Consider the following 115,343-nt stretch of genomic DNA (forward strand, 5'->3'; position numbering starts at 1 on the left):
CCGGGCTCCAGGAAAGCGCGCAGGGCACAGTCGATGAGGTCATCCGAGCCGCAGCCCGTGGTGAGCCACGAGGGCTCGAAGCCCGTGTAGCCCGAGAGGGCCTGCTTGAGGTCCGGCGCATAGCTGACGGGATAGCGGGTGATGAGCGAGGGCGCGGCTTCCCGCAGCACCCGCTCGGCGGCAGGGGGCACACCGAAGAGGTTGGTGTTGTCGCTCAGATCCACCCGGCACGGCACGGTGGGCGGCGAGTAGAGCGAGATGTCTCGATAGGACGGACGGGTGCGCATCACGCGTTCCTCCAGGCCCGGGCGGCCTCCGCGTGGGCGAAGAGCCCCTCGCTGTCGGCGAGCGTCCCCACGTCCTCCGCGAGCCGCGCCGCCGCCTCGCGATCCACCCGTTGCCAGGCGGTCCACCGGTAGAAATCGAGCACGGACAGGCCCGAGTAGGCACGGCCCAGCCCCGCGGTGGGCAGCACATGGTTGGCCCCCGTCATGTAGTCCCCGAAGGCTACCGAGGCGCGCTCGCCGAGAAAGACGGTGCCGCAGTGCCGCACCCGGCCCAGGTGCTCCTGGGGGGCCGCGGTGGCGAGGAGCAGGTGCTCGGGCGCGAAGTCCGACACGAACGGCCACGCCTCCTCCAGGGAGCCCACGCTCAGCACGGCCCCCCGCTCCTTCAAGGCGGTGGAGACAATCTCCTGCCGCCGCGCCCGGGCCGCTGCCCGCTCGACGGCCTGGGCCACCGCCTCGGCCTGGGCCTCCCCCACCGCCAGCGTCACGCAGCAGGCGTCCGGATCGTGCTCGGCCTGGGCCAGCATCTCGCGGGCAATCGCCTCGGGGTCCGCCGCTCCATCCGCGACGACGAGGATTTCGCTGGGCCCCGCGGGCGCGTCGATGGCCACCGCGTCCACCACCTGGAGCTTGGCGGCGGCGACATACGCATTGCCGGGCCCCACGATGCGGTCCACCCGGGGCACGCTCTGGGTCCCGTAGGCCATGGCGGCCACCGCCCCCGCGCCGCCCAGGGCGAACACCCGGTCCGCGCCCGCCAGCAGCGCCGCCGCCAGCACCCCGGCCGAGGGCAGCCCCTCCGGCCCGGGGGGCGAGCAGACGATGACCTCCCCCACCCCGGCCACCTTCGCCGGCACCACCCCCATCAACACGCTGCTGGGATACACAGCCCGGCCTCCCGGCGCGTAGACGCCCACCCGGCCGAGCGGATCCGGCCTCCGGCCCACGACGATGCCCGGCTCCGTCTCCACCTCGATGGCCTGGGGCTTCTGGGCCGCATGGGCCGTGGCGATGTTGCGGGCGGCCCGCTCCAGGGCACTCCGGACCTTCGGCTCCAGCGAGGCCAGCGCCTCTTCCCACCGTGCCCGGGGGACTTCCAGCGAGGAGAGCTGGACCCGGTCGAACTGGAGCGCCAACTCCCGCAGCGCGGCGTCCCCGTCCTGGCGCACCCGGGCAATCAGCTCCCGGGTCCTCGCGGCGACCTGCGAATCCGACGTCCCCGTGCGATCGAGCAGACGGCACCGGGCCTCGGGGGACAGGGCGGCGAGCGCGCCCCGGTACTTCAGCGTTCCCCCGCTCATGGCATCAGCCTCTCGATGCGGGTGACAAGGATGCCCTCACACCCCAGGGCCTTCAGCCCATTGATGGTGCGGTAGATGGTCTTCGCGGGCACCACGGAGTGCACGGCCACGAAGTCCCCGCCGTTCATGATGTCCACGACGGTGGGCCCATTGAGCCCCGGGAGGATCTCCCGCACCTGGGAAAGCACCTTTCGCGGCACGTTGGCCATCAGGTAGCGCTTGCCCCGGGCAGCCAGCACCGAGCCCAGGGCCTGCCTCAGCTCCCCCAGCCGGATCGAGGCCTCTTCGTTATTGCGCTTGCACGCCACCAGCCGGGCGCTGGACTCCAGCACGGTGCCCACCTCGCGCAGGCCGTTCATCTTCAGCGTGGAGCCCGTGGAGGTCAGGTCCACGACGATGTCCGCGATGCCCAGGTGGGGGGCGATCTCCGCCGCGCCGGAGACGGGCACCACCGTCACCTGCTGCCCCCGGCGCTGGAAGAACTCCTGCGTCAGCCGGGGGAAGCACGAGGCCACGCGCATCCCATCCTTCACCCCCTCCACCGACGTGAGGCCACTCTCCTCCCGGGCGGCCACCACCAGGCGGCATTTGCCAAACTCCAGGTCCATCAACAGGTCCAGGTCGCGCCCGGACTCATTGACTAGGTCCCACCCCGTGACGCCCGCGTGGGCGGCCCCATCCGCGACGAACTCGGGGATGTCCTGGGCCCGGACGAAGATGGCCTCGAACTCGCCGCCCAGCGAGGCGGTAAGGGCCCGCTCTCCGCGGACACGCACCTCGAGCCCAGCATCATTGAACAGCTCACGGACCTCTTCGGAGAGACGGCCTTTGTTGGGAAGAGCGATCTTCAGCATGGGAGCTTCCGGGGGGATGACGAGGGAGACGCTGAAACGAAAAAAGCCCGTCCAGGGAGGACGGGCTTTCGGTCACTGCGGCAGGGCCGGAGGAGTGGGTCTTCTCAGACAATCACCCCAGCATGCGCGCGGCGAACGGTCCCGTCGGGGCCGAGCCGATGATGCGCATGGGGATGATGGCTGAAGGAAAGACGCACGCTCCTATGAGTAATGGAGCGTCCCCGCCCCGTCAACCCTTGCCTCGTCCGGGCAGCCGAGCGCTCTCGTCCGGGGGCTTTCTTCCCTTGGGAAAGTTCCCCCCATCCCAGAAAGGAGGGCAGCCGAGAAGGCAGGGAAGGTGGTAATTTCCCTTACCTGTTGGCGATCGAAACCCGGAAACCTTTAGAATCCCCTCCCGTGGAAGCCATTCCTCCTGCCCCGCCCCGAATCTTGATCGTCGATGACGATGACTCCGTCCGCGACGTCATCTCTGTCCTTCTCGCGGAGGAGGGCTACAACTGCGTGGTCGCCAACGGCGCCGAGATGGCGCTGGATGTCGCGGGCGAGGCAGAGACCCCGCTCGTCATCAGCGACATGAAGATGCCGGGCAAGGACGGGCTCTGGCTGCTCGACAACCTGCGCGAGCGGCTCCCGGACACCTCGGTCATCATGCTGACCGGCTACGGGGACACGGAGTCCGCGGTGGACTGTCTGCGCCGGGGCGCGGTGGACTACCTGCTCAAGCCACCCAAGCTGACGGACCTCATCCGGGCCATCGAGCGCGCGCTGGCCAAGCGCCGCATCGAGCTGGCGCGCAAGCGCTACCAGAAGAAGCTCGAGCGCAAGGTGCGGGACAGGACCGCCGAGCTGCGCACGGCCTTCAAGGACATCGCCAACACCTATCAGAACACCCTGCTGGCGCTGGTGGCCGCGCTCGATGCGCGCGAGCACGAGACGTCGGACCACTCGCAGCGGGTGGTCTCCTATACCTCCGCCATCGCCAACATCATGGGCATCCAGGGCAAGGAGCTGGAGGAGATCGGCCGCGGCGCGCTCCTGCACGACATCGGGAAGATCGGCGTGCCGGACGCGGTGCTGCTCAAGCCGGGCAAGCTCACCCCGGACGAGTGGATGGAGATGCGCAAGCACCCGGACATCGGCTTCCAGATGATCCAGAACATCCCCTTCCTCTCCACCCCCGCGCAGATCGTCCTGTCGCACCAGGAGCGGTGGGACGGAGCGGGCTACCCGCGCAACCTCCAGAAGCACGAGATTCACGTCGGTGCGCGCATCTTCGCGGTGGCTGACACGCTGGACGCGATGACGAGCGACCGGCCCTACCGCAAGGGCACCACGTTCGCCAACGCCATCCAGGAGATCAAACGCTGCGCCAACACGCAGTTCGATCCCGAGGTGGTCCGCGCGTTCCTCGACATTGGCGAGGAGGGGCTGGTCCGCATCAAGATGGAGATGGCCGAGCGCAAGCTGAAGCCCCTGGAGGCCGAGGTCCGGGCCCAGGAGGCCGAGGCCGAGCTGGAGCGGCTCACCGATGACGACGATCTGGAGCTGACACCGGTTCCATCCGCACCGTCGCTGTCCGGTAACAAGGTCGCTTGAGTCCTACTCCAGAACATTCGGGCTCAAACCGGCTGTTCTGGGCAACGAAGGCATGGGTTAAGACGGCGGCCCGGTTATGACTCCTGCCATGCTCCCCACCGTCAGCCCGCGCGACCCGCTCGCGCCCCCGCTTCTGGATGCCCAGGGCCGGAGGATGACGTACCTGCGCCTGAGCGTGACGGACCGGTGCAACTTCCGCTGCACGTACTGCTCGCCCGCCTCGTGGGGCGGCAAGAAGGACCTGCTCACCCCCCAGGAGTTCGAGCGCATCGTCTCCGTCTTCGCGCGCATGGGCATCCAGCGCGTGCGGTTGACCGGCGGCGAGCCCCTCATCCGGCCAGACATCCTGGAGATCTCCCGGGCCCTGTCCGCCCTGCCCGGCGTGGAGCGGGTGGCCATCACCACCAATGCCAGCCACCTGGAGCGCCTGGCCGTCCCGCTGCGCGAGGCCGGTGTCAGCCAGCTCAACATCAGCCTGGACACCCTTCAGGCGGAGACCTTCCGGCGCATCTCCAAGCAGGGGGATTTCGCCGCCACGCTGCGCGGCATCGACGCGGCCGCCGCGGCGGGCTTCGCCTCGCTCAAGCTCAACGTCGTCGTCATGCGGGGCGTGAACGAGCACGAGGCCGCGGCGCTGGTGGCCTATGCCCACGCGCGGGGCATCATCCCCCGCTTCATCGAGCTGATGCCGTTTGGCCAGGGCGAGCCCGTGCCCAGCGCCGAGCTGGTGGCCCAGCTCCAGGCCTCGGGCCTCCCGCTGGAGGAGGAGCCGGTGGAGGCGCGCACCCAGGTGAGCACTTCGGGACCGGCCCGCTACTGGCGCGCGCCCGGGGGCCAGGTGGGGTTCATCTCCCCGCTGACCCAGAACTTCTGCGGCGGGTGCAACCGCGTCCGGGTGGCCTCCAATGGCGACCTGCGCAGCTGCCTGGGAGGGCGCGCCCAGGCGCCCCTGCACCAGCTCATCCGGGGGGGCGCCTCGGACCCGGAGCTGGCGCTGGCCATCCGGCAGGCCCTGGGCGAGAAGCCCGAGGGCCACCGTTTCACCGAGACCGGCAACGCCGCCACGCTGCTGCCCATGATGGGCATTGGCGGCTGAGGCCGGACTATTTCACCAGCCGGACCGTGGCCGGGTAGCGGTACATCTCCCCGTTGTTCGCCTTGATGCCGGCGAGGATGGTGAGGATCAGGGCCGCGAGGCCGATGACGGGCAGCAGCAGGAAGCCCACCACGCACAGCATGAGGGCCGCGGAGATCCAGATGGCCGCCGTGACGGTGATCTGGAAGTTCAGGGCCTCCTTCGCGTGGCTCTCCACCCACTTCGACTCCTTCCCCTTGGTGAGCATCACGATGAGTGGGCCCAGAAAGGGGAAACCAAAAATGCCCGCGACCAGCGCACTGAGGTGCGCGAGCATGCCCCACGTCTTCTCGTCCTGGGTCGGTACCGGCGAACCGGTCAGAAACTGCGACCCCGTGTACTGCGGCTCCATGAGCAAACCCCTCTAGAACAGAAGGGGCCTCCTGTGCCTGGCCCCCCTTCACACCCCATCTTTGCCAGTGACAGCATCAAATGTCACGTACAGGGCATTTTCCGAGGGGAAGCCCTCCCCGCGTCAGCGATTCTCCTCGAACGCCTCAGGGCGCGCGGGGCGGGAGGACTTCCCGGGCCTGAGACACCCAGCCTCCCCGCCGAAGCAGGGGCAGCACGCTGCCCCGCTCGTCCGTCCAGGTGAGCGACGGCGGCCCTTCCAGCTCCAGCCGGCGCACGCCCGCCACCGCCTCACGGAAGGTGCTGCCCCAGGAGAACTCCGCATCCGGGCTGAGAATCACCCACACGCTGCGCGCCGACGCATCCTTGGGCTCGTAGACCACGAGCGTCGCGTGCATCCGGAACGCCTGGGCATGGGCGAGCGTGATGGGCACCAGATCCAGGTGGGCGTTGCTGATGTGCAGGGCCAACACCCCATGGGGCGCCAGGTGCTGGCGGTAGACCGCCACGGCCTCCTCCGTGAGCAGGTGCACCGGGATGGAGTCCGAGCTGAACACGTCCACCGCGAGCACATCGAAGCCCTGGGGCTCCTGGCGCTCCAGCTCCTGCTCCAGCGCGATGCGCGCATCCCCCTCCACGATGTCGATGCGGGCGGTGGCATCGCTCAGGTAGCTGAAGTAGCCCCCCTCCCCTTGCGCCAGGGAGATGATCTTCGGGTTGATCTCATAGAAGCGCACCCGGTCCCCCTCCTGGGCCAGGGCGGCGCTGGAGCCAATGCCCAACCCCAGCACGCCGATGCGCAGGCCCTCGGGAAGCCCCAGCACCTCGCGCAGGCGCCGGTGCTCGGCGATGGCCAGCCCCAGCCCGCTCTCCCGCGTGAAATAGGACATGGGCTGCTTGCGCCGCTCCGGCTCGGTGTACTGGACGCCGTGGACGATGGCGCCGTGCTTGAGCGTGAAGCGGTGCTTGGTGGCGTCGTCCCGCCCCTGCTCCAGCACCTGCACCACGCCGAAGAAGTTCCGCGCCGTCAGCCGGATCTCCCGCCGGAAGTCCACCACCGACACGCCCAGCCCCACCACCACGAAGGCGAGCATGAAGATGCGCAGCATCCGCCGCCACCGCCCCGTCAGCTCCTCGCCCGTGGGGCTCACCACCACGGCCACCAGCGCCACCAGGCAGCACGCCGTCAACGCCAGCGGATACTCGGCGAAGGTGAGGAACAGGTGGGGCGCCACGAGGCTGACGAACGCGCCGCCCAGCACTCCGCCAATGGACACGCAGAGGAAGAAGGCGCTCAGGTAACGGGGGGCGGGCCGCAAGCGGTACAGCTCCCCGTGACACACCATGCAGCCGGCGAGCAGCGCGCCGCAGTACGCCAGGAGCTGGAGCACCAGCGGGGTGTGCGGCCCCTCCAGCACCACCCGCGTCACGCCCCCAACGGCCACCACGAGGAGCAGGGAGAAGAAGGCGCGCGAGTAGAGCGCCTCCCGCTCGAAGGCGAGGATGAAGGTGAGCAGGTAGATCGCCAGGGGCAGCACCCACAGGAAGGGGCCCGCCGCCACGTCCTGCGAGAGCTGGTTCGTCGTGGCCAGCAGCAGCACGGACGCGCAAGCGCTCAGCCCGAGCCACAGCGCCGTGCGCCCGGCCCCCGGGCGCTCCCCCTCCCCGGTGTCCTCGGCCGCCGCTTCCGAAGGGGCGGCGTCCCCTGTCAGGCCCTTCATGCCCCAGGCACAGGCCGCGCACCCGGCGGCGAAGACGAGAAACCCCGCGCCCCACGCCCAGCCCTGGAGGGATCTCGGCACCAGGGGCTCGACCAGGAAGGGGTAGCTCAACAACCCCAGCAGCGAGCCCGCGTTGGACAGGGCATACAGCCGGTACGGCGAGGTTCCGGGCCGGGCGCGGGCAAACCAGCTCTGGAGCAGCGGCGCCGAGGTGGACAGCACGAAGAACGGCAGGCCGATGGTCACCGCCAGCATCGCCAGCAGGCGGCCCGTCAGCCCCTCCACGCCGCTGGAGCGCCACGCCAGGTCTGGGGCCACGGGCGAGCCTGTCAGCAGGGCGCGCCCCGCCAGTACGCCCACCGCCAGAGCAAGCAAGCCCAGGTGGATCCATGCCTGACGCCGGGGCGGAAACCGCGTCACCAGCCCGTGCGCGTAGGCGTAGCCCGCCAGGAGCGCGGCCTGAAAGAACAACATGCAGGCGGTCCACACCGCCGGGGTCCCGCCAAACCAGGGCAGTGCGAACTTCCCTACCAAGGGTTGAACCCCAAAGAGCAGAAAGGCGCTGGTAAAGAGCGTGAACGCGTACCGACCCATGGAAACCACCCCGAGGCCCGCATCGTCGCTGCGGAACCGCAAAACTGGAAAGCCTTTTAATTCCCAGGCATTCCGGGCACGCCAGGGAGGTTGTCATGTCTCATCGAAGGCGTAGACATGTTTAAATCCCACCGTCCGTGGTCCTTCCTCAGAACGGGATGAGCGCAGTCATGGAAAGCAGCAACGGAGACATCGAAGCGCTCTCGCAAGCGGGCGCGGAGATGGTCGGACGGCGCTACCACATCATGAATGTCGTTGGCCGCGGCGGCATGGGCACGGTGTATCAAGCCCGGGACCGGCTCTCGGGCGTCGTCGCGCTGAAACGGCTGCACCGCTCGGTCGAGGAGATCGCTCACACAACCCTCCGCCACCAACACCACGCCTCTAAGAACACCCAGCCCGACATCGCCCTGGGGCTGGCCGATGAGTTCAAGGTCCTCACGTCCCTGCACCACCCGCACGTCATCAGCGTGCTGGACTACGGGTTCGATGATCAGCAGCGCCCGTATTACACGATGGATCTGCTCACCGGCGCGCGGACCATCACCGATGCGGGCAAGAACCAGCCCCACGACGTGCGCGTGCAGCTGCTGGCCCAGGTGCTCCAGGCGCTGGCCTATATGCACCGCTGGGGGGTCATCCACCGCGACCTCAAGCCCGCCAACGTGCTGGTCGTCGATGGCCAGGTGAAGGTGCTCGACTTCGGCCTGGCGCTGGCCCGCGAGGGGCTGGATCAGCGGCGGACCGTGGGCTCGCCGGGCTTCGTGGCCCCGGAGTTGTTCGAGAAGAAGGCCGCCTCGGCGGCCTCGGATCTCTACAGCCTGGGGATGATCGCCTACCGGCTGTTCGCCATGCCCAGCGGCCTGGGCAAGAACCCGGGGCTGCCCGCGGACTTCGGCGAGAGCCCCGTGGGGCGGTTCCTCCAGAAGCTCAGTGCCCCCAATCTCCACGAGCGCTTCGCCAGCGCCGAGGAGGCCCTCTCCGCGCTGACCGACGCCACCGGCCAGCAGATTCCCACCGAGACGCAGGCCACGCGCGAGAGCTTCCTGCAGGGCGCCCGCCTCGTGGGCCGCGAGCGGGAGCAGGCGTGGATGGAGCAGCTGCTCGACCAGACGCTCACCGACCGCGGCAGCGCGTGGCTCATCGGGGGCGAGAGCGGCGTGGGCAAGTCGCGGCTGCTGGACGAGGTGCGCACCCTGGCGCTCGTCCGCGGCGCCGTGGCCGTGCGCGGCCAGGCGGTGAGCAGCGGCGGAAGCCTGTACCACGAGTGGCGCTCGGTGCTGCGCTGGCTGGTGCTCTGGACCGAGCCGACGGACCACGAGGCCTCGGTACTCCAGCCGCTGGTGGAGGACATCGAGGCGCTGCTCGGGCGGCTGGTGAACGAGGCCCCCGAGCTTGAACCCGAGGCGGCCCAGGGCCGCCTGTTCGCGGTGGTGGAGGATCTCTTCCGGCGGGTGCCGTGCCGCATGGTGCTCATCCTGGAGGACTTGCAGTGGATGCATGCGGAGTCGCTGCGCCTGCTCACCCGCATCGCCGCCATGGCGCGGCACCTGCCCCTGCTCGTGCTCGGCAGCTTCCGGGACGATGAGCGGCCCGGGCTGGCGCAAGAGCTGCCCATGATGGATGTGATTCGCCTGCCCCGGCTCCGGGCGGACGCCATCGCGGTGCTCACCGAGTCGATGATTGGCCCCGCGGGCCGGTCGCCCCAGCTCGTGGAGATGCTGCAGCGCGAGACGGAAGGAAACCCCTTCTTCCTCGTGGAGGTCGTCCGCGCGCTGGCCGAGGAGACCGGACAGCTCGACCGGATCGGCACCACGCCCCTGCCCGCCAAGGTGTTCCCCGGCGGCATGCAGCAGATCATCCAGCGGCGGCTGGACAAGCTGAACTCCGCCGCCCTCGATCTCCTCCGGCTGGCGGCCGTCATCGGGCGGCAGATCGACGTGAAGGTCCTTCGCGCGTGTGCCACCCCCCTGCACATCAACACCTGGCTGGGGGAGTGCGCGAGCGCCGCGGTGCTGGAGCTCTTCGAGGGCCAGTGGCGCTTCACGCACGACAAGCTGCGCGAGGGGGTGCTGGCGAACCTGCCCGCCTTCGCCGAGCCCCTGCTGCACCGCCAGGCCGCGGAGGCCATCGAGTCCGTGTACCCCGAGGCCCAGGACTGGGCCTCCGCGCTGGCGCTCCACTGGGGCAAGGCCGGTGAGCTGGAGAAGGAGGCGCGCTGGTCTCAGCGGGCCGGTGAGCAGGCCCTCGTGGCCTACTCCTGCCTGGAGGCCATCCAGTACCTGGAGCGGGCCCGGACGCTGCGCAAGCCCTCCGAGGGCGATGCGCTGCACCTGTCCGTCACGCAGAGCTATGCGCTGGGCCGCATCGAGGCGCTGCTCGCGGAGGCCACCTTTCAGCTCGGGGACACGGCGCGCTGCTGCGCACATGCCGAGAGCGCCCTGCTCTACTTCGACCGCCATGCGGCCTCCGGAGAGCCGGGCTGGAGCGAAGGCGCCCTGGCGCAGATCATCCAGCGCATGGCCCTGCCGGTGCTCCCCACGGCCTTCGAAACGGGGCCCCTGGAGTTCACCCGGCCCCCCATCGAGGCGGGGCGGCTGCTGCTGCGCCTCACGGAGATCTTCATCTACGCCCAGGACTTCCCGCGCCTGCTCTGGTCCGGGATGCGCATGCTCAGCCTCTACGAGCCGCTCGGCCCTTCGCCGGAGCTGGCCCGCGCGTACGCGTTGATGGCCGTGGTGGCCTCCAGCATTCCCCAGACGCGCCACGTCGCCGAGGCGTGGCTCGCCCGCGCGCTGGAGATGGCCGAGTCGCTGGGCACCCCGGTGGACGTGGCGTTCGTGCTGGCGCGCCGCTCCGTCTGCGGCATGCCCCTGGGGCGCTGGCAGGAGCTCAACGGGTGGCTCCAGCGGGCATTGGCCCTGGCCTCCCAACTGGGGGACTTCCGCCAGGTAGAAGAGGCGTGCGCTATGCTCGCCAACGCGTGCTTCTACAGCGGCCAGTATGTCACCGCCCTCGAGCTGACGGACCAGATGCAGACGTCCGCGCACCGCCGCGGTGCCGTGCAGACCCAGCACTGGGGCGCGATGATCCGCGTGGGCCCCCTGCTGCGGCTGGGCCGCTACGCGCAGGCGGTGGCGAGCATGGAGCCCGAGGTCTCCTGGTTCGAAACCTGCGCCGGCACCTCGGAGCGCATCATGGCCGTGGGCTCGCTCGCGCTGGCCTACCTGCGGATGGGCAACACCTCGCGCGCGCTCGAGACGGCCGCCCGGACGCTGGAGACGCTACACACCCTGAAGCCCGTGGCGTACTGGCTCCAGAGCGGCATCGCCTCGATCGCCGAGGTGTACTTCACCCTCTGGGAGCAGGCCGCAGCCGCCTCCTCACCCGATCAGGAAGCGCTGGCGCAAGGCGCGAGGGCCACGCGGCGGAGCCTGGACACCTTCTCGCAGACCTTCCCCTTCGCCCTGGCCGCCGCCTGGCTCTGCCGCGGCATGGAAGCCTTCCTGTCGGGCAACCCCAGCGAGGCCCATCAAGCCTGGGAGGAGGCCCTGGCCGCCGCGCGGCGGTTCTCCACGCCCTACGAGGAGGGCCTGGCCCACTTCGAGCTGGGCCGTCACCTGCCGCCGCAGGAGGCCGCGCGGCGACACCACCTGCTGCAGGCCCGGGAAGTCTTCTCGGTCCTGGGGGCCGAGGGGGACGTGCTCCGGGTGCAGAAGGAGCTCGACCGCGCATGAACGTCCAGGAGCTGGGCCAGATCGTCTGTCCGGATTGCCGGGGCGCACTCTCCTGGGCAGGGCGGCTGCGCGAAGGCCAGCTTCACCAGGGCCACCTGCGGTGCGAGCGCTGCGGCATGCGGTGGCCCGTGAAGGACGGCCTGCCCCGGCTGTACCGGGAAGAGCAGGTCCGGGGCACCGACCGCTTGATGCGCGTCATCTACGATGGGCTGCCCGCGCTGCATGATCCGATGACCTTCCTGCTGACCCCCGTGCTCCAGGCCACCACCGAGGCCCGGCTGCGCGAGGGGTACCTGCACCGCCTGGAGCTGCGCTCCTTGCGCCCCCGCCCGGACGGCCAGCCCATCCGCCTGCTGGAGATCGGCATCGGCTCGGGCGCCAACCTGCCGCTCCTCGAGAAGGAGCTGCCCCCGGGGCTCGACGTCGAGCTGTGGGGGTTGGATCTCAGCCAGGGCATGCTCCGGGAGTGCCGCAAGCGCATTGCCCGCAGGGGCCACCGGGGGATCCACCTGCTCATGGGGGACGCGCATACCCTGCCCTTCGCGGATCATTCCTTCGACCGGGTGTTCGAGATCGGCGGCGTGGGCGGCTACCACGATCCCCGGCGCGCCCTCGCGGAGATGGCCCGGGTGGCCCAGCCGGGCACCCCCATCGTGGTGGTGGACGAGCAGCTCGACTCCAGCCGGGATTACTCCCTGGCCACGCGCGCGGCGTTCCGGCTGCTCACGTTCTACACCCGGGATGCCCACTGCCCCCAGGAGCTGCTGCCGCCCGGGGCCACCGGCGTACAGGCCGAGCAGATCACCCGCTTCTACTACTGTCTGACTTTCCGGATGGGGGCCGAGCGCCCGCCCCTCACGGCCGTGGGTTGAGCAGCAGGTCCAGCAACTGCAACGTCATGCCGCCCGTGAAGTCGATGGTGGCGCCATTGAACCAGCGGGCCTCTTCGCCCAGGAGCACGGGGACGAAGCGCGCCACCTCCTCCACGGTGCACATCCGGCCCACCGGGTTCAGGTGCTGGTGGACCCGTTCCAGGTGCGCCTGCGCCTCCGGTGAGTAGACGTGCCGGACGGCGGGCGTCATCACCGTGCCGAACTTGAGCAGGTTCACCCGGTGGCCCATCGGCCCCAGCTCCATGGCCAGGTGGCGGACATAGATTTCCAGTGCCGCCTTGGCCGCGGTGATGGCGGCCGTGTTGTGCAGGTGTGACTCGGTCAGGGGATTGGTCAGGCCCAGCAGGAGCGCCTGCGGTGCCAGCAGATCCCTCGCCATCAACGCCTGGGCCCAGTAGACGAGCGAGTGCGCCATGGCGTGGAAGGTGCGTTCCAGCTGCCGGGGGTGGAGCTGATCCTTCTGCCCCGAGACCAGGCGCCCCACCGACCCACTGGCCAGCGAGTGGACGAAGAGCTTCACGCTCCGGGGGCCGGCCTGGGCCAGCACCGCATCGGCCCCCTGGGCCGCCCCTTCGGGGGTGCCCGCGTCCGCCCGGTGCATCACGATGCGGCGGCCCATCCGGGCGATGTCCTGCTCCACCTGGACGGCCTGCTCCAGGTACCGGCCGCGGTGCACGCCGAACACATCGAAGCCCCGCGCCCGGGCGATCTCCTGGGCGATGGCGGCTCCCGTGCCCGAGGAGGCGCCCAGAATGACAGCCCAAGGGCTCGTGCTCATGATGCCTCCCCGTGAACCGCGCGCGCACGGTCCAGAAGCGCCTGCACGGTGCCGCGAACCTCGTGGTGGAGCTGCCGCAGGGCCGCCCGGTCCCCCGGTTCCACCAGGCCCTCCAGGTGCCGGGTGAAGGGCGTGCCCACGTACTGCGTCATCTTCACGGGAAACGGGAGCGAGAAGGGCCACAGCCCCGTCGCGCCCAACCCCAGCCAGACCGGCAACTGCGCGGGGGCCCCCAGGCGCTTGCCGAGCGCATGGCCGTCATTGAGGCCGACATACGCATCGTCCACCCCATTGCCCGCCACGGGCACGATGGGCAGGCGGTACTTGATGGCCATGCGCAGGTAGCCCGTCCGTTCCCCCCAGTCCGTCTGGTACCGGTGGCGGAAGCTCCGGCAGCCCTCCCGGGTTCCCCCGGGCTGGACCAGGATGTGCTCGCCACGCGCCACCGCCTCCGCGAGGGAGCCGTCATCCCCGGTGACGAAGCCCAGGCCGTGGATCCACCACCGCAGCACCCGGTTGTGCTCGAACGCCCCGTGGATGATGCCGTGGGGCAGGTAGCCGAGCCGCTCGTAGAGCTCGACGGTGAGCATGCACTGGTCGAACGCGAGCGGCCGGCCGTGGTAGCCGACGATCAACTTCGCGCCCGGCGCCAGCAGGGTTTCCAGCCCCACGGCCTCGTACCGGTGCCAGGCCCGCAGGGCCCGGAACACCGCCAGCCAGGACGCCAGGGGGGCCCCCCCGGCGTGTCTCATGGGCCCACCCGGTAGAGGAGCGCGCCCTGGGCCACCCCGGCCCCCACGCCCGCCATGAGGATCCGGTCCCCGGGGCGCACGGGCCGCGTCCGCAGCAGGCGGTCCAGGCTGAAGGGGATCGCCGCCGCGCCCACGCTGCCAATCTCCTCCACGACCGGCACCGTCCGGGCTGGATCCACCCCCAGCACCTCGAGGACGGACTGGAACATGGAGCCATTGGGCTGGTGGGGCAGCACCCACTCGATGTCGCCCAGCGCGACCCGGGCCTCTGCCAGCACCGCGTGCGTGGCGCTGGCCAGCGCGTCCAGGGCGATGCGCCGGATCTCCTCTCTCGCGGCGTGGAACTGCACCCGCTCCGGTTGGCCCGTCCGCAGGGGGTGCGCCAGGACCGTGTCCGGGGGCAACGCGCCATTGTTGGACAGCACCGAGCCGAGCAGCCCCTCGCCCTCGCGCGCCTGCCCCAGCACCGCCGCGGCGGCCGCGTCGCCCAGCACCAGGTACGAGCGCGGCGCATCGGGGGCCACCGCCCGGGAGAGCAGCTCCACGGTGACGATGGCCACCGGCCCCAACCCCGTGGCAATCGAGCGGGCCGCGAGATCAAAGGCCGACAGAAAGCCCATGCAGGCGTTGTTGAGATCGAACGCATCGCACGAGCCGGAGAGCCCCAGCGCGGCGGCAACTTGGTTGGCGGTCGCGGGGATGAGGGCATCCCCCCCGGTGGAGTTGACGAAGATGAGCCGGCGCAGCGCCCGGGCCTCCAGCCCCGCGGCGCCGAGCGCGCGGCGCAGCACCTCCGCGCCCACCTCCGCCATGCGGGTCCCTGGCGCGCTCCAGTGGCGCGTGCGAATGCCCGTCCGGGCCTCCACGGTCTGGGGATTCCGGCCCAACGCCGTGGCCAGCTCCTCCGTCGTCACCGTCCGGCCCGGCACGGCGCTCGCCGTGCCCAGGATGCGTACAGGAATCATCACCACCTCCGCCTTGGCACTTCGCTCACGACACGGCAAACCATTGGGCCGTCGCCGCCAGGATCGACGGCGCCTGGGTGTCCCCCCGGGCCACGCATTGCTTCAGGTTCCGGAGCAGCGTCTGGAAGGTGGCGAGCGCGGACGTGTAGCAGGACAGCCCGCCGTACACGCCAATGAGAAAAAGTTGATCAGCGATCTCCTGCACCGACAGCCCCGTCATCAACCCCCAGTAGAGGTGGATGCCCAGGAACCGGCCGTTGCCGTTCATGCGCAGGGCCTGCACGGTGATGAGGATCCGCTCGCGCTCCAGCGGCGTCAGGCTGGAGACCGTCTCCCCGGTGGCCGGTTTCGACTCGGAGAAGAAATAGGAGAGAAACGAGTTCGCATAGCCCTGGATGGGCGGGAACGCGCTGACGAGCGTCTGCCGGGACGGTTCAATCAACCCCTCTGGCCTGAAGTCCCTCCGAAGCGTCTCAAGTTCCGCGAAAGTAAGAATGCCGACGAGCTCCATGATCACGGATGAAGGGTTGGAGCCGCTGTCGCTCACGTCAACCCGCGGCGCTGTTGGGGTCGGCATCCGGTGTCTCCTGAACGGGGGGCGCGGGAACCGCTTCCCGCTGTCTTCGGGTCAAACGCAGCTCGTCCCATTTCTTCTGGATCGTCTCGAGCACGGGCCGCGCCGCAATCCGCGCCTGCTCCAGAATCTCCTGGGAGTGCTCGTAGTCCCAGGGTGAGTAATTCACGAAGGGGCTGTTGAAGATGACATCGGCCATCTGGGCGGACTGCTGTCCCGAGGTATGGAACACGAGGATCATCGAGCGCATGACATCGATGGCGCGCTCGATGGGGTTGAGGCCATGCAGGAACCACCCCACCCGGGTGGGGAACAGGGGCTTCGCGCCCCGGCGCGCCGGCGGCTTCGCCACCCCGTTGACGGCGACGATCAAGCTGGCCCCCCACGTCTTCAGGATGGCCGCGGGGACATTGGCGATGAAGCCGCCATCCACCAGGCGGCGGCCTTCCGCGAAGGCCGGCGAGACCACGCCCGCCAGGGCCCCGCTGGCACGCACGCCCGAGCCCAGGCTCCCCCAGCGCGCGATGTGCACCTGGGCATTCGAGATGTCGGTGGCCACGGGGAAGCAGGGCACCTCCAGCTCCTCCAGGTGGATGCCCCCCATCATGCGATCGACGTACCAGGCAATCGCCTCGGAGCTGATGAAGCTGGCGCGCACCACCCAGGACAGCCGCGGGACTTGCCGCCGCAGCAGCGCCAGCCCCTCGGTTCCCCGGCCGCAATAGAAGGACGCCACCAGGGCGCCAAAGCTCGTCCCGCTGACGAGATCGATGGGGATCTTCCGCTCCACCATGCCCTGGAGGACCACCAAGCCCGCGAGCCCCCAGGAGCCGCCCCCGCCCAGCGCCACCCCGACGAGCCGCCCGGTGATGGCCCGCCCCCAGCGCAGCACGCTGTCACGCTCCTGGGAGGACAGCCCCTCGAACCGCTCCCAGTGCATGTGGCGGCGAGGCTCCAGCCGGAGCCTCACGGTCCCCACCGGATCCGCCCGCGAGACGCGCCGGGGATGGGGGCCCAGCAACACCGTGAACAGGGTGGCGGCCGGCTCGAAGCCCGGCGGCAAGCGCACCTCACCGGAGCCCGTGTGGAGCTGGACCAACTTCCAGACGAGCCTCTCCTCTCGAACCGGTGCGCTCCCATGCCCCCCGCCGCCTGGCCCGGGGAGCCCCTCCCACAGGGAGGGCGCGACCCGGACAAAAAGGTAGTCCCACTCCCGCGTATCGCGCGCCAGGGCGCTCAGTCCTTCGGCGGCGGCCTTCCCATGGGGCGCTTGAACCCGGTGGTGGGTGACCCACCGGCCCTGAGCATCCACGGGGGACGGACACCGCGGCATCCGGACCTCGGGCCCCGGCATGACATCCACGATGAGAATGGCATCCCCATACTCCGTGCGAATTCCCTCCGCCACCCTATCCACCAGGAGCCGGAGCGGTTCCGCGCCCCACTCGTGGACCGCGGCGCTGAAGTCACTCCGGAAGAGGACGAGCTCGGGCAGCAGTCCGCGGGCCCCAGGGGCCTGGCGGGTCCGCGAGGACTCGACCGGCGGATGCGCCAGGAAGGCCACGGCCGCGTGCTCCGAGCGGACTTCGACCCACGCCAGCTCGCTTCCGTCCGGCGGCGTCATCCCCGGGCGGCCGAAGAGGTGGCCTGGAGTGAGGGGGCGCTCGAGGATTCGCTCCGTGAGACTTTCCAGGGGTTCCGCCCCGCGGCGCAGCTCGGCCAGCTCCCCCCGGAGGACCAGGTAGACCCCGTCCCCTGCCCCATCCCGTCCGTGGCAGAGGCGCTCCCCGCGCGAGTAGGTCCGGACTTCCGCCCGATCGAGCAGCTCCACGAGCTGCCGGGCGCGGATGAACCGGAACGGCGCCGTCCTGCGGAGCCTCTCGAAGAACAGGTGTTTCTTCTGCTGAAGCTCCCCGTAACCGCCGAGCAGCGCCTCCAGCTCGGGAAACGCCGCGAGCTGCCCCGGCGCCAGCACCCGGAGCTGGCACGCCGTCTCCGCCACGAGGTGAACAGGAAACAGCCCTTCCTCCGCGGCGAGGCCCGGGCCTGCGGGGTGAACCCAGACATCCCCCGCATAGAGGGATTTGTAAGGGTCCACACTGCCGGGCAGCACCTGGGTCACGGCCACCTCCCCAGACAGGACAATGAGGGCGCGGGGCCCCGGGACGCCCGGCCCTCCGCACCGGATGGACGCGCCCTGTGGGAAGCGCCGCAGCGGGAACACCTCCTCTATGAGATACCGGTGGGCGAGCAACCATGCATTCAGGGCCGCGTGGCGTGGAGAAGCCATCTCCGGCTCCCCCCGTTCTCGAGGCGGCCCGCCGTCGAGCTCGATCATCGCTCGCCACTCCTTGTGGGCCCCGCGTCTCGCTGCTGGACCCAGACGGCTTTTCTACTACGGACCCGATGCACACGGCCCCGGGGTCCGGGATGCACCACCCACGGTGCTTTCATCACGCCAGGGGGCTCTGCCAGGATGAAAAAAGGCAGAGAACAGGACGCCCGGGATTCCCTGGGTTTGGATGACGGCATGCAAGAGGATTTGTCCTCGTTGGTGGTGGCGCTCTCAAAGGCGGGAGACTTCGAGGATGCAGCGGCACGGACGTTGAGCAGCTTGATGCGCCTCACGGAGGAGGAGATCGCCACCAGCCGGTACAAGAACCACGGCAAAGTACTCCGAGGCATGGTGCACCTGCGGCGCTCGGGAGGATACCTGCGCCTGGCCATTCTGGAACAGGGGGCCGCCGCGGTGAAATCGGCCGGAGGTGCCATGGAAGCCCCCAGTCTGGTGTCGGCGACCGCGTGGCACTCGGTGGTGCAGCACAACTGCCCGGTCTTCATCGACGCCATCCTGGGCACCTTGCGGCCCTACTCCCCCCAGGACACGGAGCGCCTGGAGGAGCTGCTGCCCGGAGGTTTCGGAAGCCAGGAGAGCCGGCAGAGCTTCCTGAGCCGGCAGGCCTCCCACGTGTGCGTCATCCCCCTGCGGACGCCGGGCTCGGGCATCGGCGGGATGATCTCCCTGGAGGCCGACTGCCCGCCCGCCATGGGCCAGGACTTCGTCTGGCGGGACTGTGTGGACCGGCTGCAGTTGGTCGCGGAGATCGCCGCGCCCTACCTCACGGGTCTCCCCTTCCCTCCCGCCCCCCAAGCGGAAGTGGACGAGTTCATGCCGGTCATCGGCACGTCCATGGCCAACCTGCTGCCCATCCTCGGCGTCTTCTCCCAGCAGGAGGAGAGCATCCTCATCAGCGGGGCCACCGGCGCGGGCAAGTCCCGGCTGGCCCGCTGGTGCCATGCGCGCTCGAACCGCCGCGCGGGCCCCTTCGAGGTGCTGGACTTGATCTCCGTGCCCGAGGACCTCCAGATGGCGGAGCTCTTCGGCTGGAAGCGCGGGGCCTTCACGGGCGCGGTGCGCGACAGCGTGGGCAGCCTGGGCCGGGCGGAGGGCGGCACGCTCTTCATCGATGAGATCGACAAGCTGTCCATGAAGGCCCAGGCCGGCCTGCTCCGGGTGCTGGAGGAGCGGACCTACCGGGTGCTGGGCGATGGGACGGGAGACCGCTCGGCGGACGTGCGCTTCGTCATCGGCACGAACGTGGACCTCCGCGAGGCGGTGCGCGCGGGGCGCTTCCGCGAGGACCTCTACTACCGCATCAACGTGCTGCCGCTGCGGGTGCCGCCGCTGGACGAGCGCCGGGACGAGATTCCGAAGTGGGCGGAGTACATGGTGAACCGCCGGCACCGCGAGCAGTTCCCCTCGGGGCAGGCGCGGCTGTCTCCGGAGGCCGAGCAACGGCTGAGCAACCGCTCCTGGCCCGGGAACCTGCGGCAGCTCGACAACATCATCCGCCGGGCCTACACGCTGGCGATGGTGGAGTATGGGGCCTCGCCGGAGCTGTTGCTCAAGGAGGGCCACATCTCCCGGGCCCTCGAATACGAGGAGGCCACGGGCGAGCCGGTGGTCCCCCGCGGAGAGCCTCTGTCCCTGACGGAGGCGATGCGCGAGGTGGCCACGGCCTTCATCGCGGAGGCCCGGCGCCGGGGCACCCCGCTGGATCTGGGGCTGACCGAGGCCCTCACGGGCGTGGTGCTGGGCCAGGCGGTCCAGGAGCTGGGCCGGGAGGAGGCCTTCCGGCTGCTGGGGCGCGAGAACCTCCTGAAGAACCGCAACCACCACAAGGTGCTCAAGCGGGAGCTGGAGAAGGTGGAGGCCCTGTACAAGGAGCTGACGGGAAGCAGCTCGCCGTTCAGCGGGCTGCTTCCCGACGAAGAGCCGGGCTGAGCCCCCTCACGGCAGGAGCCCCTCCTCCACGGCTCGCCACAGGGCCCTGCCGAGCACCTCCAGCCCCTCCGCGGTGTCGAGGCGCGTCTGCGACGTCTTGCCCATCTGCACGTGCGTCTCCCCCCCCACGAACGCGGGAAGGGGCCGCCGCCCGAGCCGCAGCAGCCGCTCGTCGTAGAAGGCCCCCGGGGTCTTGTCCTTGAGCAACCGCGCCACGGCGGCCATGTTGGCGATGCGCGTGGGCTGCATCGCGGCCCCCAGGAACGCGAAGTCGAGCCCGCGCTCGCGCAGCACCACCTGCTGCCCCCCCTTGCCGTACAGGAGGATGACCTGCTCGGTCTCCTCTTGCTGGGAGCGCACGGTGTGCTCCTCCTTGCGGGACATCTTCAAGCCCTGGGTGGCGATGGCCGTCGAGAGGGAGAACTTCGCCTTCTGCTGGAGGACCGCGCTCTCGGAGCGGACCGTGCTCGCGCCCCGGAAGAGCGCCGAGACCTCGGCCCACGCCAGCGGGAGCGCCGTCCCCTCGCGTGACTGGAAGACGGCGCCCGTGGGCCCCAGGGTGGCGGTGCGCGCCACGAGGCGCTGGCCCGGGGCGTGCTCCGCCCCGTCCACCCCGAGCACGGCCAGCCCGGCCTGGCGCAACCGGGCCACGAGCTGGGAGGCCGCCTCGGGCATGAGGCTCGCGAGGATCGACGGCGGCTCGGGGGCCAGACGGATGCGGGCCTCCGCCAGGGTCAAGCCCAGCACACCGCCCAGCACGCTGGCGGCGGCCTCCAGATCTTTCGGCGTCCGCACACACGCGACGAGGTGCATGGCCCCACCCTACCCCTTCGCCGTCACGCCAGCTCGAAAAGCAGGGCCTCCATCACCACACGCTCAGGTGCCTGTTTGACATGCGAAGTGTTGAGCCATGGAGGAGCTTGCCGTCCTGGCGCACCAGGAGCGCTGACGTCAGAGCCACCCGTGCGCGGAGGCGAAGTGCGCCACGTCGGCACGCGTCTTGAGGCCCAGCTTCACCATTCCCCGCTTCTTGTGCCGTTCCACGGCCACCGCATTGAGCTTGAGCGTGGAGGCGATCTGCTTCAGGGGATAGCCTTGCGCGAACTGCTTGAGCACCTCCGCCTCCTCGGAGGTCAACACGGAGGCATCGGCCAGGACACTGTCCAGGCTGGCGGCGCCACCGGTCTTGCCCGCGATGCTTCTGTCCAAGTACCGCTCCCCGGCGGCCACCCGCCGGATGGCGTCCAGCAGGTCCATGGAACTCGTGCTCTTGGTCGCATAGCCATCCGCGCCCATGGAGAGCATCCGGCTGGCGTGGTCCTCATCCTCGTGCGCGGACAGCGCGAGGATCTTCATGCGGGGCACCGCGCGCTTGAGCTGCTGGGCCACCTCGATGCCTGGCATGCCTGGCATCGACACATCCAGGAGCGTCACATCCGGTGTCAGCCGCCTCGCCTGGGCGATGGCTTCTGACCCATCGGCGGCCTCGGCGATGACTTCCATGTCCTGCTGCCAATCAATGACGCTGCGAAGCGTGCTGCGCATCAAGGAATGGTCATCGACCACGAGAACTCGGAGCTTCACCATCGTGCGCTCTCCTGCGCTCAGCGTGCCGCAGCGGCCGCGAGCCCGGACAGGAGCTGGCTTAGCCGAGAGGGCTCCACGGATTTGGGGATGTAGAGCTGGAAGCCCGCCGCCAACACGCGCAGCTTGTCTTCCTCGCGCATGTGGGCGGTGTATGCCGCCGCGCGGATCCGCGCAGAGGGCCCTGGCATCGCACGGATCCGGTGGATCAGGCTGTAGCCGTCCTCACCGGGCATCGCGATGTCGCAGAGCAGCACATCGAAGACACGGCCACGCAGCGCCTCCAGGGCCGCCGCCGCGCTCGACACGGCCTCCACGCGCGCGCCCTGCGACTCGAGCACGGCCTTCAGCCCCTGCCGCGTCAGCAGCTCGTCCTCGACGACGAGAATGCCGACGTCGGCCAGCCCGGGCCCTTGCCCGGCCTGCGCCGGGGGCTCAGGGGGCGCGTCCTCGTCGAACGCGTAAGCGGGCATCCACAACCGGAAGACCGCTCCACGGCCCACGCCCGGGCTCTCCCCCGAGACCCACCCTCCGTGCAGCTCGACGATCCGCCGCACGAGCGAGAGGCCCAAGCCCAAACCGCCCTGGGTGCGGCTCGGGCCTTCTTCCTCTTGCCGGAAAGGAGCGAAGAGATGCGGCTGGAAGTCCGGCGCGAACCCCTGCCCCGTGTCCTGGATGGACAGGAGCGCGCCCTGGGCCGCGCCTTCGAGGCGCACGGTGATGTGTCCCCCGGGCCCGGTGAACTTCACCGCGTTGCTCAGCAAGTGGGAGATGGCTTGCTGGAGCCGCTTGGAATCCGCATTCACCAGCGGCGGGTCTTCTTGGATGACCTCCACGTGGAGGCCCTTCTGCTGGGAGGTGGGGCCCATGAGCTTCACCGCCGCGGACACGGGCTCCATGAGCTCACAGACATCCCGCATCAGCCCGAACGTCCCCTTCACCGCCCGGGACATGTCGAGCAGGTCGCGCACCAGCCGGGACTGCGCCTGTTCCGCCTGCGACAGGGCCTCGAGCGCGCCGTTCAACCGGCCCGGATCGCTCTTGAGGAACTCGATCCACAGCCGCATCGCCGCCAGGGGCGTGGCGAGCTCATGCGACAGCCGGGAGAGGAACGCATCCTTGAGCGCGGACTCACGCAGTGCCGCCTCGGCGCGGGCGCGCTCCACCTCCAGCCAGATCCGCTCGCTGGCCTCGCGGATGAGGTGAACCTCGGCCTCCGTCCAGCGCCGGGGCATCGCGCAGCTCACGCCGAGGATCGCCGCGAGCTGCCCGAGCTTGAACAGGGGCACTCTGACGGAGGCGCGGATACCGGACTGCCGGAACTCCTCGCGCAAAGCGGTGCCCTCGGGCCACGCCTCGCTGTCCTCCACCCGGTGAATCTGTCCAGCGCGGTAACCGGCCCCGCCGCAGCTGTCGCTGATCCCGCAGGAGCCCTTCAGCTCGGGAACCGAGCCATCCGTCCAGCTCCACCAGACCGTTGCGCCCTCGCCCCGCTCGTTCACGGTGCAGCAGGTGACGCGATTGGCCCGCAGGTGCGTCCCGAGCAGCTGCGTGCCAGCCGCCGTGATCGCATCGGGCCCCTCCAGGTTCCGCAACCGGGCGCTGAGGGCCTGCAGAAGGGCCTGCATCGCTTGCGGCTCGAGCAGAACGTCTTCAGCGGGCGACACGCTGGAGGTTTCCATCGGATCATGGATACCCCAGCGGCACTTTTTCGCCCAGAGTGAGAGTCCCGGAACTCATGAAACTGGACTGTAGGACAGGGCGTGAAACGAGAGGCCGTACGCCCGGCCCCTGGTTCGCGCGGGGGCTCAGCACCAACAAAAAGGGCCGGCTGCTCTCGCAACCGGCCCTCAAGCCTTTGATTTTTTTGGAGCCGACATCCGGATTTGAACCGGAGACCTACTGATTACGAATCAGTTGCTCTACCAACTGAGCTATGTCGGCGCGCGGCGTGGCGGGGCGAATACCATGCACTTTTCCACAGGGCAACCGGTTTTGATCGCACGCGCCTGCCCGCCCTCTTGCCGCTTCCCATTCGTGACACGGCGCGTTGCCTAAGTGCCCGACATTTCACGTGTTTTTGGCATGAAATCGTTATGGGGGCGATTGATTCCCCCGTGCGCCTGTGCTCATAACCGCCCCCAGCAGCACGCTTCGCCCTCACGCAAGGAGCACATTCCCATGGCCAGCGAAGAGAACTTCATGCGCGCCCCGGCCCGTTCCCCCAAGCGCACCGTCTACACGGAGGCGATGGAGATCTTCGACCGCGCCGCCGATCTCATCGGCCTCGACAAGCGCGTCCGGTTGGAGCTCGAGGAGCCCGACTACGAGCACATCTTCTACGTCACCACCAAGCTGAAGGACCGCCTCGTCCCCCTGTCCGCCCAGGAGAGCAAGGACTTCTCGGACCTGTCCGTCACGCAGGTGCGCAACCCCGAGGGCCTGGAGCGCCTGGCCGATGGGAAGATCATCCTCAACGGCCGCGCCCTGCTGGGCTCGGACGTGGCCATCCGCCGGGGCCACCTGCGGCTGCCCGATGGGGGCGTGTACCAGCTGGTGCCCGGCGAGTCCCAGCGCTTCAAGGCCTACCGCGTTCAGCACAACCAGGCCCGGGGCCCCTATAAAGGAGGCATCCGCTACCACCGCGAGGTGTCGCTGGACCTGTTCAAGGCCCTGGCCGCGGAGATGACGTGGAAGACGGCCATCTCCGAGGTTCCCTTCGGCGGCGGCAAGGGCGGCATCCAGATCGATCCGCGCCAGTACGGCAAGGAGGAGCTGGAGAACATCACCCTGCGCTTCATGTACAAGCTCAAGAACCTCATCGGGCCCAACATCGACATCCCCGCCCCGGACGTGGGCACCAACGGGGAGATCATGGCGCTCATGTACCGCCAGTACTCGGACGGTGAGCGCGAGCGCCACCACCTGCGCGGCATCGTCACCGGCAAGGACGTGCGCATCGGCGGCTCCGAGGGCCGCGCCAAGGCCACCGGCCAGGGCGTCGCCTTCTGCATCGAGGACTACTACGCCGACCGCGGCGAGTCCGTGAAGGGGAAGACCTTCCTCCTCCAGGGCTTCGGCAACGTGGGCAGCCACGGCGCCGCCATCCTCTCCAACATGGGCGCCCGCCTCCTGGCGGTGAACGACGCCGACGGCACCATCTTCAACGGGGATGGCATCGACGTGACCGCGCTCACGGCCTACGTGCAGGACCCGAAGAACCTCAAGCGCAGCGTCCTGGGCTTCCCCGGCGCCCAGCGCATCGAGAAGAAGGACCTGTGGGACATCCCGGCGGACATCCTCTTCCCGGCCGCGCTCGGCGGGGAGATCACCGCGGAGGTGGCCGAGCGGCTCAAGGTCAAGCTCATCGCCGAGGGCGCCAACGGCCCCACCACCCCTGACGCCGACCGCGTGCTCCTCAAGCGCGGCATCGATCTCATCCCGGACATCATCGCCAATGCCGGCGGCGTGACGGTGAGCTACTACGAGTGGATCCAGAACAAGCGCATGGAGCGCTGGAGCGAGGCCGAGGTGGATCAGCGCCTCGAGCGCGCCATGAAGCGCAACTACCGCATCATCCGGGACATCTCCCGCAACCAGCCGCGCAAGACCGAGATGCATGACAGCCGCGCGTACTGCATCGGCAAGACGGTGGACCCGCGCTGCGCCGCCATGATTCTCGCGCTCAAGCGCATCGAGGCCCACTACCTCCTCGAGGGCTTCTCGCAGTAGGCCCGCCCCGCCGCCACGCGCGGCCCGGGGGTGGCTTCGGGGGCACGGTCCGCCACGCGGGGCCGTGCCCTTCGCCGTTTCAGTGCATCACCCGCTCGCGGTCCACCAGCAGCAGGGGCGCGTCATCCTGCGTCTCGTAGGCCACCACGCGCAGCCCCACGCCCCGGCTGTTGCCCTCGCGCCCATCCTTGCGCCCGTAGGCCAGCGCCACCTGGTAGCGGACCTCGCACAGGCACGTCATCTCCGTGCCGTCCTCACCCGCAAAGGTGACCTTCAACTTCTCCCCCAGCGGCATCGGCTCCCGCGTCTCCACGAACATGCCCCGGGCGCTGATGTTGCGGCCAATGCCCCGCGTCATCCCATCCCGCGTGCTCAGGTACACCGTGAAGACCTTGTCGAAGCGAAGGTTTGAGCGCCGTTCTTCCACGAGAGATGCCTCCCAGAGGGGGTTGGATGCGCTCAACCTACATGGTGGTTTCATGTAGTCAAAATATCCACCCTGGTACACCTTGACGCACCCTGTCGCGTGGGCCCCTGGGGCCCCCGGGGCCCGGTATCATGGGAGGGCGTCCCCCTCCCCTTTCCTGGAAAGTCCGCGCCGTGATCCGCCGCCTCCTGTGCCTCGTGCTGCTCTTGCCCGCGTTCGCCCACGCGGATGTGGATCCCCGCTTCGCCCGGCTGAGGGACACGGCCGAGCCGCTGGGGGGCCTGGGGGCCTTCCTGGATCGCTACATCGGGGAGTGCGGAAGCCTGTTCGCCTCGTCGGACTGCCGCACCAAGGCGGATGCCTTCCGCAAGCACTACCGCGGCAAGCGCATGTACATGATCGTCACCGAGGAGGTGGCCACCATGGTGGCCCCCGGTGCCTACCAGCCGAACACCGGCCACTTCTCCGTCCACATCACCCCCGTGTTCCCCGGGGGCCGCTACGCCCTCACCGACGGCACGCCCAAGAAGACGGACGAAGAGGGCACCCCGCTCGTGCCGGCCCTCACCGTGACGGGGACGTCGCCCCGGGGTTGGAACGGCGGCGTGTTCTCGCGGCTGTTCTCCTCCCAGGGGGTCCGGGTCCAGGTCATCTTCACGCCGATGGACATCTGGACCCTGAGCAAACCCAACGGGGGAAAGGCGTTCGGGGTGGCCGCGCGCATCGAGGCCATCCTCGTCACCGAGGGGCGCACCGGCCAGGAGCTGGGCCTGTGGCTCGAGGGCAAGGACGCCCCCAAGAAGAAGTAGGCGCTGGCCCTCAGGGGGCCAACGCCAGGTACTGCTGCACATCCCCACGCTGCACCCGGAGGAGCACGTTCGTGCCGCCCCCGTTGCCCCTCTCCAGGGTGGCGCGCACGCCGGCCACGTCCTTCACACGCCGCCGGTTCACCTCGGTGATGACATCCCCGGCGGTGACGCCCGCCTGGGCCGCGGGGCTGCGCGGCACCACCCCGGTCACGAGGGCCCCCGAGTACGCGGTGTGGCCCAGGGCGGAGGCCACCTCCGGGGACAGGTCCTTCAGCACCAGCCCCAGCTCGTCCACGTTGCCGGGGCCCGCCAGGGCCTGCAGGGTCTCCGGCGCCGGGCGCGCGGCCAGCTTCACCGCCACCTCCTGCCGGGTGCCGCCGCGCATCAGCGTCAGCTTCGTCTCCGTCCCGGGCGCCAGCAGCGCCACCTTGCGCATCAGCTGAAGGTAGGAGTCGATGGCCTTGCCGTTGACGGCCAGCACCTGGTCTCCCGCGCGGATGCCGGCCTCGGCCGCCGGGCTGCGGCGGTACACGTGCTTCACCACCAGGTAGCGCTCAGGCTGCCCGGGATGCGCATCGTCCACGTTCAGCCCCAGCCACCCGCGCTCCAGCCGGCCGTTCTCGCGCAGGTTGGGCAGCAGGTCCTTCACCAGGTTGATGGGCACCGCGAAGCCAATGCCCTGCCCCTGGCTCATGATGGCGGTGTTCACCCCCACCACCTCGCCGCGCATGTTGAACAGCGGCCCCCCGGAGTTGCCGGGGTTGATGAGCGCATCCGTCTGGATGAAGTCATCGAACACATCCACGCCCAGCACGCGCTCCTTCGCGGAGATCATCCCGTGCGACACGGAGTGGTCCAGCCCGAACGGGTTGCCAATGGCCACCACCCAGTCCCCCACCTCCAGGCGGTCGGAGTCTCCCAGGTACACCGCCGGCAGCGGCGTGGACCCGACGCCCCGCAGCCTCAGGAGCGCCACGTCCGTGGAGGCATCCCGGCCCACCACCTCGGCGGGAAACTCACGGCCATCCGCCAGCCCCACGTCGATGCTCTGCGCCCGGGCGACGACGTGGTTGTTGGTCACCACCAGGCCATCCGGGGTGAGCACGAAGCCGGAGCCCGTCGAGCGCCCCGCCACCCCGGTCCGCGACGGGGCGTTCAGGGTGCTGATGCGCACCACGCTCGCCTCCACCGCGCGGATCAGCGGCGCCAGGGACGAGGGGGGAACGAAGTCGGGAATGTCCGGGTTTTGGGACGCGGGCCGCTCCCGCCAGAGCGCCAGCGCGCCCGCCTCCGAGCGGTGCTCCTGCTTCGCCATCCACACGGCGTGCTCGCGCGCCCGGGCCTGAAGCCAGGGGTTCAGCCCCCCTTCCGCCTGGGCAGCGGTGACGAATGCCAGGGAGAACAGCAGGCACCAGGCGGGGAGCGAGGAAGGGAGCATGAGAGGGCGCATGACGGCAGGGGAAACAGCCACCCCTCCCGCCTATTTCCCTCTGGGCAGCAGGTCAAGCCTGTGCGGGCGGCACGTACTTGGCCACCTTCACCCGGGCCGGCCGGATGATGCGGTCCTTGAGCCGGTACCCGGCGCGAATCTCCGCCACCACGCGCTGATCGTGGTCCTCCTGGGGGGTGATTTCCATGTCCGCGGCCTCCGCGGTGTTGGGATCATACGTCTGCCCTACCACCTGGATGCGCTCGATGCCCGAGGACTGCACCTTGGCGAGCAGCCCGTCGCGGATCATCCGCACGCCCTGCCCCAGCGAGGAGTTCGCCTCCGCGCCGCTCATGGACAGGCACCGGTCCAGCTCGTCGATGGCCTCCAGCACCGTCACGGCCACGTTGCCGCGCTCCACGTCGATCATCCGCTCGCGCTCGCGGGTGAGCCGCTGCTTGAACTCCTCGCGGTCCTTGTCGAGCGTCTGGTAGGCCCGCGCCAGCTCGTCCAGGCGGCGCCGGGTGGCCTCCAGCTCGGTCTCCAGCCGCTGCCGCTCCGCGTCGCCCGGGGCCGCCGCCTCGGGCTCCTGCTGCGCGGCCGCCTCCTCCGGGGGGGCCGAGGCTTCCGTGGTGGCCGGTTGCGTGGACTCCCCGGCAGGGGCTTGCTCGTGCTTTCCGTTCTGGGTGTGGCCGTTCATGTCGAACCTGCGCCGAGTATGGGTGTCGTCGAATTCCTACATCGCTGAACAGGCCGAACCTAACCGGCAGCCCCGGCCTGTCAACGCGCGACCCCACTAATGCTCGGAGGGCGCGGACTCGTGCTCCTGCAGGAACCCGTGGTCCACCTGCCCGGTCACCTCGTCGATGATTTCCACCTGCGCGGCGCGCAGCGAGTAGTACAGCAGCCAACGCTCCGCCGCGGTGAGCGTGCCCGAGGGCAGGGCCTCTTCGATTTCCTGCACCGTGAGCCGCCCATCCCTCAGCCCCTTGGCGAACAGCGCTTTCCGGGCCATGTAGCTCTTCCCAATCCTGTTCTCCACGGAAGCCACCTCCTCTTCATTCCAAGCTAATCCGTCCCCGAAAATGCCGCAGGGGGCCCGGACAACAGGCCCCCTGCGTGCTCCTCAAGCAAGCGATCAGACGTCGCGCGTTCCCTGGGCGTGCTGGGTCGGCGGCGCGCCCTCCTGGTTCTCGGTCGGGTGCGCGGAGACCACCTGGCGCGCCTCCGGGTGCAGCAGCCCCCGGTCCGGCACCACCTTGGGCCCCAGGAACACGGCCATGGCCTCCTCTTCGATGACCTCGGTGGCCAGCAGCCGGGCCGCCAGGGCGTGCACCTTGTCCCGGTGGGTGGAGAGCACCTCGCGGGCCCGGTCGAGCGCCTCGCTGACCAGCTTGTTCACCTCTTCATCCACCATGCGCGCGGTCTGCTCGGAGTAGGTCCGCGTCTCGGGCAGCCCCGCCGAGCGGAGGAACCCAGGGCCATGGTCCGCGCCGAGCGCCACCGGGCCCAGCGAGCTCATGCCGTAGTCCCGCACCATGGCCCGGGCGATCTCCGTGGCCTGTTTGATGTCATTCGAGGCACCGGTGGAGATCTCCCCGATGAAGAGCTCCTCCGCGGCGCGGCCGCCCATCATCCCCGCCATCTTGTCGCGCAGCTCCTCCAGCGACATGAGGTAGCGGTCCTCCAGCGGCATCGACATGGTGTAGCCCAGCGCCGCCAGGCCGCGCGGGATGATGGACACCTTCGTCACCCGCTCCGCGTGGGGCAGCATCCAGCCCACCACGGCGTGTCCGGCCTCGTGGTGCGCGACGATCTCCTTCTCGCGCTCGTTCATGCGGCGGTTCTTCTTCTCCAGGCCCGCCACCACGCGCTCGATGGCCTCCTCGAAGTCCGCCCGCGTCACCGCGTCCCGGTTGCGCCGCGCCGCCAGGAGCGCCGCCTCGTTCACCACGTTGGCCAGGTCCGCGCCCGCGAACCCCGGGGTGCGCGACGCCAGCCCCTTGAGGTCCACGTCGGGCCCGAGCTTCACCTGGCGGGAGTGGATCTCCAGCACCCGCTCGCGGCCCCGTCTGTCCGGCCGGTCCACCAGCACCTGGCGATCGAAGCGGCCCGGCCGCATGAGCGCGCTGTCGAGGATCTCCGGACGGTTGGTGGCCGCCAGGATGATGAGCCCCGCGCGCCCATCGAAGCCGTCCATCTCCGCCAGCAGCTGGTTGAGCGTCTGCTCGCGCTCGTCATGGCCGCCGGCCACACCCGCGTTGCGGCTCTTGCCGATGGCATCCAGCTCGTCGATGAAGATGATGCACGGCGCCTTGGCGGTGGCCTGGGCGAAGAGATCTCTCACCCGCGCGGCGCCCACGCCCACGAACATCTCCACGAACTCGGAGCCCGAGAGGTTGAAGAAGGGCACCCCGGCCTCGCCCGCCACGGCGCGCGCCAGCAGCGTCTTGCCCGTACCCGGAGGGCCCACCAGGAGCACGCCCTTGGGGATGCGGCCGCCCAGGCGGCGGAACTTCTCCGGCGTCTTGAGGAACTCGACGATTTCGCGCAGCTCGTCCACGGCCTCATCCACACCGGCCACGTCCTTGAAGCCCACGCCGGTGTCCGACTCGGCCTGCACCTTGGCGCGCGTCTTGCCAAAGCTCATCACGCTCTGCGGCCCCTGGCCCATGCCGCCGGCCACCCGGCGCATCATGAAGCTCCAGAAGAGCAGCACCAGGCCCATGGGGATGAGCCAGATCCACAGCACATCCGAGAAGCCCGACTGGGGCACCGCCTCGTACTGGACGCCCTTCTGCTCGAGCAGATCCACGAGCTTGTCGTCCCCGGGCACCCGGTAGGCCATCCACGGCAGCGAGGGCAGCTCGCCCCGCAGCGCCCGCTCCTCGCCCTGTGGCTGCGCGGGCGGGGTGGCGGTGTTGTCCTTCAGGCTTCCCTTCACCCACTCGGGGGACACGTAGACCCGGTTGAACTGTCCATTTTCCACCGCTTGGCGGAACTGGCTGTAGCTGACACGGCGCACACCCGCGTCCTGGAAAACTTGGCGGAACAGCAGGAAGCCCAGCACCAGCAGCAGGATGTAGCCCAGCGGAGAGCCGAGCTTGAATCCTCTGTTTGACGCCGGCTTCTCAGGCTTCTTGGGCCCTTTGCCCATTCCAGAAGGTGTTGGTTCCTGCTTCATCGTCGGCACGCTCGCCCCTCCCCCGGGGCCTTGCCCATGTGGCAAGGCATCACACCTGCGGACCAAAGATGGTCACCTTCGTCGGTCCGTCAACCCGAGCGCTGTGTCCCCCTTGTCAACGTGTCAACGGGCTGTCATCGGCACGAAGTGCGATAGAGCGGTTGCCCTGTGAACTCCGAGCCCAGCAAATAGCCGTTTCCATCGGCCAGGAACGCGATGGCCTCGGCTTGGGCCTGACTGGCGCCGGGAACCTCCACCACCTGGCCTTCAAGGAAGTCTCCGAGGCCCTGGGCCTGTGGCATCCGCACCTCCCACACGCGCGTGTAAGTGCGAAGCAGCAAACGCTCTCCGGAGGGGTGCAGCGACGCCCCCGTCGTCATGCGGTCCATCTCCGAGGGGGCCTGGAACGTGCCCAGCCGGGTGGCCCGGCCCGTCTGTCCCGGGGCCAGCCCCTCCAGGAGGTAGAGGTGGCCCAGCGACTCCAGGGTCTTGGTGATGACGGCCAGCTGGCCCGTGCTCGGATTCATGATGAGCGCCTCGGCATTGTGGTGCCCATCCGGGTACACGAACGCCAGCGGCTCGACGGAGAGGCGGGCATCGGCCAGCTGCTCGGGCTCCGGCAGCCGGAGCAGGCGCACCTCTTCCCGGCTCAGCAGGTTGTCGCCGATGTCGGCCAGGTAGATGCAAGAGGCGGCCCCCGGCCGGGGCTCACAAGGCCCCACGGCGACGTCCTCGATGTCGCGCGGGGTGGCCCCCGTGAGCGTGAGGGTGGCCAGCCGCTTGCCCGTCTCGTCGATGGCATAGAGGTGGAAGCCATTGTCCGAGTCGTTGTGGGCCCAGAAGGCGCCGGGGTGGCGCGTGCTGGCGGCCAGCCCCGACAGCTCGGGCAGCTCCGGGGGCACGGCGCCGGTGCGCTCGGGTACTCCGTACAGGAGGCAGCCGGGCAGGCCTTCCGCGGGGGGGCCCTGGGGCGGCACGCCCGCGTCCGGGGCGGCCGGAGGGGGCGGCTTCGAGCTCGAGCAGGCCGCAAGAAGGCCCACGAGCAGCCACCCCGCCAGGCGGCCCACGTCAGGTGTCCAGATCGAGCAGCTTCGCCAGGGTCCGCGCATCCGCATCGGGGAACCGGTAGTTGGACATTTCCTCCAGCAACACCCAGCGGTGGTCATGCACGCGCAGGTGCCGAATGGGGGCTGCCGGGTTGCTCAACTTGCAGCGGAAGACGCGGAAGTCGATGTCATAGGACGGGTACTCGTGGCGGGTGTGCATCGCCTGCTCGAGCACCACGACGGCGACGCCCATCTCCTCTTGGATTTCCCGCGCCAGGGCCTCGGGATCCGTCTCGCCCTCCTCCACGCGGCCTCCGGGAAACTCCCAGAGCAGGGGCAGCGAGGCCTTGGGCGGACGCTGGGTGATGAGGTAGCGCCCTTCTTCGTTCTGAAGCATCGCGCCGACGACGCGGATCTGACGGCGATCCATCCACGGCTCCTGTCAATCGAGAGACGGGTCGGCGTAACACAGCGGCTGCCTCCCCGCCAACCACCCTCCCCCCCCTACGGGGAGGAATCCCGCTTGCGCCGCTTCTCCGGCGGGGCGATGCGCCGGGGCAAAGGCCCCCGGGGGCGCAGGCGCGGGGCGGCGCGGACCAGGGCCGTCACCTCGCGCTCGGCCTCGGGCCGCCCGTACATGGGCCCCAGGCGGAACAGGTGCATGCGCAGCTCGTGGCCGAACTCCGCGCACGAGGCGTAGCGGTCGCTGCGCCGGGGCGCCAGGGACTTGCGCAGCAGGGGGCGCAGGCCCGTGGGCAACATGCGCGTGGCCTCCGCCACGTCCCGCGCGCTCAGCGCCCGGATGCGCTGGACGAAGCCCTCGGTGAGGGTGCGCAGCTGCGTCTTCAGATCCGCGGCGAGCACCACGCCGGCCCGGTCCCGGGGCCCCAGGGCCTGCGCCTCGTCCATGCGCCGCCGCAGATCGCGCATCTCCAGGGAGAGCCGCTCGGCGCCGTCCACCAGGGGCCTGCCGGTGAGCACGTGGAAGAGCACCGCCCCGAGCGAGAACTGATCCGTGCGCCCATCCAGCATCCCCTTGCGGGTCAGCTCGGGCGAGGAATAGGCGAGGTTGCCCGGCAGCACGTCGTCCTCGGTGGGCTGGCGCCCGGGCAGCGTGGACCAGACGGTGCCGAAGTCGGTGAGCTTCACCTCGCCGCGGCGGCCCACCACCAGGGTGAGGGGCGACACGTTGCGGTGGACCAGCCGCAGCCAGCGCCCCTCCTCGCTGGTGAGCTCGTGGGCGTGGTGAAGCGCGTCGGCCACCTCGACGCCCAGGTAGCAGGCAAAGGCCTCCGAGAGGACCTTGCCCGTCAGGGCGGAGAGCTCCAGGAGGGACTCCAGCCGGTGGCCCTCCACGTGCTCCAGGACGAGGTAGGGATCGCCCGTGGTGCCCTGCACGTCGTGCAGTCCGGCGATGCCGGGGTGGTGGAGGCGCGAGGTGACGGCCACCTCCTCCATGAGGCGCCGGTAGTCCTCCTCGCGGCAGTCGCGGCTCAGGCGCTTGAGCACGACATAGTCGCCGGAGGTCTTGTCGAAATGCCGCCGGGCCAGCAGCAGTTCTCCGTGCCAGGTCTTCTCCAGGGGACGGATGAGTTCGTAGGTCGTGTGCCCGGACTGCAGCAGGACCGGACCGGAGGCCGGGGGGTGGCCCGGGGGCGGGCTCGGCATGGACAAGGCTCCTCTTTCCTCTGGGGAGGCATGGGGCTCCCGCAGGACAACCCTGAAGGTAAATTTACGGCCACTCTACGTCGAGAGTTGCCTCCGATTGAAAGATCGAGTGGAAAGACGCCGCGCGCGTGATGGCGTACGCTGTGGGTTCCAACGGAGTCTGCCGCCCATGAGTCAGAGACAACGGGCCCTGGCCCTCGGTGCCGCCCTCCGGGAGGCGCGCGAAAAGACAGGGCTCAGCCAAGAGGAGATCGCCGCCCGCGTCGAGTTGCACCCGATGACGTATGGGGGCATCGAGCGGGGCCGCTTGCTGCCCAGCGTCTCCACGCTGACGCGGCTGTGCGTCCTGCTGAAGATTGATCCGGACGACCTGCCCGACCTGCAGGATCTCCAGGATTAGCGCGAGCCACAGCACCCCTCAGAAATGCTTGTCCCGCCGTCCACCACCATGCGCGAGACCATTGAGTTTCGGATCGCCGAGGAGCGTGCACGACAGTTCCTGGAGCCAGACCTCGGCGTGCCTCTGGGAGAAGGCCTCCGCAAGGTCGTCCTGCCCCTTTCCGATCCGCAGGTGCGGCACATCCAGCAGCTTGAGCAGGAGCACCGCCGGAGGGGTGGCGTCTTCTTCACCTATTGGCGCATCCACCGGAGCTACTCCGCAAAGGAACTCCAGGCCGCAGAACTCCTGAACCTCGCCATCCGCTCCTACTTCGAGCCTCCGGGCACTCTGTGCGGTACCGGGTACGACGAATCCGTGGCCTGCGCGCATTGCGGCAGTGGCGCCCGGCAAGTCACCCCGCTCACCCTCGACACGCGGCGCATTCCCAAGGGGAAGGACTTCGCACAGACGATTGCGGGAGAGATTGTGGTCTCGCCGCGGCTGGCGAATGCATTGGTGGAACGCGGTATCCGCGGAGCGGACTACCAGCCTGTGCTGCACCACGGACGCCACAGGCCCGAGCCCTCGGACTGGAGGCAACTCGTCATCACGTCCAAGCCCGTCCGGCTTCATGCGCGAACCGTCACCGGTGTTCACCCTTTCGAATTGGATGACGAGGGCGAACACTGCTGTCCCAACGGGCACCTTGCCGGGCTCAACCAGATTTCGGAGCTGGCCGTCGAACGGGACAGCTTGGACACCAGCGACTGGTGGCGCACCGACAAGCTGTTTGGCGTCAGGCGGGGCGAACTACGTCCCGAGCCCCGGCTTCTCATCTCTCAGAAGCTGCGCGAAGTCCTGGTGAAGGAGAAGGCCAAGGGCTTCGCGCTCGAGGTGGCCCACGTTGTGTGAAACCACCGCTCAGGCAAGCTCCTGGGCGGGGGCCACGCTGATGACCACCGACTTGGAGGTGGGCGTGCGGCTCTTCTCCGCGACGCTGTCGATGGGCACCAGCACGTTGGTCTCGGGGAAGTAGGTCGCCGCGCACCGGCGCGGAATCCGGTAGGGCACCACCACGAAGCGGCGCGCCACGCGCTTCTCCCCTTGGAAGTGGCTCGTCAGGTCCACGCTCTGACCTTCCGCCAATCCGAGCGCCCGGATGTCCTCCGGGTTCATCAGCACCACCCGCCGGCCGTTGAGGATGCCCCGGTACCGGTCATCCATTCCGTACACCGTGGTGTTGTACTGATCGTGACTCCGCAGGGTCATCATCAAGAGCTGTCCGGGCTCCAGCTCGATGCGCGGCAGGGGGTGCACGGTGAAGTGCGCCTTGCCGTCCGGCGTGGTGAAGCGCCCCTCGCGCGGTCCGTTGGGCAGGTAGAAGCCCCCCGGCTCCCGGACCCGCTGGTTGAAGCGTGAGAAGCCGGGAACGGTCCGGGAGATCAGCTCGCGGATGGAATCGTAGTCCTTCACCTTGCCGGTCCAGTCCATCTGGCTGCGCGCGCCCAGAACCGCCTGGGCCAGGGAGGCGACGATGTCCGGCTCGCTGCGCAGGGTGGGCGCCGCGGGCGCCACCGCGCCCCGCGAGGCATGCACCACCCCCATCGAGTTCTCCACCGTGACGAACTGCGCCCCACCCGCCTGGACGTCGCGCTCGGTCCGTCCCAGGCACGGCAGGATGAGCGCCCGCCGACCGTGGATGAGATGCCCCCGGTTGAGCTTGGTGGACACGTGCGCGGTGAGGCGCGTGCGGCGCAGGGCCTCGGCGGTGAACTCCGTGTCCGGCGTCGCGGAGAGGAAGTTGCCCCCCAGCGCGAAGAGCACCTTCACCTGCCCCTCGTGCATGGCGCGAATGGTGGCCACGGTGTCCAGCCCGGGTTTCCGGGGCGCCGTGAAGCCGAACTCCCGCTCCAGCGCCTCCAGGAACGCGGCCGAGGGCTTCTCCAGGATGCCCATGGTGCGATCGCCCTGCACGTTGCTGTGGCCACGCACCGGGCAGAGCCCCGCGCCCGGCTTCCCCACGCTGCCGCGCAGCAGCGCCAGGTTGACGACCTCCTGGATGTTGGCCACCGCGTTGCGGTGTTGGGTCAGCCCCATCGCCCAGCAGAAGATCGTCTTCTCCGAGCGGGCCAGGATCTCCGCCGCGGCGAGGATCTGCTCGCGCGGCACGCCGCTCTGCTCCACCACGGAGTCCCAGGAGAGGGCGCGCAGGGCCGCCGCATACGCCTCGAACCCCACCGTGCGCTGAGAGATGAAGTCCCGCGCCAGCACCCGGCCCGGGAACTTGGCGTCCTCTTCCAGGAGCGCCTTGCCCAGCCCCTGGAGCAGCGCCACGTCCCCGTTGACGCGCACCTGGAGCCACAGCCGGTTGATGGCCGTGCCGGGCCCGCCCAGGAGCTGCAACGGCTCCTGAGGATGCTTGAACCGGTTGAGGCCCGTCTCCGGCAGCGGGTTGATGCTGACAATCTGGGCCCCCCGACGCGCCGCCTCCTGGAGCGAGACGAGCATGCGCGGGTGGTTGGTGCCCGGGTTCTGTCCGATGACGAAGATGGCCTCGGCCTTCTCGAAGTCCTCCAGCGTCACCGTGCCCTTGCCGATCCCGACCGTCTCGGTGAGCGCCGCGCCGCTGGACTCGTGGCACAGGTCGGCGCAGTCCGGCAGGTTGTTGGTCCCGAACTGCCGGACGAAGAGCTGGTAGAGGAACGCCGCCTCGTTGCTCGTGCGCCCCGAGGTGTAGAAGCACGCCTCGTCCGGTGAGCCCAGGGCGTTGAGCTCCCCGGCCACCAGCGCGAACGCCTCTTCCCACGAGAGCGGCTCGTAGTGGGTAGCCCCCTCCCGCAGCACCATGGGGTGCGTCAGGCGGCCCTGCTTCCCGAGCCACATGTCGGATTGCCGCGACAGTTCCTCCACGCTCCACTGGCGAAAAAACTCGGGCGTCACCCGCGCCGAGGTGCCCTCCTCCGCCACCGCCTTGGCGCCGTTCTCGCAGAACTCCGTCACGGTGCGGTGGCCGTCCGGCTCGGGCCACGCGCACCCGGGGCAGTCGAAGCCATCCTGCTGGTTGATCTTCAGCAGCAACTGGGTGCCCCGCACCGGCCCCGCCTGCCCATAGACATGCTGAAGCGCAGACACCACCGCGGGCATGCCCCCGGCGACCGTCTTCACGGCCTCAATGTCCGGAGGCCGCGTCTCCAACGGTGGCTGAGCGCTGGGAAGGGCGGCAGGCCGCTCCCCGGGTGAACCCGCTGCCGTCCCCTGCCCGTTGCTCCGCTCGTCCGCCATAGAACCTCCTCGGGGCGAGCCTAACACCGGGGCTAGGTCATCTCACCGGGCCTCTTCCCCTCGGAGGCGCCGCCAGCACCTCGTCCGGCCGGCCCAGCCCTACCCCCGTCCGGACCAGTTGCAGGAGCCGCTCCTGGAGCGCGGTGGGATCCACCTCGGTCCGCCCCCGCCCTTCCCCCGGCTCCCCGAGCAGCAGGCGGAGCGCCTCCACCGACTGGAGCAGCAACGAAGCCACAGCGGTCCCCGGTGGCAAGTCGCGCGCCACGAACAGTTGCAGCACCCGCTCCACGGCGTGCATCAGCTCGGAGGCCTCCGGAAACCCCATCATCCGGCAGTTCCCCTGCAGGGTATGAACGGCGCGGAACAACCCCTTGAACCCCTCGGCATCCCTCGGGGATTCCAGTGCGCGGCAGGAGCGCTCCATGTCCTGAAGCAGCCCCCGGACCTCGGCCCGGAAGGTCCCCCGAAGCGCCTCCATGTTGTCGAGCTGCATCATCCCCCCCTCAGCGTCTTGAGCAACACCGTCCCATCGTCGGAGCGAAAGCGTAGCTTGCGGCCGAAGGCGCCTCCCACGTCCTCGGCGACGAGGGGAATGTTCAGTTCCTTCAGAAGCGCCCGGGCCAGCTGGGCGTTGCGCTGGCCCAGGCTCGCCCCCGTCTCGGGCGCCGCGCCCGCCAGCACCGCCCCGCCGAACATCCCCGCTTGCAGGTGCTGCGGCTTGCTGCCCAAGCGCGTCAACTGGTTCACGAGCGTGGGAATGGCCAGGTCGCCATAGCGGATGGACGGCGCCTGCAGCGGGGGCGCCCGGGGCAGCAGGAAGTGGCTCAATCCTCCCCGGCGCAGGTGCGAGTCCCACAGCGACACCGCGACGCACGAGCCCAGGACGGTGGTCACCTCGGAGGGCGTATTCGAGGCGAAGATCTCCCCCGGATGGAGGTAGAGCGAGCGGAGGCCCGCCGAAGCCAGCGCCGGGGCCGGGGCTGGTGCCCGCTCGGGCGGAAGCGCGGCCGGCTCCCCCGCGAAGGCCAGCACCCCGTTCTCCGCGAAGAGCGTCAGCAGTTCGAGGTCCTCCGCCTCCAAGCCCCACTTCTGGGGCAGCAGCCGGAAGAGCGCGAGCACCCCGTAGATGCGCTCGCCCTGGCGGATGGGGATGCACGCGGTGAGCCCCGCCTCGTGCACGCTCGCCCCGGCGGCGCTGGTCCGGCCGCTGAAGTGCGGCACGCCCCCGCGCGCCACCTGGCCGAGGATGCCCTGGAGCCGCAGCAGGCCCTGGACGTGCTCCCGCGTCAGCCCCATGGAGACGACGTGCGAGAAGGCCATCGTCCCCGGGTTCAATGCCAGCAGCACATACTCCTCACAACCGATGAGCTGGGAGACAATCTCCCCCATCACCTCCAAGACTTGGGATGGCTGGGTACTGGCCGTGAGGCGCTGGAGCGCCGCGGCGGCCCGGGGACGGAAGGCTGGAAGCTTCTGGGTGGCGGTGGACGTCATCTAGCGGCCCAGGAAGTTTTCGATCTTCGCCCTCAGCTCATTCCCATTGAATGGCTTGGTGACGTAGTCGTTGCAGCCGCTCTCGTAGCCCCGCTCCACGTGCTCCAGGCTCGCCTTCGTCGTGACCAGGATGATGGGGGTGGTGCACGTGCTCCTGTCGGAGCGGAGGATCCGGCACACCTCGAAGCCGTCCATCCCCGGCATCACCACGTCCATGAGGATGAGGTCCGGCTGCTGCGCGAACGCGGCCTCCACCGCCTCCCTGCCGTTGCTGGCGCTCAGCAAGGCGTAGGGCTCGTCCTGAAGGAGCAGCCGCTCCATCAGCAGCACCGTGGGTGAATCATCAACCAGTAAAATCTTCTTTTGAGTGAACATGTGCCTTCCCCCCCAGCTGCGGCATCCAGGATTAACGCACGCGGCCCCCCCGCGTTCAATCTGTGGCAAATGACGCGCTGGGCGAGTGTCCGGTTCGGATAATCTGGGTAGTGGTCCATCTGCCGTTTCACGAATCGACGGAGTCCCTGAATGTCCCGTGTCATCCGCGCCCCCGTAGGAAACACCCTGTCGTGCAAGGGCTGGGTCCAGGAAGCCGCGCTCCGGATGCTGATGAACAACCTGGATCCCGACGTGGCCGAGCGCCCCGAGGATCTCGTCGTCTATGGAGGCACCGGCAAGGCCGCGCGGGACTGGCCTTCGTTCGACCGCATCGTCTCCAGCCTCCAGTCGCTCACCGACGAGGAGACGCTGCTGGTCCAGTCCGGCAAGCCCGTGGGCGTGCTGCGCACCCACCCGGACGCGCCCCGCGTGCTCATCGCCAACTCCAACCTCGTGGGCCGCTGGGCCACGTGGGAGCACTTCCACGAGCTGGAGCAGAAGGGGCTGATGATGTACGGCCAGATGACGGCCGGCTCGTGGATCTACATCGGCACGCAGGGCATCCTCCAGGGCACCTACGAGACGTTCGCGCAGGCGGGCCGCATGCACTTCGGCTCGGCGGACCTGTCCGGGCGCCTGATACTCTCCGGCGGCCTGGGCGGCATGGGGGGCGCGCAGCCGCTGGCGGCCACCATGAACAACGCCGTCTTCCTGGGCGTGGAGATCGATCCGCACCGCGCGCAGCGCCGCGTGGAGACGCGCTACCTGGACGTGGTCGCCGAGAGCCTGGACGAGGCGCTGGCGCTGGTGAAGGAGGCCCAGAAGAAGCGCGAGGGCCGCTCCATCGCCGTCATCGGCAACGCGGCCTCGGTGTTCCGGGAGCTGTACCGCCGGGGCATCACCCCGGACCTGGTGACGGACCAGACGAGCGCGCATGATCCGCTCAACGGCTACATCCCCGCGGACCTGTCGCTGGAGGCCGCCACGGAGCTGCGCCGGCGCGACCCCGAGGAGTACGTGCGCCGGGCCCGGGAGACGATGGGCGTGCAGGTGCAGGCGATGCTGGACTTCCAGCGCGCCGGCAGCCACGTGTTCGACTACGGCAACAACCTGCGCGGCCAGGCGCAGCTCGGCGGCAAGGAGAACGCCTTCGAGTTCCCCGGCTTCGTGCCCGCCTATATCCGCCCCATGTTCTGCGAGGGGCTCGGGCCCTTCCGCTGGGTGGCGCTCTCGGGAGATCCGGCGGACATCCGCCGCACGGACCAGGCGGTGCTGGAGCTGTTCCCGGAGAAGGAGTCCCTGCGCCGGTGGATCCACATGGCGCAGCAGCGCGTGGCCTTCCAGGGCCTGCCGGCGCGCATCTGCTGGCTGGGCTACGGGGAGCGCGCCCGGGCGGGACTCGCCCTCAACGAGCTGGTGCGCAAGGGCGAGGTGAAGGCCCCCATCGTCATCGGGAGAGACCATCTGGACTGCGGCTCGGTGGCCTCGCCCAACCGGGAGACGGAGGCCATGCGCGATGGCTCGGACGCGGTGGCCGACTGGCCCATCCTCAACGCGCTGGTGAACGCGGTGAACGGCGCCTCGTGGGTGTCCTTCCACCATGGCGGCGGCGTGGGCATGGGCTACTCGCTGCACTCCGGCCAGGTCATCGTCGCGGATGGAACCCCGGAGGCGGCGCGGCGCATCGAGCGGGTGCTCACCGTGGACCCGGCCATGGGCGTGCTCCGGCACGCGGACGCGGGCTACCCGGAGGCCATCTCCGTGGCGCACGAGCGCGGGGTGAAGATTCCCGGTGTGACCGTGTGAGGCCCGGCATGTGGCGTGGACAGGTGAAGGCGCTCCTCGGGCTCGGGGGGCTGGTGTGGCTCGCGAGCTGCGCGCCCGCCACCATGAGCCCCATGGTGATGCGGCTGGGGCCGGGCAACCCGGAGCGCTCCTTCTTCCAGGCGGGCCTGCGCGGGGGCCCGCGCCTGTCGGCCCCCTTCGAGAACAGCGTGGACCCCGCCAACTTCGCGGGCAACGAGACCAGCTTCTCCACGCAGCAGTGGTCCCTGGCCTACGACGTGGCCTTCACCGAGCCGATCAACGAGCGGCTGTTCCTGCACATGGGGGTGCAGGGGGAGTTCTTCTACCCCCTGCCCCTGCCCGGCTACGGCCTCTACACAGGCCTCTCGACGTACGTGGGCAACCCCCGCTGGGGCCTCTCCCCGGCGCTCGTGCTGCGCGGGGCCACGGACTTCGGCCTCAGCTCGCGCGGGGGGCCGGGAAGCCTCCTCGGCGCGGAGAGCTCCATGGCCCTGTCGCTCACCCCGGAGCCGGGGGTCGCCCTGGGGGTGGTGCCCTTCCTTGGCATCCACCGGGTCTTCTCCGAGGGCGCCCGGGCCACCGCGCTCTATTACGGCGCGGCCCTCGCGGTGCAATTTCCCCTGGGCCCCCGGGGACGGCTCGAGCTGTCGGGAGGCTTTGGCCGGGCCAAGACGGGAAGCTCCAGCACCTGGAACGCGCCCATCGCCGGGGCGAGGTGGGGACTCTGAATGGAACCGCTGGAACTGTTGATTCGCAACACCTCCGAAGTGCTCACCGTCGAGGGCTCCCACCGCGAGCCCGCCGAGCGCGCCCTCACCCCGAAGCCCCAGGCCTGCGTGGGGGTGCGCGGCGGCCGGGTGGCCTGGGTGGGCCCCGAGGCGCAGCTGCCGCCCGGCGCCGTGACGGCGGGCACCCAGGTGCTGGATGCCGGGGGCATGCTCGTGGGTCCAGGCTTCGTGGATCCCCACACGCACCTGGTGTTCGCAGGCGAGCGCGCCTCCGAGTTCGATCTGCGCTGCCAGGGCGCCACCTACCTGCAGATTGCCCAGGCCGGCGGCGGCATCGTCAGCACCGTGCGCGCCACGCGGGCCGCGAGCGAGGAGGAGCTCATCCGGCTCGCCCTGCCCCGCCTCCAGCGGCTGCTGGAGTACGGCGTCACCACGGCCGAGGTGAAGAGCGGCTACGGGCTGGACCTGGAGAGCGAGCTGAAGATGCTGCGCGTGGTGCGCCGGCTGGCGCCGCTCACGCCGGTGGAGCTGGTGCCCACGCTGCTGTGCGCCCACGCCGTGCCCGAGGAGTACAAGGGCCGCCGGGAGGCCTACGTGGAGCTATGCGTCCAGGAGATCCTCCCCGCCGTGGCCCAGGAGGGCCTGGCCCGCTTCTGCGACATCTTCGTCGAGCAGAGCGCCTTCACGCCAGACGAGGCGCGCAGGCTCCTGGGGGCCGCCAAGGCCCTGGGGCTGCGGCCCCGGCTGCATGGCGATCAGCTCACCTCGGGCGGGGGCGCGGAGCTGGCCGCCGAGCTGGGCGCGGCCACGGTGGACCACCTGGAGCACGTGAGCGAAGCCGGTATCCGCGCCCTGGCCGAGGCGGACGTCACCGCCGTGCTCGTACCCACCTCCACCCTCTTCCTGCGCATGCGCCCCTATGCCCCCGGCCGCAAGCTGCGCGACGCGGGCGTCAACGTTGCTTTGGGCACCAACGTGAATCCGGGCTCGGCCATGTCGGAGAACCTGCCCCTGGCCCTGGGACTTGCCTGCCTGGAAAACGGGCTGACGGCGGCCGAGGCGTACTGGGCGGCCACCCGGGGAGCGGCCCTCGCCCTGGACTTGCCCTCTCAAGGCAGGCTGGCCGTGGGTGATAAAGCCGATCTCGTTATTTATTCGTGCTCAAACCATCAACACCTGCCCTACCACCTCGGAGTGAATCACGCTCGCTCGGTGTTGAAGTCAGGTCGCGTGGTGGTGTCTCGGATGGACGCGGCGAACTGTTGTTAAAGAGGAATTTAACGTCCTCTACACTCTGGCCATCCCGGAGGACACGCCCTTCCAGCCAAGGCTGGAGTTATCATTCTCGAAAGCCATGTGCCGCCTGTTTGGATTCCGTTCCGCAGTTCCCGCCGCCGTTCATCCCTCGCTGGTGACGCAAAAGAACTCGCTCGTCATCCAGTCACGTGAACACAAGGATGGTTGGGGAATCGCCGCCTACGGGGCGGATCCCACGCCTCGCGTGGCGCACGGTGTGGGCGCGGCCCACAGCGATCCGGACTTCCACCGGGTGAGCAGTCTGGTGTCCTCGCACACCGTGGTGGCGCATGTTCGCCTGGCCTCCGTGGGGGCGGTCGAGATGCGCAACTCGCACCCGTTCCTGCACGGCCGCTGGTCGTTCGTGCACAACGGCACGCTGAGAGACTTTCCCCAGCACCAGAAGGCCCTGGAGGCGCTCATCCACCCGGAGTTCCGCGTGAACATCCAGGGCACGACGGACTCGGAGCGCTGCCTCTACCTCTTCCTCACCCGGCTGTCCGCGCGGACCGCGCTGGATGCGCCGGCGCGGGTGGACGACGTGGCGCGCGCGCTCGCCGAGACGATGCAACTGGTGGCGGAGCTCACCGACAAGCCGGGCCAGCCCCGCTCGGCGATGAACTTCCTCGCCACGGATGGGGAGGTGATGGTGGCCACGCGCCGGCACCGCACGCTCTTCATCAGCGATGGGCGCCGCGGCGCTTGTGGGAAGACCTCCCTGCCGGTGGGCACGCGGCTCGATCAGCTCGTCATCGCCAGCGAAGCGCTGTGCGGCGATCAGACCGGCTGGGAAGAGATCCCCGAGGAGGGGATCGTCGGCGTGGATGGCCAGCTCGTCCTGCACCGCTGGTCCGTGCAGGACTTCGCCCTGTCACGCTGATTCACGGCAGCCAGGCGGTCAGCAGCGCCGCGGGCCGGGCCCCGAAGGCCTCGGCCTGAAGCTCCCGGGCATCCTCCGCGGTGGGGCGCAAGGTGAGGCGCAGGAACTCGCGCGGCGCCGCCCCCGGCACCTGATCCAACCACTCCACCAGCACCGCGCCCGGGCCTCCCACGAGATCGAAGAACCCCGTGGCGTAGAGCTCGTCCTCGTCCGCGATGCGGTAGAGGTCCGCGTGGTACAGCGGAATGCGCCCGCTGTAGGGATAGACGATGGCGAACGTGGGGCTGGCGACCTCCGAGCGAGGCACCTCGGCCCCCTCCGCCACCCCACGCACCAGGTGCGTCTTGCCGGCCCCCAGGTCTCCCACGAGGCCGATGAAGTCCCCGGGCTGCAGCAGCGTGCCCAGGCGCACGCCCAGCCGGTGCGTTTCCTCGGGAGACTCGGAGCGCACGGTGCGCGTCAGCGTGGGAGGGCTCACCGCTCCCACCGCGTCCAGACGTCGCACAGCCCCTGGAGGAGGTCTCCCGCGATGAGCCCCACCTTGCCGCTGCGCCGCGCGGCGAGATCTCCCGCGAGGCCATGGGTGTAGACGGCGGCCCAGATGGCGTCCGGGACCGGGAAGCCCTGCGCGAGGAACGCGCCACAGATGCCGGAGAGCACATCCCCCGTGCCGCCCGTGGCCATGCCCGGGTTGCCCGTGAGGTTGATGAAGACGTCCCCATCGGCGCTCACGGTGAGCGTCCGGGTGCCCTTGAGCACGAGCGTCACCCCGTGCTCCATCGCGAAGTCCCGGGCCACCTCCATCCGGCGGGCCTGGACGTCCTTCGTGGACAGCCCCGTGAGGCGGGCCATCTCGCCCGGATGGGGCGTGAGCACCACCTGGCGCTTCGCGCGGCGCAGAACGCTCAGGTCCGAGGCCACGGCGTTGAGCGCATCCGCGTCCAGCACCACGTCCGCGTCCACGCGCGCGAGCAGCTCGCCGATGAGCTGGCCCGTCTCCGGCCCCCGGGGAATGCCCGGACCGATGACGAGCGCATCCTTGCCCTCGGCCGCCGCAAGCAACGGCTCCAGGTCCGCGAGGCCCAAGGGCCCCGAGGCCTCCAGGGGGATGCCCATGATTTCGGGCGCGTGGGCCATCACGCCCTCCAGCACCTCCGCGCGGGTGGCCACGGAGACGAGCCCAGCCCCGGAGCGCAGCGCCGCCCGGGCCAGGAGCGCCGCCGCACCCGACTTGCCCCGGCTGCCGGCCACGCCCAGTACGTGCCCATACGTCCCCTTGTGGCTGTCCGCGCGCCGGGGCGGCAGGGCCCCCCGGGCATCGGCCTCCTCCACGAGGCGCGGCACCCCGGGCCCCGTGAGGCTCCGGGCCGCCGCCAGGGACAGCCCGATGTCCACGCGCCGCACCTCGCCGCACAGCGAGGCGCCCGGCTCCAGGATCTGCCCCCGCTTGAACAGCCCGAAGGCAACGGTGACGTCCGCCTCCACGCATGGGGTGAAGGGCTCGCCCGTGTCGCTCTGCAAGCCGGAGGGCACGTCGGCGGCCACCACCCGGGCCCCGGCCCCACGCCACCGCTCGATGCGCTGGATGGCCTCCGCGAACGGCCCCGCAGGCGCCCGGCTGAGCCCGGTGCCAAAGAGGGCATCCACCACCACGTCCCCTGGCCCCAGCTCCGGCAGGGCCCCCAGGGACTGCGCCGTGAAGGCGGCGGACTCCAGCGCCTTCAGGTTGCGCTGGGCCTCGGCGGTCATCTTGCCGCGCTCGCCCACCACGGCCACGGACAGGCGCGCCCCGCCCTCCCGCAGGAAGCGCGCGGCCACCAGCCCATCCCCACCGTTGTTGCCCGGGCCGCAGACGACGTTGAAGCGCGCCTGGGGGCCCGCCACGCTCCGGGCCACCTCGGCCAGGGCCCGGCCCGCGTTCTCCATGAGCAGCGCCGAGGGCATTCCGTGCTGGGACTCGGCGGCCTGCTCGGCCTCGCGCATCTGTGCGGCGGTCAGGACCCACTGCATCGTCAGGCTCGCTCCTGCAGGATGACGGTGGCCGCGGCCACCCCCGCGTCATGGGTCATCGTCAGCAGCGCATCCAGCCGCCGCCGCTCCATCACCTCGTGGGCCACGCCGGAGAGGACGAAGCGCGGCATGCCCGCGCCCCGCACCACCTCCATGTCCTGCCAGCTCAGCCCCGGGGGCGCGCCCAGCGCCTTCACCAGGGCTTCCTTCGCGGCGAAGCGCGCCGCATAGGCGCTGGCCGCGTCCGCCCGGCCGCTGCACAGGGCCCGCTCGGCGGCCGTGTACACGCGCTCCAGGAAGCGCTCGCCGCGCGGCCCTTGGAGGATGCGCTGGATGCGCTCCACCGAGCAGATGTCCATGCCCAGCCCGACAATCGCCATCGCCTACCCCGGGTCGCGCATCAGCTCCAGCATCTCACGCACCGCGCGCTCGAAGCCCACCAGCACCGCGCGCGCCACGATGGCATGGCCGATGTTCAGCTCGTCGATCTCCTGGATGCGCGCGATGGGCTGCACGTTGTCGTAGTTGAGCCCGTGGCCCGCCGCCACGCTCATGCCCAGCTTCGCCGCGCTCTTGGCCGCGTCCACGATGCGGCCGAGCTCCCGCGCCCGCTCGCGCTCGTTGCGCGCCTCGCAGTAGCGCCCCGTGTGCAGCTCGATGCGGTTGGCATCCACCTTGTGCGCCGCGCGCACCTGGTCCAGGTCGGGGTCGATGAACAGCGAGACGATGATCTCTCCGTCCTTGAGGTTCTTGATGATCTTCGCCACCGCCTCGCGCTGGCCCGTCACGTCGAGCCCGCCCTCGGTGGTGAGCTCCTCGCGCCGCTCGGGCACCAGCGTCACCACGTCCGGCTTGTACTCGTAGGCGATCTTCACCATCTCCGGGGTGGCCGCCATCTCCAGGTTGAGCAGCGTCTGGCACGTCTCCCGGAGGATGCGCAGGTCGCGGTCCTGGATGTGGCGCCGGTCCTCGCGGAGGTGAATGGTGATCTGCCGCGCACCGGCCAGCTCCGCCAGCGCCGCGGCCGTCACGGGATCCGGATAGGTGGTGCGCCGCGCCTGCCGCAGCGTCGCCACGTGGTCCACGTTCACACCCAATCGCTGAGTCATCGGCCACTCCTCGCGCACGGAGGGCTTCGGGCATCCCACGTCCCGGTCCGCGCCGGCCCTTCTATTCGTGGCCGGCGCGCGGAAGTCAACACCGCCGGGTCAGTTCAGCGCGCGCGAGAGCGCCTCGGCGATTTCCCGCGCCAGGGCCTCGTTGCGCGCCGCGTCCTCGCCCTCGATGAGGATGCGCACCTTGGGCTCGGTGCCCGAGAAGCGCACCAGCACGCGGCCGTCGCTGCCCAGGCGCTGCTCCACGCTCTGGATGACCTTCATCACCTCGGGCAGCTCGCCCAGCTCGCGCTTGTGGCGCACGGTGATGTTGACCAGCGTCTGGGGCACCGGCTCGAAGATGGAGGCCAGCTCGCTGAGCGGCTTGCCCTGGCGGCACATCACCGCCAGGAGCTGCAGCGCCGCCAGCGTGCCGTCGCCCGTGGTGGCGTGGTCCAGGAAGAGCAGGTGTCCGCTCTGCTCGCCACCCAGGTTGTAGCCGTGCTTGCGCATCTCCTCGACGACGTAGCGGTCGCCCACGCGGGTGCGCGCCACCTTGACGCCAAAGCGCGCCACGGCGCGCTCCAGGCCGATGTTGCTCATCACCGTGGCCACCAGCGTGTTCTTCTTCAGCTCCTGGCGGGCCACCAGCTCGCTGGTGCAGATGGCCATGATGGCGTCGCCATCCACCACCTTGCCCTTCTCGTCCACGACGATGAGGCGGTCGGCGTCGCCATCCAGCGCCAGCCCCAGCTGGGCGCCGTGCGCCACCACCGCCTGGGCCAGGTTCTCCGGGTGGAGCGCGCCGCACTTCTCGTTGATGTTCGTGCCGTCCGGGGACACGCCCAGGGTGATGACCTTGGCGCCCAGCTCCTCGAGCACCGCGGGGGCCGTCTTGTAGGCGGCGCCGTTGGCGCAATCCACGACGATGGTCATCCCCTCCAGCGTCAGCTCGCGGGGGAAGGTGGCCTTGAGGAAGACGATGTAGCGGCCGCGCGCGTCATCCAGGCGGAACGCCCGGCCGACGTTGTCCGCCGTGGGACGGATGGCATCCATGGCGCCGGTGGACAGCAGCTCTTCAATCTTGGCTTCCGTCTCGTCCGGCAGCTTGAAGCCATCGCGCCAGAAGAACTTGATGCCGTTGTCCTGGTACGGGTTGTGGGAGGCGGAGATGACCGCGCCCGCGTCCGCGCGCATGGACGTGGTGAGGTTGGAGATGCCCGGGGTGGGCAGCGGCCCGGTGAGCCACACATCCACCCCCATGGAGGTGATGCCCGCGGAGAGCGCCTGCTCCAGCATGTAGCCCGACAGCCGGGTGTCCTTGCCGATGATGACGCGGTGACGGTGCGGCCCGTTGCGGATGAGGTACGCCAGGGCCCGGCCCAGCTGCATCGCGACCTCGGCGGTCATCGGGTAGACGTTGGCCACCCCGCGCACGCCGTCCGTGCCGAACAACCTCTGTGACGCCCGCTCCTCCTTGGGAGACATATTCACCTTATAAGCCATGTATGCCGCCTCTCACCTTGTCCCGTGCCGGAATACCTGCGGGGCATCCCGGAGGGCCCCTACACTGTTCCGTGCGGGCTCGAAGCTATGAAGCCAGGGACCGGCGAGCAACCTCCCCGGCGTGCATAGACCCCTTGACGACCTGCACCTTCAATCACCTACCTCGGCCCCCATAGGCCGAGCCCCCGTCCGTGGCGCCGCGCACCGCGTCCACCACGGCGAGCACGTCCTTCGCCTCGGCTACGTCGTGCACGCGGACGACATCCGCCCCGCCCAGGGCCGCCATGCCAGCGACCGAGCCCAGCGTCGCCGCCAACCGTTCGGAGGCCGGCTTGCCCCCGGTGAGCGCCCCCAGGAAGCCCTTCCGGCTGGTGCCCACGAGCACCGGCAGCCCCAGCACCCGGAGGTCCGCCAACCGGCGCAGCAGGAACAGGTTGTGCCCCAGCGTCTTGCCGAAGCCGATGCCGGGGTCCACGAGGATCCGCCCCCGGGGCACCCCGGCCGCCACGGCCCGGGCCACGCCCTCCTCCAGGAAGGCGAGCACCTCCCCCAGCAGATCCTCATAGTGGGGCGCGGCCTGCATCGTCTCCGGCGTGCCCTGCATGTGCATGAGGCAGCAGGCGGCCCCGGCCTCCGCCACCACGCGCGGCAGCTCCGCGTCGAAGTGGAAGCCGCTGATGTCGTTGATCAACCCCGCCCCGGCCCGGAGCACCTCGCGCGCCACGGCCGCCTTGGTGGTGTCCACCGAGAGCGGCACGGGGGTGCGCGCCCGGAGCCCGGAGACGACGGGCAGCACGCGCTCCAGCTCCTCCTCCGCGGACACCGGGCGAGAGCCGGGCCGGGTGGACTCGCCCCCCACGTCCAGGATGTCCGCGCCCGCCTCTGCCAGCTTCAGCCCATGGGCGATCGCGGCGTCCGCCGAGGCATGGCGCCCCCCATCGGAGAAGCTGTCGGGCGTCACATTCACCACGCCCATGACGTAGGTGCGCGCCCCGAAGGCGAAGTCCTGCTCGCCCAGGCGCAGCGGCGCGGGGGCCGCCACCGACTCCAGCCCCTGAACGAGCGCGGCCACCAACCCCGCGAGCGCGGCGTCCTCCTTCGCGAAGGCCACCAGCCGCTCGAACTGCTCGCGCCGCCCCACCAGGAGGCCCGTGCCCAGCCGGGTCTTCGGGTTGCCCTCGATGTAGACGGGGTACTCCTCCCGCCCGGGCGCCGTGGAGGCCTCGAAGAGCCCCACGAGAAACCGCCCCTCGACCCGCGTCAGCCCCGTGAGCAGCAGCCGGTACTGGGGCAGCTTCTCCAGCAGATACTCCTGGGCCGAGGTGGGGAGCCCCATGCGCTGGAACCCGAGCGCCACCTCGGAGGGACGCTCGGCGAGCAAGGGGTAGACACGGATCATGACGAGGCTCCGAAGGGCAGCGAGCGCGAAAAACAAAAGGCCCTCCCCGCAGTGCGAGGAGGGCCGGAAACCACGTTGGGCTGAAAACTAGGCCTTGTTCGGCTCCATCTTCGGGATGGACTCCAGCGCGTCGAGGATCTTCCGCTTGTCCTTCTTCTCGGTGGGCTTCGGCGGGGGGGCGATCAGGCGCGGAGCAGGCCGCTCACGGGTGAGCGAGCCACCCTGGAGGATCACGTTCACGTCCTCTGCATCCAGGGTCTCGTACTCCACGAGCGCTTCGGAGATGCGCTGGAGGACGTCCTTGTGATCCGTGAGGAGCTGCTTGCCGCGCTCGTAGCAGCCGATGACGATGCCACGCACCTCGGCGTCGATCTGCCGCGCCGTGTCCTCGGAGTAATCCTTCGAGGAGTTGAAGTCGCGGCCGAGGAACACCTCGCCCTCGCTCTTGCCGAAGGCCAGGGGCCCAAGCTTCTCGCTCATGCCCCAGCGGCAGACCATGGCGCGGGCCGTCTCGGTGGCACGCTCGATGTCGTTCGAAGCGCCGCTGCTGACCTCGTTGTGCAGCAGCTCCTCGGCGAGCCGGCCACCCATGGCCATGGTGATCTGATCGAGGATCTGCTTCTTGTACCCGTTGACCTTGTCCTCGGTGGGCAAGCTCCAGGTGACGCCCAGGGCCTGGCCGCGCGGGATGATGGTGACCTTGTGCAGCGGGTCGCACCCGGGCAGGAGCTTGGCGAGCAGCGCATGGCCGGCCTCGTGGACGGCCGTGTTCCGCTTCTCCTTCTCGGTCATGATCATGGACTTGCGCTCCGGGCCCATGAAGACCTTGTCCTTGGCGGCCTCGAAGTCGCTGAGGTCCACGCGCTCCTTGTTCTGGCGCGCGGCCATCAGGGCCGACTCGTTGACCAGGTTCTCCAGATCCGCGCCCGTCATGCCGGGAGTCCCGCGGGCGATGACGTCCAGCTCCACGTCCGGCGCCAGGGGCACGCGGCGCGTGTGCACCTTGAGGACGCCCAGGCGGCCCTTGAGGTCCGGACGGGGCACCACGATGCGGCGGTCGAAGCGGCCGGGGCGCTGGAGCGCCGGGTCCAGCACGTCCGGACGGTTGGTGGCGGCGATCAGGATGACGCCCTCGTTGGACTCGAAGCCGTCCATCTCCACGAGCAGCTGGTTGAGCGTCTGCTCGCGCTCGTCGTGACCGCCGCCCAGGCCCGCGCCACGGTGACGGCCCACGGCGTCGATCTCGTCGATGAAGATGATGCAGGGGGCGTTCTTCTTGCCCTGTTCGAACAGGTCGCGCACGCGGCTGGCGCCCACGCCCACGAACATCTCCACGAAGTCCGAGCCGGAGATGGAGAAGAAGGGCACACCGGCCTCACCGGCCACCGCGCGGGCCAGCAGCGTCTTGCCCGTACCCGGCGAGCCCATCATCAGCACGCCCTTGGGGATGCGGCCGCCCAGCTTGGTGAACTTCTTGGGGTCCTTGAGGAAGGCGACGATCTCCTCGAGCTCCTCCTTGCACTCGTCGGCCCCGGCCACGTCGGCGAACGTCACCTTGTTGTGGCTCTCGTTGAGCAGCTTGGCCTTCGACTTACCGAAGGTCATCGCCTTGCCGCTGCCGCCCTGGAGCTGGCGCATGAAGAAGATGAAGAACAGGAACAGGAAGACCACCGGCATCCACTGGCCGAGGATGGTCAACCAGAGGTTGTTCTGCTCCTCCTTCTCGTACTTCACGTCCACGCCCATGTCCTGCAGCTTGGTGAGCATGGAGGTGTCCGCGGCGGGGCCCGTGGTGCGGAACCGAGCCTTGGTATCGACGTAGTCACCGGAGTAGGTGTTGCCCTTGACCGAGATGGCGCGAACCTTCTTCTCCTCGACCTTCGCCAGCAGCTGCGTGAAGGTGGGCTCCTCGACCTGCTCATTGCCTTGAGAGAAGAAGTTGTAGAACGCCACGAACAGGACGATCAGGATGACCCAGAGGCCAATGGTCTTGTAAGTCGAACGCACGTGTCTGCTGCCCTTTCGATGCTCGGCGGGATGGGGCCACGCTTCAAAAATTCCAACTATTCCAGCATGTTGTCCCGACGCCAGCGAGCCGCTCGACGTTGGACCGTATCAGCAACAACAAAAAGCCCTCAACTATTTAAGGCTCTGTCGCTTTCCCCACTTCACTGCCTGGGAACTCTATAACGAAGCGCCTCCTTCTCTGCTTGAACCTGGAGGCACAGCCCGCAGCGAGTGTCTGGAAGCCACCTTCTCCAAAGGGGCCGTCCACACGCCGGGCACCCAGAGCACCTCGCCTCGTGCATCCACGACCACGGGCTGGAGGTTTCGACGCTCGGCGGGAACGCGCAGGTCCACGAAAACATCCTGCAGCTTGCGCGAGCCGCCCTTTCCGTGGAGCCGGTCTCCCGGGCGTCGAAGGCGAACCGTGAGGGGCCAGCACGTCTCGTCGGGCAGCCGGAGGACGAGCACGCCCGAGGCCCCCGCCTCTTCCAGCGCCTCGAAGTGCCAGCCAATGCCCTTCAGCGTGCCGGACGCGCCAGGCCCCGCGAGGTACAAGGGTTCGGAAGCGGGCACCGGGTCCACGGCCCTGACGCACCGCACCAGCCCTCCCGACGCACGCAGCTGGAGGCCCTGGGTGAGCGTCGTGGACCTGCCCCTTGCCACCGCGCCCAGCACCCGGCCGAGGGTCGCGGCATCGACCCCGGCACCTGCCTCGGCCAACAGCCGGGCGAGCACCCGGCGTCGCAACGGCAGCTCCAACGCGCGAAGCCCGACGGCGTCGAGTCCCCCTCCCGCGCACCACAAGCGGTCCCAGGCGGTCTGCGCCCACGCTTGAAGCAGGGCATCGTCCTCCGATGCCCACCGCGCGAAGGATGCCAGCCGCTCCGTCACCGGGTAGCCCACCGCCTCGGAGAGTGCAGGCAACACCCCATGGCGGATCCGAGCTCGGAGGTAGCGCGGATCCGCGTTCATCGGATCCCTCGCGAAGGCCCTTCCCTGCTCCTGGAGAAAAGCCTCCACCCCCTCACGGGTGAGGCCCAGCAGGGGCCGCACCACCTTTCCCCGCGTGGGCATGATGCCGGTGGCGCCCCGGAGCGAGGTTCCCCTCGCGAGCCGCATGAGGAGCGTCTCGGCCTGATCCGACGCCGTGTGCGCGGTGGCGATCGCCGCCAGCGCCCGCTCGGCGCGAAGTGCTTCGAGGGTGGCGTACCGCGCCTCCCGTGCGCGCGCCTCCACGCCGGGCCCCGGCTTCAGCCGGAGCGGGCGCACGTGGCACACCAGTCCCTTCTCCGCGGCCAGACGCTCGACCGCTCGGACCTCGTCCTCAGCCTCGGGCCGCAGGCCGTGATCCAACGTGGCCACCTCCACCGTGAGCCCCAGGCGCTCGCGCACGAGCGCCGTGCCCAGGAGCAGCGCGGTGGAGTCCCCACCTCCCGAGACCGCAAGCAGCACGGAGCCGCGCACGAGCCCTGCGGAACGAAACGCCTCCTCCAGCGTCTCAAGGATCAAAGCGGTCGCGTGAGGGAGACGGGGCATCAGCAGGGCGGGGAATGGATTTTTCGCGGACCCCGTTACATGGCACGCGGAGGGGTGAAGGTGCCAGGGACGGCGCAAACGAGTCCCTCCCCGGCTGGTGGGTTGGAAAGTGGGGCGGAATAGAAGCTGTGGCCGCCACTGTTCATTATCTGAGAGTGGATCTCGAAAATTCTTGACGTTGGGCCTAGGGGTCCCCCCCCTCCCCCTCTGGGCCCACGGGGCCGCTGGGATACGTTTCCGGCGGTCCCTCTTTCCGGAACGCCCCGGGCCTCCTCGCGAGGTCCGGGGCGTTTCCCTTTTGGGCCTCTTTCGCACTTTCGCCCGAGAAGTTGCGCGGAGTTGCGCGATGGCCTTCCGAAACCGTTGACCCGCTGGTGCGTCTGTCGGATAACCCCCCCGGTGTGTACAGGTCGTCCCCTCGCATCCGCTCCGGAGACTCGGTATGGCAGGCACCGATAAGCGCAAGCAATCGCTGTACTTCCCCGAAGAGATGTTGAAGGAAATCCAGGAAGAGGCGACCCGCCAGGACCGCTCCCTGTCATGGGTCGTTCAGCAGGCGTGGAAGATCGCTCGTGAGCGCATCAAGGCCTTCCCTGCCGTCAACGATGTTACCGGCGACGAACGCCAAGACCCCCGCGAGGAGTAACCCCGAGCATGTCGTCCACTGACCATCGCAAGCAGAGTCTTTATTTCCCGGAAGATATGCTCGAGGAGATCCAGCGCGAGGCGACTCGTCAGGATCGCTCCCTCTCCTGGATCGTCCAGCAGGCCTGGAAGGTGGCCCGCGGTGACATCCGGAAGATGCCTTCCGTCAACGACGTGCTCAGCCCGGTGACGCCGAAGCCGGTGACGCCCGCCCCGGTCCCGGTGGCCGCTGCCGCCCCGGTCCCGGTGGCGCCCGCGGTCGACGGAGAGCCGAAGCCCTGAGCCGCGCGGTTCCCCGGCCCTCCACCTCGCGTGGGCCGGGGCAGTTTCCCAGGGTGATCAGCGCCGTTTTTTTGCTGCCCCCATGAGTGCGTGCGACGGTGACGCCGCTCCCACTCCATGCGCGCGTCGCTTGCCCTCCACCTTGCCCTGTTTCGCCGTCAGAAGGCCCTGATCGCCCGTGCGGTCGAAGGGCAATCCACCGCCTTCCGTGCCTACGAGGCCCGGTACCGGCGCAGGACGGCCAGCTACCACCAGGTCCTCCCGCTCACCGCCGTGCACCAGCAAGTGCTGGCCGCGGACGTGGTGTACGTCGGCGACTACCACACCCTGCCGCTCGCCCAGGAGACCTACCTGGGGCTGGTGGCGAGGACCCTCGGCACCGGCCGCCGCACCGTGCTCGCGCTGGAGTGCGTGGAGGGACGCCACCAGGCCGCGCTCGATGCGTACCTCGCCGGAAAGCTCCCGGAGCGCTCGCTGCTGGCGCGGCTGGGGCATGCGCCCGGGGCCGCGGCCGACGGCTGGTCCAGCTTCCGTCCCCTGCTCGCCTTTGCCCGCCGTCACAAGCTGGAGGTGGTGGGCATCGATCGCCGGGTCCAGGGCGAGCACTCCCTGGCGCTGCGCGATGCGTATGCCGCCGAGCGCATTGCCCGGGCCGCCCGCGCCGAGGACCGGCCGCGCGTCCTGGTGCTCGTGGGCCAGTACCACATCACCCCGTGCCACCTGCCCGCCCAGGTTGAGCGGGCGCTGGGCGAGGCCCACGCGCGGCGCGGGCTCGTGGTGTACCAGAACTGTGAAGGCGTCTACTGGCGGCTGGCCCGGGAGGGCCGCGCGGGCGCGGTGGAGGCCGTGGAACTGCCGGACGGCTCCCTGTGCCTGCTGAACGCCTCGCCCGTGGTGTGCCAGCAGAGCTTCCTGGACTACCTGGAGGCCGAGGCGGGAGATGCGCCCCTGCGCGAGCGAAGCGCGGCGGAGCGCTTCCGGGAGATGGCGGGCCTGATTGCCCGGCTCGCGGGAGTCCAGGTGGGCCGGGCGCTGGACGCGGTGGAGGTGGCCACGGCGGCGGACGGGGACGTGCTGGCGCGCATCCAGCAGCGGGGCCGCTTCACGCAGGCGGAGCTGGGCCAGCTGCGGCGGCACATGCTCTCGCGCGAGAGCAGCTACATCCCCCGGGCCCGGACGGCCTACCTCGCCTCCTTGTCGCTGAACCACGCCGCGGAGGAAGCCGCGCACTTCGTGCGGCACTGCGCCGTGGGGGACGCGATGGAGGCGGCCCGGCGCGCCTCGGATGCGTTCTACGCCCGGTGCCTGGAAGAGGCGCTGGGCTTCTTCGGCTCGAAGCTGGTGAACCCCCGGCGGGGCTGCGCGGGGCTGGCCGAGTGGGCGCGCCGGTTCGGCGAGAGCCGGGGCGTGGACCGGCAGATCGCCGCGTTCGTGCTGGCCCACAAGGCCGCGGAGAGCGAAGGGCCCGACGAGGCGGTAAAGCTGCTCCCCCTGCGCAAGGACCGGCTCTTCCACGGCGTCAGCCACGCGCTGGGCTACCTCCTGGGAGAGGCGCTCTACCGGGCCTTCGACTCGGGGCAGGTGGAGAAGGCGGAGATCCGCGCCCTCTTCCGGGATCCGCTCCTGGACCCGCGCAGCACCTACTTCCACTGGGTCCACCGCCTGGGCTGAGTCAGCGCGCCCGCATCGCCGTCTTCTTCACCGCCTTCTTCGCCGTCTTGCGCGCCGCGGGCTTCTTCGCGGCGGCGGGCTTCTTCACGGCCGAGGCCTTCTTCACGGCAGTGGGTTTCTCAGGCCCCTTCCCTTCCAGCCCGGCCACGAGCTTCTTCGGGGCGACGGCGCGGTAGCTCTCGTCGATCCACTGGCGCAGCAGCTCCAGGGGCGGCTTCTCCTTCGGGCCGAACTTGACCGACACCCAGCCGCTCTTGCCGAGCCCGTACCCGGTGGGCGTGGCGAAGGGCATCATCAGCGCCGCCGCGTTGGACTGCGGCAGCTTGATGGACAGGCCGACCTCATCGGCATCGGTGCCCAGGAAGACGAAGACCTTGCCCTGGACCTTGAGGACGAGCTCCCCCCAGGGAAAATCCTCGTGGGCTCCGGGATAGCCGAGCGCGAAGTCGCGCAGGGCCCGCCGATGAGGGTTGTTCACACCTTTGCCTTCGGCCATGACGATTTCCTTCCCATCTCAAATAAGATTGACTCGCGAATCAATACCCGGGAGCGCACTGCCATGAAGATGAAAGACCGATTGGACAAGCTCGCCGAGCACCGCCGCCGCAACGAAGGCATGGGGGGCCCGGAGCGTGTCGAGCGCCAGCGCGCCAAGAACAAGCTGGATGCCCGCTCGCGCCTGAAGCTGCTGTTCGATCCGGGCACCTTCGAGGAACTGGGGCTCTTGGCCGCGCACCACGGCAACCTCCCAGAGGAAGAAGAGGCAGACAAGCCCTCTTCGGCGGACGGGGTGATTACCGGCACGGGAGAAATCGACGGCCGGCCCGTGGCCGCGGCCATCTACGACTTCACCGTGTTTGGCGGCTCCATCGGAGACATTGGCGAGCGGAAGGTGTCGCGGCTCAGGGACATCGCCCTCAAGAACCGCATCCCCATGGTGTGGCTGGTGGACTCGGCGGGGGCCCGGCTGGATGCGTCCGCGGGCATCGATCCCCGGCGCCTCGCGGGCTTCGCGGACACGGGCTACCTCTTCCGCGAGCAGGTGGTGATGAGCGGGGTGATTCCGCAGGTGGCGGCCATGATGGGGCCCGGCGCCGCGGGCACGGCCTACATCCCCGCGCTGGCGGACTTCCTGCCCATGGTGAAGGGCACCAGCTCCATCGCCATCGGCGGCCCGTACCTGGTCGAGTCCGTGGTGGGCGAGAAGGTGACGGAAGAGGAGTTGGGCGGCTCCAAGGTCCACACGGAGATCTCCGGTGTCGCGGACGCGGAGTACCCGGATGACACGGCCTGCATCGCCGCCGTGCGCGAGTACCTGTCCTTCTTCCCCGCGCACTGCGAGGAGCGGCCCCCGCGCAAGCCCTCGGCGGACCCGTTCGACCGGCGGGACGAGGAGCTGCTCAAGGTGGTGCCGGACAGCCCGCGGCAGGCCTTCGACATGCACAAGGTCATCCTGTCGCTGGTGGATGACCGGAAGTTCTTCCCGCTCAAGCCGCGCTGGGCGCGCAACCTCATCACGGGCCTGGCGCGCATTGATGGCTACCCCGTGGGCATCGTCGCCAACAACTCGATGTACCTGGGCGGCATCCTGGACGTGAACGCCTCGGACAAGGCGGCGCGCTTCGTGAACCTGTGCGACGCCTTCAACATCCCGCTGGTGTTCCTCCAGGACGTGCCGGGCTTCATGGTGGGTACCAAGGTGGAGCAGGCGGGCATCATCCGCCACGGGGCGAAGATGATGTACGCGGTGGCCAGCGCCACGGTGCCCAAGCTCACCGTGGTGGTGCGCAAGGGCTACGGCGCGGGCTACTACGTGATGAACGGCCGGGCGTTCGAGCCGGACCTGCTCATCGCCTGGCCGGGCGCGGAGATCGGCGTCATGGGCCCCGAGGGCCTGGTGTCCATCGCGGCGCGTAAGGCGCTGCAGAGCGCGGAGAGCCCCGAGGCCGCCGAGGCGATGAAGAAGGGCCTGGCGGACAACCTCCGTCAGCACATCCGCATCGAGCGCACGGCGGCCATGGCCATGGTGGACGACGTGGTGGACCCCCGGGACACCCGGCGCCTGCTGGCCCGGGCGCTCAAGCGCACGGCGAACAAGAAGGTGGAGCGCCCCTACCGCCGCCGGGAGATCGCCCCCGTCTGACCTACCGGGACGCGGGCTTCACCGCGCGCGTCGCACAGAGCGGGGACAGGTAGTCCGACAGCCTGTCTCCCTCGACGTGCAGATCCTCGTAGAAGCCCGCGAGGAGGAAGCCCGCGGCCAGCTGCCCGCCGATCTGGTCCTCCAGCGAATGCGCGATGCACAGGGGCTCGCCCTTGTCCGTGTACCGCCGCCGCTCCTCATCGGTGAGGCTGGTGAAGTCCGAGTAGGGCATCCGGTACTTGAGCTGCAGCGTCCCCTTCTGCTCCAGTTCGGGATCCATCAGGAAGCCGATGGGGTTGCAGAACCCGGACAGCAGCACGCCCCCCGGGCGCAGCACCCGGTACGCCTCGCGCCAGACCTGCCGCACGTTGTCCACGAAGCAGTTCGAGGCCGGGTGGAAGATGAGATCGAAGCTTCCGTCCTCGAAGGCGGACAGATCCCTCATGTCCCCCTCGACGAGCCGCAGCTGCAACCCCTCCCGCTCCGCCACCCAGCGGTCCTGCCCGAGCTGAGCCGGGGAGTTGTCGAAGATCGTCACGCGCGCGCCCGCCGCCGCGAGCACGGGCCCTTGCTGTCCCCCCGCGCTCGCCAGGCCCAGGACGTCCCGGCCCTTCAGCTCCCCGAACCACTCCCGGGGCACCGGCTTGCGCGGCGTCAGCACCACGCTCCACTCGCCCCGGCGCGCGGCGGCGATGACCTCGGGCCCCACGGGCACCGTCCACCGGTCCCCCGCGGCCACCTGCCGGTTCCACGCCTCCCGGTTATAGGTCCGGACATCCACGTCAGCCTTCATGCAGCACCCGCCCTTCCATGCCTCCCGCCACGGTGATGATTTCCCCCGTCACGTGTCCGGAGATGCGGTCCGAGGCCAGCGTGACGATGACGCGGGCGATGTCGTCGGGCTTGGCGACCTTGCGCAGCGCCATGGTCCGCGTCACCCGGGAGAGAAACGCCGGATCCTGGAGCCGCCCCCGGTTCCGGTCCACCTCGGTCCAGCCCGGGCACACCACGTTGACCCGGGCCAGCGGCGCGATGCGCCCCAGCTCGTTCTTCAAGCTCTTCACGAAGCCGCTCGCCAGCGCGCCCTTGGCCGCCGCGTAGTCCGAGTGCCCCGCCTCGCCGAAGAGGCCCGCCGTGGAGCTGATCAGCACCAGGCTCCCGCCCCGCGTGACTTCCACGTGCCGCAGGAAGGCCCGGCAGCACAGGAAGACGCTGTCCAGGTTCTCCGCCATCGTCTGGCGCCAGCGCGACAGCGGCATCTTCCACACCGGCATGTCCAGGGGCGCCCAGTGGCCCGCGTTGGCCACCAGGACATCCAGCCGCCCCAGCGCCCGCACGGCCTCGGGGATGAGCGCGTCCACCTCGGCCTCGACCGTCAGGTCCGCCCGCAGGGCCACGCCGCCCACCTCCCCCGCCAGCGCCCGTGCCGGCGCCTCGCTCGACCGGTAGTGCACCGCCACCCGGGCGCCCTCTTCCGCGAACGCGCGCACCGTGGCGGAGCCGATTCCCCCGGCGCCCCCCGTCACGAGCACGCACTTGCCCTGCAGTTCCGTGTCCATAAGTCCCACCATTATGGACCCCTGGAACGCCCGGGAAAGTTCCCGCTCACCACGGCCCCGGGAGGGACTCCCGGGCTCAGCCGAGGCGCAGCAGCTTGCGCGCCTCTTCGGGGGTCGCCAGCGTGCGGCCATTCGCCTTCGCCCGCTTCGCCGCCTCCGCCACCAGCTCCCAGTTGCCCTTGGCCAGCACGCCCTTGGACACGTAGATGTTGTCCTCGAGCCCCACGCGGGCGTTGCCGCCCTTCACCGCCGCCAGGTCCACGAAGGGCAGCTGGTGGCGGCCCACCGCGGCCACCGTCCACGTGCTCCCCTCGGGCAGCGAGGAGATCATGAAGTCCAGCGCGGCCTCCCGGGCCGCCAGCGCGCCCGGCACGCCCAGCACGAAGTCATAGTGCGCCGGCTGCTGGACCAGGCCCTCCTTGGCCAGCATGTTCGCCTCGTCGATCATCCCCACGTCGAAGCACTCGAGCTCCGGCTTCAGGCCCGAGTCCTTGATGCGCTTGGCGATGTCGCGCACCAGGGGGCGAGGGTTCCAGAACACCTCCTCGCCGAAGTTGACGGTGCCCGTGGTGAGCGTCGCCATGTCCGGCCGGTCCGCGCCGGTGAGCGTCAGGCCTCCGCAGCGCTCGTTCACGTCCATGCCCACCGCGCCGCCCGTGGAGACCTGGACGAGGATGTCCGTGCGCTTGCGGATGGCGCGGATGGCGGCCCGGAACAGCTCCGCGTCCTGCGAGGGCTTGCCGTCCGGGGTGCGCACGTGCAGGTGCACCATCGCCGCACCGGCCTCGCGGCACCGCGCCGCGTCCTCGGCGATCTCCTCCGCGGTGATGGGCAGATGCGGTGTCTGCTCGCGCGTCGTCTCCGCCCCTACCATTGCCGCGGTGATGACCATGGGCTTGCTCATCGCTGCTCTCCCCTTCTCGCCTAGCGAGGAATGCGCTGCTTGTCCTTGGGAACCACGCAGGTGCCGGTGGCCCGGCACACCACCACGGGCTCGGCCAGGAGGTCGGCCGCCGAGTCGTTCACGTCCGTGCGCGGACGAATCACCTTCCGCGCCTCGAAGCGCATCTTCCGCGACGTGTTGCCCGCGCTGAGGATCTCCCCTTCCGCCTCGATGAAGTCGCCGGCGTACACCGGGGCGAGGAACTCCACCGCGTCATACGCGCGGAACAGCCCCTCGTCCCCGTCGTGGCGGATGCACAGCTCGGTGGCCACGTCGCCAAACAGGCCGAGCATGCGGGCCCCGTCCACCAGGTTGCCGCCGTAGTGCGCGTCGTGGCTGCTCATGCGCAGCCGGATGATGGCCTTGGTGCTCACGTGGGCTCTCCCTGGTAGTGGGCGTTCGGGTCTTCCTTGCCCATCTTCTTTAACACCGCATGGGCCACATAGTTGGCAACGTCCGAGGGCTTGGTCCCCGGCCCGAAGCCCGCGTCGAAGCCCAGCTCCAGCGCCAGCTTGTGGTCCACGCGCGGCCCGCCCAGGAGCAAAATCGTCTTGCCGTGGATGCCCCGCGCCTTGGCCGCATCGATGAACTGCCGCGAGTTGTCCTTGTGCACGTCGCGCTGGGTGACCACCTGGCTCACCAGGATGGCGTCCGCGTTCTTCGCCATGGCCCTGGAGATGAGGTCCTCGTTGGGCACCTGGCTGCCCAGGTTGAAGGCCTCGAACCAGGGGTAGCGCTCCAGGCCGTAGTCGCCCGCGTAGCCCTTCATGTTCAGGATGGCGTCGATGCCCACCGTGTGCGTGTCCGTGCCCGTGCACGCGCCGAACACGACGATGCGCCGCCCCACCTGCTCGTGGATGAAGGCGTTGAGGTCGTCGAAGCCCATCTTCTTGACGATGACCTCGGGGACGTCGACCTCGGCGTAGTCGAGGGAGGCGGCCGTGTGGGCGTACACGATGAAGAAGGTATAGGCGTCGGCGGCACGCTCGGCCGCGGCCACCTTCACGTCGGTAAAGCCCATCTTCCGGGCGAACTGGGCCGCGGCTTCCTTGGCCTTCTCCGACAGGGGCACCGGCAGCGTGAACGACAGCTGCACCACGCCGTCGTCGCGCCGGTCCCCGTACGGGCGGATGATCTGCTTGCTCGGCTTCACCATGGGACTACTTCCCCTGGGTATAGGAGATGCTCTGGACCACCTTCGACACCACGGGCTCCAGCTCCTCTTTCTTGAGCTGGTTCATGGAGAAGATGAGGGACCAGGTCGTCTTACCGTTGCACCCGACGTAGTGGATGCTCTCCACCTTGTCCTTGCCGTCCTCGGTGGCATCCACGCTGACGCGCCGGGCGGCCGGCTGGGAGGCCACCTGGAGCTTCTTCCAGCCCTCGGGGCCCACGCCCTTGAGGATCTTCTCCAGGCACACGTCCGCCTTCATGCCCGCGGTCTGCACCTGCCCCACGTCCAGCAGGAAGAACGTGCCATCCGTGGGGGCGTTGAACTTCTCCGTCCCCTCCTCCTGGGTGCGCTCCCAGGACGCGGGCGCCTGGATCGACAGCGACTTCACCTGGTGCTTCACCTGCTTCTCCGCCGCGCCGCTCACGCCCGCGGCCAGCAGACCCACCATCAGCAGCATGTTCTTCATGACGTCGCCCCCTCCAGGAGCTCCAGGAATGGATTGAAATAGTCCGGTGACTTCTCCAGCACCCCGTCCAACCCCTTGCCGCCCGTCTCCTCGCGCTTCACGTCGCCGAAGCGGCCCTTGCCGATGGCGGCCACCATGCCCTCGTTGCGGCACTCCTCGAGCAGCTCCATCGCCTTGCCGAATACCTCCCGGGCGCGGTTGGCGATCTTCCCGTCCTCGCGCACGGTGAACTCCTCGTCGATGCCCCGCGCGGCGCGGTGGATGTACGCCGCCGACTTCAGCGCCACGTACCGGTCCGCCAGGAGCGGCGTGTGCATGGCCTCGGTCATCATGCCGAGCAGCTGGATGCCCTGCCGCGTCCAGATGGCCACCAGGTCCGCCATCACGTCGTACGCGTGGCTGAAGAAGATGTCCGTCTCCTTGTGCTTGGTGGGCGGCATGTACTTCAGCGGCGCATCCGGGAAGCAGCGGCGCACCAGCATGGCCTGGGACAGCTCCAGGAGCAGCGTGTCCTCGCGGTACGGGTCGATCTCGTACGAGTGGCCAATGCCCAGCTGCCAGTCCTTGAGCCCCGCGCGCCGGGCGAAGCACTCGTTGATGAACTGGCTGGCGATGACGGTGTGGGCCGCGTCGTACGCGTCCGCGGTGGTGATGTAGTTGTCCTCGCCCGTGTTGATGATGATGCCGGCCACGGCGCAGATGCGGCGGCTGAAGTACTGATCGATGAACGTCCGCCGCATGTTGATGTCGCGGAAGAGGATGCCGTACATCGCGTCGTTGAGCAGCATGTCCAGCCGCTCGGTGGCCGCGCAGAAGGCGATCTCCGACATGCACAGGCCGGAGGAGTAGTTGGTGAGCTGGATGTAGCGCTTGAGCTTCTTGCTCTCCTCGTCCAGCGCCTCCCGCATGATGCGGAAGTTCTCCTGCGTGGCGTAGGTGCCGCCGTAGCCCTCGGTGGTGGCGCCGTGGGGCACGTAGTCCAGGAGCGACTGGGCCGTGGAGCGGATGACGGCGATGACGTCCGCGCCCGCCTGGGCCGCCGCGCGCGCCTGGTCCACGTCGTCATAGATGTTGCCGGTGGCGACGATGACGTACTTGTGCGGCGGGGCCGACATGGGGAACTGCTTCCGGAGCGCGTCGCGCTGGGCGAAGCGGGACTTCAGCTCGTCCATCGCGGCGCGGGCCTCGGCGTGGACCTCGGCGCGCAGGTTCCCCTCCATCTCCGGCGACAGGGGCCCCAGCTTGTCGGTGGGGAGCGCCGTGAGCCGCTCGACCGCCTCCAGCGGACTCTTGGCGCCCAGCTGAAGCGCCCGGCCATACCAATAGGCCGCGCCCCGGTTGAGCACCCCGGAGCCCTGGAGCTTGTCCACCATGAGGTTGGCCAGCGGAACGCCGCCCGCCCCAGCGCCCGAAATCCCGAAGAAGCGCAACACGGTGCGCTCGTTGGACACCGTGGTGTTGCGGCGGATGAGCTCGAAGATCGGATGGACGATCTCCTCCGCGAGCTGGCGCGCTCGCGCGATCTGCTCGTCTTGAATGAACGGACCCGGCATGCACGCACCTTAGCCTCTAAATGGCCGAAAGTGCTCGGCTTCTTGCGTCAAAACCCACGGCGCCACCGAAATAACGGTGGCATTGCCGACCACGACATTTGGGGGCGTGCTTCACCGAAATAACGGTGCAAACACCGAACTGTCAGTGCGACGAGCGCCACTTCCCTTCGTAAACTCTTGATTTCAGAGGATTTGGAGCGCGGCACGCCTCCTGCTGTAGGGCCAGGCCATCACCCCTTCGAACCTTTCCCCTGGAGTCACCATGAAGTCCGCATTCTCGTTCATCCCGGCGCTGCTTCTGGGCGGCGCGGTCCTGGCGAACCCGCCGCCGCTGACCACCGACTCGGGCGCGCCGGTGGGCACCAACCAGAGCTCGAAGACGGCGGGCCCCCGGGGCGGCATCCTCCTGGAGGACTTCCACCTCATCGAGAAGCTCGCGCGCTTTGACCGCGAGCGCATCCCCGAGCGCGTCGTGCATGCCCGCGGGGTGGGCGCCTACGGCACCTTCGAGAGCGCCGGGGACTTCTCGCAGCTCACGCGCGCCTCGCTCTTCTCCGCCAAGGGGAAGAAGACACCCATGTTCGTGCGCTTCTCCACGGTCATCCACCCGCAGGGCTCGCCGGAGACGCTGAGGGATCCGCGCGGCTTCGCGCTCAAGTTCTACACGGATGAGGGCAACTGGGACCTGGTGGGCAACAACCTGCCGGTCTTCTTCATCCGGGACGCCATCAAGTTCCCGGACATGGTGCACTCGCTGAAGCCCTCGCCCATCACCAACCGGCAGGAGCCCAGCCGCTTCTTCGACTTCTTCTCGCACCAGCCCGAGTCCACGCACATGCTGACCCAGGTGTACTCGGACCTGGGCATCCCGGCGAGCTACCGGCAGATGAACGGCCACGGCGTGCACGCCTTCAAGTTCGTCAACGCCAAGGGCGAGGTGCGCTACGTCAAGTTCAACTGGAAGACGCTCCAGGGCGTGAAGTCGCTCACGGCCGAGGAGGCCGCGCGCACCCAGGCCCAGGACTTCCAGCACGCCACGCAGGACCTCTACACCTCCATCGGCAAGGGCCAGCACCCCTCCTGGGAGCTGAGCGCGCAGGTGCTGGATCCGAAGAACATCGATGCCTTCCCGTTCGATCCGCTGGATGCGACGAAGGTGTGGCCGGAGGACCAGATGCCCTCCGTGGTGCTCGGCAAGTTCACGCTGACCCGGACGCCGGACAACTTCTTCGAGGAGACCGAGCAGGCCGCGTTCTCCCCCGGGGTGATGCCGCCGGGCATCGAGCCGTCCGAGGACCGCCTGCTCCAGGGCCGCCTGTTCTCCTACGCGGACACCCAGCGCTACCGGGTGGGAGCCAACTACCAGTCCCTGCCCGTCAACAAGGCGCGCGCGGCGGTGAACAGCAACAGCCAGGCGGGCAGCATGAACTCCGGCAACACGAAGTCGGACGTCAACTATGAGCCGAGCATCACGAAGGAGACCGAGGACAAGCCTGCGTACCTGTTCTCGCAGCTCCCGCTGAGCGGGACGAGCCAGCAGGTGGCCATCACCAAGACGGACAACTTCTCCCAGGCGGGGGCCTTCTACGCGAGGCTGTCCGCCGCCGAGAAGGAGCGCCTGGTGAAGAACCTCGCCGGGGACCTCAACCAGGTCAGCAACCCGGTGGTGAAGGCGCGCATGGTCGGCTTCTTCTTCAGCGCCAACCCCGAGTACGGCACGCGCCTGGCCAAGGCCGTGGGCGTCCCCCTGGATGACGCCAAGGCCACCATCGCCCCGCTGGCGGCCCGGTAGTCCTCCCCTCCCCCTTCCATGTCCTGGCTTGGAGTGAACCGATGAAGCGCAAGATGATGATGCTCCTGGGCGCGATGGCGCTGGCGATGGCCCTGGGCATGGCGTTGATGACGGGCTACCTGTTTCTCTGGGAGCGTCCCTCCCCCGGCCGCGTCCTCGCAGTAAGCGATGCGGAGCGCTACCTGCTCGCCGCCGCGAGGGAGGGCGACTCGGAGCTCGTGGCGGGGCTCGTGAAGGCCGGCACGCCGGTGGAGGTGCAGGACAAGCGGGGCTTCTCACCGCTCATCCTCGCGGCGTACCACGGCCACCTGGACACGGTGAAGGTGCTGCTGGCCTCGGGGGCGAACGCCTGCGCGGGGGACTCGCGCGGGAACACGGCGCTGATGGGCGCGGCCTTCAAGGGCCACGCGGACATCGTCACCCTGCTCCTCCAGCAGCCCTGCGCGGTGGACCAGTCCAACGGCCTGGGCCAGACGGCGCTGATGTTCGCCAGCCTCTTCGGCCGCAAGGAGGTGGCCGACGCGCTCCGCCAGCACGGCGCCTCGGGGGACCGGAAGGATGCCAGCGGGCGCTCCGCCCAGGACTGGGCGGCCACGCAGACCGTCGAGCCGCCCATCCCCCCGGCGGAGCCGACGGCGGCGGCCCCCGGCAATCAGACGTAGCGCGTCTCGAACAGCTTGCGCAGCGCGGGCTCGGCGCGGAGCAGCTCCAGCGTCAGGTCCGCGTGGCCGGGCACATAGCCGTTGCCCACCAGCATGGTGACGTCCTTGCCCACCCCTTCGGCGCCCAGGGCGGCGGAGGTGAAGCTGGTGGCCATGGAGAAGAAGATGACGGTGCCCCCGTCCTTCACGGACAGGATGGACGCCATCTCCGTGTTGCCCACCGAGGCGCAGTTGACGACGAGATCGCACAGCGTGCCGCCCGTGGCCCGGTGCACCGCCGCCATCACGTCCACGCCCTGGGTGGCATCCACCTTCAGCGCCTCGTCGCACAGGCCGATGCCGGACAGCGCCGCCAGGGCCTTCTCGGAGATGTCGAGCGCGAGCAGCTGGCCCTTCCCCTGGAGCCCCCGCCGGGCCTGGGCCAGACACAGCGCCCCGCTCTTGCCCGCGCCCAGCACGGCCACCGTCATGCCCGGCCGGACGTGACGGGCCACCAGCGCGGGCGCGCCGCACACGTCCAGCGCCGCCAGGGCCAGCGTGTCCGGCATGTCCTCCGGCAGCCGCGCGTAGATGCCCGAGGCGAACAGCAGGGCATGGCCGTGGATGTCCACCCGGTCGATCTCCGGGTGCACGGCGAGGATCTCCTCGATGACGAGCGGCGTGAGGGTGAGGCTTACCAGCGTGGCGATGCGGTCGCCCACCTTCAGCGTCCCGCGCGCCGGGTGCTGGGCCCCCAGCTCCTTCACCCGGCCGATGAGCATGCCGCCCGAGCCGGTGACGGGGTTCTGCATCTTGCCGCGCTCCCGGACGATCTCCTGGATGCGCTGGGCGATGCGCTCGGGGCTGCCCCCCACGTCTTCCTTGATCTGCTTAAAGGAGGCGGCGTCGATGTTGAGGCTCTCCACATCGATGAGCAGCTCGGCCTCGCGGCACGGCAGGGACGGATCCAACCGGCGCGCCCGCTGGGGCAGCACGCCCTGCTCCCCCACGACGCGGGACAGCCCATAGAGATCGATGCCCATGCCGGGTTACTCCTGCGCCATTCTTGGAATGAGGAAGCCCAGCGAGTTCTCGAAGCGGTAGGACACGCCCGAGTGGGAGTCCTCGAACTCCTCGTGCCGCAGCTCCACGCCGCTGGCCTTGAACTCCTCGGCCAGGATGCGCGTGCCCCAGCGCAGGTTGAACTCGTCCCGCGTGCCGCAGTCGAGGAACACGGACTTCACCTTGCGGAACGCGTCCAGGAACTTGGGCACGAAGCGCACCGGGTCATGCACCAGCCAGCGGTTCCACACCTCCAGCTTCAGGCGGGCCGTCTGCGGATCGAACGGAAGCTCGATGTTGAGCGGCTCGCCCTTCTTCGGCGAGTACGCCGCCGCCATGGCAATCACGTTGATGACCGAGAAGTCCTCGCCGCGCGGCTTCGTCTCGCGGGAGCGCTTCTTGAAGTCCTGGTGCCAGGCCTCCAGCCCGCCCATCTTGAGCAGCGCCCCGGCCGCCTTGGGCAGGTCCGGCATGTAGCAGTACTCGAAGTAGCAGTCGCCGGAGTGGCTGCCCAGGTGCGAGAACAGCTCCGGGTGGTAGCGGCCCATCACCAGCGCGCCGTAGCCGCCCGAGCTGTGCCCCAGCACCGCCCGCGAGGCCGCCTTGGGCAGCGTGCGGTAGGTGCGATCCACGAAGCCCAGCACGTCCTTCACCAGGTAATCGCGGTAGCGCCCGATGGCATCGCTGTTGATCCACTGGCTGCCGCCGAGCGAGGTCCACCCATCCGGGAACACGCCGATGACGGGGGGCACCTGCCCGGAGGCGATGAGCGCGTCCAGCCGCTCCGGCACGCTGGGGGTGAACGGAGAGGTGTTCGTCCACGAGCTGCCGCTGTTGGTGAAGGCGTGCAGGAAGTAGACGCTGGGGTAGCGCTGAGCTCCGTCGCCATAGCCCGGGGGCAGGTACACCGTCAGCCGGCGGCGGGCGGGATCTCCCAGGGGGTTCGACTCCAGCGCGGGCGACTGCACCTCGCGCGTCTCAAGCACTCCCTTCATCCGGTGTTCCTCTCAGGCCCGCGCTCAGGTCCGGGCTCCCCCTTGCTTACCAAATATCTTCATCACCTGCTGCAAGTCCTCCCACGCCTTGCGCTTCTCGGCGGGGCTGCGCAGCAGGTAGGCCGGGTGGAAGGTGGGCATCAGCTTCACGCCCTGGTACTCGCGCCACTGGCCCCGCAGGCGGGTGATGGGCGTGGAGTCCCGGAGCAGCGTCTGCGCGGCGAACTTCCCCAGCGCCACGATGACCTTGGGCTGGATGGCCAGCAGCTGCGAGCGCAGGAACGGCTCGCAGGAGGCGATCTCGTCCGGCTCGGGGTTGCGGTTGCCCGGGGGCCGGCACTTCACCACGTTGCAGATGTAGACATCGTCCCGGCTGAAGCCCATGGCCTGGATCATCTTCGTCAGCAGATCGCCCGCCGCGCCGACGAAGGGTATCCCCTTGAGATCCTCGTTTTCCCCAGGTCCCTCCCCCACGAAGACGAGGTCCGCGCGCGGGTTGCCCACCCCGAAGACGATGTTCTTGCGCCCCGTGCACAGCTTGCAGCGCTGGCAGTCCCCCAGCGTGCGGCGGATCTCGTCCAGGGTCGGACGCTCGCCGTCCACGACCCCCGGCAGCGCCCCCGGATAGGGCGGGGCCTTCTGGGGCACGTCGAGGAGCAGGCCATTGCCGGAGGCGGCCAGGGGAGGACTGGCTGGGCGCGGCGCGGGAGCGGCCGGACGCTCCGGGGGAGCGGCGCGGGGCACCTCGGCCCGGGGGGCGGGCGGGGGCGCCGGAGCCGGCTCGGCAGGAGGCGCCTTCGCGGGCACGGCCCCCCGGGGCGGCAGCATGGAGCGCAGCGAGGCCGAGCGCTCGGCGGCCAGCTTCGCCGAGTCCACGAGCAGGGCACGGCCGCCCGACTCCTCCTGCCAGAGCAGGTGGCGGCGCAGGTCCTCCACGACTTCACCCAGTGCTTCCGGGGATTCAGGCGATTCGTTCACGATCCCATCCTATGGGTAGGCTTCCTTCTTGCCAACCTCATGCATCTCTTCCGTGCCCCGGAGGCACATGCCCGGCTGGAGCGGGAGCAAGGGGCAGGAGCCACTCCAGGATGCCCCGGGCGACGTCCCGCTTGGTGCCCGACAGGTCTTGCCGGGTCCCCGAGCGCGTCAACACCGACACCTGGTTGGTCTCCGTTCCAAAGCCCGCCCCTGCCACCGTCACATCGTTGGCGACGATGGCATCCAACCCCTTCCGCTCCAACTTTTCGCGAGCGTGTTCCAGCACCCGCTCGGTCTCCGCCGCGAACCCCACCAGCACGGGCCTCCGGGGGCTGCCAGCCACCATTCGCGAGGCCTCCGCGAGCACGTCCGGCGTGCGCACCAGCGTCAGCACCTCGGGCTTCTCCCCTTTCTTCACCTTCTGGGGCGCCCGCGTCTCCGGCCGCCAGTCGCTCACCGCCGCGGAGGCGATGAACCAGTCCGCCTCCCGCACCCGGGCGAGCACCTCGCGCGCCATCTCCTCGGCGGTCACCACGTCCACCACCTCCAGCCCGGTCCGGTCCACCGCCCCCACCGGGCCGAGCACCACCGTCACCTGGGCCCCCATCGTCCGCGCGGCCTCCGCGAGCGCCAGCCCCATCTTCCCCGTCGAGGGATTGGAGATGAAGCGCACCGGATCCAGGAACTCGCGCGTGGGCCCCGCCGTCAGCAGCACCTTCTGGCCCGCCAGGGGCCCCTTGCCGAACCGCGCCGCCGCCGCCAGGACGATGTCCGGCACCGGCGCCAGCCGCCCCTCGCCCACGTCCCCACAGGCCAGGAGCCCCGCCCCGGGCCCCACGCGCGTGAAGCGCGGATCCGAGAGCAGCTCCTCCAGGTTCTCCTGCGTCCGCCGGTTGTCCCACATCGCCACGTTCATCGCGGGGGCCACCACCACGGGCCCCCGGAACGCCAGCAAGGACGTCGTCACCGCGTCCCCGGCCATGCCCATGCGAATCTTCGCCAGCAGGTCCGCCGTCGCGGGCACCACCAGGAACAGCTCCGCCCAGCGCGCCAGATCCAGGTGCCCGAAGTTGCCCTCCTGGGCAGGATCGAAATAGTCGGTGAGCACCGGGTGCCCGCTGAGCGCCTGGAAGGTCAGCGGCGTGACGAACTGCTGCGCCGAGGCCGTCATGGCCACCCGCACCTGCGCGCCCGCCCGTCCCAGCTCCCGGACCAGCTCGCACGCCTTGTAGGCCGCGATGCCACCGCCTACCCCCACGACTACCCGGCGGCCCTGCAATGACGAGACGTCCATGGGACTTCCTTACGCGCCGACGGGCAGGCTCGCAACCGCGCCGCACGGCTCAGCGGACCAGGGACACCTCCGCCGGGCTGGGAATACGCACCGTGCGGATGACGGGCCCCTCGGGCGTCTCCGAGTGGAAGTTGGCCCACACCAGCGTGTAGCTGCCAGGAGGCAGCCCATACAGGGTGATCCGCTCGGTCCTCGGCTGGTAGATCATCTGCCCGTAGGCGGCCCGCAGCAGCTCCGTGGGAGGACTGCCCACGGACCCCACCTCCCCGGCCACCACCCAGAGCGCCTTGCCCCGGTCCGGCTGGAGCACCACGGTGAGCGGCGCCGAGCCCGGAGCGGGCCCGATGTCCAGCCGCTGCTCCGCGCCGCCAATGCGCACCAGCAGCGCGGGCTCGCCGGCGAACTCCCGCTGGGAGCCCAACATGAACCGGTAGCTTCCCGGGGACAGCTCCACGCTGTAGCGCCCATCGGGCCCGGTCACGATGGTGACGGGCTCGCCGCGGTCCGCGTTGACGCCCTCCAACTGGAAGCCCGCCGCCACCTGGCCGCTCGGCAAGAAGACGGTGCCCGACACGCGCGTGGCGGGCCGCAGCGTCAGCTCCACCTGCTCCGGGCTCTGCCGGGGCACGGTGCGCGTGGCCGTCAACCGGCCCTTGCTCGCGGACACGGAGTACTGCGCCACGTACGGGGGGCTCGCCAGGGTGAAGCGTCCATCCGGGCCGGAGAGCACGGACTCGTCGCACACGTCACACGTCACCACCGCATCCGGGGTGGGCGCACCGCCCTCGTCACGCACCAACCCCGAGAGGGTCGGCGCCTTCTGGAGCACCAGGTCTCCCAGATCGGGCGTCACCGGCCGGTCCACCATCCGGGGCTCATGGCCCGCGGCTTCCACCGAGACGATGAGGCGATCGCCCGCCGTGGGCAGCGCGAGCTCGAAGCGCCCATCGGGGCTGGACACCTCGTGCTCGTCCAGCCGGAAGCGCTTCAGCGGGGAGCCATCCTCGCTTAGCACGCGGCCCCGGAAGAGCGGGCGGCGCTTGAGCACCACCTTCACCGCGGCCCCACCGGGGCGGCCATCGACGGGCGTCTCCTGGTCATACCCCGGGTGGCGGGCCTCCACCCGGTAGGTGCGGTCCGGCTTCAGGGCGCGGATCTCGAAATGCCCCCGCGCGTCACTGGCCACCGGCTCCGCGCCGCGCGGCACCACCACGAGCGTGGCGCCGGACACCGGCGCGCCCTGATCATCCACCACGTCTCCCGAGAGCATGGCCCCCGGGCGCAGCTCCGCGGTGAGCTTCAGCGTTTGCCCGTCCTCCACCGACACCTGCTGCCGCTCCGAGGGCTGGTAGTCCGGATGCGAGGCCACCATCCAGTAGGAGCCCCCCGGGAGCCCCCGCATGGGCACCACGCCATCCGGGCCGGAGGGCCGGTCGCTGCGGAAGATGCCCTGGGATTCGATCCAGAGGACGACGTCCGCGCCCTCCACACGCCGGCCCTCGGCGCTCACCGTGATCTCCATGGCGGCGGCGGGCTCCAGCTCCAGCCGCACGTTGGAGGCGGGCGCCGTCACCTTCAGCCGCCCCCCGCCCCACTCCGAGTGGTGCGCGTGCAGCTCGTACAACCCGGGCGTCGGCACCGGGGCGGAGAAGTGGCCGTCCGCATCCGCCAGCACCGCGTCCCCGGTGGGCTGCACCAGCACCGAGACCCCGGGCGCGGGCCGGCCGTACTCGTCCATCACCTGGCCGGAGATCAGCGTCGCCCGCGCCATCTCCAGCTCCAGGGACGTCTCGCCAGCCTTCACCCGCGCGGGCAGCTCCACGTCGCGGAAGCCCTCCGCATGGCCCACCAGCGTGTAGTCCCCGACGCCCAGCGGACCCAGCTCCACGAGCGCGCCCGTCTGCGCCTTCTCCTGGCGGATCACCTCGCCCTTGTGGGTGCGCAGCGTCACCTCGGGTTGAGGCACGGGCTCGCCCGCCTCATCCACCACGGTGACGAGCAACCGGCCCGCCTCCTCCAGTTCCAGCGTCACCTGCGTCACCGTCTCGTCCAGCGTGACGATGCGCGGCGCGGAGCCCAGGCTCCCGGCCTCCGCCGTAACCACGACTTCATCCGGAAACAGGCCCGTGAACCGTGCGGGCGCCCCTTCCGTGCGCGCCTCCCGCACGAGGTGGTCCCCCTTCAGCCGGACCTTGGCCGGCGCGGGCGCCCCATCCTTCGTCACCCGGACCTCCAGCGTCCGGGCGGGCGTCAGCCGCAGGCGCACCGTCTGCGGCCCGGCCTCGACCTGCTGCGCCACCGCGGGCAGGAACCCCGGCGCACTGGCCAGCACATAGAAGGGCCCTTCGCCCAGCCCATCCAGCGTGAACATCCCCTGCCCCGCCGCCTTCGCCTCGTACGGCAGCGCCGTGCGGCGGGACACCGCGTGGACGCGCGCCCCCGGCACCGGCCGGCCCGCGTCGTCCACCACCTGCCCCTGGATGGTGCGCAGCGTGGGCAGGAACAGCTCCACGGCCTCGCCCGGGGCGGCCCGCTCGCGCATGGCCGCTCCGAACCCCGGCGCCTTCGCCCACACCGAGAACGACACCCCCGCCAGCCGCTCGAAGCGGAACTTCCCGTCCGCATCCGTGCGCACGCTGGCCCGGGGCGTGAGGAAACCTTGTTGCTGCTCAAAGAAGGCCAGGGCGTGGAGGCTGCTCTCGTGGGCCGGGCAGGCCAGGAGTGCCTGGCCACACTCGTCGCAGCGCACGGAGGTGAGGGTCTTCTGGGCACTGGCCGCGAGGAACACCTCGGCATCGGCGACGGGGCGGCCCGAGGGGTCCAGCACCCGGCCGGTCAGCGTCAGCCCCTCGGACTCACCGGAGGAGACCTCCACGGACTGGAACTGGGGAAGCGTCCGGGTCGCGGAGGGAGCCGAAGCGCCCGGCGTGGGCGGGGGGTCGGCATTCGGCCAGAGCAAGGCCACACACACGACCACCAGGACAGACGACGCCCCTATGAAGAGCCATTTCCGCATCGGATGCCGGGCGGGAACTTACCCCGCAGCGCGGCGGGGAACCTTCCTTCTTTCCACGAAATTCCCCACCGTGCACTTAAGAATACTTCACTGACGCCCCTGGGGCGCCGGAGGCATCTTCCTCTCCTCATCCAGAAGGAGACGCGCGATGGCATCCGTGAAGGCATTGATTGGGAGCGCCCTGGGACGGTTCGTGTTCCACGACGCTTCGGTGGTGGGCATCCGCGAGCTGTCCCCGCGCTTTCGCCGGATCGAACTCGAGGGCCCCGCGCTTCAGGGCCTCTCCTGGGAGGCCGGTGACAAGGTGCAGGTCTTCCTGCCCGAGACCGGCATGCGGACCTACACGCCGCTCACGTGGGATGCGCAGAAGGGCACCACGGCCTTCCTCCTCTACCTGCACGGAGACGCCCCGGGCGCCGCATGGGGCCGGGCGCTGCGGGAAGGCGCCCGGGTTCAGTTCTTCGGCCCCCGGCGCTCTCTCTCGCTCAAGGAGCCCGCCACGCCCATCCTCTTCTTCGGGGACGAGACGTCGTTCGGCGTGGCCCATGCGCTCAAGCAGGCCCAGGCCCAGAAGGATCTGACGTGCGTCTTCGAAGTCACCCGGCGCGCGGAGGCCGCCGAGGCCCTGCGCGAGTTCGGCTTCGAGGGTTCGGACGTGGAGCGCACGGCGGGCGATGCGCACCTCGCGGAGGTTTACGAGCGGCTCAAGGGGGCACTCCAGGCGCGCAAGGAGGCCCGCCTCGTCATGACGGGCAAGGCCCAGTCCATCCAGGCGCTCCGGGCGAAGCTCCGCGCCGATGGGCTCACCCCACCCCTCCAGGTGAAGGCGTACTGGTCGGTCGGGAAAACCGGCTTGGATTGATTTTCATATAATCCGTGGTATTCCGCGCCTTTCGGTCGAGTTCTCCCCACGAAAGGCGGTGCACTGGTGAAACGGCACACTTGGAAGGTCCTCGGGCTGGCGTTGCTCGGACCCCTCTGGGCGCAGCAGGCCCTGGCGCTCCCGTCGGACTACGTGAACGCGCTGCGCGGAAGCAACTCGGGGGGCGGTTACTCCCGGGGCAACACGTTCCCGGCCACGGCGGTGCCCTTCGGCTTCAACTTCTGGACGCCGATGACGGACGCCAACTCGACGAGTTGGATCTACGACTACAACCGCGGCTCCATCCAGGCCTTCACCATCAGCCACATGCCGAGCCCGTGGATGGGCGACCGGCAGACCTTCCAGGTGATGCCCCAGACGGGCGCGGTGACGGTGGATCGCGCGGCGCGGGCCGCGGCCTACAGCCACGCGAATGAGGTGGCCCGGGCCCACACCTACAGCGTGAAGTTCAACAACGGCATCCAGACGGAGATCGCCCCCACGGACCACGCGGCCTCCTGGCGCTTCACCTTCCCGGGTCCGGCCTCCTACCTGCTGTTCGACACCGTGAACGGCGTGGGGGGCTCGCTCTCCATCGACCGGACGAATGGCAGCATCTCCGGCTACACGGACCATGCGACCGGCTGGGGCCCCGCGCCGCGCATGTACTTCTACGCCAGGTTCAGCAAGGCGATCGCCGACTCGGCGAACGTCACGGGCCAGCGCGCCGTCACCTCGTGGGTGCGCTTCAACACGGTGGCGGGCGAGAAGGTGACGATGTCCATGGCCACCTCCTTCCTCAGCGTGGCCCAGGCGCAGGCCAACCTCGCGCAGGAAGTCGGCACGAAGGGCTTCGACACCGTGAAGCAGGAGGCGCAGGACGCCTGGAACGCGGTGCTGGGCAAGATCGAGGTGGAAGGCGCCTCGGAGGATCAGAAGACCATCCTCTACTCCAACCTGTACCGGACCTTCCTCTACCCGAACTCGGCCTGGGAGAACGTGGGCGGCACGCCCCGCTACGCGAGCCCCTACGCGAGCGGCCATCCCGTGAAGACGGGCAAGATCTACGTCAACAACGGCTTCTGGGACACGTACCGGACCACCTGGCCGCTGTACACGCTGCTCGTCCCCACGAAGACCGGCGAGATGCTCGACGGGTTCGTCAACGGCTACAAGGACGGCGGCTGGGTCACCCGCTGGTCCGCGCCCGGCTACGCCAACATCATGGTGGGCACCAACTCGGACATCATCTTCGCGGACTCCTACCTCAAGGGCGTGCGCAACTTCGACGTCCCGGCCGCCTACGACTCGATGGTGCGCAACGCGGCGACCTACAGCAGCGATCCGGCCCGGGGCCGCAAGGGCATGCACCGCTCCATCTTCCTGGGCTACACGCCGCAGGACGTCGTGGGCGAGTCCACCTCCTGGTCCCTGGAGGGCTACCTCAATGACTTCGGCATCGCGCAGCTCGCCCAGGCGCTGGGCAAGACCGAGGACGCCCAGTACTACCTGAACCGCTCGCTGAACTACGTCCACCTCTTCTCGCCCTCGGTCGGCTTCTTCCGGGGCAAGAACGCGAACGGCTCGTGGCGGACCTCGGACGCGGACTTCAAGGCGAACCGCTGGGGCTGCGAGTACACCGAGGGCAACGCCTGGCACTACGCCGTGCTCGCCCCGCAGGATGGGCAGGGGCTCGCCAACCTCTACTCGGGCCGGAGCGGCCTGGCCAACAAGCTCGATGCGCTGTTCGAGGCCCCGCGCGACTACGACGTGGGCTGCTACGGCGGCGTCATCCACGAGATGAAGGAGGGGTACGACGTGAACATGGGGCAGTACGCCCACTCCAACCAGCCCGTGCACCACACGCCGTACATGTACAACTACGCGGGCACGCCGTGGCGGACCCAGGAGCGCGTCCGGCACATCCTCAACACCCAGTACCAGTCGGGCCTCACCAACGGGCACGGCTACCTGGGAGACGAGGACAACGGCGAGATGTCCGCGTGGTACCTCTTCAGCGCCATGGGCTTCTACCCGGTCAGCATGGGCCGGCCCGAGTACGCGGTGGGGGCCCCCTTCTTCACCAAGATGACCGTGCACCTGGAGAACGGCGCGGACCTCGTCATCAACGCCCCGGGCGTCAGCGACACGAACCGCTACATCCAGAACGTCACCCTGAACGGGCAGCCGTACACGCGGAACTACCTGCCGCACAGCGCCCTGGTGAATGGCGCCACGCTGAACTTCACCATGGGCTCCGCCGCGACGAACTGGGGCTCGGCCAGCAGCGATCTGCCCGTGTCCATCACCACGGGGAGCGCCGTGCCGCAGCCGCTCACCGATGTCGCCAAGGGCGGCGCGGTGACCGCCAGCGCGGACAACGCGGCGAGCAGCGAGGGCGCCGCGCAGGGCTTCGACGACAACTCGCAGACGAAGTGGCTCGCCTTCCAGTCCACCCCGTGGATCCGCTACCAGCTCGCGGGCGGGGCGAAGACGGTGAAGATGTACACCCTGACGTCCGCCAATGACTTCCCCGGCCGGGATCCAAAGGCCTGGACGCTCCAGGCCTCGAACGACGGCTCCACCTGGGTCACCCTGGATACGAGGACAGGCCAGGACTTCCCGTGGCGGTACCAGACACGAGGATTCGCGCTGGCCAACAACACGCCCTACAGTCACTACCGGTTGCAGATCAACGAGACCCACGGTGACTCGATCACCCAGTTGGCGGAGATCGAGCTGCTCGGGAAGTGAGGCACACATGAACCGTCGATCCACTGTCTTCCAGATGCGCTCCTCGGCCCTGCTGGCCGCCCTGATGCTCGCGGGCACGGGGTGCAAGAGCGAAAAGAAGCCCGAGGCGGCCGGAGGGGACACCGCCGCCAAACCAGCCGGGGAAGCCCCCACCATCGCGCTGCTCCTGCCCGAGTCGAAGACGATGCGGTACGAGTCCTTCGACCGGCCGTACTTCGAGCGCAAGGTGAAGGAGCTCTGCGCCGAGTGCCGGATCATCTACAGCAACGCGGACCAGGACGCGGCCAAGCAGCAGAACCAGGCCGAGGCGGCGCTGACCAACGGCGCCAACGTCCTGGTGCTGGATCCCGTGGACTCGCTCTCGGTGGGCTCCGTGGTGGCGCGCGCCCGTCAGTCGAAGATCCCGGTCATCAGCTATGACCGGCTGATCCTCAACGCGGACGTGGACTACTACATCTCGTTCGACAACGAGAAGATCGGCCAGCTCCAGGGCCAGGCGCTGGTGGACAAGCTCAAGGCGGATGGCAAGGACAAGGGCACCATCGTGGTGATCAACGGATCGCCCACGGACAACAACGCCAAGCTCTACAAGAGCGGCGCGCACAGCGTCATCGACGGCAGCGGCCTGGTGATTGGCGCCGAGTACGACACGCCGGACTGGAGCCCGGACAAGGCCCAGCAGCAGATGGAGCAGGCCATCACCAAGCTGGGCAAGGACAAGATCGCCGGCGTGTACGCGGCCAACGATGGCATGGCGGGCGGTGCCATCGCCGCGATGAAGGCCGCGGGCTTCAACCCGCTGCCTCCCGTCACGGGCCAGGACTCGGAGCTGGCCGCCATCCAGCGCGTGGTCGCCGGTGAGCAGTACATGACCATCTACAAGGCCATGAAGCTGGAGGCCGAGGCGGCCGCCGAGGTAGCGGTGGCGCTCGCCAAGGGAGGCCAGCCTGCCGCGGACAAGATCAACGGCAAGGTCAACAACGGCCAGAAGGACGTGCCCTCCATCCTCCTGACGGCGGGCACCGTCACGAAGGACAACGTGAAGAGCACGGTGGTGGCCGACGGCTTCTGGAAGGCCGAGCAGATCTGCGAGAGCGCCTACAAGGACGCCTGCGCGTCGGCCCAGATTCAGTAACCCCCGGAGGGGGTGCCGGCGCACCGCACCGGCACCCTCTTCCCAGGACTTCCTTCCCCGCTGGCAGGAGCAGGTGCACACGTGAAGGAGCCCGCGAACCTTCGCCCAGGACAGGTCTGGGTCGTCCGTGCCGAAGTGGCCACCGGCATCGTGCTGGCCCAGAACGGCGAGCGGTTTCTCTCCACGGGCCCTCCCCCCTGCCACATCTTCGATTCCGCCGAGGAGGCCCGCGCCTTCTGCCTGCGGCAGCTCTCCGAGGCGCCTGAGGTGGAGTGCATCCTCTTCCACTCGGCCGGGCGGACCGAAATCTTCCGCGCTTGAAGGCCGGGCCCGCCGCTACAGGTCCATCACGGCACGCCGCTCCAGGTCGATGAAGAGGACGGCGAACGAGCGGACCTTGAGGGCGAGGCTCTGCGCCATGAAGTTCAGGTCCCGGTTGTCCGGAGAGCGGTGGAGCGAATCCAGCATCTGCCAGTCTCCGTCCGCGAGCTTGCGCGAGAGGAACTTCTCCCAGTTCTTCTGCGCATCCAGCGCCGGCATGGACGGGATGCCCCCCTTGTCGAAGAACCGGGACAGCAACCCTTCGAGCACCTGACGGGCATTGCCCTCGCTGAGCGGGAGTTGCTGAAGCAAGTCCTTCATCTCCTGCGGATTGCCCCCCAGGTGCTGGGAGATGAGCGTCCCCCCCGGGCTCCGCCGCGCGGGCCAATAGGCATTCTCCGCCAGGGTCCTTACCTGCGTGAAGGCCTCCCGCACCACGGGCTGCAGCGAGGACGGCACCCGGCGGGAAAAGGCCTCGAAGGCCTGGGACAGCTCCGGCCAGAACCGGTCGACGAGCACCGCGCCCCCGGTGACGTCTTGGAGCCGCTCCGGAAGGCCCGCCAGCGCCAGGGCCCAGTCCCGGACGCTCACCTTCTTGCCATGCAGCTCCTTCCCGGTGATGACCCGGCAGAGGCTGTCCATCAACCGGATCTCCTGGGACGGAAACCCGAAGAGGGCCGCCACGCGCTCCAACCTCGCCATGCCCTCCACCACGAAGTGGAACTCGGCGGAGGCCCCATCACCCGAGGCCGCCTTCACGAGAGCCGTGACCGCCCTCAGGTACTCGGAGGCCACCCACGTGGAGCCCCCGGTCCCCTCCTGCGTCATGAAGGACAAGGCGGTCTTGAGCGCCCCCAGGGACTGCCGGGCGGCGACCACCCGGGGCGCATCTCCTTCTTGCGGCTTCGCCACGCCGCTCAGCAGCGCCACCAGGGCCTTGAGGCTCTCGGGAAGCACCTCCCCGCTGGTGCGTGCCCGGACAGGCTCCGTGCACACCGTGCGCGCGTGGGCCAGCCCCGCGGCCACGGCGCCGAGGCGCTCCTTCTCGCGTTCATTGAAGAAGGCGCTCGCCTGCCGCAGCCCTGTCTCGAACTTCCGCCGCGTCGCGCTCCAGGCGTCCAGGGGCGCGCCCAGGCCATTGCGCAGGGCCGCGAGCGCGGCGACCGTCTGCATCGCGTCCTGGAACGAGGCGGGGCTGCTGCCGCGCCCGTAGCTCTCGGAGAGGCGCTCGAAGGCGGCGTCCACGTCATTCCAATCCACGGGTCCCCGGCTGAGGCGCTCGATCACGGACATGAGCTGAGCACGGGCCCGCGTCTGTTCGATTCGCTGCACGGCAGACAAGGCTGCCGCACGAGCCTGGACGCGTACGAACATGGACTTCCCCCCCTGAAGCACTTCGACCGATTCTCGCGCGGATTGCCACGCGGTGCGGCGGAGTGATTCACCGACTGAACAGTTCCTCCGCCGCCGCTACATTCCGGTCATCTGCGGAGAGGAGATGCGCAGCAGCGGAGGCTCGGAGGTGTAGAGCAGCTTGTAAGCACTGTAGCTGCCCAGCACGCGCTTCACGTACTCGCGCGTCTCCTCGAAGGCGATGTGCTCCACCCACTCGTCGAGCTCCGCCTGCGGCAGGGCCCGCTGCCAGCGCTCCACCGCCATGGGGCCCGCGTTGTAGGCGGCCACCGCGAACGCCGGGTTGCCGCCGAAGCGCTTGAGCAGCTGGCCCAGGTAGGCGGAGCCCAACCGGACGTTGTCGGCGGGCTGCAGCAGCACCTGCTCGGACACCCACGGAACCTGGAGCGAGGCGGCCACCTCGCGCGCCGTGGCGGGCATGAGCTGCGCGAGCCCCAGCGCGCCCGTGGAGGAGCGGGCCCGGGGGTTGAACCGGCTCTCCTCGCGGATGAGCCCCTGGAGCAGGTCCGGGTCCACGCGGGCCGCCTTCGCCTGTCGCTCGATGATGGAGCGGTACGCGAGCGGCCAGGTGGCCTCCCAGATGGGCCGGGACGCGGGGCTCAAGGGACCCCGCACTTCCTGGCGCAGCGAGGTCCGGGCCACCTGGCGCGCGGCCCGGCCCCGCCCGGAGCGCTGGAGGATCTGGAAGACGAGCCGCGCGGGCTCCTCGGTGAGCGAGCGGTGGTCCACGGCGAGCAGCTCGTCCACCGCGCCGGGAAGCCCCAGGCGAAGCAGCTCCACGCCGGCCGCGAAGCGCGCGTCCCGCTTGAGCGAGCCCAGCGACAGGGGCCAGACCTCGGCGGGGGCCTCCTCCAGAGCCTTGGCGGCCTCCTTGGCATTGCGCAGCGCGGGCTTGAAGGCCATCAGCCGGTCCGGCGCGAGCGTCACCAGGCGGGAGCGGGCCAGCATCCCGTACCAGCTCGCGGGACGCTCGGTGGCGATGCGCTCGTAAGCGCCGAGCGCTGCGTCCTGCTCCTTCTGGGCCTCCTGCAGCCGGGCTTGCCAGTACCGGGCCCGCCAGAGGGCCTCATCCGTCCGCGCGGCGTGAGGCAGGTTCTCCACCGCCTGGAGCGACGCCAACGCCGCGGCGGGATTGCCCGCGCGCTGGTGGAGCCAGAACGCCCGGAAGAGGGCCTCCGAGGCGAAGTTCCCCGCCGGATAGCGCCGGGCCACCTCCTCATAGTGGGCCAGGGCCGGCTCGGCCTGGAACGTGCGCTGCTGGAGCCAGGCCTCGAAGAACAGGGCATCGTCGGCGTAGCCATGCTCGGGGTAGTCGCGCGCCAGCGTGGCGTAGGTGGTGATGGCGTTCTCCGGGTCCACCACGGACTGCGAGTAGCCCAGCACGTAGAGCGCCTGGGGCCGGATCTCGGGCGAGCCACAGTGCTGCACCACCGGCGTCAGCACCTGGATGGCCTGGCGGTGCTTGCGCTCCTTGCGCAGGGCGCGGCCATACGTCAGGTGGGCACTGCACGCCAGCGGGTCCGGCAAATCGACATGCGGCAATACCCGGTCGAGCAGCTCCATAGCGGAGACGTTGTGGTGCAACTCCACCAGGGCCTCGCCCCGGCGCACGCGCCACTTGAGGGGCAGCGGCAGGCCCGCCAGCCGCCGCCGGGCGTTCTCCGCCTCACGGGACATGGGGGCGGTGGCCCACACCTCCAGCAGCGCGCGGTGCTCCACGTTGTACAGGCCCTGCTTGCGCGCCAGATCGCAGGTCTTCATCAGCGCCTTCATGCGGATGGCATCCGGCCCCCGGCTCTGCCGGCTCTGGATGAGCTCCTCGAGCGCGCCCAGGGCGCCGGGAATGTCGCGCTGGCGCTCCAGCACGCGCGCCAGGTTGAAGCGCGCCTCGGGGTACAGGGGCGAGCCCGCGCTCACGGCGCGGTACTGGCCCGCGGCGAGCGCCCAGTGGCGAAGCCGCTCGTGGGCCTGGGCCGACCGGAGCAGACAGTGCTCCCGCAGCGGCGCATACACCTCCGCCAGGGCGGTGAACTCCTCGGCCGCGGCGGCATAGTCCCCCGCCTGCAAGGCGCTCTGCGCGCTCAGGAAGCGGACCGGCAACGTGGGCTCTTCCCGCAACAGGAGCTTGCGCACGCGGCGGTAGCGCCCCTGACGGAACTCCGCCCGGGCCTGGGCCAGCGTGCCCTGGGCAAAGTACGAGTCGAGCTGCTCCAGGCCAAAGGACTCCCCGGAGAGGTCTCCATCCGAGGGCTGCTCGGCGGGCGAGTCGAGCAGCTGCTCCAGCTGCTCCTCCGAGAGCACCTCTCCGGCGGGCTCCTCCGCCTGCGGCTGGGCCACGGCCGGAAACCCCGTCAGCGCTCCCGCGCACACCAGGAGCACCATCACCGCGTCTCGACGACATTCGACCATGACAGCTCCCGTCCGACAGCGTGGGGGCTGCAATGGATTGTCACGAACGCCGGACGCGGAACTGGACGCCCGCTCCGTGAAGACGCACCCGTCTTCCAGATGATACCCCGGGGAGGGGTCTGCCCCGGGCGGTGCACAAAAAGCGACGGCGCCGGGAGGGCGCCGCCGTGCGATGCGAGAGGCCAGGGTGGCGGTTGGGCCTACCTGCGCGTTCTCACACCGTCACGCGACCACTTACTCCTCGGCGAAGGGCTGAATGGCCTGCGCCACGGCGAGCTCCTGGCGGGCCTCGCTCAGCTCCGAGTTCGTCGCGCGCAGCCGGTCCGACAGCACCTGCACGAAGCTCCAGAGCATCTTCACCGCGAGAATGGACTCGCGCTTCATCAGGCTCATCAGGTCCGGACGCGCAATCACCATGGTGCGCGTGGGCTCGGTGGCGCGCACCGTGGCCGAGCGGGGCGCATTGTCGATGAGCCCCATCTCCCCGAAGTGCCCACCGGCGCGCAGCTCGGCGATCTCCACGCCGTTCTTCTCGATGACCACCCGGCCGCGGATGACGACGAACAGCTCCTCGCCGGGCTGGCCCTCCACGACGATCTCCCTTCCTGCGGGGAATGTGCGCGTGGTGGCGATGGACAGCACCGCCGTCTGCTCCTTGTAGGTGAGGTGCCGGAAGAGCGGAATCTTGCGCAGCGCCTCCATGCGCGACTGCGCCTCGCTCGTCTCCTCGCTGGCGACGGCGCCATCCCCGGCCACCTTCACCACCACGGCGGTGATGTTGTCCTTGCCGCCCCGCTCGTTGGCCACTTCCACGAGCCGCTTGGGCAGCTCCGCGGTGCCCACCCCGGCCACCAGGGGCAACATCTCCTCGTCCTCCAGATAGCCGTGCAGGCCGTCCGAGCACAGGATGAACACATCCCCGGGCGCCAGCTCGACGATGAGCGTGTCGACCTGCACGGACTCCTGGATGCCCACCGCGCGGGTGATGACGTTGCGGTACTGGGAGCTGGCCGCCTGCTCCTTGGTGATGGTGCCCGCCTTGAGCTGCGCGGCCACCAGCGTGTGGTCCTCGGTCAACCGGTGACACTGGCCGTGGCGCACCAGGTACACGCGCGAATCGCCCACGTGGCCGATGACGCCCTTGTTGCCGCTGAGCGCCAGACACACGAACGTGGTGCCCATGCCGCGCTTGGTCGCGTCGGCCATGGCCATGCGGTAGATGTCTGCGCACGCGCGCTGGATGGCCACTTCCATCAGGGCCGCCGCCGCGGCGCGGCTGTCCTGGGACGGGTTGCTGGCCAGATCCTTGAGCAGGTGCTTGTTGGCGGCGATGTGCTGCTTCACCGCCTCGGTGGCGCGTGCACTGGCGACCTCGCCCGCGGCATGGCCGCCCATGCCGTCGGCGACGATGTACAGACCGAGCGCCGGATCCACCAACATCGCATCTTCGTTGTGCTGGCGCTTCCGGCCGACGTCGGTCATACCGAATGCTTCTGTGGTCAGGGCCAAAGCGGCGCTCTCCCGTAACTCCGAGGGGTGGCTGCGCACGTTACGCAGCCCACCAAAGACCTGGCAAGGTTCCCCATGAGGTGGGGTGCTGGAACGGGGCTCCTGACAGGGAGGAAGCAACCGGGAAGATCCCGGACACGGCGTAAAACGGGGCTTTTCCAGGGCCTTGTCTCCCAGCCCGTTTCCAGACGGTACTTGTCAACGAAGTATCGGGTTGGCTATAGCTGGCCCCCTGCCCTGCCCTCACCCGTAGCACCCGAGGCGGAGCGGAACACGGAAGCACCCCAAGGAGCAGGAAACCCCATGCCCGTCGTGACAGTCCGGACCTCCAAGCGTCCGGCGAAGTTCGACTCTCTGGCCCGGAAGGTGACCGAGACGGCGTCGGATCTCCTCACCCAGAGCGACCGGGTTCTCGTCGTCTACGGCAAGGAGACGGCCAGCATCTATTACGAGGGCGCCGAGCTGCCCACGTCCGGCTCGCACGTTTCCTGACGTTGGGACGAGCCTCCTCCCGGGCATTCCTCTTCCTGGACGCACGGTTGGGCACTCGGCAAAGAACCCCGCTGAATTGAGAGGGGCCAACACTCTCCCCTGCTCAAAAGGTGCGCTGGTGGACGGAAAGCCCGTCCTTGCGCCCAGGTCCAACTGCCGGTTTCCTCGTGATGAGGATACATGCTGTTGCATGAGTGATAACAATGTGACTGCCGTGACCCAGGGGTCCATCCTGACCCTGCCCCCTGACCGGCAGGGCACAGCGGGTGGAGCGCATCCCATCCACGCCGAGCTGCCCTACCGCGAGCTGTTCCTGGCGGTGGCGGAGCTGCTGCCCGAGGCGGTCTACACGAAGGATCTCCAGGGCCGCTACACCTTCATCAACAGCGCGGGGGCGCGCTACCTGGGCCTGTCCATCCCGGAGATCCTCGGCCGCAAGGACAGCGAGCTGATGACGCCCGAGGAGGCGCAGAACACGCTGGAGTTCGACCGGCAGACGCTGCTGGCCGGGCGCACGCTCCACGCGGAGATGACCGAGTTCCTGGGAGGTGTCCGGCGCGAGTGGGTCTCCACCAAAGGACTTCTTCGCCGCCCCGACGGCCAGGTGGTGGGGCTGTTTGGCATGTCGAGAGACCTGTCGGATCACCGGCGCAGCGAGGCGGTCCAGCTTCAGAGCGAGGCGCTCTTCCGCGCCACGTCCAACAGCAGCTTCGACGCGTTCTTCCTTCTGCGGGAGGACCCCGACGGCTTGCGCCTGCTGCGCCTCAACTCCCACGGCGAAGCCCTGCTGGGCTGCCAGGCCACGGAAGCCGAGGGGGGCCTGTTCACGGAGTTTCCCCAGGCGAACTTCATCGCGCCGCCCCACCTGTGCCAGGAGGTGTGGAGAACCGGCAAGCCTCACGACGAGGAGGTGGAGCAGGTGCTGCCCCAGGGGCGCCGCTGGTTCCGCAGGCAGCTGAACGCGGTGGGCAACTGCATGGCCGTCATGATGCGCGACATCACCCGGCTGCGAGAGAACGAGCTGCGGCTGCGGCTCAACGAGCGGATGGCCGCCATCGGCATGCTGGCCGCGGGGGTGGCCCATGAAATCAACAACCCGCTGGCGTTCGTCTCCAGCAACCTCAACTTCATCGACACGGAGCTGCGCCGGGTGGCGGTGCCGTCCCTCGACATGGATGAGCTCCGGGAGGCCATCTCCGATGCGCGCGAGGGGGCCGAGCGCATGCGCGTCATCGTCCAGAGCCTGAAGGCGCTCTCCCGCGGGGACTCCATCACCACCCAGCCGGTGGACCTGAACGAAGTCCTGGAGAATTCGGTCCACCTGGCCTGGAGCCGGCTGCGCAGCAAGGGGCGGCTGGTGCGCGACTATGGCGAGCTGTCGCTCGTGCAGGGCAACTCGGTGCAGCTCTCCCAGGTGTTCGTCAACCTGCTCATCAACGCCGCCCAGGCCTTGAACAAGACCGGGGGAGAGATCCGCCTGGTGACCCGCATGCACAGCCCCAGCCGGGTGCTCGTGGAAGTGCACGACAATGGCTGCGGCATCGCCGCCGAGCACCTGGAGCGCATCTTCGAGCCCTTCTTCACTACCAAGCCCGTGGGAGAGGGCACGGGCCTGGGGCTCTCCATCAGCCATGACATCATCCGCGGCCTGGGCGGAGAGCTCTCGGTGAGCAGCACCTTGGAGGTGGGAACCACCTTCCGGATCCTGCTCCCAGTGAAGCCAGGGCCCCCAGCCGAGGAGCCGCCGGCGCCCCCCGAAGGGATTCACTGACGGCCGGGATGGCTGATGGACACGGCAAGCAGGTAGGCTAGGCCCCGCTTTCAACCTACCTGCCCTGTTCCAGCCATGTCCTCTTCCGCCCGGTACCTGAAGCGCAACGTCACCATCGAGCCGCTCTACAACCAGTGGTACGCGTGGTGGTACCTCATCCCGCCCACGACGGCGCCCCTCTTCGTCACCCACCTGCACCTGAAGCTGATGCAGTCCTTCGTGCAGTCGCCGGAGCTCCATGTCTCCGCGCTGAAGGATCCCGCGCTGCGGGGCGGCCCGTACCTCAACTACGGGGTGGAGCGCGCCGCGGAAGTGAAGGCGCTTCTGGAGCGCACCCAGACGGAGCAGGCCCCCTCGATCCAACTGGCGCGGGCCATCGCCGATCTGGAGAAGCTGCTCGCCAAGGCGCCCCCCGCCATGTCCCTGGAGGGGCTGTACGCCCAGGTGCCGGACATCCTCCGGGGCTACGTCGAGCTGACGTACGACTTGAACCACCGCCCCGCCGTCCGCTTCATCGAGCCCCTGATGTACCGCAGCCCCCATTACCGCGAGTCTTCGCAGAGTCTCGCCTTCCGGCTGCTCCAGGGAGATGCCCGCCCTTACGTCTACAGCACGCCCCGGCTGGACAGCGACGAGGGCACGGTCCACGTCCACGTTCCCTTCCGCCACGAGGCGCTGGACACCCTGTTCGCCATGCGCGAGACGCCCGCGCCCATCGAGCCCGTGATGGAGGCCCTGGGCATTCGCAATGCGGATGCCGAGCGCTTCGCGGCCTTCTTCACCAGCGAGGCCCCCCAGCCCCGCCGCCGCCACGAGGGCCCTGGGGTGCGCATGCGCTACTTCGGCCATGCCTGCGTCCTGCTGGAGTCGCGCGAGGTGAGCATCCTCACGGATCCCGTGCTCAGCCATGACACGAACGCCGACGTGCCGCGCTTCACGGAGGCGGATCTGCCCGAGCGGATCGACTACGTGCTCATCACCCACGGCCACGCCGACCACCTGATGCTGGAGACGCTCCTACCGCTGCGCCGGCGCATTGGCACGATCGTCGTCCCGCGCAGCAACAGCGGCGCGCTGGCGGACCCCTCGCTCAAGCTGCTCCTGAAGCACACGGGCTTCCCGAACGTGGTGGAAATCGACGAGTTCGAGACCCTGGACATCCCGGGCGGTTCCATCACGGGCCTGCCCTTCCTCGGCGAGCACGGCGACCTGAACATCCGCGCGAAGACGGCCCACCTGGTCCACCTCGAGGGCAAGTCCCTGCTCATGGCGGCGGACTCGAATGCCATCGAGCCGCGCCTGTACGAGCACATTCAGCGCGTGGTGGGCGACATCGACGTGCTGTTCCTGGGCATGGAGAGCGAAGGCGCGCCGATGAGCTGGATGTACGGGGCGCTGCTGACCACCCCCCTGCCCCGCAAGGCGGACCAGTCCCGGCGGCTCAACGGCTCCAACGCCCAGCGGGCCATCGAGATCGTCAACCAGCTCCACCCCAAGCAGGTCTATGTCTACGCCATGGGCCGGGAGCCCTGGCTGGGCCACATCATGGCCATGGGCTACACGGAGACCTCGCCCCAGCTCATCGAGGCCCGGAAGCTCCTGGAGCACTGCCGGGCCCACGGCATCCAGGCCGAGATGCCCTTCATCCGCGGCGAATTCCTCCTGGGCTGAGAACCGCCCCCCCATTGACCCCGTCAAGACTGTTTTCCTAGCGTCCGCCCCTCATGCTTCCTGCCCGCCTGCACCGCTCCTCCTCCTTGTTCTCTTCTCCTGTGGCTCACGGCACCCGGAAGCACCCGAGGTCCGTGGCCGCGCTGCTCGCGCTGCTCACCGTGGCGGCCTGCAGCGAGGACACCCCCGAGCCGCAGCCGCCACCTCCGCCCCAGGGGCCTCGCTTCGAGGCCACCATCCGGCGCACCAGCCACGGCATTCCCCACATCACGGGCAAGGACCTGGGCAGCGTGGCGTATGGCCAGGGTTATGCGTTCGCCCAGGACCATGTTTGCTCGCTGGCGGATCAGGTGCTCAAGGTCCGCGGCGAACGCGCCCGCTACCTGGGCCCGGGCCCCGGCAATGCCCACGTGGCCAGCGATCTCGGCTACGTGGCCCTGGATCTCTACACACGCGCGGGCCAGGCGCTCCCTCAACTGACGCCCGATGTCCGGGCGATGATCCAGGGGTACGTCGCGGGCTACAACCGCTACCTCGAAGAGACAGGCCCTGGCGGCCTGCCCGCCGCGTGCGCCAACGCCGCGTGGGTGAAGCCCCTCAGTGAAGTGGACCTGATGGCGTATCACATCAGCCTGGGGCTGCTCACGAGCAGCTACCAGTTCATCTCCGCCATCGCCGCCGCCCAGCCTCCGGCGCCCCCGGGCATCACCGCGCGGCCCCAGGAGACCTTCGATGCGCCCTCGCTGGAGCGCCTCCAGGCGCTGCGCGAGCGGGACGTCGGCAGCAACGGGTGGGCCATTGGCGCCGAGCGCTCGCAGGGAGGCCGGGGCATGCTCGTGGCCAACCCCCACTTCCCGTGGCAGGGCGAGCTGCGGTTCTGGGAGAGCCATCTCACCGTCCCCGGGGTGATGAATGTCTATGGCGTGGGCCTGCTGGGCGTGCCGGGTGTGCTCATCGGCTTCAACGACAACGTCGCTTGGACGCACACGGTCTCCGCGGGCCAGCGCATGACGCTCTACCGGCTCAAGCTCGCGCCGGGCAAGCCCACCCACTACCTCTATGACGGCAAGGAGTGGCCGCTGGCCGCGCGCACGCACACCGTCTCCGTGCGCCAGCCGGACGGCTCGCTCGTCCCGCTGAGCCGCACGCTCTACAGCAGCCACTTCGGGCCCATCATCGTCATTCCGGGCGCCGCGGATTGGAGCCCCCAGTTCGCGTACACCTATTGCGATGCCAACCTGAACAACACGCAGCTGATCTCCCAGTTCCACGCGATGAACCGGGCGCAGAACCTGCGGGAGTTCCAGGAGGCATTCGCCACCCACCAGGGCATTCCCTGGGTCAACACGCTGGTGGCGGATCGCGACGGCAACACCTGGTACGTGGATGGCGCGGCCGCCCCCAACCTGAGCAACGCGGCCATCCAGTCCTGGCTCAAGGCCTCCTCGGGGGTGGACCCACTGGCGACCCAGTTGCTGCGCTCGCTCGGCCTCGTGCTGCTGGATGGCAGCACCTCCACCAACGCGTGGGTGGAGGCGCCCGGCGCCCGGACCCCGGGGCTGGTGCCCTTTTCCCAGGCGCCGAAGCTGGCGCGCCGGGACTTCGTCTTCAACGCCAACGACAGCTACTGGCTGACCAATCCGGCGGCGCCCCTACCGGAGCTCTCGCCGATGCATGGCTTCGCCGGCCGCCCCCCGTCTCCCCGCACGCGCATGAACATGCAGATGCTCACCGAGGTGAGCCCCGAGGGAGCCTCCGGCGCGGACGGTAAGTTCACGCTCGACGAGCTCCAGTCCGCGATTCTCAGCAACCGCAGCATCACCTCGGAGCTGCTGCTCTCCCAAGTGGTGGAGCGCTGCCAGCGCACGCCCTCGGCCACCTACGGCGGCAAGACCGTGGACCTCACCCGGGCCTGCGCGACGCTCAGCACCTGGAACGGCCGCTTCGACGCGGACAGCACCGGCGCGGTGCTCTGGCGTGAGTTCACCGCCGTCTACCCGGGGCCTCACTTCTTCGATAAGGGCTCGCTCTTCCTCCAGGGGTTCAACCCGGACGCGCCCATCACCACGCCCAACACCCTGGTGCCCGCCCCGGCCACGGGTGAGGACCCGGCGCTGGTGAACCTCGCGCAGGCGGTGACCGTGCTGCAGGGGGCGAACATCGCCCTGGACGTCCCGCTGGCCACCGTGCAGTTCTCCCCTCGCGGCGACAAGCGCATTGGCCTGCACGGGGGCTTGCACCGGGACGGCGTGGCCAACGTCGTCTCCTATGACGCCCTGCAGTCCACGGCCATCGATCTGCCCCCGGCGCGGGGCCCGGTGCTCGTCCCCGGGACAGGTTTGACCTCCGAGGGTTACATCGTCGCCAACGGCTCCAGCTTCATCATGGCCCTGGAGTTCACCGGACAGGGCCCGAATGCGCGGGCCGTGCTGACGTACGGCGAGTCCTCGGATCCGGCTTCGCCCTACTACCGTGACCAGACCGAGCTCTTCGCGCGCAAGCAGTGGCGCGCGGTCCGCTTTACGGAGGAAGACATCCTCTCCGATCCGGCCCTGACGCAGATCTCCCTCTCGGCCGACTAGCGTTTTCGTGCATCCCCGAAGCGTGGGCGCGCGGCCACGAGCGGCGCCCCGGCTTCATTGTGTTCCCGCTCGGCGGCCCGCTCTCCCAGCGGGCTGACCGCCGGGGTTGCCACTGTCTTAAAGCTGTCAAAACTGAATAGACTGGCCCATATGTCCGTTGCGCATCGCGCGTCCTCCCGTTCTCCCGCTTCACTGGTTGAACTGCTCCGCCAGCGAGCCGGTACCCAACCCGACTCCCGGCTCTACACGTTCCTGGAGGAGGACGGTTCCGACAGCGCGATGACGCACGGAGAGCTCGACCGCTGGGCTCGCCGCATCGGGGAGGCGTTGACGGAGGTATCCCGCCCCGGAGCACGGGTCGTCCTGCTCTACCCGCCGGGACTTCAATACATCGCGGGCTTCTTCGGGTGCCTGTACTCCCAGCGGACCGCGGTACCGGCCTATCCACCGGACCCGATGCGGCTGGGACGGACACTGCCGCGGCTCCGGAAGGTCATCGCGGACGCGCAGGCGACGGTGGTCCTCACCACGTCATTCATCGCCTCGTTCGCCGAGATGCTGTTCGAGCAGGCGCCGGAGCTCAAGGAGCTCCATTGGGTGGCCACCGACACGCTTCCCGAGCCGCAGGGGCTCGACTGGCAACCGCCCGAGTCCGCGTCCGGCACGCTGGCCTTCCTCCAGTACACCTCGGGCTCCACGGGCACCCCCAAGGGGGTGATGCTCAGCCACGGCAACCTGCTGCACAACCTGGAGCTCATCCACCGCGCGTTCGAGACCCGGACGGACTCCTCGGCCATCATCTGGCTGCCGCCCTACCATGACATGGGGCTCATCGGCGGCATCCTCCAGCCGTTCTACGCCGGGTATCAGGCGGTCCTGATGTCCCCGCTCGACTTCCTCAAGCGCCCCATGATGTGGCTCGAGGCCGTGTCGCGCTTCGGGGGCACCGTGAGCGGAGGCCCGAACTTCGCGTTCGATCTGTGCGTCCGCAAGAGCACGCCGGAGCAGCGGCAGGCGCTCGATCTGCGCCGCTGGGAAGTGGCGTTCAGCGGTGCCGAGCCCATCCGGCCCGAGACGCTGGCACGCTTCGCGGAGGCCTTCGCGCCGAGCGGGTTCGACCCCAACGCCTTCTACGCGTGCTACGGCCTGGCCGAGGCGACGCTGCTCGTCTCGGGCGCCAAGAAGGGCGCCCCCACCGTCCAGCGTTCCTTCGACGCCAAGGCCCTGTCGCTCGGACAGGCGGTGCCGGGTGGGAGCGCACAGGAACAGACCCTCGTCGGCTGCGGTGGAGTCCTGCCGGGCGAGGACATCCGGATCGTCTCCCCCTCGGACGGCACGCCGTGCGCACCGGGCACCATTGGAGAGATCTGGGTCTCCAGCCACAGCGTGGCCCAAGGCTACTGGGCCCGGCCCGAGGAGACGGCGCGCACGTTCCAGGCGCGGGTGGCCGGGGCCCCCCAGAAGACCTTCTTGCGCACGGGAGACCTCGGGTTCTTCCACGAGGGCCAGCTGTTCATCTCGGGGCGGCTCAAGGATCTCATCATCCTCCGGGGCCGGAACATCTACCCCCAGGATGTCGAGCTGACGGTGGAACAGAGCCACCCCGCGATGCGGCCGGGGTGCTCGGCGGCCTTCTCGGTGGATGTCGAGGGCGAAGAGCGGCTCGTCATCGTTCAGGAAGTGGATCCGCGCAAGCTGACGGACCCCGCCGAGGTGACCGCCCTGGTGCGCCAGCGGCTGGCGGAGCTGCACGAAGTCCAACTCCACGCGCTCGTGCTGATCGAGCCCGGCAGCATTCCCAAGACCTCCAGCGGCAAGATCCAGCGCCATGCCACCCGCGCGGGTTTCAGCGCGGGCGAGCTCGCCGTTGTCTCGGCCTGGCAAGCGGAGCAGCAGGAGGCCCTGGCGAACGGGCAGGACGCTTCGGTCCAGGACGCCCCGGTGCTGGCTGCGGGAGCCTCCCTGGAGGAGACCACCGCGTGGTTGCGGATCCGGCTCGCCCGGCGCCTGCGCGTCCGGCACGCGGAGCTGGATGCCGCCCTGCCCATCACGAGCTTCGGCTTCGACTCGCTCACCGCGCTCGAGCTGGGGCATGAGCTGGAAACGGATGCGGGCGTTGCCGTGCGCATGGAGGAGCTGCTCCGGGGGCCGACGCTCACCGAGCTGGCCCGGCTGCTCCACCAGCGCCGCGCGGCCGAGACCGCGGTCCAGCCTCCGATTCCGCGCAGGGCAGACGGGACACCGCCCCTGCTGTCCCCCGCCCAGGAACGGCTGTGGTTGCTGGACCGCATCGAGCCCGGCAGCGCCCTGTACAACATCGCCGCGGCGGTCCGGCTGAAGGGAAGCCTGAACGTCCCAGCGCTGGAGCGCACCTTCCAGGACATCGTGCGCCGCCACGAGGCGCTGCGCACCACCTTCCGCGCCACGGACTCCGAGGAACCGGCGGTCCTGGTCATCGCCCCGGATGCGTCCTTCCAGCTCGTGACCGAGGACCTGCGCCCGCGTCCGTCCGCCGAGCGCGAACAGGAGGTCCAGCGGCGCGCCAGCGCCGAGGCGCTCCTGCCCTTCGATCTGGCCCACGGACCGCTCCTGCGGGCGGTGCTGCTGCGCACCCACGAGGATGAGCATGTGCTCATCCTGACGGTGCACCACATCGTCTCGGACGGCTGGTCGATGAGCGTGCTCGTCCGCGAGGTGGCGGCGCTCTACGAGGCCCACACGGCGGGCAAGCCCGCGTCCTTGCCCGCGCTGCCCATTCAGTACTCCGACTATGGGGCGTGGCAGCGGGGACGTCTCCAGGGCGGCGCCCTGGAGGAGCACCTCCGGTACTGGCGAGGGCAGCTCGAAGGGGCGCCCGCGGTGCTCGATCTGGCCGTGGCGAATCCCCGGCCCCCGGTGTCCAGCCACCAGGGCGCGAGCGTGGAGGTGCAGTGGAGCGCACAGCTCATGGACCGGGTCCGGGCCCTGGCGCGTGAGCAGGGCGTCTCCCCCTTTGTCGTCCTGCTGTCCGCGTATCAGCTCCTCCTGTCCCGCTACTCGGGCCAGGAAGACCTCTGCGTGGGGGCACCCATCGCGGGCCGCGACCGCTCGGAGACGCAGGCGCTCGTGGGATTCTTCGTCAACACGCTCGTCCTGCGAACCCGGCTCACGGGGGTGTCCACCTTCCGCGAGCTGCTTGCGCGGGTGCGGGACGTGACGCTCGAGGCGTACGCCCATCAGGAGCTGCCCTTCGAGAAGCTGGTGGAAGCGCTTCGGCCCGCGCGCCATCAGGGCGCCTCGCCTCTGTTCCAGGTGGTGCTGGCCATCGAGCCGGATCCGCTCACCGAGCACACCCTGCCAGGCATCGAGCTGCGGCGGCTGGAGCTGCCGAACCGGCTGATCGCGAACGATCTGCACCTCGCGCTTTCGGAGCGGGCCGGTGGGCTGTCCGGCAGGCTGGAGTACAGCACGGACCTCTTCACCGGAGAGACTGCGCGGCAACTCGTCACACACCTGGGCCGCCTGCTCGAAGCCGCGGTGGCTCGCCCCTCCGCCCCGCTGGCGGAGTTGAGCCTGCTCGACGAAACCGAGCGCCATCAGCTACTCGTGGATTGGAGTGGAACGCGCGCCGGTGAGCCCGAGGAGCTCTGTGCCCACCGTCTGTTCGAGGCACAGGCCTCGCGGACACCCGAGGCCGTGGCGCTCACCTTCGAAGGCACGCAGCTCCGCTACCGCGAGCTCAATGCCCAGGCCAACCAGCTCGCGCGGCTGTTGCGCCGGCGCGGCGTGGGTCCTGACGTGCTCGTTGGACTGTGCCTCGAACGTTCGCTCGACATGGTCGTGGGGCTGTTGGCGATCCTCAAGGCGGGAGGAGCCTATGTCCCGCTCGATCCCACCCTGCCCTCCGAGCGTCTGGCCTTCATCCTGAACGATACGCGCGCGCCGCTCGTCCTCACGCGCCGCTCGCTGCTCACGCGGCTGGGCGAGTCCGTGGGACAGGCGCTGTGCCTCGATGACCTGGCCGGGGAAGCCGCCCGGGAGTCTGCGGAAGACCTGGCGGGCGGGGCCACCAGCAGGAACCTGGCCTACGTCATCTACACGTCGGGCTCGACGGGCCGCCCCAAGGGAACGCTCCTCGAACACCGGGGCCTGTGCAACACCGCGCGGGAGACGCTCGCGGTCATGCAGCTCGGGGTGGACAGCCGCCTGCTGCAGTTCTTCGCGCTGAGCTTCGACGCGGCGGTCTCGGACATCTTCCCCCCGCTGCTCTCGGGGGCCACGCTGTGTCTGGTGCCCAAGGAGAAGCTGCTGCCCGGCGCTCCGCTCGCCGAGACCCTGCGCGAGCAGGCCATCACCGTCGTCACGCTGACCCCATCCATTCTCGCGCAGCTCGAGCCCTCGGAGGTGCCCAGCCTCCGGACCGTGCTCTCGGCCGGAGAGGCCTGCCCGGCCGACCTGGCCACGCGATGGGCCGAGCGGGTGCGCTTCGTCAACGCCTACGGCCCGACCGAAGTCACGGTCTGCGCGACCCTCAATCCCCGGATGGACCCCTCGCGTCCGACGCTCGGACGGCCCCTGGCCCACGTCCAGGTGTACGTGCTGGATGAGGCCTTCCAGCCCGTCCCCGTGGGCGTGCCGGGCGAGCTATGCGTGGCGGGTGTGGGCCTGGCGCGCGGCTACCTGGGCCGGCCCGAGCTCACCGCCGAGCGCTTCGTGCCGCACCCCTTCAGCACCACGCCGGGCGCCCGGCTGTACCGCACGGGAGACCGGGTCCGCTTCCTGCCGGACGGTGGCCTCGAGTACGTGGGGCGCATCGACAACCAGGTAAAGCTGCGCGGCTACCGGATCGAACCGGGCGAGATCGAGGCCGTGCTGCGCGATCAGCCGGGCGTCCGCGAGGCAGCGGTCATCCTCCGCGAGGACACCCCGGGCAACCCGCGGCTGGTGGCGTATGTGGTGGCACCTGCCGAGGCGGTGCGCGAGCTGCGCGGCCTGCTGACGGGGAGGCTGCCGGAGTACATGGTTCCCGCCGCCTTCGTGCGGCTCGAAGCGCTTCCGCTGTCACATCACGGAAAGCTCGATCACAAGGCCCTGCCACCGCCGGAGGACGGGCGCTCCACCCTGGGGCGCGAATACACCGCTCCGCGGACGGACACGGAACGCAAGCTGGCGGAAATCTGGGAGCAGGTGCTGCAGACCGGCCGCGTGGGCCTCTACGACAGCTTCTTCGAGCTGGGCGGGCACTCGCTCATGGCCGCCCGGGTGATCGCCCGCATCCGCAGCGCCTTTGGCGTGGAGCTGCCGCTGCGCACCCTCCTGATCGATGCGCCCAACGTGGCCGCGATGGCCCGCCGCATCGACGAGGCCACCCCCTCGGCGAAGGCGCTGCCGCCGCTGCTCCGGGTCCCGCGCACCGCGCCCATGCCCTTGTCGCTGGCCCAGGAGCGGCTGTGGCTGGCCGACAAGCTGTCCCCGGGCTCGCCCATCTACAACGTCCCCGCCGCGCTGAGGATGCGCGGCGCGCTCCATCCCCCGGCGCTGACGAGCGCCCTCTCCGGGATTGTCCGCCGCCACGAGGCGCTGCGGACGGTCTTCCGCGAGGTGGACGGAAACCCGGTGCAGGTGATTCTGCCTCCGGGCCCCGTGGATGTGCCGCTCGTGGACCTGAGTGCCCTCCCGCCCCAGGAGGCCGAGGCCCAGGCACGGCACCTGGCACGTGAAGAGGCCAAGCACCCGTTCGCGCTGGAACAGGGCCCGCTCCTGCGCACGCTGCTCATCCGGCTGAGTGGCCAGGAGCACGTGCTGTGCTTGACGCTGCACCACATCGTCTCCGACGGGTGGTCGGGCGGCGTGTTCCTGCGCGAGCTCGCGGCGCTTTACGGCGCCCACAGCCAGGGTGTGCCCTCGTCCCTGCCGGAGCTGGCGTTCCAGTACGCCGACTATGCGGCGTGGCACCGTGACTGGCTCCAGTCCGGCGTGCTGACGGAGAACCTCGCGTACTGGCGGCAGCAGCTCGCGGAGGTTCCCACGCTGCAGTTCCGCACGGACGCGCCCCGTCCTCCGGGCGAGCGCTTCCACGGAGGAGGCCAGCACTTCTTCCTCCCCGGCGAGCTGGCCACCCAGCTCGAAGCGCTGGCCCAGCGCGAAGGCGCCACGCTGTTCATGTCGCTGCTCGCCGTGTTCAACGTCCTGCTCCAGCGCTACACCGGGCAGGACGACATCGCGGTCGGCACCGACATCGCCAACCGTGGGCGTGACGAGCTGGAAGGCCTCATCGGCTTCTTCACCAACCAGCTCGTCCTGCGCACCCGCATGGAGGGCGCGCCCACCTTCCAGGAGCTCCTCGGCCGCGTGCGCCAGGTGGCCCTGGAGGCCTACGAGCACCAGGACACCCCCTTCGGTCGGCTCGTCCAGGAGCTGCGGACGCAGCGCACCGCCACGGGCCAGCCGCTCTTCCAGGCCAAGCTCGTTCTTGAGAACGCGCCCATGCCCGCCATGCAGCTCCCTGGGCTCACCCTGGAGCTGATGGAGGGCGAGAGCAACGGGCTCGCGCGCTGGGACCTGCTGCTCATCTTCGTGCCCGGCAGCGAGGGCTTGACCGTCACCGCCGAGTACAACACGGACGTCTTCGACGGCGAGGCGATGGAGCGCCTGTGGGAGCACTTCCTCGTGCTGGCGCGCACGGTGGCCGCCGCGCCCACGCGGCGCATCGACACCCTGCCCATGCTCACCGGCGAGGAGCACCGGCGGCTCGCGGCCTGGAACGAGACACCGAACCGCGTCCAACCCGGAGCCTCCGTTCCTGCTCGCTTCGAGCAGCGCGCGGAGCTGACTCCTGACGCCATCGCCGTCACCTTCGAGGGGCGGACACTCACCTACGGGGAGCTCAACCGCCGGGCCAATCAGCTCGCACACCACCTGCGCGGAATCGGCGTGGGGGCCGGAAGCCGGGTGGCCCTGTCGCTGGAGCGTTCGCTGGAGATGGTGATTGGCCTGCTGGCGATTCTCAAGGCTGGTGGCTCTTACGTGCCGCTGGACGCGAGCTATCCGGCGGAGCGCGTGAGCTTCCTGCTGGAGGAGGCACAGCCCGCGGCGATCGTGACCCGGTCGGAGATCGCCGACGAGCTGCCCGCCCAGTGGATCCAGCTCGTGTGCGTCGACACCGACCAAGAGGCGATCGCCCGTCAGCCCGGACACAACCCCTCTCACACGGTGGGCCCGGACTCCGAGGCCTACGTGCTGTTCACCTCGGGCTCCACGGGGACCCCCAAGGGCGTCGCCGTGCCCCACCGGGGCATCCTGCGGCTGGTGCTCGAACCCGGCTACGTACGCCTCTCTCCGGAAGAGACGCTGCTGCAGTTGGCGCCGCTTGCCTTTGACGCCTCCACGTTCGAGATCTGGGGCGCCCTGCTGAACGGGGGCCGGTTGGTTCTCGCGCCGCCCACCCCGCCGTCACTCGACGGCCTGGGCGAGCTGATCCAGCGCGAGCAAGTGAACACGCTGTGGCTGACGGCAGGGTTGTTCCACCAGCTCGTCGATTCGCACCTCGGCGTGCTGGCGCCCGTGCGCCAGTTGCTGGCCGGCGGCGATGTGCTCTCCCCGCCGCACGTGGCCCAGGTGCTGGAAGCCCACCCGGCGTGCCGGGTCATCAACGGCTACGGCCCCACGGAGAACACCACCTTCACCTGCTGCTTCCCGGTGACCCGCCGTGAGGAGCTCCGCTCCAGCGTGCCCCTGGGCCACCCCATTCCGGGAACCCGGGTGTATGTGCTCAATGCGGCCCTGGAACAGGTGCCCATCGGCTCGCCCGGAGAACTCTATGCGGCGGGAGACGGGCTCGCCCACGGCTACCTCCACCAGCCCGAACTGACCGCAGAGCGCTTCCTGCCCAACCCCTTCAGCGGCACGCCGGGAGACCGGATGTACCGCACCGGGGACCTGTGCCGCATGCGGCGGGACGGCACGCTGGAGTTCCTCGGCCGCGTTGACAACCAGGTGAAGGTGCGTGGCTTCCGCATCGAACCCGGAGAGATCGAGTCCGCCCTGCGGCGCCACCCGGCGGTGCAGGACGCCGCCGTGACCGTGCACGAGATCGCGGGCGAGAAGTCCCTGGTGGCCTACGTCACGCTCGCGGAGGACGAGACGCTGGCCATCGACGGGATGAAGGAGTTCCTGTCGGACAAGCTGCCCTCCTACATGGTGCCCGCGGTCCTCGTGGTGATGGAGGCGCTGCCGCTCACGGTCAACGGCAAGGTCGACCGCCGCGCGCTGCCCGCCCCGGACGGCTCCCGGCCCGAGCTGGGCAAGGCCTACGAGGCGCCTCGAACCCCCGCCGAGAAGATCCTGGCCGCCGTGGGCTCCGAGGTTCTGGGCGTGGAGACGGTGGGCATCGACGACAGCTTCTTCGACCTGGGCGGTGATTCGATCCGGGCCATCCAGTTCGTGGCACGTTGCCGCGAGCGCGGGTTGGAGCTGTCCGTGTCGACGCTCCTGGAGAAACAGACCGTCCGCGCCATCGCCGAGTCCATCCAGGACGCGGCCCCCGTCTCGACGGTGTCCTACGAGCCCTTCGCGCTCGTGTCCCCGGCGGATCGCGCCCGGCTGCCCGCGGATGCCGTGGAGGCCTACCCGCTCGCGGTGCTCCAGGCCGGCATGCTCTTCCAGAGCGAGTACAGCCAGGAGACCGCGCTCTACCACGACGCCTTCAGCTTCCACCTGGAGCTGGATGCGGACGCCGGGACGCTGCGGCAAGTCCTGCGCGAGCTGTCCCAGCGGCACGCGGTGCTGCGGACCTCGTTCGATCTGGCCCGCTATGGCATCCCCTTGCAGGTCGTCCACCGCGAGGTGGAGGTGCCCCTGCATGAGGAGGACCTTACCCACCTGTCCCAGGCCGAGCAGTCCGCCTTCCTGGTCCAGTGGCTCGAACAGGAGCGCAGCCGACCCTTCACCTGGGATCGGGCCCCGCTGATCCGCTTCGCGCTGCACCGGCGCAGCGCACGCACGGCCCAGCTCTCGGTCATTTTCCACCACGCGATCCTCGACGGCTGGAGCTTTGCCTCGCTGCTGGCCGAGCTTTTCCCCCGGTACCTGGCGGCGCGCCGAGGCTCTGCGCTGCCCGTGGATCCGCTGGCCGCGTCGTACCGCGACTTCGTGGCGCTCGAGCGCCAGACCTCCGAGTCAGCGGACGCCCAGCGTTACTGGAGCGAGCAGCTGGCCCAGATGTCGCGGGCGGGCTCGGCGAGTGCCGGGCGGCGCCGTCCTGTGACGGAGGGCTCCAGCCCGCTCCTCTTCCGCGAGATACCGCTCGCCGAGGAAGTCTCCCGGGGCCTGCGCGCGCTGGCTCACCAGGCGGGAGCGCCGCTCAAGAACGTCCTCCTTGCCGCACACCTGCGCGTCCGCAGCCTGCTCGATGGCTCACCCGAGGTGGTGACTGGCTTCGTGTCGAACGGGCGCCCGGAAGTGGAGGACGGCGAGCGGGTGCTGGGGCTGTTCCTGAACAGCGTCCCGTTCTGCATGCGGCTCGGGGGCGGCACGTGGGTAGAGCTGGTCCAGGACGTGGTGGCCCAAGAGCGGGGACTGATGCCCCACCGCCGCTACCCAATGGCCCGGCTGCGCCAGCAGCTCGGCGGGCAGCCGCTGTTCGAGACGCTCTTCAACTTCGTCCACTTCCACGTCTCCGAGGGCCTCTCTCACATCGAGGGGGTGCGCCTCGTCGAGCCGTACCAGGAGACGTCCTGGTTGGATCTGCCGCTGGACACGACGTTCAGCGTGAATCCCGAGTCGCAGAGCTTGAAGCTGACGTTGCGCAGCAACGGCCGGGAATGGGATGCGGCGCAGCTCGATGAGATCGCGGGCTACTACCTGCGGACGCTGTCGGAGATGGCCCTGCGTCCCGAGGGCCGCTACGAGCAGCTGCCGCTGCTGGGCGCCCAGGAGAAGCAGCAGCTCCTGACCGAGTGGAATGCCACCCGTACCGCACCCCGGGCGCACACGGACGTCCGCGCCCTGTTCGAGGCGCAGGCGGGCCGGACACCGGACGCCATCGCGGTGGAGTTCTCCGGCCAGACGCTGAGCTACCGGGAGCTGAACGCACGGGCCAACCAGCTCGCGCGCCACCTCCAACGCCTGGGCGTGGGGCCCGAGGTGCGGGTGGGCCTGGCGCTCCAGCGGCGCCTCGACATGGTCGTGGGCTTGCTGGGCATCCTCAAGGCGGGCGGAGCGTACGTGCCGCTCGACCCGAGCTACCCCACCGAACGCCTGGCCTACATTCTGGAGAGCAGTGGGGCACGGGCCCTGGTGGAGCACGCCTCGATCCGGGAGCAGTTGCCCCGGACGGAGCTGCCCCGGGTGTGTCTGGACGAGGTGGACCTGAGCCAGGAGGACACCGGCAACCTCGGCGTGCCTCTGGACTCCGGCAGCCTGGCCTACGTGCTCTACACCTCGGGCAGTACCGGAAAACCCAAGGGCGTGATGGTGACCCATGGGGGCGCCGTCAACTACCTCGTCTGGAGCAGCGAGGCGTACGAGGCGGCGGGAGGCGAAGGCGCTCCCGTGCACTCGCCGCTGGGCTTCGACCTGACCATCACCAGCCTGCTGACCCCGCTGATGACGGGGGGCCGGGCGGTGCTGGTGCCCGAGGGCAAGGGCGGCGAGGCGCTGGCGAACGTGCTGCGCACGGGAAGCAACTACTCCATCGTCAAGCTGACCCCCACCCAGCTCTCGCTGCTGGAGCTGCAACTCAGGGACGTGGACGTCGCGGGCAAGGTGCGCTGCTTCGTCATCGGCGGCGAGGCCCTGACCTCGGCCATGCTGGCCCCCTGGCGGGAGCGTGCGCCGGGCACGCGCTTCATCAACGAGTACGGCCCGACCGAGACGGTCGTGGGGTGCAGCATCCATGAGGTCCGGCCGGGAGAGGCGCTGTCCGGCTCGGTCTCGGTCTCCATCGGCCGCCCCATCGCCAACACGGCGCTGTACGTGCTGGACGCGCATGGCCAGCCCACGCCCCGGGGAGTGCCGGGCGAGCTGTACGTGGGAGGCGCGGGCGTGGCGCGGGGGTACGTGAACCGCCCGGAGCTGACGGCGGAGCGCTTCGTGCCGGATCCGTTCAGCCTCGAGCCCGGACAGCGGCTGTACCGGACCGGAGACGTGGCCCGGTGGAGTGAGCACGGGGCGCTGGAGTACCTGGGACGGCGCGACGAGCAGGTGAAGATCCGCGGCTTCCGCATCGAGCTGGGAGAGGTGGAGTCGGTGCTCGGAGAGCACCCCGCGGTGAAGGAAGCCGCGGTCGTGGTGAGGCAGGAGGGCGCGGAGCGGAGGCTGGTGGGCTACGTGGCCAGCCAGGGCCCGGCGCCCACGGCCAGCGAGCTGCGGGAGCACCTGCTGACGCGGCTGCCGGAGTACATGGTGCCCTCCGCCTTCGTGACGCTGGAGCGGTTGCCGCTGACCCCCAACGGCAAGGTGGATCGCAAGGCCCTGCCCACCCCCGAGGGAGAGCGGACGGCGGAGGGGCACTACGTCGCGCCGCGGACACCCACGGAGGAGCTGCTGGCGGGAGTCCTGGCGCTGGTGCTGGACATGCCGCGCATGGGCATCCACGACGACTTCTTCCTGCGCGGAGGACACTCACTGCTGGCGATGCAGGCCATCGTCCGCATCCGGGATGCCTTCCAGGCCGAGGTGTCGGTCCGGGACTTCTTCGAGGCCCCGACGGTCGCCCGGCTCGCGGAGCGGGTGGAACGGTCGCGCCGGGAGAGTCAGGGCGCGAGCAGGCCGCCGCTGGTACGCATTCCCCGGGGAGGGGCGCTCCCGCTGTCCTTCGCGCAGCACCGGCTCTGGTTCCTGGAGCAGTTCGGACAGGGCAACGCCTCCTACAACATCCCCGCAGCCATGCGCATCGAGGGGGCCCTGGACGCCACGGCCCTGGAGCGCAGCTTCCAGGAGGTGGTCCGCCGCCACGAGCCGCTGCGGACGACGTTCCGTGCCGAGCAGGGCAAGCCCATCCTCGTCATCTCCCCCACGGCGGAGGTGCCACTCCATCAGGTGGACCTGCGGCACCTGCCCGAGTCCACCCGGGAGGCCGAACTCAGGAAGCTGGCGGCTACGGAGGCCCAGGCCCCGTTCAACCTCGAGCGGGGGCCGCTGCTGCGCGTCACCCTGGTGCGGATGGAAGAACAGGTCCATGCCCTGCTCGTGACGATGCACCACATCGTCTCGGATGGCTGGTCCACCGGCGTTCTCATCCGCGAGGTGGCCGCGCTGTACGAGAGCTTCTCCACGGGCAAGCCCTCTCCCCTGCCGGAGCTGCCGCTCCAGTACGTCGATTACGCGGACTGGCAGCAGCGCTGGCTGGAGAGTGGGACGCTGGAGTCCGAGCTGTCCTACTGGAAGCAGACGCTCACGGGCGCGCCGCACCTGCTGGAGCTGCCCACCTCACGCCCCCGGCGCGCGGAGCAGTCCTACCGGGGTGCCATCCACTGGGTGGCGTTGCCGAAGGATCTGTCCGAGGCGCTCCTCCGGCTGAGCCAGCGCGAGGGCGTCACGCCCTTCATGCTGCTGCTGGCGGCCTTCCAGGTGCTGCTGGGGCGCTACGCGGGCCAGGACGACGTCAGCGTCGGCACGCCCATCGCCGGCCGCAACCGCCAGGAGACCGAGCCTCTCATCGGCTTCTTCGTCAACACCCTCGTCCTGCGCACCCAGCTTCACGGTGAGCCCTCCTTCCGCGAGCTGCTCTCCCGCGTCCGCGACACCACCCTGGGCGCCTACGCTCACCAGGACCTGCCCTTCGAGAAGCTCGTCGAGGCCCTCCAGCCTCAGCGCGACCTGAGCCGCTCCCCCCTCTTCCAGGTCATGTTCGCACTTCAGAACGCGCCTCAGGCGGACATCAGCCTTCCGGGCCTCGTCCTGCGGGACATGAAGAGCGAGAGCGGATCGGCGAAGTTCGATCTGACGCTGGCCCTGACCCACACCCCCGAGGGCTTCTCGGGGATGCTGGAGTACAACACCGATCTCTTCGATGCGGACGTCATCTCCCGCATGGCGGGGAACCTGCGTGTCCTGCTCGAAGGAATCGTGGCGGAGCCGGGGCAGGCCATCTCCCTGCTGCCCCTCGTCACGGGCGAGGAGCGTCAGCAGATCCTCCAGCAGTGGAATGCGCCCTCGCACTTCCCGGGCAAGCAGGGCCTGCACTCGCTCTTCGAGGCACAGGTCCAGCGCGCTCCGGACGCACGCGCGCTCACCTTCGCGGGAGCGCACCTCACGTACCAGGAGCTGAACCACCGCGCGAACCAGCTCGCCCACTTCCTGATCAAGCGGGGCGTGGGGCCGGAGTCGCTGGTGGGCCTGTGCGTGGAGCGCTCGCTGGAGATGGCCGTGGGAATCCTGGCCATCCTGAAGGCCGGAGGCGCCTACGTCCCGCTGGATCCCGCCTACCCGGCCGACCGGCTGGCGTTCATGGTCCAGGACGCAGGGGTCAAGGTCCTGCTGACCCAGCAGCCGCTGCGGGGGTTGCTCCCGGGCTCCGCCGAGACGGTGTGCCTCGACTCGGACGGGCCGCTCATCGCCCGCGAGCCAGGCACGAACCCAGCCGTTCCGGTGCCACCGGAGGCGCTGGCCTACGTCATCTACACCTCGGGCTCCACGGGGCGGCCCAAGGGCACGCAGATCGCACACGAGCAGGTGGCCCGGCTCTTCACGGCCACGGAGCCCTGGTACCACTTCGGGCCCGAGGACGTGTGGACGCTGTTCCACTCGTACGCGTTCGACTTCTCCGTCTGGGAGCTGTGGGGCGCCCTGCTGTACGGCGGCCGGGTGGTGGTGGTCCCGTACTGGGTGAGCCGTTCGCCCGAGGCGTTCCACGCGCTGCTCCGCGAGGAGCGGGTCACGGTCCTGAACCAGACGCCCTCGGCCTTCCGCCAGCTCATCCAGCTGGAGGAGACGACGGGCCGGGGCGAAGGCCTTTCCCTCAAGTGGGTCATCTTCGGCGGCGAGGCGTTGGAGTTCGCCAGCCTGCGGCCGTGGTTCGCACGGCACGGGGATCAGCAACCGAAGCTGGTCAACATGTACGGCATCACCGAGACGACGGTGCACGTGACGTTCCGCCCGGTGAGTGCAGCCGACGCGGAGGGCGCCTCGGGCAGCATCGTGGGCGTGCCCATTCCGGATCTCCAGGCCTACGTCCTGAGCCCCCGGTTGCAGCTCCTTCCCGTGGGCGTCCCCGGCGAGCTGTACATCGGCGGCGCGGGACTGGCCCGTGGATACCTGCAGCGGCCGGAGCTGACGGCGCAGCGGTTCATTCCGCACCCCTTCGGCACGGAGCCCGGGGCGCGGCTCTACCGCACGGGCGACAAGGGGCGGTACCAGCCGGACGGCAGCATCGAGTACCTGGGACGGCTCGACACCCAGGTGAAGGTGCGTGGCTTCCGCATCGAGCTGGGCGAGGTGGAGGCAGCGCTCGCCCAGCACCCGGAGGTGGCCGAGGTGATCGTCCTGGCACGCGAGGATGTGCCCGGCGACAAGCGCCTGGTGGCCTACATCGTGGGCAAGAACGCGGCCCTGGGGGCCACCGTGCTGCGCGAGCAGGTCCGGGCGCGGTTGCCCGAGTACATGGTGCCCGCGGCCTTCGTGTTCCTGAAGTCCCTGCCACTGACGGCGAACGGCAAGGTGGACCGCAAGGCACTGCCTGTTCCGGACGGCCAGCAGCCGGATGCGAACGCTTTCGTCGCACCGCGCACGCCCGCGGAGGAGCTCATCGCGGGCATCTTCGCCCAGGTGGTGGGCGTGGAGCGGGTGGGCGCCGAGGACAGCTTCTTCGACATCGGCGGCCACTCCCTGCTGGCCACGCAGGTGATGTCCCGCTTGCGGAGTGCCTTCCAGGTCGAGCTGGCCCTGAAAGAGCTGTTCCAGGCGCCCACGGTGCACGCGCTGGCGAAGCGGGTGGAGGCCGCCGCGAGCGAGCAGGGCAAGCCGCAGGCTCCGCCGATCCAGGTGGTGCCGCGCAGCGGACCGCTGCCGATGTCCTACGCCCAGCAGCGGCTGTGGTTCCTGGACCGGCTGGAGCCGGGCAGCGCGCTCTACAACATCTCGAAGGCGGTACGGCTGACGGGCTCCCTGGACGCCTCCGCCCTGGAGCGCAGCCTCCAGGAAATCGTCCGGCGCCATGAAGCGCTGCGGACGACGTTCCGGCTGGAAGGGGGAACGCCGAGCCAGATCGTCTCCGAGGCCGCGGAGCTGACGCTGAAGCGGATCCGGCTGGAGGGCACCCCTGCGGAACGCGAGCAGGCGGTGCGAGGGCACTACGCGGAGGAAGCCTCCGCGCCCTTCGATCTGGCCAATGACGTGCTCTTGCGCGCCGTGCTGCTGGAGCTGGCCGAGGATCAGCACGTGCTGGTGCTGACGATGCACCACATCGTCTCGGACGGGTGGTCCGTGGGGCTCCTGGTCAAGGAGGTCACGGCGCTCTACGAGGCGTTCCAGCAGAACCAGCCCTCGCCGCTGGAGGCGCTCCCGCTGCAGTACGCGGACTACGCCCTGTGGCAGCGGCAGTGGCTGCAGAGCGGCGTCCTGGAAACCCAGCTGGACTACTGGAAGAAGCACCTCGAAGGGGCGCCACAGGCGTTGGATCTACCGACGGACCGCCCCAGGCCGCCTATTCAGACCTTCGATGCAGCCAGCCACCCGGTCCGGTGGTCCCGCGCGCTGTCGGAGCGGGTGAAGACCCTGAGCCTCGAAGAGCGGGTCACGCCGTTCATGCTGCTGCTGGCGGCCTTCCAGTCCCTGCTGGGACGCTACTCCGGCCAAGATGACGTCTGCATCGGTGCCCCCATCGCCGGCCGCAACCGCCAGGAGACCGAGCCTCTCATCGGCTTCTTCGTCAACACCCTCGTCCTTCGCACACACCTGCACGGTGAGCCCTCCTTCCGTGAGCTGCTCTCCCGCGTCCGCGACACCACCCTGGGCGCCTACGCTCACCAGGACCTGCCCTTCGAGAAGCTCGTCGAGGCCCTTCAACCTCAGCGCGACCTGAGCCGCTCTCCCCTCTTCCAGGTCATGTTCGCACTTCAGAACGCCCCAGCGCTGTCGGCGAAGATGCCAGGACTGACGGTCACTCCCATTGATGAGGAGATGCCCTCGGCGCGGTTCGACCTGACCCTCACGCTCCAGGAAGAGGACGGCGTGTACACGGGGGCGCTGGTGTACAACACCCGGCTCTTCGACAGCGCGACCATCCGCCGGATGGAGACGCACCTCGTGAGCCTGCTCGAAGCGGTGCTGGCGGATCCGGAGCGGCGCCCCGCGTCCGTTCCCCTGCTCTCCGCCGCCGAGCGCCGGCAAGTGCTGACCGAGTGGAACGCCACGGACACGGCCTTCCCCACGGGCTGTGCGCACGAGTTGGTGGCGGCGCAGGCGGCGAAGACCCCCGATGCGATCGCGGTGATGTTCCAGGACCAGCGGCTCACCTACGCCGAGCTGGAGCGGCGGGCGAACCACCTGGCCCACACGCTCGTGGGACTGGGCGTGGGCCCGGAGGTGCGCGTGGGGTTGTGCGTGGAGCGCACCCCGGAGCTGGCCGTGAGCATCCTGGCCGTGCTCAAGGCGGGTGGCGCCTACGTCCCGTTGGATCCGAGCTATCCCCGGGATCGCCTGGCCTTCATGCTCGCCGACAGCGGAGCCCAGGTGCTCGTGCTGCAACAGCACCTGGCGAAGGAAGTCGCCGCGCCGGGCCTGAAGGTGCACGTGCTCAAGGAGGGGGCCGCCGCGCGTGAAGACGTGATGGACGCGCCGCCTCGCACCCAGACGATCCCCAGCAACCTGGCCTACGTCATCTACACCTCGGGCTCGACCGGACGGCCCAAGGGGACGCTGCTCACCCACCGCGGGCTGTGCAACACGGCGCTCGCCGCGGTGAAGGAGCACGGCTTCCACCCCGGCAGCCGCGTCCTGCAGTTCGCGGCGATTGGCTTCGATGCCTCGGTCTGCGAGATCTTCGGCGCCTTGCTGGCGGGGGCCACGCTGTGCCTCGCACCGCGCGAGACGCTGCTGCCAGGCCCACCGCTCCGGGCGGTCCTCACGGACAACGCCATCACCGCGGTCACCCTGACGCCCTCGGTGCTGGCACAGCTCGAACCGGACGGACTGCCCGCCCTGAAGACGGTGATTTCCGCAGGCGAGGCCTGCCCGCCTGAAGTGGCCCGGAAGTGGAGCAACGGCCGGAAGCTGCTCAACGCGTACGGGCCTACGGAAGTCACCATCTGCGCGTCCATCAATGGAGACCTCAACCCGGAGCGCCCGACCATCGGCCGGCCCTTCCCGAACGTGCGGGTGTACGTCCTGGATGCGAGCCTGTCGCCCGTGCCGGTGGGCGTGGCCGGAGAGCTCTACGTGGGCGGCCCCGGCGTGGCCCGGGGCTACGTGGGCCGTCCCGAGCTGACGGCCGAGCGCTTCGTGCCGGATCTGTTTGGAGCCACGCCCGGCGAGCGCCTGTACCGGACGGGCGACATCGTCCGGTGGCGCGCGGACGGGGAACTCGAGTACTTCGGCCGCACCGACGGCCAGGTCAAGCTGCGCGGCTTCCGCATCGAATTGGGTGAAGTGGAGTCCGTGCTGCGCGAGCACCCGGCCGTGAAGGATGTGGCGGTCATCGCGCGGGACGACGGCGGCACCCGGCGCCTCGTCGGGTACATCGTCAGCGAGGGGCAAGCGCCCGAGGCGACGGAGCTGCGAAGCTTCCTCCTCGCGCGGCTCCCGCCGTACATGGTCCCCGCCATGTTCGTGTCCCTGGAGGCCCTGCCACTCTCGTCGAGCGGCAAGCTCGACCGGAAGGCCCTCCCCGCTCCGGACGCGAGCGCGCAGCAGATGAACCTGAGCGCCTCCTACGAGGCGCCGCGAAGCGACATCGAGAAGACCCTGGCGGCGATCTGGCAGGAGGTGCTCAACGTGCCCCGGGTCGGTCTAAACGATGGGTTCTTCGAGCTGGGCGGCAACTCGCTCATGCTCGTCCAGATTCACAGCAAGCTCAGGGCTGCGCTCGGGGTGGATGTCCCGCTCATCGAGCTGTTCCAGCACCGCAGCTTGAGCGCGCTCGCCGCACACCTGCGCCGGGAGGAAGCGGCCACCGCCGATCCCGCCGCTGACGAGGAACGTTTTGATACCCGGCGGGCCCTGCGCTCGCGTCAGCAGACCCGGAGACGGGGACGCACCGAGCCATCGGACTCCGAGGTGGACGGCGATCCAGAGGATTCCAATGACTGAGACGGAAGAGCAGTCCCCGCCCCGCCCCGAGGGCGTGGCCATCATCGCCATGGCCGGCCGGTTCCCCCAGGCGGCCACCCTGGAGCGTTTCTGGGACAACCTGCGCCAGGGTGTGGAGGCCCGCTCGGAGTTCACCGACGCGGAGATGCTGGCCGATGGCGCCGATCCCTCGCGGATCTCCCAGCCGGGGTACGTGCGTTCGGGGTTCGTCCTCGACGAGGTCGAGCGCTTTGACGCCGGCTTCTTCGACTTGAGCCCCCGCGACACGGAGATCCTCGATCCCCAGCACCGCGTATTCCTGGAGTGCTGTTGGGAGGCCCTGGAGCGTGCGGGGTACGTGTCCAAGACATACCGCGGGTTGATCTCGCTCTTCGCCGGGGCGGGCGCCTCGTCGTACCTGTACGCCAACCTGATGTCGCGTCCCGACGTCGTTCAGGGCATGGGCACGTTCCAGGTCGGCATCAGCAACGACAAGGACTTCCTCCCGCCCCGCGTCTCCCACAAGCTGGCGCTGCGGGGGGCGAGCATCGCGGTTCAGACGGCCTGCTCCTCCTCGCTCGTCGCCGTCCACCTGGCGTGCCAGAGCTTGCTGACCGGCGAGTCGGACATCGCCCTGGCAGGCGGTGTGTCGATCGCGCTGCCCCAGCGCACCGGCTACGCCTACCAGGAAGGTGGCGTCCTCTCGCCGGACGGGCACTGCCGGACGTTCGATGCGCAAGCCGCCGGCATGGTCCGGGGCTCGGGCGCGGGCGTCGTCGTCCTCAAGCGCCTGGCCGATGCCATCGCCGACGGGGATCCGATCCTGGCGGTCATCCGGGGCTCGGCGGTCAACAACGACGGTGAGGCGCGCCTGGGCTACACCGCGCCGAGCGTCGAAGGACAAGCCGCGGTCATCTCCGAGGCGCTCGGAATGGCGGACGTCCCGCCGGAGACGGTGACGTACGTGGAAGCTCACGGGACGGCCACGCCCCTGGGGGACCCGATCGAAGTCACGGCCCTCACCAAGGCCTTCCGTGCGCGGAACAAGGGCAACGCGGCCATGCGCTGCGCGCTCGGCTCGGTGAAGACCAACATTGGCCACCTTGACGCCGCCGCAGGCATCGCGGGGGTCATCAAGACCGTCCTCGCCCTCCAGCACCGTGAACTTCCGCCGACCCTCCACTTCGAGCGGCCCAACCCGAAGCTGGACCTCACCAGTGGTCCCTTCTTCGTCAATGACACCCTCCGCCCGTGGGAGACCGGCGGCATGCCGCGCCGGGCGGGCGTGAGTTCCTTTGGCATCGGCGGAACCAACGCGCACCTCGTGCTGGAGGAAGCACCGCCGCGCGAGGAGACGAAGCCGGACCACCGGCCCTGGCAATTGCTGACCCTCTCGGCGCGCAGCGCTCCGGCGCTGGAGGCGGCCACCGCGAACCTCCAGGCCTGGCTCCAAGAGCACCCCATGGCCGAGCTAGGCCAGGTGGCGCACACGCTTCAGGTGGGACGCCAGCGCTTCGAGCACCGCCGCGTCCTCGTCTGCCGTGACGCGGACGATGCGCGCGGGGTCCTGGAGGCCCGGAGCCCCCAGCGCCTGCTGTCCGCGACGCAAGAGTCCACCTCGCGCCCTGTCGTCTTCCTGTTCCCTGGCCAGGGGGCGCAGTACGTGGGCATGGGGCGGGAGCTCTACGAGTCGCAACCGGCCTTCCGCAAACAGGTCGACGACTGCTGCACCCGGCTCCGGCCCACGCTGGGCTTCGATCTGAGGGAGGTGCTGTTCCCGCCCGCGGACGCGGACCTGGCCGCGGCGGAGGCGCGCCTCGTCCAGACCTCGGTGACCCAGCCTGCCCTCTTCGTCATCAGCTACGCCCTGGCGAAGCTGTGGATGTCGCTGGGCGTGTCGCCCCAGGCGATGATCGGCCACAGTGTCGGCGAGTACGTCGCCGCGTGCCTCTCCGGGGTGATGACGCTCGAGGATGCGCTCGCGCTGGTGGCGGTGCGCGGCCAGCTCATGCAGACGCTCCCCAGTGGGGCCATGGTGTCCGTCGCGCTGCCGGAGGCCGAGCTCCGGCCCCTGCTGGGGCCCGCGCTGTCCCTGGCCGCCGTGAACGGGCCCTCCCTCTGTGTGGCGTCAGGCCCCACGGAGCTGGTGGAGGCCCTGGAAGCCGTGCTCGCCCAGCGAAAGGCCGAGTACCGCCGGCTGCACACGTCCCATGCCTTCCACTCCGCGATGATGGACCCCATCCTCGACGCGTTCAGTACGAAGGTGCGCGGGATCCGTCTGTCGCGGCCGCGCAAGCCCTACGTGTCGAACCTGACCGGCCAGTGGATTTCCGAGAAGGAAGCCACCGATCCCGGCTACTGGGTGGAGCACCTGCGCCAGTGCGTGCGGTTCAGCGACGGCGTGAAGCGGCTGCTCGAAGACGAGGCGAATGTCTTCCTGGAAGTGGGCCCCGGCACGTCGCTCGGGGCACTGGTGCGGCAGACCGCACAGCCCCAGGGACGCCGGACGACACTGTCCTCCCTGCGCCACCCCCGCGAATCGGTGGCGGGCCGGGCACGCTTTTTGGAGACGGTGGGCCAGCTGTGGCTCGCGGGGGCTCCGCTGGAGCTGAGCGGCCTGCACCCCGCCGGACACCGCCGCCGGCTTCCCCTGCCCACCTACCCCTTTCAGCGCGAGCGCTACTGGATCGACCCCCGTCCGGGGGCGGGGCCCAGCCTGGCACGCACGGCGGCTCCTTCGGGGCTCGCGCGCAAGCAGGGCTCGCTCGCGGACTGGTTCTACGTCCCCGGCTGGAAGCGCGCCGTGCCCCCGGCTCCGGGAGCGGCCACCGCCCGGTGGCTCGTGCTCCTCGACGGCCAGCTCGGCCCAGCCCTGGCCAAGCGCCTGGAGGCCACCGGCGCCGACGTGGTGAAGGTCAGCCACGGGGATGCCTACGGGCGCCAGGGGCCCCGGCAATTCACCGTCGCCGAAGGCCAACCCGAAGGCTACGCGCGGTTGCTGTCGGAACTCGATGCGGAGGGATGGGCTCCCCAGAAGGCCGTCTATCTGGGGAGTGTCACCACGGCGTCGAAGGATGAGGCCGAGGCCGTGGACCGGGCAGTCCGTGGCTTCCACGGCCTGCTCCACCTGGCCAACGCGCTGAACGCGCGGGGCGCGAAGGAATCCATCGAGCTTGCCGTCATCACCGGTGGCGTTCAGGACGTCACGGGAGAAGAGCCCCTGTGCCCTGCGAACGCCCTGTTCCTGGGCCTCAGCAAGGTCCTTCCGCAGGAGCTGTCCCCCGCCCTGCGCGTGCGCACGATCGATGTCTCTCCGGCCGAGGCCGGTGGAGAGCGGCTCGCGCGGCAGCTCGCCGAGGAACTCCAAGCCCAGTCTGACGAGCCGGTCATCGCGTACCGGAGTGGACGGCGCTGGGCCGAGACGTATGAGCGCGCCCGGTCCCCGGAGCCCAAGACAGGCCGGTTGCGCGAGCAAGGCGTCTACCTCATCACCGGCGGACTCGGCCGCATTGGTCTTGCCCTGGCCGAGGAACTCGCCACCTCGTTCCAGGCGCGTCTGGTGCTCGTGGGCAGATCTCCGTTCCCCGCACGCGAAGAGTGGGACCGCTGGCTGGCGGCGCATGACACGAGCGACAGCACCTCACAGCGGATCCGCCGGCTTCTTGAGTTCGAGCGGCGCGGGGCCCAGGTCTGGGTGGCCCGCGCGGATGTCTCCCGCCAGGAGGAGCTGACCGCCGTGGTCGCGGGCGCCGAGAAGCGCTTTGGCGCGCTCCACGGAGTGATTCATTCCGCGGGAAGCCTGGGTGAGAGCGCCCACGTTCCAGTGCTGGAGCCAAACGATCCACGGCACGGGGAGCAGTTCGCGGCCAAGGTGCGCGGCGTGCTGGCCCTGGAGGCCGTGCTGCGCGGCCGTTCGCTGGACTTCGTGCTCCTGCAATCGTCGCTGGCGGCGGTGCTGGGAGGCGTGGGCTTCGCGGCCTATGCGGCAGCCAACCTGTTCATGGACGCCTTCGCGGCCCGCCAGGGGCGGGACTCGGAAACACCCTGGCTCAGTGTGAACTGGGACGGATGGAGCGAGGCGGAGGAAGCCCACGATGGCGTCCTGGCGCTCACCATGGCCGAAGGCGTTGCCGCCTTCCGGCGCGTGCTGGCCAGCGATGTCCCGCGCTGGGCGCTCTCGACTGGAGATCTCGCCGCGCGTCTGGCCACCTGGATTCAACCGGCGGCCTCGCCGCAGGCACAGGCCTCCGCGGCGTCCCATGCCCGCCCCGAGCTTCCCACCTCCTACGTGGCACCCAGCAACGAGCTGGAGCAGCAGTTGGTGACGCTGTGGCAGGAGCTCCTGGGCGTGGAGCCCGTGGGAATCCACGACAGCTTCTTCGATCTCGGCGGGCACTCGCTGCTGGGCACGCAGCTCCTGTCACGCGTGCGTGAGACCTACCGGACCGACTTGCCGATCCGGGCGCTGTTCGAGACCCCGACGGTCTCGGGCCTCGCCGAGGCCATCGCCCGCAGCCGGAGCACGCCCAGCGCGCTCCCGAAGACCGCTCCCACCCGCATCAGCACCACGCCGTCCCGGGCGCCCCTGTCCTTCGCCCAGCAGCGCCTCTGGTTCTGGGAGCGCCTGGAGCCGGGCACTGCGGTCTACAACATCCACACGGCCCTGCATTGCGAGGGAGACCTCGATGTGGGCGCCCTGGTGAGGAGCATCGAGGCCCTGGTGGCGCGCCATGCGTCCCTCAGGACCACCTTCGCCGAGGACGGCGACCAGGTCTTTCAGGTGATTGCCCCCCGGTTGGACCTGGAAGTGCCCATCGTCGACCTTCGCAGCGTCCCCGAAGCGGCGCGAGCGGACGAAGCCCGCCGCGTCGCGGAGGAAGAGGGCCGTCGGCCCTTCGAGCTGGAGAAAGGCCCCCTCCTGCGCGCCAAGCTCCTGAAGCTGGGCGCAGGCGAGCACCTCGTCACCCTCACGGTGCACCACAGCGTCTTCGACGCCTGGTCGCTGGGCCTCGTCATCCGGGAACTCGCCGCGCTCTACGCTTCGTTCACCGCTGGGCAGCAACCCCAGTTGCCCGAGCTTCCCTTGCAGTACGCGGACTTCGCCCGCTCGCAGCGGGAGCACCTCCAGGGCGAGGTGCTCGAAGCCGAACTCGCCCACTGGCGTGCGCAGCTCGCGGGGGCACCACCCGCCCTGGAGCTGCCCACGGATCGCCCCCGGCCCGCGGTGCCCGCCTACGAAGGGGCCACCTGCCCCGTGGTCCTCCCCCGCGAGCTCACCGAGTCCCTCAAGAAGCTCGGCCTGCAAGAGGGCTCAACGCTCTTCATGGTCTTGCTGGCCGGCTTCCAGGCGCTCCTGGCCCGGTACTCGGGACAGGACGACGTCGTCGTGGGTACACCGATCGCAGGCCGCAACCGCTCCGAGCTGGAGGGCATCGTCGGGTTCTTCATCAACACCCTGGCCCTGCGGACGCACCTGTCGGGGGACCCCACGTTCCGCGAGCTGCTCGGGCGGGTGCGTGAAGTCACCCTGAGCGCCTACGCCCACCAGGACATTCCCTTCGACCGGCTGGTGGAGGCGATCGCCCCTCCCCGGGACCGCAGCCGCTCACCGCTGTTCCAGGTGCTGCTCATCCTGCAGAACGCGCCGGTGCCCCAGCTGTCCCTGCCCGGTGGCCTCAAGCTGCGCCCCCTGCCCGCCGCGGAGGAGGCCGCCAAGTTCGATCTCAGCCTGTCCTTCACCGAGACCGCCAACGGTCTGGAGGGCGTGCTGCGGTACGCGACGGCGCTGTTCGACTCCCGCACCATCCAGCGCATGGCCAGCCACCTGCGAACCCTCCTGGAGTTCGCGGCCGCCAATCCGGGCCAGCGCCTCAGCGCCGCGCCGCTCATCTCCCTGGACGAGCAGGAGGAACTCAAGCACCTGGAACGGGGCGTCCGTCCCCCCGCGTCTCCGGCGTCCGTCCTGGAGCGCTTCCGCGCGTGGGTCCGCCGCACGCCGACAGCCCGTGCCGCAGTGATGGGTGAGCACACGGTGAGCTACGAGGCCCTCGCCGCCCGTGCCAGGACCCTCGCGCAGGAACTGGTCCGGCGAGGAGTCCAGCGAGGGACGCCCGTCGCCGTCTTCCTTCCCCGCTCGCCCGAGCTCCTCTCCACCCTGTTGGGCGTGTTCGAAGCGGGCGGCACTTACGTGCCGCTCGACCCAGGCTACCCGCCCGAGCGCGTGGCCTACATGCTGAGCGATGCACGGCCGCGCGTCGTCGTCACTGATCAGACCCGGTGTGAACAGCTCCCAGAGGCGTGGCGGACCGAGCCCGTGCTCATCGAGTCCCTCAAGGACACCGCCGGAGTGCCAGGCCTGGAGCCGGGCCTTCAGGGCGATGATGTATCGCACCTGGTCTACACATCCGGCTCCACCGGAGCACCCAAGGGCATCATCGGCCACCACGCGGGGATCCTGAACTACGCCGGGTACCTGGAACGCACCTACCAGATTGGCCCCCAGGACACCGCGC

78 protein-coding genes and 1 tRNA gene (2 of these 79 running past the window's edge) are annotated in these 115,343 nt (G+C 69.7%); 29 read left to right on the plus strand and 50 right to left on the minus strand.

What is annotated here, in order from left to right; translation table 11 throughout:
- The 3 genes in view from KY661_RS08260 to hisG are tightly spaced (each overlapping or abutting the next) and all read right to left on the minus strand, a layout consistent with a single transcriptional unit that may run on beyond the window.
- Nucleotides 1-287 carry the start of a pyridoxal phosphate-dependent aminotransferase gene (locus tag KY661_RS08260; RefSeq protein ID WP_225409685.1) on the minus strand. It extends 748 nt beyond the left edge of the window, so only the first 287 of its 1,035 coding nucleotides appear in the window; its start codon is at nucleotides 285-287; its stop codon lies off the left edge, out of view.
- The gene (gene hisD / locus KY661_RS08265; RefSeq protein WP_225409686.1) at nucleotides 287-1,588 is read right to left on the minus strand and encodes a histidinol dehydrogenase; all 1,302 of its coding nucleotides are present in this window, start codon (nucleotides 1,586-1,588) and stop codon (nucleotides 287-289) included. Before hisD ends, KY661_RS08260 begins: the two co-directional genes overlap by 1 nt.
- Nucleotides 1,585-2,442, minus strand: coding sequence for an ATP phosphoribosyltransferase (gene hisG, locus KY661_RS08270; RefSeq protein ID WP_225409687.1), 858 nt, complete (start codon nucleotides 2,440-2,442; stop codon nucleotides 1,585-1,587). The genes hisD and hisG overlap by 4 nt, the downstream gene beginning before the upstream one ends.
- A 396-nt stretch (nucleotides 2,443-2,838) precedes the next feature.
- On the opposite strand from hisG, the gene KY661_RS08275 reads away from it, so the two are divergent.
- On the plus strand, nucleotides 2,839-4,038 hold the full coding sequence (locus KY661_RS08275; RefSeq protein WP_075006280.1) for an HD-GYP domain-containing protein: 1,200 nt from the start codon (nucleotides 2,839-2,841) through the stop codon (nucleotides 4,036-4,038).
- Between the two features lie 88 nt (nucleotides 4,039-4,126).
- Complete coding sequence (gene moaA / locus KY661_RS08280; protein WP_225409688.1) at nucleotides 4,127-5,134, plus strand: GTP 3',8-cyclase MoaA; 1,008 nt, start codon at nucleotides 4,127-4,129, stop codon at nucleotides 5,132-5,134.
- Nucleotides 5,135-5,141: 7 nt separating this feature from the next.
- On the opposite strand, the gene KY661_RS08285 is transcribed toward moaA, so the two are convergent.
- Together KY661_RS08285 and KY661_RS08290 are read right to left on the minus strand one after the other, a co-directional pair.
- Nucleotides 5,142-5,525 carry a DUF4870 domain-containing protein gene (locus KY661_RS08285; protein ID WP_075006348.1) on the minus strand — a complete coding sequence of 128 codons (384 nt, stop codon included), beginning with the start codon at nucleotides 5,523-5,525 and terminating at the stop codon, nucleotides 5,142-5,144.
- Nucleotides 5,526-5,670: 145 nt separating this feature from the next.
- A complete protein-coding gene (locus KY661_RS08290; protein ID WP_225409689.1) occupies nucleotides 5,671-7,839 on the minus strand; it encodes a spermidine synthase in 2,169 nt (722 codons plus the stop codon).
- 170 nt (nucleotides 7,840-8,009) lie between these two features.
- Between KY661_RS08290 and KY661_RS08295 the strand changes: the two genes are divergently transcribed.
- Nucleotides 8,010-11,576 (plus strand): serine/threonine-protein kinase, encoded by a 3,567-nt coding sequence (locus KY661_RS08295; RefSeq protein ID WP_225409690.1) that lies wholly within the window; start codon nucleotides 8,010-8,012, stop codon nucleotides 11,574-11,576.
- On the plus strand, nucleotides 11,573-12,448 hold the full coding sequence (locus KY661_RS08300) for a methyltransferase domain-containing protein (RefSeq protein WP_225409691.1): 876 nt from the start codon (nucleotides 11,573-11,575) through the stop codon (nucleotides 12,446-12,448). Before KY661_RS08295 ends, KY661_RS08300 begins: the two co-directional genes overlap by 4 nt.
- Here the strand turns inward: KY661_RS08300 and KY661_RS08305 are convergent.
- From KY661_RS08305 to KY661_RS08325, 5 genes are all read right to left on the minus strand, one after another.
- Nucleotides 12,432-13,247 carry an SDR family oxidoreductase gene (locus KY661_RS08305; RefSeq protein WP_075006276.1) on the minus strand — a complete coding sequence of 272 codons (816 nt, stop codon included), beginning with the start codon at nucleotides 13,245-13,247 and terminating at the stop codon, nucleotides 12,432-12,434. The genes KY661_RS08300 and KY661_RS08305 overlap by 17 nt on opposite strands.
- The gene (locus KY661_RS08310; protein ID WP_225409692.1) at nucleotides 13,244-13,999 is read right to left on the minus strand and encodes a lysophospholipid acyltransferase family protein; all 756 of its coding nucleotides are present in this window, start codon (nucleotides 13,997-13,999) and stop codon (nucleotides 13,244-13,246) included. The genes KY661_RS08305 and KY661_RS08310 overlap by 4 nt, the downstream gene beginning before the upstream one ends.
- Nucleotides 13,996-14,964, minus strand: a complete 969-nt coding sequence (locus KY661_RS08315) for a 3-oxoacyl-ACP synthase III family protein (RefSeq protein WP_225409693.1) — start codon at nucleotides 14,962-14,964, stop codon at nucleotides 13,996-13,998. The genes KY661_RS08310 and KY661_RS08315 overlap by 4 nt, the downstream gene beginning before the upstream one ends.
- Nucleotides 14,965-14,989: 25 nt before the next feature.
- Nucleotides 14,990-15,406, minus strand: a complete 417-nt coding sequence (locus KY661_RS08320; protein WP_225409694.1) for a carboxymuconolactone decarboxylase family protein — start codon at nucleotides 15,404-15,406, stop codon at nucleotides 14,990-14,992.
- A gap of 106 nt (nucleotides 15,407-15,512) precedes the next feature.
- A complete protein-coding gene (locus KY661_RS08325; protein WP_225409695.1) occupies nucleotides 15,513-17,828 on the minus strand; it encodes a cyclic nucleotide-binding and patatin-like phospholipase domain-containing protein in 2,316 nt (771 codons plus the stop codon).
- A gap of 240 nt (nucleotides 17,829-18,068) precedes the next feature.
- Here KY661_RS08325 and KY661_RS08330 point away from each other — a divergent pair, with 240 nt between their 5' ends.
- Entirely contained in the window at nucleotides 18,069-19,823 is a 1,755-nt protein-coding gene (locus tag KY661_RS08330) for a sigma-54-dependent transcriptional regulator (RefSeq protein WP_225409696.1), read from the plus strand.
- A 6-nt stretch (nucleotides 19,824-19,829) separates the two neighbouring features.
- Here KY661_RS08330 and KY661_RS08335 read toward each other — a convergent pair whose 3' ends face one another.
- The 4 genes from KY661_RS08335 to KY661_RS08350 all read right to left on the minus strand — a co-directional run bounded on the left by KY661_RS08335 (nucleotide 19,830) and on the right by KY661_RS08350 (nucleotide 23,351).
- Nucleotides 19,830-20,636: a hypothetical protein gene (locus KY661_RS08335; RefSeq protein WP_225409697.1), complete on the minus strand. Its 807-nt coding sequence runs from the start codon at nucleotides 20,634-20,636 to the stop codon at nucleotides 19,830-19,832.
- A 138-nt stretch (nucleotides 20,637-20,774) separates the two neighbouring features.
- Complete coding sequence (locus KY661_RS08340) at nucleotides 20,775-21,410, minus strand: response regulator transcription factor (protein ID WP_225409698.1); 636 nt, start codon at nucleotides 21,408-21,410, stop codon at nucleotides 20,775-20,777.
- 17 nt (nucleotides 21,411-21,427) lie between these two features.
- On the minus strand, nucleotides 21,428-23,035 hold the full coding sequence (locus KY661_RS08345; RefSeq protein WP_225409699.1) for a hybrid sensor histidine kinase/response regulator: 1,608 nt from the start codon (nucleotides 23,033-23,035) through the stop codon (nucleotides 21,428-21,430).
- Nucleotides 23,036-23,275: 240 nt separating this feature from the next.
- Nucleotides 23,276-23,351, minus strand: a tRNA-Thr gene (locus KY661_RS08350).
- A gap of 237 nt (nucleotides 23,352-23,588) precedes the next feature.
- On the opposite strand from KY661_RS08350, the gene KY661_RS08355 reads away from it, so the two are divergent.
- Nucleotides 23,589-25,139 carry a Glu/Leu/Phe/Val family dehydrogenase gene (locus tag KY661_RS08355; protein ID WP_075006267.1) on the plus strand — a complete coding sequence of 517 codons (1,551 nt, stop codon included), beginning with the start codon at nucleotides 23,589-23,591 and terminating at the stop codon, nucleotides 25,137-25,139.
- Between the two features lie 79 nt (nucleotides 25,140-25,218).
- Here the strand turns inward: KY661_RS08355 and KY661_RS08360 are convergent, their stop codons facing one another.
- On the minus strand, nucleotides 25,219-25,620 hold the full coding sequence (locus tag KY661_RS08360; protein ID WP_225409700.1) for a PilZ domain-containing protein: 402 nt from the start codon (nucleotides 25,618-25,620) through the stop codon (nucleotides 25,219-25,221).
- Nucleotides 25,621-25,739: 119 nt separating this feature from the next.
- Here KY661_RS08360 and KY661_RS08365 point away from each other — a divergent pair, with 119 nt between their 5' ends.
- Complete coding sequence (locus KY661_RS08365; protein ID WP_398577160.1) at nucleotides 25,740-26,375, plus strand: DUF6066 family protein; 636 nt, start codon at nucleotides 25,740-25,742, stop codon at nucleotides 26,373-26,375.
- A 10-nt stretch (nucleotides 26,376-26,385) separates the two neighbouring features.
- Here KY661_RS08365 and KY661_RS08370 read toward each other — a convergent pair whose 3' ends face one another.
- The 7 genes from KY661_RS08370 to KY661_RS08400 form a co-directional block, all read right to left on the minus strand.
- The gene (locus KY661_RS08370; protein ID WP_225409702.1) at nucleotides 26,386-27,813 is read right to left on the minus strand and encodes a trypsin-like peptidase domain-containing protein; all 1,428 of its coding nucleotides are present in this window, start codon (nucleotides 27,811-27,813) and stop codon (nucleotides 26,386-26,388) included.
- Nucleotides 27,814-27,877: 64 nt separating this feature from the next.
- A complete protein-coding gene (locus tag KY661_RS08375) occupies nucleotides 27,878-28,504 on the minus strand; it encodes a nucleotide exchange factor GrpE (RefSeq protein WP_225409703.1) in 627 nt (208 codons plus the stop codon).
- A 96-nt stretch (nucleotides 28,505-28,600) separates the two neighbouring features.
- Nucleotides 28,601-28,846, minus strand: a complete 246-nt coding sequence (locus tag KY661_RS08380) for an RNA polymerase sigma factor region1.1 domain-containing protein (protein ID WP_075006344.1) — start codon at nucleotides 28,844-28,846, stop codon at nucleotides 28,601-28,603.
- Between the two features lie 96 nt (nucleotides 28,847-28,942).
- The gene (gene ftsH / locus KY661_RS08385; RefSeq protein ID WP_225409704.1) at nucleotides 28,943-30,961 is read right to left on the minus strand and encodes an ATP-dependent zinc metalloprotease FtsH; all 2,019 of its coding nucleotides are present in this window, start codon (nucleotides 30,959-30,961) and stop codon (nucleotides 28,943-28,945) included.
- Between the two features lie 161 nt (nucleotides 30,962-31,122).
- Complete coding sequence (locus tag KY661_RS08390; RefSeq protein WP_263436798.1) at nucleotides 31,123-32,097, minus strand: hypothetical protein; 975 nt, start codon at nucleotides 32,095-32,097, stop codon at nucleotides 31,123-31,125.
- Nucleotides 32,057-32,464 carry a (deoxy)nucleoside triphosphate pyrophosphohydrolase gene (locus tag KY661_RS08395; RefSeq protein ID WP_075006261.1) on the minus strand — a complete coding sequence of 136 codons (408 nt, stop codon included), beginning with the start codon at nucleotides 32,462-32,464 and terminating at the stop codon, nucleotides 32,057-32,059. The genes KY661_RS08390 and KY661_RS08395 overlap by 41 nt, the downstream gene beginning before the upstream one ends.
- Nucleotides 32,465-32,538: 74 nt before the next feature.
- Complete coding sequence (locus KY661_RS08400; RefSeq protein ID WP_225409706.1) at nucleotides 32,539-33,702, minus strand: serine/threonine protein kinase; 1,164 nt, start codon at nucleotides 33,700-33,702, stop codon at nucleotides 32,539-32,541.
- Nucleotides 33,703-33,871: 169 nt separating this feature from the next.
- Between KY661_RS08400 and KY661_RS08405 the strand changes: the two genes are divergently transcribed.
- Both KY661_RS08405 and KY661_RS08410 read left to right on the plus strand, forming a co-directional pair.
- A complete protein-coding gene (locus KY661_RS08405; RefSeq protein ID WP_225409707.1) occupies nucleotides 33,872-34,102 on the plus strand; it encodes a helix-turn-helix transcriptional regulator in 231 nt (76 codons plus the stop codon).
- A gap of 48 nt (nucleotides 34,103-34,150) precedes the next feature.
- A complete protein-coding gene (locus KY661_RS08410) occupies nucleotides 34,151-34,993 on the plus strand; it encodes a hypothetical protein (protein WP_225409708.1) in 843 nt (280 codons plus the stop codon).
- A gap of 9 nt (nucleotides 34,994-35,002) precedes the next feature.
- On the opposite strand, the gene KY661_RS08415 is transcribed toward KY661_RS08410, so the two are convergent.
- The 4 genes from KY661_RS08415 to KY661_RS08430 are packed head-to-tail and all read right to left on the minus strand — an operon-like array spanning nucleotide 35,003 to nucleotide 39,232.
- Complete coding sequence (locus KY661_RS08415) at nucleotides 35,003-37,363, minus strand: FdhF/YdeP family oxidoreductase (protein ID WP_225409709.1); 2,361 nt, start codon at nucleotides 37,361-37,363, stop codon at nucleotides 35,003-35,005.
- 37 nt (nucleotides 37,364-37,400) lie between these two features.
- Nucleotides 37,401-37,859 carry an Hpt domain-containing protein gene (locus KY661_RS08420; RefSeq protein WP_225409710.1) on the minus strand — a complete coding sequence of 153 codons (459 nt, stop codon included), beginning with the start codon at nucleotides 37,857-37,859 and terminating at the stop codon, nucleotides 37,401-37,403.
- Entirely contained in the window at nucleotides 37,856-38,857 is a 1,002-nt protein-coding gene (locus tag KY661_RS08425) for a GAF domain-containing protein (RefSeq protein ID WP_225409711.1), read from the minus strand. Before KY661_RS08425 ends, KY661_RS08420 begins: the two co-directional genes overlap by 4 nt.
- Nucleotides 38,858-39,232 carry a response regulator gene (locus KY661_RS08430; RefSeq protein ID WP_225409712.1) on the minus strand — a complete coding sequence of 125 codons (375 nt, stop codon included), beginning with the start codon at nucleotides 39,230-39,232 and terminating at the stop codon, nucleotides 38,858-38,860. It abuts the gene before it with no gap.
- A 150-nt stretch (nucleotides 39,233-39,382) separates the two neighbouring features.
- Between KY661_RS08430 and hutU the strand changes: the two genes are divergently transcribed.
- The 4 genes from hutU to KY661_RS08450 all read left to right on the plus strand — a co-directional run bounded on the left by hutU (nucleotide 39,383) and on the right by KY661_RS08450 (nucleotide 43,942).
- Complete coding sequence (gene hutU, locus KY661_RS08435; protein WP_225409713.1) at nucleotides 39,383-41,038, plus strand: urocanate hydratase; 1,656 nt, start codon at nucleotides 39,383-39,385, stop codon at nucleotides 41,036-41,038.
- A gap of 8 nt (nucleotides 41,039-41,046) precedes the next feature.
- A complete protein-coding gene (locus tag KY661_RS08440) occupies nucleotides 41,047-41,766 on the plus strand; it encodes a hypothetical protein (protein ID WP_225409714.1) in 720 nt (239 codons plus the stop codon).
- Nucleotides 41,767-43,035, plus strand: a complete 1,269-nt coding sequence (hutI, locus tag KY661_RS08445) for an imidazolonepropionase (protein WP_225409715.1) — start codon at nucleotides 41,767-41,769, stop codon at nucleotides 43,033-43,035. It abuts the gene before it with no gap.
- Between the two features lie 85 nt (nucleotides 43,036-43,120).
- Complete coding sequence (locus KY661_RS08450; RefSeq protein ID WP_225409716.1) at nucleotides 43,121-43,942, plus strand: class II glutamine amidotransferase; 822 nt, start codon at nucleotides 43,121-43,123, stop codon at nucleotides 43,940-43,942.
- Between the two features lies 1 nt (nucleotide 43,943).
- Here KY661_RS08450 and tsaE read toward each other — a convergent pair whose 3' ends face one another.
- The 8 genes from tsaE to tilS all read right to left on the minus strand — a co-directional run bounded on the left by tsaE (nucleotide 43,944) and on the right by tilS (nucleotide 53,467).
- Nucleotides 43,944-44,420, minus strand: a complete 477-nt coding sequence (gene tsaE / locus KY661_RS08455; protein ID WP_225409717.1) for a tRNA (adenosine(37)-N6)-threonylcarbamoyltransferase complex ATPase subunit type 1 TsaE — start codon at nucleotides 44,418-44,420, stop codon at nucleotides 43,944-43,946.
- Nucleotides 44,417-45,952, minus strand: coding sequence for an NAD(P)H-hydrate dehydratase (locus KY661_RS08460; RefSeq protein ID WP_225409718.1), 1,536 nt, complete (start codon nucleotides 45,950-45,952; stop codon nucleotides 44,417-44,419). The genes tsaE and KY661_RS08460 overlap by 4 nt, the downstream gene beginning before the upstream one ends.
- A 2-nt stretch (nucleotides 45,953-45,954) precedes the next feature.
- A complete protein-coding gene (gene acpS / locus KY661_RS08465) occupies nucleotides 45,955-46,332 on the minus strand; it encodes a holo-ACP synthase (RefSeq protein ID WP_093515020.1) in 378 nt (125 codons plus the stop codon).
- Nucleotides 46,333-46,335: 3 nt separating this feature from the next.
- On the minus strand, nucleotides 46,336-47,061 hold the full coding sequence (locus KY661_RS08470) for a pyridoxine 5'-phosphate synthase (protein WP_225409719.1): 726 nt from the start codon (nucleotides 47,059-47,061) through the stop codon (nucleotides 46,336-46,338).
- Nucleotides 47,062-47,160: 99 nt separating this feature from the next.
- Nucleotides 47,161-48,552 carry a phosphoglucosamine mutase gene (gene glmM, locus KY661_RS08475; RefSeq protein ID WP_075006246.1) on the minus strand — a complete coding sequence of 464 codons (1,392 nt, stop codon included), beginning with the start codon at nucleotides 48,550-48,552 and terminating at the stop codon, nucleotides 47,161-47,163.
- Between the two features lie 154 nt (nucleotides 48,553-48,706).
- Nucleotides 48,707-49,951 (minus strand): dihydropteroate synthase, encoded by a 1,245-nt coding sequence (folP, locus tag KY661_RS08480; RefSeq protein ID WP_225409720.1) that lies wholly within the window; start codon nucleotides 49,949-49,951, stop codon nucleotides 48,707-48,709.
- Nucleotides 49,952-50,038: 87 nt separating this feature from the next.
- Nucleotides 50,039-51,958 carry an ATP-dependent zinc metalloprotease FtsH gene (ftsH, locus tag KY661_RS08485; RefSeq protein ID WP_225409721.1) on the minus strand — a complete coding sequence of 640 codons (1,920 nt, stop codon included), beginning with the start codon at nucleotides 51,956-51,958 and terminating at the stop codon, nucleotides 50,039-50,041.
- 177 nt (nucleotides 51,959-52,135) lie between these two features.
- Entirely contained in the window at nucleotides 52,136-53,467 is a 1,332-nt protein-coding gene (gene tilS / locus KY661_RS08490) for a tRNA lysidine(34) synthetase TilS (protein WP_317987232.1), read from the minus strand.
- Nucleotides 53,468-53,936: 469 nt separating this feature from the next.
- Here tilS and KY661_RS08495 point away from each other — a divergent pair, with 469 nt between their 5' ends.
- From KY661_RS08495 to KY661_RS08505, 3 genes are all read left to right on the plus strand, one after another.
- Nucleotides 53,937-54,140 carry a TIGR04563 family protein gene (locus tag KY661_RS08495; RefSeq protein WP_002617649.1) on the plus strand — a complete coding sequence of 68 codons (204 nt, stop codon included), beginning with the start codon at nucleotides 53,937-53,939 and terminating at the stop codon, nucleotides 54,138-54,140.
- Between the two features lie 8 nt (nucleotides 54,141-54,148).
- The gene (locus tag KY661_RS08500; protein ID WP_225409723.1) at nucleotides 54,149-54,421 is read left to right on the plus strand and encodes a TIGR04563 family protein; all 273 of its coding nucleotides are present in this window, start codon (nucleotides 54,149-54,151) and stop codon (nucleotides 54,419-54,421) included.
- 117 nt (nucleotides 54,422-54,538) lie between these two features.
- The gene (locus KY661_RS08505; RefSeq protein WP_225409724.1) at nucleotides 54,539-56,092 is read left to right on the plus strand and encodes a ChaN family lipoprotein; all 1,554 of its coding nucleotides are present in this window, start codon (nucleotides 54,539-54,541) and stop codon (nucleotides 56,090-56,092) included.
- Nucleotide 56,093: 1 nt separating this feature from the next.
- Here KY661_RS08505 and KY661_RS08510 read toward each other — a convergent pair whose 3' ends face one another.
- A complete protein-coding gene (locus KY661_RS08510; RefSeq protein WP_225409725.1) occupies nucleotides 56,094-56,588 on the minus strand; it encodes an MmcQ/YjbR family DNA-binding protein in 495 nt (164 codons plus the stop codon).
- Between the two features lie 63 nt (nucleotides 56,589-56,651).
- Between KY661_RS08510 and KY661_RS08515 the strand changes: the two genes are divergently transcribed.
- Complete coding sequence (locus KY661_RS08515; protein WP_075006239.1) at nucleotides 56,652-58,235, plus strand: acyl-CoA carboxylase subunit beta; 1,584 nt, start codon at nucleotides 56,652-56,654, stop codon at nucleotides 58,233-58,235.
- A 1-nt stretch (nucleotide 58,236) separates the two neighbouring features.
- On the opposite strand, the gene KY661_RS08520 is transcribed toward KY661_RS08515, so the two are convergent.
- The 7 genes from KY661_RS08520 to kamD form a co-directional block, all read right to left on the minus strand.
- Nucleotides 58,237-59,028: a class I SAM-dependent methyltransferase gene (locus tag KY661_RS08520; RefSeq protein ID WP_225409726.1), complete on the minus strand. Its 792-nt coding sequence runs from the start codon at nucleotides 59,026-59,028 to the stop codon at nucleotides 58,237-58,239.
- Nucleotides 59,018-59,794, minus strand: a complete 777-nt coding sequence (locus KY661_RS08525; RefSeq protein ID WP_075006237.1) for an SDR family NAD(P)-dependent oxidoreductase — start codon at nucleotides 59,792-59,794, stop codon at nucleotides 59,018-59,020. The genes KY661_RS08520 and KY661_RS08525 overlap by 11 nt, the downstream gene beginning before the upstream one ends.
- A gap of 76 nt (nucleotides 59,795-59,870) precedes the next feature.
- A complete protein-coding gene (gene kce / locus KY661_RS08530; RefSeq protein WP_225409727.1) occupies nucleotides 59,871-60,698 on the minus strand; it encodes a 3-keto-5-aminohexanoate cleavage enzyme in 828 nt (275 codons plus the stop codon).
- A gap of 20 nt (nucleotides 60,699-60,718) precedes the next feature.
- A complete protein-coding gene (kal, locus tag KY661_RS08535) occupies nucleotides 60,719-61,111 on the minus strand; it encodes a 3-aminobutyryl-CoA ammonia lyase (protein WP_450097569.1) in 393 nt (130 codons plus the stop codon).
- On the minus strand, nucleotides 61,108-61,893 hold the full coding sequence (kamE, locus tag KY661_RS08540; RefSeq protein WP_225409728.1) for a lysine 5,6-aminomutase subunit beta: 786 nt from the start codon (nucleotides 61,891-61,893) through the stop codon (nucleotides 61,108-61,110). Before kamE ends, kal begins: the two co-directional genes overlap by 4 nt.
- A gap of 4 nt (nucleotides 61,894-61,897) precedes the next feature.
- Complete coding sequence (locus tag KY661_RS08545; protein WP_225409729.1) at nucleotides 61,898-62,377, minus strand: hypothetical protein; 480 nt, start codon at nucleotides 62,375-62,377, stop codon at nucleotides 61,898-61,900.
- Nucleotides 62,374-63,930 carry a lysine 5,6-aminomutase subunit alpha gene (gene kamD / locus KY661_RS08550; RefSeq protein ID WP_225409730.1) on the minus strand — a complete coding sequence of 519 codons (1,557 nt, stop codon included), beginning with the start codon at nucleotides 63,928-63,930 and terminating at the stop codon, nucleotides 62,374-62,376. Before kamD ends, KY661_RS08545 begins: the two co-directional genes overlap by 4 nt.
- Nucleotides 63,931-64,192: 262 nt before the next feature.
- Between kamD and KY661_RS08555 the strand changes: the two genes are divergently transcribed.
- Nucleotides 64,193-65,722, plus strand: a complete 1,530-nt coding sequence (locus KY661_RS08555; RefSeq protein WP_225409731.1) for a catalase — start codon at nucleotides 64,193-64,195, stop codon at nucleotides 65,720-65,722.
- A 41-nt stretch (nucleotides 65,723-65,763) separates the two neighbouring features.
- A complete protein-coding gene (locus tag KY661_RS08560; protein ID WP_225409732.1) occupies nucleotides 65,764-66,384 on the plus strand; it encodes an ankyrin repeat domain-containing protein in 621 nt (206 codons plus the stop codon).
- Here KY661_RS08560 and kdd read toward each other — a convergent pair.
- The 5 genes from kdd to KY661_RS08585 are packed head-to-tail and all read right to left on the minus strand — an operon-like array spanning nucleotide 66,375 to nucleotide 73,708.
- On the minus strand, nucleotides 66,375-67,406 hold the full coding sequence (kdd, locus tag KY661_RS08565; protein WP_075006230.1) for an L-erythro-3,5-diaminohexanoate dehydrogenase: 1,032 nt from the start codon (nucleotides 67,404-67,406) through the stop codon (nucleotides 66,375-66,377). The genes KY661_RS08560 and kdd overlap by 10 nt on opposite strands.
- 6 nt (nucleotides 67,407-67,412) lie before the next feature.
- Complete coding sequence (locus KY661_RS08570) at nucleotides 67,413-68,420, minus strand: alpha/beta hydrolase (protein WP_225409733.1); 1,008 nt, start codon at nucleotides 68,418-68,420, stop codon at nucleotides 67,413-67,415.
- A gap of 24 nt (nucleotides 68,421-68,444) precedes the next feature.
- A complete protein-coding gene (locus KY661_RS08575) occupies nucleotides 68,445-69,401 on the minus strand; it encodes a uracil-DNA glycosylase (protein WP_225409803.1) in 957 nt (318 codons plus the stop codon).
- A 34-nt stretch (nucleotides 69,402-69,435) separates the two neighbouring features.
- On the minus strand, nucleotides 69,436-70,692 hold the full coding sequence (gene coaBC / locus KY661_RS08580; RefSeq protein WP_225409734.1) for a bifunctional phosphopantothenoylcysteine decarboxylase/phosphopantothenate--cysteine ligase CoaBC: 1,257 nt from the start codon (nucleotides 70,690-70,692) through the stop codon (nucleotides 69,436-69,438).
- Nucleotides 70,693-70,741: 49 nt separating this feature from the next.
- A complete protein-coding gene (locus tag KY661_RS08585; RefSeq protein WP_225409735.1) occupies nucleotides 70,742-73,708 on the minus strand; it encodes a carboxypeptidase regulatory-like domain-containing protein in 2,967 nt (988 codons plus the stop codon).
- Between the two features lie 148 nt (nucleotides 73,709-73,856).
- Here KY661_RS08585 and KY661_RS08590 point away from each other — a divergent pair, with 148 nt between their 5' ends.
- From KY661_RS08590 to KY661_RS08605, 4 genes are all read left to right on the plus strand, one after another.
- A complete protein-coding gene (locus KY661_RS08590; protein ID WP_225409736.1) occupies nucleotides 73,857-74,570 on the plus strand; it encodes a siderophore-interacting protein in 714 nt (237 codons plus the stop codon).
- Nucleotides 74,571-74,636: 66 nt separating this feature from the next.
- The gene (locus KY661_RS08595) at nucleotides 74,637-77,324 is read left to right on the plus strand and encodes a GH92 family glycosyl hydrolase (protein WP_225409737.1); all 2,688 of its coding nucleotides are present in this window, start codon (nucleotides 74,637-74,639) and stop codon (nucleotides 77,322-77,324) included.
- 34 nt (nucleotides 77,325-77,358) lie between these two features.
- Nucleotides 77,359-78,459, plus strand: a complete 1,101-nt coding sequence (locus KY661_RS08600) for a sugar ABC transporter substrate-binding protein (RefSeq protein WP_398577165.1) — start codon at nucleotides 77,359-77,361, stop codon at nucleotides 78,457-78,459.
- A gap of 81 nt (nucleotides 78,460-78,540) precedes the next feature.
- Nucleotides 78,541-78,780 (plus strand): hypothetical protein, encoded by a 240-nt coding sequence (locus tag KY661_RS08605; RefSeq protein ID WP_225409739.1) that lies wholly within the window; start codon nucleotides 78,541-78,543, stop codon nucleotides 78,778-78,780.
- Nucleotides 78,781-78,795: 15 nt separating this feature from the next.
- Here the strand turns inward: KY661_RS08605 and KY661_RS08610 are convergent, their stop codons facing one another.
- The 3 genes from KY661_RS08610 to KY661_RS08620 form a co-directional block, all read right to left on the minus strand.
- Nucleotides 78,796-80,154 carry a hypothetical protein gene (locus KY661_RS08610; protein ID WP_225409740.1) on the minus strand — a complete coding sequence of 453 codons (1,359 nt, stop codon included), beginning with the start codon at nucleotides 80,152-80,154 and terminating at the stop codon, nucleotides 78,796-78,798.
- A gap of 96 nt (nucleotides 80,155-80,250) precedes the next feature.
- Nucleotides 80,251-82,602: a lytic transglycosylase domain-containing protein gene (locus KY661_RS08615; protein WP_225409741.1), complete on the minus strand. Its 2,352-nt coding sequence runs from the start codon at nucleotides 82,600-82,602 to the stop codon at nucleotides 80,251-80,253.
- Nucleotides 82,603-82,836: 234 nt separating this feature from the next.
- Nucleotides 82,837-84,084: a Stp1/IreP family PP2C-type Ser/Thr phosphatase gene (locus KY661_RS08620; protein WP_225409742.1), complete on the minus strand. Its 1,248-nt coding sequence runs from the start codon at nucleotides 84,082-84,084 to the stop codon at nucleotides 82,837-82,839.
- 330 nt (nucleotides 84,085-84,414) lie between these two features.
- On the opposite strand from KY661_RS08620, the gene KY661_RS08625 reads away from it, so the two are divergent.
- The 6 genes from KY661_RS08625 to KY661_RS08650 form a co-directional block, all read left to right on the plus strand.
- Nucleotides 84,415-84,603, plus strand: a complete 189-nt coding sequence (locus tag KY661_RS08625) for a hypothetical protein (protein ID WP_225409743.1) — start codon at nucleotides 84,415-84,417, stop codon at nucleotides 84,601-84,603.
- A 190-nt stretch (nucleotides 84,604-84,793) separates the two neighbouring features.
- Nucleotides 84,794-86,374: a PAS domain-containing sensor histidine kinase gene (locus KY661_RS08630; protein ID WP_225409744.1), complete on the plus strand. Its 1,581-nt coding sequence runs from the start codon at nucleotides 84,794-84,796 to the stop codon at nucleotides 86,372-86,374.
- Between the two features lie 75 nt (nucleotides 86,375-86,449).
- On the plus strand, nucleotides 86,450-88,045 hold the full coding sequence (locus KY661_RS08635) for an MBL fold metallo-hydrolase (RefSeq protein WP_225409745.1): 1,596 nt from the start codon (nucleotides 86,450-86,452) through the stop codon (nucleotides 88,043-88,045).
- A 134-nt stretch (nucleotides 88,046-88,179) separates the two neighbouring features.
- The gene (locus tag KY661_RS08640; protein WP_225409746.1) at nucleotides 88,180-90,627 is read left to right on the plus strand and encodes an acylase; all 2,448 of its coding nucleotides are present in this window, start codon (nucleotides 88,180-88,182) and stop codon (nucleotides 90,625-90,627) included.
- Between the two features lie 150 nt (nucleotides 90,628-90,777).
- Complete coding sequence (locus KY661_RS08645; protein WP_225409747.1) at nucleotides 90,778-108,852, plus strand: non-ribosomal peptide synthase/polyketide synthase; 18,075 nt, start codon at nucleotides 90,778-90,780, stop codon at nucleotides 108,850-108,852.
- A protein-coding gene (locus KY661_RS08650) for a non-ribosomal peptide synthetase/type I polyketide synthase (protein ID WP_225409748.1) crosses the window boundary here: on the plus strand, nucleotides 108,845-115,343 show its 5' portion. 5,759 nt of this gene lie beyond the right edge of the window; the window shows 6,499 of its 12,258 coding nt (coding positions 1-6,499); its start codon is at nucleotides 108,845-108,847; its stop codon lies beyond the right edge, outside the window. Before KY661_RS08645 ends, KY661_RS08650 begins: the two co-directional genes overlap by 8 nt.

The organism is Allostigmatella hybrida (genome assembly GCF_020103775.1).
Lineage (GTDB): Bacteria > Myxococcota > Myxococcia > Myxococcales > Myxococcaceae > Hyalangium > Hyalangium aurantiaca.

What these genes read in the sequence shown, in the direction of transcription:
- hisD (WP_225409686.1), bottom strand. Translation starts at nt 1,588, where the DNA reads ATGAGCGGGGGAACGCTGAAGTACCGGGGCGCGCTCGCCGCCCTGTCC.
- hisG (WP_225409687.1), bottom strand. Translation starts at nt 2,442, where the DNA reads ATGCTGAAGATCGCTCTTCCCAACAAAGGCCGTCTCTCCGAAGAGGTC.
- moaA (WP_225409688.1), top strand. Translation starts at nt 4,127, where the DNA reads ATGCTCCCCACCGTCAGCCCGCGCGACCCGCTCGCGCCCCCGCTTCTG.
- KY661_RS08285 (WP_075006348.1), bottom strand. Translation starts at nt 5,525, where the DNA reads ATGGAGCCGCAGTACACGGGGTCGCAGTTTCTGACCGGTTCGCCGGTA.
- KY661_RS08290 (WP_225409689.1), bottom strand. Translation starts at nt 7,839, where the DNA reads ATGGGTCGGTACGCGTTCACGCTCTTTACCAGCGCCTTTCTGCTCTTT.
- KY661_RS08295 (WP_225409690.1), top strand. Translation starts at nt 8,010, where the DNA reads ATGGAAAGCAGCAACGGAGACATCGAAGCGCTCTCGCAAGCGGGCGCG.
- KY661_RS08300 (WP_225409691.1), top strand. Translation starts at nt 11,573, where the DNA reads ATGAACGTCCAGGAGCTGGGCCAGATCGTCTGTCCGGATTGCCGGGGC.
- KY661_RS08305 (WP_075006276.1), bottom strand. Translation starts at nt 13,247, where the DNA reads ATGAGCACGAGCCCTTGGGCTGTCATTCTGGGCGCCTCCTCGGGCACG.
- KY661_RS08310 (WP_225409692.1), bottom strand. Translation starts at nt 13,999, where the DNA reads ATGAGACACGCCGGGGGGGCCCCCCTGGCGTCCTGGCTGGCGGTGTTC.
- KY661_RS08315 (WP_225409693.1), bottom strand. Translation starts at nt 14,964, where the DNA reads ATGATTCCTGTACGCATCCTGGGCACGGCGAGCGCCGTGCCGGGCCGG.
- KY661_RS08325 (WP_225409695.1), bottom strand. Translation starts at nt 17,828, where the DNA reads ATGGCTTCTCCACGCCACGCGGCCCTGAATGCATGGTTGCTCGCCCAC.
- KY661_RS08330 (WP_225409696.1), top strand. Translation starts at nt 18,069, where the DNA reads ATGCAAGAGGATTTGTCCTCGTTGGTGGTGGCGCTCTCAAAGGCGGGA.
- KY661_RS08335 (WP_225409697.1), bottom strand. Translation starts at nt 20,636, where the DNA reads ATGCACCTCGTCGCGTGTGTGCGGACGCCGAAAGATCTGGAGGCCGCC.
- KY661_RS08340 (WP_225409698.1), bottom strand. Translation starts at nt 21,410, where the DNA reads ATGGTGAAGCTCCGAGTTCTCGTGGTCGATGACCATTCCTTGATGCGC.
- KY661_RS08345 (WP_225409699.1), bottom strand. Translation starts at nt 23,035, where the DNA reads ATGCAGGCCCTTCTGCAGGCCCTCAGCGCCCGGTTGCGGAACCTGGAG.
- KY661_RS08355 (WP_075006267.1), top strand. Translation starts at nt 23,589, where the DNA reads ATGGCCAGCGAAGAGAACTTCATGCGCGCCCCGGCCCGTTCCCCCAAG.
- KY661_RS08360 (WP_225409700.1), bottom strand. Translation starts at nt 25,620, where the DNA reads ATGAAACCACCATGTAGGTTGAGCGCATCCAACCCCCTCTGGGAGGCA.
- KY661_RS08370 (WP_225409702.1), bottom strand. Translation starts at nt 27,813, where the DNA reads ATGCTCCCTTCCTCGCTCCCCGCCTGGTGCCTGCTGTTCTCCCTGGCA.
- KY661_RS08375 (WP_225409703.1), bottom strand. Translation starts at nt 28,504, where the DNA reads ATGAACGGCCACACCCAGAACGGAAAGCACGAGCAAGCCCCTGCCGGG.
- ftsH (WP_225409704.1), bottom strand. Translation starts at nt 30,961, where the DNA reads ATGGGCAAAGGGCCCAAGAAGCCTGAGAAGCCGGCGTCAAACAGAGGA.
- KY661_RS08390 (WP_263436798.1), bottom strand. Translation starts at nt 32,097, where the DNA reads ATGCGCGGACCCTGGCGAAGCTGCTCGATCTGGACACCTGACGTGGGC.
- KY661_RS08395 (WP_075006261.1), bottom strand. Translation starts at nt 32,464, where the DNA reads ATGGATCGCCGTCAGATCCGCGTCGTCGGCGCGATGCTTCAGAACGAA.
- KY661_RS08400 (WP_225409706.1), bottom strand. Translation starts at nt 33,702, where the DNA reads ATGCCGAGCCCGCCCCCGGGCCACCCCCCGGCCTCCGGTCCGGTCCTG.
- KY661_RS08405 (WP_225409707.1), top strand. Translation starts at nt 33,872, where the DNA reads ATGAGTCAGAGACAACGGGCCCTGGCCCTCGGTGCCGCCCTCCGGGAG.
- KY661_RS08410 (WP_225409708.1), top strand. Translation starts at nt 34,151, where the DNA reads ATGCGCGAGACCATTGAGTTTCGGATCGCCGAGGAGCGTGCACGACAG.
- KY661_RS08415 (WP_225409709.1), bottom strand. Translation starts at nt 37,363, where the DNA reads ATGGCGGACGAGCGGAGCAACGGGCAGGGGACGGCAGCGGGTTCACCC.
- KY661_RS08420 (WP_225409710.1), bottom strand. Translation starts at nt 37,859, where the DNA reads ATGATGCAGCTCGACAACATGGAGGCGCTTCGGGGGACCTTCCGGGCC.
- KY661_RS08425 (WP_225409711.1), bottom strand. Translation starts at nt 38,857, where the DNA reads ATGACGTCCACCGCCACCCAGAAGCTTCCAGCCTTCCGTCCCCGGGCC.
- KY661_RS08430 (WP_225409712.1), bottom strand. Translation starts at nt 39,232, where the DNA reads ATGTTCACTCAAAAGAAGATTTTACTGGTTGATGATTCACCCACGGTG.
- hutU (WP_225409713.1), top strand. Translation starts at nt 39,383, where the DNA reads ATGTCCCGTGTCATCCGCGCCCCCGTAGGAAACACCCTGTCGTGCAAG.
- KY661_RS08440 (WP_225409714.1), top strand. Translation starts at nt 41,047, where the DNA reads ATGTGGCGTGGACAGGTGAAGGCGCTCCTCGGGCTCGGGGGGCTGGTG.
- hutI (WP_225409715.1), top strand. Translation starts at nt 41,767, where the DNA reads ATGGAACCGCTGGAACTGTTGATTCGCAACACCTCCGAAGTGCTCACC.
- KY661_RS08450 (WP_225409716.1), top strand. Translation starts at nt 43,121, where the DNA reads ATGTGCCGCCTGTTTGGATTCCGTTCCGCAGTTCCCGCCGCCGTTCAT.
- KY661_RS08460 (WP_225409718.1), bottom strand. Translation starts at nt 45,952, where the DNA reads ATGCAGTGGGTCCTGACCGCCGCACAGATGCGCGAGGCCGAGCAGGCC.
- acpS (WP_093515020.1), bottom strand. Translation starts at nt 46,332, where the DNA reads ATGGCGATTGTCGGGCTGGGCATGGACATCTGCTCGGTGGAGCGCATC.
- KY661_RS08470 (WP_225409719.1), bottom strand. Translation starts at nt 47,061, where the DNA reads ATGACTCAGCGATTGGGTGTGAACGTGGACCACGTGGCGACGCTGCGG.
- glmM (WP_075006246.1), bottom strand. Translation starts at nt 48,552, where the DNA reads ATGGCTTATAAGGTGAATATGTCTCCCAAGGAGGAGCGGGCGTCACAG.
- folP (WP_225409720.1), bottom strand. Translation starts at nt 49,951, where the DNA reads ATGATCCGTGTCTACCCCTTGCTCGCCGAGCGTCCCTCCGAGGTGGCG.
- KY661_RS08495 (WP_002617649.1), top strand. Translation starts at nt 53,937, where the DNA reads ATGGCAGGCACCGATAAGCGCAAGCAATCGCTGTACTTCCCCGAAGAG.
- KY661_RS08500 (WP_225409723.1), top strand. Translation starts at nt 54,149, where the DNA reads ATGTCGTCCACTGACCATCGCAAGCAGAGTCTTTATTTCCCGGAAGAT.
- KY661_RS08505 (WP_225409724.1), top strand. Translation starts at nt 54,539, where the DNA reads ATGCGCGCGTCGCTTGCCCTCCACCTTGCCCTGTTTCGCCGTCAGAAG.
- KY661_RS08510 (WP_225409725.1), bottom strand. Translation starts at nt 56,588, where the DNA reads ATGGCCGAAGGCAAAGGTGTGAACAACCCTCATCGGCGGGCCCTGCGC.
- KY661_RS08515 (WP_075006239.1), top strand. Translation starts at nt 56,652, where the DNA reads ATGAAGATGAAAGACCGATTGGACAAGCTCGCCGAGCACCGCCGCCGC.
- KY661_RS08520 (WP_225409726.1), bottom strand. Translation starts at nt 59,028, where the DNA reads ATGAAGGCTGACGTGGATGTCCGGACCTATAACCGGGAGGCGTGGAAC.
- KY661_RS08525 (WP_075006237.1), bottom strand. Translation starts at nt 59,794, where the DNA reads ATGGACACGGAACTGCAGGGCAAGTGCGTGCTCGTGACGGGGGGCGCC.
- kce (WP_225409727.1), bottom strand. Translation starts at nt 60,698, where the DNA reads ATGAGCAAGCCCATGGTCATCACCGCGGCAATGGTAGGGGCGGAGACG.
- kamE (WP_225409728.1), bottom strand. Translation starts at nt 61,893, where the DNA reads ATGGTGAAGCCGAGCAAGCAGATCATCCGCCCGTACGGGGACCGGCGC.
- KY661_RS08545 (WP_225409729.1), bottom strand. Translation starts at nt 62,377, where the DNA reads ATGAAGAACATGCTGCTGATGGTGGGTCTGCTGGCCGCGGGCGTGAGC.
- kamD (WP_225409730.1), bottom strand. Translation starts at nt 63,930, where the DNA reads ATGCCGGGTCCGTTCATTCAAGACGAGCAGATCGCGCGAGCGCGCCAG.
- KY661_RS08555 (WP_225409731.1), top strand. Translation starts at nt 64,193, where the DNA reads ATGAAGTCCGCATTCTCGTTCATCCCGGCGCTGCTTCTGGGCGGCGCG.
- KY661_RS08560 (WP_225409732.1), top strand. Translation starts at nt 65,764, where the DNA reads ATGAAGCGCAAGATGATGATGCTCCTGGGCGCGATGGCGCTGGCGATG.
- kdd (WP_075006230.1), bottom strand. Translation starts at nt 67,406, where the DNA reads ATGGGCATCGATCTCTATGGGCTGTCCCGCGTCGTGGGGGAGCAGGGC.
- KY661_RS08570 (WP_225409733.1), bottom strand. Translation starts at nt 68,420, where the DNA reads ATGAAGGGAGTGCTTGAGACGCGCGAGGTGCAGTCGCCCGCGCTGGAG.
- coaBC (WP_225409734.1), bottom strand. Translation starts at nt 70,692, where the DNA reads ATGGACGTCTCGTCATTGCAGGGCCGCCGGGTAGTCGTGGGGGTAGGC.
- KY661_RS08585 (WP_225409735.1), bottom strand. Translation starts at nt 73,708, where the DNA reads ATGCGGAAATGGCTCTTCATAGGGGCGTCGTCTGTCCTGGTGGTCGTG.
- KY661_RS08590 (WP_225409736.1), top strand. Translation starts at nt 73,857, where the DNA reads ATGGCATCCGTGAAGGCATTGATTGGGAGCGCCCTGGGACGGTTCGTG.
- KY661_RS08600 (WP_398577165.1), top strand. Translation starts at nt 77,359, where the DNA reads ATGCGCTCCTCGGCCCTGCTGGCCGCCCTGATGCTCGCGGGCACGGGG.
- KY661_RS08610 (WP_225409740.1), bottom strand. Translation starts at nt 80,154, where the DNA reads ATGTTCGTACGCGTCCAGGCTCGTGCGGCAGCCTTGTCTGCCGTGCAG.
- KY661_RS08615 (WP_225409741.1), bottom strand. Translation starts at nt 82,602, where the DNA reads ATGGTCGAATGTCGTCGAGACGCGGTGATGGTGCTCCTGGTGTGCGCG.
- KY661_RS08620 (WP_225409742.1), bottom strand. Translation starts at nt 84,084, where the DNA reads ATGACCGACGTCGGCCGGAAGCGCCAGCACAACGAAGATGCGATGTTG.
- KY661_RS08625 (WP_225409743.1), top strand. Translation starts at nt 84,415, where the DNA reads ATGCCCGTCGTGACAGTCCGGACCTCCAAGCGTCCGGCGAAGTTCGAC.
- KY661_RS08630 (WP_225409744.1), top strand. Translation starts at nt 84,794, where the DNA reads ATGAGTGATAACAATGTGACTGCCGTGACCCAGGGGTCCATCCTGACC.
- KY661_RS08635 (WP_225409745.1), top strand. Translation starts at nt 86,450, where the DNA reads ATGTCCTCTTCCGCCCGGTACCTGAAGCGCAACGTCACCATCGAGCCG.
- KY661_RS08645 (WP_225409747.1), top strand. Translation starts at nt 90,778, where the DNA reads ATGTCCGTTGCGCATCGCGCGTCCTCCCGTTCTCCCGCTTCACTGGTT.